103 protein-coding genes, 4 pseudogenes and 1 riboswitch (2 of these 108 only partly in view) are annotated in these 113,722 nt (G+C 71.0%); of the genes and pseudogenes, 44 read left to right on the top strand and 63 right to left on the bottom strand.

Annotated features, from left to right (window positions below; translation table 11 throughout):
• On the bottom strand, nt 1-1,477 hold the 5' portion of the coding sequence (locus tag ACIRRY_RS00770; protein WP_403966147.1) for a hypothetical protein. 203 nt of this gene lie to the left of the window's left edge; only the first 1,477 of its 1,680 coding nucleotides appear in the window; the start codon lies at nt 1,475-1,477; its stop codon lies off the left edge, out of view.
• A gap of 169 nt (nt 1,478-1,646) precedes the next feature.
• Entirely contained in the window at nt 1,647-1,898 is a 252-nt protein-coding gene (locus ACIRRY_RS00765; protein WP_019071243.1) for a helix-turn-helix domain-containing protein, read from the bottom strand.
• Nucleotides 1,899-1,930: 32 nt separating this feature from the next.
• On the opposite strand from ACIRRY_RS00765, the gene map reads away from it, so the two are divergent.
• Both map and ACIRRY_RS00755 read left to right on the top strand, forming a co-directional pair.
• Nucleotides 1,931-2,701, top strand: a complete 771-nt coding sequence (gene map / locus ACIRRY_RS00760) for a type I methionyl aminopeptidase (protein WP_403966144.1) — start codon at nt 1,931-1,933, stop codon at nt 2,699-2,701.
• 126 nt (nt 2,702-2,827) lie between these two features.
• A complete protein-coding gene (locus ACIRRY_RS00755) occupies nt 2,828-5,347 on the top strand; it encodes an ATP-dependent Clp protease ATP-binding subunit (RefSeq protein ID WP_403966141.1) in 2,520 nt (839 codons plus the stop codon).
• 101 nt (nt 5,348-5,448) lie between these two features.
• Here ACIRRY_RS00755 and ggt read toward each other — a convergent pair whose 3' ends face one another.
• The gene (gene ggt, locus ACIRRY_RS00750; protein ID WP_403966138.1) at nt 5,449-7,248 is read right to left on the bottom strand and encodes a gamma-glutamyltransferase; all 1,800 of its coding nucleotides are present in this window, start codon (nt 7,246-7,248) and stop codon (nt 5,449-5,451) included.
• Between the two features lie 143 nt (nt 7,249-7,391).
• Here ggt and ACIRRY_RS00745 point away from each other — a divergent pair, with 143 nt between their 5' ends.
• Together ACIRRY_RS00745 and ACIRRY_RS00740 are read left to right on the top strand one after the other, a co-directional pair.
• Complete coding sequence (locus ACIRRY_RS00745; RefSeq protein ID WP_403966135.1) at nt 7,392-8,147, top strand: hypothetical protein; 756 nt, start codon at nt 7,392-7,394, stop codon at nt 8,145-8,147.
• 116 nt (nt 8,148-8,263) lie between these two features.
• Nucleotides 8,264-9,832 carry a CocE/NonD family hydrolase gene (locus ACIRRY_RS00740; RefSeq protein WP_403966132.1) on the top strand — a complete coding sequence of 523 codons (1,569 nt, stop codon included), beginning with the start codon at nt 8,264-8,266 and terminating at the stop codon, nt 9,830-9,832.
• 38 nt (nt 9,833-9,870) lie between these two features.
• On the opposite strand, the gene ACIRRY_RS00735 is transcribed toward ACIRRY_RS00740, so the two are convergent.
• The 13 genes from ACIRRY_RS00735 to ACIRRY_RS00675 form a co-directional block, all read right to left on the bottom strand.
• A complete protein-coding gene (locus tag ACIRRY_RS00735) occupies nt 9,871-10,728 on the bottom strand; it encodes an amino acid ABC transporter permease (protein ID WP_403966129.1) in 858 nt (285 codons plus the stop codon).
• A complete protein-coding gene (locus ACIRRY_RS00730) occupies nt 10,725-11,369 on the bottom strand; it encodes an amino acid ABC transporter permease (protein ID WP_403966126.1) in 645 nt (214 codons plus the stop codon). The genes ACIRRY_RS00735 and ACIRRY_RS00730 overlap by 4 nt, the downstream gene beginning before the upstream one ends.
• 11 nt (nt 11,370-11,380) lie before the next feature.
• Nucleotides 11,381-12,292 (bottom strand): glutamate ABC transporter substrate-binding protein, encoded by a 912-nt coding sequence (locus tag ACIRRY_RS00725; RefSeq protein ID WP_403966123.1) that lies wholly within the window; start codon nt 12,290-12,292, stop codon nt 11,381-11,383.
• Between the two features lie 17 nt (nt 12,293-12,309).
• On the bottom strand, nt 12,310-13,053 hold the full coding sequence (locus tag ACIRRY_RS00720; protein WP_403966121.1) for an amino acid ABC transporter ATP-binding protein: 744 nt from the start codon (nt 13,051-13,053) through the stop codon (nt 12,310-12,312).
• Between the two features lie 112 nt (nt 13,054-13,165).
• Nucleotides 13,166-13,573 carry a DUF6278 family protein gene (locus ACIRRY_RS00715; protein WP_403966118.1) on the bottom strand — a complete coding sequence of 136 codons (408 nt, stop codon included), beginning with the start codon at nt 13,571-13,573 and terminating at the stop codon, nt 13,166-13,168.
• A 121-nt stretch (nt 13,574-13,694) separates the two neighbouring features.
• Nucleotides 13,695-14,474 (bottom strand): exodeoxyribonuclease III, encoded by a 780-nt coding sequence (locus ACIRRY_RS00710; protein ID WP_403966115.1) that lies wholly within the window; start codon nt 14,472-14,474, stop codon nt 13,695-13,697.
• A 30-nt stretch (nt 14,475-14,504) separates the two neighbouring features.
• Nucleotides 14,505-15,149 carry an MBL fold metallo-hydrolase gene (locus ACIRRY_RS00705; protein ID WP_403966112.1) on the bottom strand — a complete coding sequence of 215 codons (645 nt, stop codon included), beginning with the start codon at nt 15,147-15,149 and terminating at the stop codon, nt 14,505-14,507.
• Between the two features lie 70 nt (nt 15,150-15,219).
• Nucleotides 15,220-16,512, bottom strand: a complete 1,293-nt coding sequence (gene pcaC, locus ACIRRY_RS00700) for a 4-carboxymuconolactone decarboxylase (RefSeq protein ID WP_403968274.1) — start codon at nt 16,510-16,512, stop codon at nt 15,220-15,222.
• A 150-nt stretch (nt 16,513-16,662) separates the two neighbouring features.
• A complete protein-coding gene (locus ACIRRY_RS00695) occupies nt 16,663-18,636 on the bottom strand; it encodes an SWIM zinc finger family protein (protein WP_403966110.1) in 1,974 nt (657 codons plus the stop codon).
• 716 nt (nt 18,637-19,352) lie between these two features.
• The gene (locus tag ACIRRY_RS00690) at nt 19,353-22,190 is read right to left on the bottom strand and encodes a DEAD/DEAH box helicase (RefSeq protein WP_403966107.1); all 2,838 of its coding nucleotides are present in this window, start codon (nt 22,188-22,190) and stop codon (nt 19,353-19,355) included.
• A 98-nt stretch (nt 22,191-22,288) separates the two neighbouring features.
• Complete coding sequence (locus ACIRRY_RS00685; protein ID WP_403966104.1) at nt 22,289-22,870, bottom strand: sugar kinase; 582 nt, start codon at nt 22,868-22,870, stop codon at nt 22,289-22,291.
• Nucleotides 22,867-24,015: an ROK family glucokinase gene (locus ACIRRY_RS00680; protein WP_403968272.1), complete on the bottom strand. Its 1,149-nt coding sequence runs from the start codon at nt 24,013-24,015 to the stop codon at nt 22,867-22,869. The genes ACIRRY_RS00685 and ACIRRY_RS00680 overlap by 4 nt, the downstream gene beginning before the upstream one ends.
• A gap of 218 nt (nt 24,016-24,233) precedes the next feature.
• On the bottom strand, nt 24,234-24,971 hold the full coding sequence (locus ACIRRY_RS00675; RefSeq protein WP_403968270.1) for a GntR family transcriptional regulator: 738 nt from the start codon (nt 24,969-24,971) through the stop codon (nt 24,234-24,236).
• Between the two features lie 129 nt (nt 24,972-25,100).
• Between ACIRRY_RS00675 and ACIRRY_RS00670 the strand changes: the two genes are divergently transcribed.
• Nucleotides 25,101-26,117 (top strand): Gfo/Idh/MocA family oxidoreductase, encoded by a 1,017-nt coding sequence (locus ACIRRY_RS00670; protein ID WP_403966101.1) that lies wholly within the window; start codon nt 25,101-25,103, stop codon nt 26,115-26,117.
• Here the strand turns inward: ACIRRY_RS00670 and ACIRRY_RS00665 are convergent.
• The 10 genes from ACIRRY_RS00665 to allB all read right to left on the bottom strand — a co-directional run bounded on the left by ACIRRY_RS00665 (nt 26,110) and on the right by allB (nt 35,952).
• Nucleotides 26,110-26,532, bottom strand: coding sequence for a PaaI family thioesterase (locus ACIRRY_RS00665; RefSeq protein ID WP_403966098.1), 423 nt, complete (start codon nt 26,530-26,532; stop codon nt 26,110-26,112). The two genes, ACIRRY_RS00670 and ACIRRY_RS00665, sit on opposite strands and share 8 nt — an antisense overlap.
• A gap of 142 nt (nt 26,533-26,674) precedes the next feature.
• On the bottom strand, nt 26,675-27,859 hold the full coding sequence (locus ACIRRY_RS00660) for a cytochrome P450 (protein ID WP_403966095.1): 1,185 nt from the start codon (nt 27,857-27,859) through the stop codon (nt 26,675-26,677).
• Between the two features lie 65 nt (nt 27,860-27,924).
• Nucleotides 27,925-28,605, bottom strand: coding sequence for a response regulator (locus ACIRRY_RS00655; protein ID WP_403966092.1), 681 nt, complete (start codon nt 28,603-28,605; stop codon nt 27,925-27,927).
• Nucleotides 28,606-28,840: 235 nt separating this feature from the next.
• Nucleotides 28,841-30,097 (bottom strand): sensor histidine kinase, encoded by a 1,257-nt coding sequence (locus ACIRRY_RS00650; protein WP_403966089.1) that lies wholly within the window; start codon nt 30,095-30,097, stop codon nt 28,841-28,843.
• A gap of 161 nt (nt 30,098-30,258) precedes the next feature.
• A complete protein-coding gene (locus tag ACIRRY_RS00645; RefSeq protein WP_403966086.1) occupies nt 30,259-30,648 on the bottom strand; it encodes a ribonuclease domain-containing protein in 390 nt (129 codons plus the stop codon).
• An 86-nt stretch (nt 30,649-30,734) separates the two neighbouring features.
• On the bottom strand, nt 30,735-31,640 hold the full coding sequence (locus tag ACIRRY_RS00640; RefSeq protein ID WP_403968268.1) for a DMT family transporter: 906 nt from the start codon (nt 31,638-31,640) through the stop codon (nt 30,735-30,737).
• A gap of 91 nt (nt 31,641-31,731) precedes the next feature.
• Nucleotides 31,732-32,364 carry a dihydrofolate reductase family protein gene (locus ACIRRY_RS00635; RefSeq protein ID WP_403966083.1) on the bottom strand — a complete coding sequence of 211 codons (633 nt, stop codon included), beginning with the start codon at nt 32,362-32,364 and terminating at the stop codon, nt 31,732-31,734.
• A gap of 160 nt (nt 32,365-32,524) precedes the next feature.
• Nucleotides 32,525-33,340: an AIM24 family protein gene (locus ACIRRY_RS00630; protein ID WP_403966081.1), complete on the bottom strand. Its 816-nt coding sequence runs from the start codon at nt 33,338-33,340 to the stop codon at nt 32,525-32,527.
• 111 nt (nt 33,341-33,451) lie between these two features.
• Nucleotides 33,452-34,567, bottom strand: coding sequence for an allantoicase (gene alc / locus ACIRRY_RS00625; protein ID WP_403966078.1), 1,116 nt, complete (start codon nt 34,565-34,567; stop codon nt 33,452-33,454).
• Between the two features lie 47 nt (nt 34,568-34,614).
• Nucleotides 34,615-35,952, bottom strand: a complete 1,338-nt coding sequence (gene allB, locus ACIRRY_RS00620; RefSeq protein WP_403966075.1) for an allantoinase AllB — start codon at nt 35,950-35,952, stop codon at nt 34,615-34,617.
• Nucleotides 35,953-36,227: 275 nt separating this feature from the next.
• Between allB and ACIRRY_RS00615 the strand changes: the two genes are divergently transcribed.
• Nucleotides 36,228-37,022 carry an IclR family transcriptional regulator gene (locus ACIRRY_RS00615; RefSeq protein WP_403966072.1) on the top strand — a complete coding sequence of 265 codons (795 nt, stop codon included), beginning with the start codon at nt 36,228-36,230 and terminating at the stop codon, nt 37,020-37,022.
• Nucleotides 37,019-37,717 carry a DUF6304 family protein gene (locus tag ACIRRY_RS00610; protein WP_403966069.1) on the top strand — a complete coding sequence of 233 codons (699 nt, stop codon included), beginning with the start codon at nt 37,019-37,021 and terminating at the stop codon, nt 37,715-37,717. Before ACIRRY_RS00615 ends, ACIRRY_RS00610 begins: the two co-directional genes overlap by 4 nt.
• A 1-nt stretch (nt 37,718) precedes the next feature.
• On the opposite strand, the gene ACIRRY_RS00605 is transcribed toward ACIRRY_RS00610, so the two are convergent.
• Nucleotides 37,719-38,039 carry a DUF5955 family protein gene (locus ACIRRY_RS00605; protein ID WP_403966066.1) on the bottom strand — a complete coding sequence of 107 codons (321 nt, stop codon included), beginning with the start codon at nt 38,037-38,039 and terminating at the stop codon, nt 37,719-37,721.
• 188 nt (nt 38,040-38,227) lie between these two features.
• Here ACIRRY_RS00605 and ACIRRY_RS00600 point away from each other — a divergent pair, with 188 nt between their 5' ends.
• Both ACIRRY_RS00600 and aceB read left to right on the top strand, forming a co-directional pair.
• Entirely contained in the window at nt 38,228-38,827 is a 600-nt protein-coding gene (locus tag ACIRRY_RS00600; RefSeq protein ID WP_403966063.1) for an NTP transferase domain-containing protein, read from the top strand.
• Nucleotides 38,828-39,040: 213 nt separating this feature from the next.
• A complete protein-coding gene (aceB, locus tag ACIRRY_RS00595; RefSeq protein ID WP_403966060.1) occupies nt 39,041-40,663 on the top strand; it encodes a malate synthase A in 1,623 nt (540 codons plus the stop codon).
• 25 nt (nt 40,664-40,688) lie between these two features.
• Here the strand turns inward: aceB and ACIRRY_RS00590 are convergent, their stop codons facing one another.
• The 4 genes from ACIRRY_RS00590 to ACIRRY_RS00575 form a co-directional block, all read right to left on the bottom strand.
• Entirely contained in the window at nt 40,689-40,958 is a 270-nt protein-coding gene (locus ACIRRY_RS00590) for a SelT/SelW/SelH family protein (RefSeq protein WP_403966057.1), read from the bottom strand.
• An 86-nt stretch (nt 40,959-41,044) separates the two neighbouring features.
• On the bottom strand, nt 41,045-41,959 hold the full coding sequence (locus tag ACIRRY_RS00585; protein ID WP_403966054.1) for a HipA family kinase: 915 nt from the start codon (nt 41,957-41,959) through the stop codon (nt 41,045-41,047).
• A gap of 74 nt (nt 41,960-42,033) precedes the next feature.
• A complete protein-coding gene (locus ACIRRY_RS00580; protein ID WP_403966051.1) occupies nt 42,034-44,415 on the bottom strand; it encodes a protein kinase in 2,382 nt (793 codons plus the stop codon).
• A gap of 192 nt (nt 44,416-44,607) precedes the next feature.
• Entirely contained in the window at nt 44,608-46,134 is a 1,527-nt protein-coding gene (locus tag ACIRRY_RS00575) for an IucA/IucC family protein (protein WP_403966048.1), read from the bottom strand.
• A gap of 154 nt (nt 46,135-46,288) precedes the next feature.
• Between ACIRRY_RS00575 and ACIRRY_RS00570 the strand changes: the two genes are divergently transcribed.
• Genes ACIRRY_RS00570 through ACIRRY_RS00560 form a run of 3 tightly spaced genes read left to right on the top strand, consistent with a single transcriptional unit; the run spans nt 46,289 to nt 49,890 of the window.
• Nucleotides 46,289-47,803 carry an IucA/IucC family protein gene (locus ACIRRY_RS00570; protein WP_403966045.1) on the top strand — a complete coding sequence of 505 codons (1,515 nt, stop codon included), beginning with the start codon at nt 46,289-46,291 and terminating at the stop codon, nt 47,801-47,803.
• Between the two features lie 9 nt (nt 47,804-47,812).
• Complete coding sequence (locus ACIRRY_RS00565) at nt 47,813-49,078, top strand: VWA domain-containing protein (protein WP_403966042.1); 1,266 nt, start codon at nt 47,813-47,815, stop codon at nt 49,076-49,078.
• Nucleotides 49,078-49,890 carry a hypothetical protein gene (locus ACIRRY_RS00560; protein WP_403966039.1) on the top strand — a complete coding sequence of 271 codons (813 nt, stop codon included), beginning with the start codon at nt 49,078-49,080 and terminating at the stop codon, nt 49,888-49,890. Before ACIRRY_RS00565 ends, ACIRRY_RS00560 begins: the two co-directional genes overlap by 1 nt.
• 78 nt (nt 49,891-49,968) lie before the next feature.
• Here the strand turns inward: ACIRRY_RS00560 and ACIRRY_RS00555 are convergent, their stop codons facing one another.
• Nucleotides 49,969-50,607 (bottom strand): winged helix-turn-helix transcriptional regulator, encoded by a 639-nt coding sequence (locus ACIRRY_RS00555; RefSeq protein ID WP_403966036.1) that lies wholly within the window; start codon nt 50,605-50,607, stop codon nt 49,969-49,971.
• 88 nt (nt 50,608-50,695) lie between these two features.
• On the opposite strand from ACIRRY_RS00555, the gene ACIRRY_RS00550 reads away from it, so the two are divergent.
• The 5 genes from ACIRRY_RS00550 (at nt 50,696) to ACIRRY_RS00530 (ending at nt 54,252) form a co-directional block, all read left to right on the top strand.
• Nucleotides 50,696-51,904 (top strand): pyridoxal phosphate-dependent aminotransferase, encoded by a 1,209-nt coding sequence (locus tag ACIRRY_RS00550; RefSeq protein WP_403966033.1) that lies wholly within the window; start codon nt 50,696-50,698, stop codon nt 51,902-51,904.
• Nucleotides 51,905-51,933: 29 nt separating this feature from the next.
• Complete coding sequence (locus ACIRRY_RS00545) at nt 51,934-52,467, top strand: HAD domain-containing protein (protein WP_403966030.1); 534 nt, start codon at nt 51,934-51,936, stop codon at nt 52,465-52,467.
• Nucleotides 52,468-52,470: 3 nt separating this feature from the next.
• Nucleotides 52,471-53,070 carry a histidine phosphatase family protein gene (locus tag ACIRRY_RS00540; RefSeq protein ID WP_403966027.1) on the top strand — a complete coding sequence of 200 codons (600 nt, stop codon included), beginning with the start codon at nt 52,471-52,473 and terminating at the stop codon, nt 53,068-53,070.
• A gap of 51 nt (nt 53,071-53,121) precedes the next feature.
• Nucleotides 53,122-53,751 (top strand): hypothetical protein, encoded by a 630-nt coding sequence (locus ACIRRY_RS00535; protein WP_403966024.1) that lies wholly within the window; start codon nt 53,122-53,124, stop codon nt 53,749-53,751.
• 78 nt (nt 53,752-53,829) lie between these two features.
• Entirely contained in the window at nt 53,830-54,252 is a 423-nt protein-coding gene (locus tag ACIRRY_RS00530) for an acyl-CoA thioesterase (protein ID WP_403966021.1), read from the top strand.
• A gap of 29 nt (nt 54,253-54,281) precedes the next feature.
• On the opposite strand, the gene ACIRRY_RS00525 is transcribed toward ACIRRY_RS00530, so the two are convergent.
• Complete coding sequence (locus tag ACIRRY_RS00525; RefSeq protein WP_403966018.1) at nt 54,282-54,671, bottom strand: winged helix-turn-helix transcriptional regulator; 390 nt, start codon at nt 54,669-54,671, stop codon at nt 54,282-54,284.
• Between the two features lie 101 nt (nt 54,672-54,772).
• On the opposite strand from ACIRRY_RS00525, the gene ACIRRY_RS00520 reads away from it, so the two are divergent.
• Nucleotides 54,773-56,224 carry an MFS transporter gene (locus ACIRRY_RS00520; RefSeq protein ID WP_403966015.1) on the top strand — a complete coding sequence of 484 codons (1,452 nt, stop codon included), beginning with the start codon at nt 54,773-54,775 and terminating at the stop codon, nt 56,222-56,224.
• 27 nt (nt 56,225-56,251) lie between these two features.
• Here the strand turns inward: ACIRRY_RS00520 and ACIRRY_RS00515 are convergent, their stop codons facing one another.
• Nucleotides 56,252-57,106: an NAD(P)H-binding protein gene (locus ACIRRY_RS00515; protein WP_403966012.1), complete on the bottom strand. Its 855-nt coding sequence runs from the start codon at nt 57,104-57,106 to the stop codon at nt 56,252-56,254.
• 102 nt (nt 57,107-57,208) lie between these two features.
• Between ACIRRY_RS00515 and ACIRRY_RS00510 the strand changes: the two genes are divergently transcribed.
• Complete coding sequence (locus tag ACIRRY_RS00510) at nt 57,209-58,000, top strand: helix-turn-helix domain-containing protein (RefSeq protein ID WP_403968266.1); 792 nt, start codon at nt 57,209-57,211, stop codon at nt 57,998-58,000.
• A 259-nt stretch (nt 58,001-58,259) separates the two neighbouring features.
• Nucleotides 58,260-59,078 carry a chitosanase gene (locus ACIRRY_RS00505; protein WP_403966010.1) on the top strand — a complete coding sequence of 273 codons (819 nt, stop codon included), beginning with the start codon at nt 58,260-58,262 and terminating at the stop codon, nt 59,076-59,078.
• Here the strand turns inward: ACIRRY_RS00505 and ACIRRY_RS00500 are convergent.
• From ACIRRY_RS00500 to ACIRRY_RS00470, 7 genes are all read right to left on the bottom strand, one after another.
• Nucleotides 59,063-60,460, bottom strand: coding sequence for a nucleobase:cation symporter-2 family protein (locus tag ACIRRY_RS00500; RefSeq protein WP_403966007.1), 1,398 nt, complete (start codon nt 60,458-60,460; stop codon nt 59,063-59,065). The genes ACIRRY_RS00505 and ACIRRY_RS00500 overlap by 16 nt on opposite strands.
• Before the next feature lie 227 nt (nt 60,461-60,687).
• The gene (locus tag ACIRRY_RS00495) at nt 60,688-62,061 is read right to left on the bottom strand and encodes an 8-oxoguanine deaminase (protein ID WP_403966004.1); all 1,374 of its coding nucleotides are present in this window, start codon (nt 62,059-62,061) and stop codon (nt 60,688-60,690) included.
• A gap of 57 nt (nt 62,062-62,118) precedes the next feature.
• Nucleotides 62,119-63,003, bottom strand: coding sequence for a factor-independent urate hydroxylase (gene pucL / locus ACIRRY_RS00490; protein WP_403966001.1), 885 nt, complete (start codon nt 63,001-63,003; stop codon nt 62,119-62,121).
• Between the two features lie 5 nt (nt 63,004-63,008).
• Nucleotides 63,009-63,416: a hydroxyisourate hydrolase gene (gene uraH / locus ACIRRY_RS00485; RefSeq protein ID WP_403965998.1), complete on the bottom strand. Its 408-nt coding sequence runs from the start codon at nt 63,414-63,416 to the stop codon at nt 63,009-63,011.
• Nucleotides 63,413-63,940 carry a 2-oxo-4-hydroxy-4-carboxy-5-ureidoimidazoline decarboxylase gene (uraD, locus tag ACIRRY_RS00480; RefSeq protein WP_403965995.1) on the bottom strand — a complete coding sequence of 176 codons (528 nt, stop codon included), beginning with the start codon at nt 63,938-63,940 and terminating at the stop codon, nt 63,413-63,415. The genes uraH and uraD overlap by 4 nt, the downstream gene beginning before the upstream one ends.
• A gap of 135 nt (nt 63,941-64,075) precedes the next feature.
• A complete protein-coding gene (locus ACIRRY_RS00475; protein WP_403965992.1) occupies nt 64,076-64,444 on the bottom strand; it encodes a helix-turn-helix domain-containing protein in 369 nt (122 codons plus the stop codon).
• Nucleotides 64,441-64,692, bottom strand: a complete 252-nt coding sequence (locus tag ACIRRY_RS00470) for a thiamine-binding protein (protein WP_200685850.1) — start codon at nt 64,690-64,692, stop codon at nt 64,441-64,443. The genes ACIRRY_RS00475 and ACIRRY_RS00470 overlap by 4 nt, the downstream gene beginning before the upstream one ends.
• 148 nt (nt 64,693-64,840) lie before the next feature.
• Here ACIRRY_RS00470 and ACIRRY_RS00465 point away from each other — a divergent pair, with 148 nt between their 5' ends.
• Nucleotides 64,841-65,662, top strand: a complete 822-nt coding sequence (locus ACIRRY_RS00465; RefSeq protein WP_403965989.1) for a TIM barrel protein — start codon at nt 64,841-64,843, stop codon at nt 65,660-65,662.
• Between the two features lie 22 nt (nt 65,663-65,684).
• Nucleotides 65,685-66,575 (top strand): 2-hydroxy-3-oxopropionate reductase, encoded by an 891-nt coding sequence (locus ACIRRY_RS00460; protein WP_403965986.1) that lies wholly within the window; start codon nt 65,685-65,687, stop codon nt 66,573-66,575.
• A 319-nt stretch (nt 66,576-66,894) separates the two neighbouring features.
• Here the strand turns inward: ACIRRY_RS00460 and ACIRRY_RS00455 are convergent, their stop codons facing one another.
• A complete protein-coding gene (locus ACIRRY_RS00455; protein ID WP_403965983.1) occupies nt 66,895-68,112 on the bottom strand; it encodes a Shedu anti-phage system protein SduA domain-containing protein in 1,218 nt (405 codons plus the stop codon).
• A gap of 84 nt (nt 68,113-68,196) precedes the next feature.
• On the opposite strand from ACIRRY_RS00455, the gene ACIRRY_RS00450 reads away from it, so the two are divergent.
• Nucleotides 68,197-68,436, top strand: coding sequence for a hypothetical protein (locus tag ACIRRY_RS00450; RefSeq protein ID WP_403968264.1), 240 nt, complete (start codon nt 68,197-68,199; stop codon nt 68,434-68,436).
• Between the two features lie 188 nt (nt 68,437-68,624).
• On the opposite strand, the gene gcl is transcribed toward ACIRRY_RS00450, so the two are convergent.
• The gene (gcl, locus tag ACIRRY_RS00445; protein ID WP_403965981.1) at nt 68,625-70,409 is read right to left on the bottom strand and encodes a glyoxylate carboligase; all 1,785 of its coding nucleotides are present in this window, start codon (nt 70,407-70,409) and stop codon (nt 68,625-68,627) included.
• 179 nt (nt 70,410-70,588) lie between these two features.
• On the opposite strand from gcl, the gene ACIRRY_RS00440 reads away from it, so the two are divergent.
• Nucleotides 70,589-71,296 (top strand): hypothetical protein, encoded by a 708-nt coding sequence (locus ACIRRY_RS00440; RefSeq protein WP_403965978.1) that lies wholly within the window; start codon nt 70,589-70,591, stop codon nt 71,294-71,296.
• A gap of 329 nt (nt 71,297-71,625) precedes the next feature.
• Here ACIRRY_RS00440 and ACIRRY_RS00435 read toward each other — a convergent pair whose 3' ends face one another.
• The gene (locus ACIRRY_RS00435; RefSeq protein WP_403968262.1) at nt 71,626-73,221 is read right to left on the bottom strand and encodes an AMP-binding protein; all 1,596 of its coding nucleotides are present in this window, start codon (nt 73,219-73,221) and stop codon (nt 71,626-71,628) included.
• Nucleotides 73,222-73,253: 32 nt separating this feature from the next.
• On the bottom strand, nt 73,254-74,924 hold the full coding sequence (locus ACIRRY_RS00430; RefSeq protein WP_403965975.1) for an AMP-binding protein: 1,671 nt from the start codon (nt 74,922-74,924) through the stop codon (nt 73,254-73,256).
• Nucleotides 74,925-75,048: 124 nt separating this feature from the next.
• On the opposite strand from ACIRRY_RS00430, the gene ACIRRY_RS00425 reads away from it, so the two are divergent.
• The 4 genes from ACIRRY_RS00425 to ACIRRY_RS00410 all read left to right on the top strand — a co-directional run bounded on the left by ACIRRY_RS00425 (nt 75,049) and on the right by ACIRRY_RS00410 (nt 80,793).
• Nucleotides 75,049-75,882 carry a response regulator transcription factor gene (locus ACIRRY_RS00425; RefSeq protein WP_403965972.1) on the top strand — a complete coding sequence of 278 codons (834 nt, stop codon included), beginning with the start codon at nt 75,049-75,051 and terminating at the stop codon, nt 75,880-75,882.
• A gap of 280 nt (nt 75,883-76,162) precedes the next feature.
• The gene (locus tag ACIRRY_RS00420) at nt 76,163-78,979 is read left to right on the top strand and encodes an AAA family ATPase (RefSeq protein ID WP_403965969.1); all 2,817 of its coding nucleotides are present in this window, start codon (nt 76,163-76,165) and stop codon (nt 78,977-78,979) included.
• A 211-nt stretch (nt 78,980-79,190) separates the two neighbouring features.
• Nucleotides 79,191-79,982 (top strand): S1 family peptidase, encoded by a 792-nt coding sequence (locus ACIRRY_RS00415; protein WP_403965967.1) that lies wholly within the window; start codon nt 79,191-79,193, stop codon nt 79,980-79,982.
• Between the two features lie 163 nt (nt 79,983-80,145).
• Nucleotides 80,146-80,793, top strand: coding sequence for a LysE family translocator (locus ACIRRY_RS00410; protein WP_403968260.1), 648 nt, complete (start codon nt 80,146-80,148; stop codon nt 80,791-80,793).
• Between the two features lie 98 nt (nt 80,794-80,891).
• Here ACIRRY_RS00410 and ACIRRY_RS00405 read toward each other — a convergent pair whose 3' ends face one another.
• On the bottom strand, nt 80,892-82,010 hold the full coding sequence (locus tag ACIRRY_RS00405; RefSeq protein WP_403965964.1) for a winged helix DNA-binding domain-containing protein: 1,119 nt from the start codon (nt 82,008-82,010) through the stop codon (nt 80,892-80,894).
• Between the two features lie 150 nt (nt 82,011-82,160).
• Here ACIRRY_RS00405 and ACIRRY_RS00400 point away from each other — a divergent pair, with 150 nt between their 5' ends.
• Nucleotides 82,161-83,348, top strand: coding sequence for a magnesium and cobalt transport protein CorA (locus tag ACIRRY_RS00400; protein ID WP_403965961.1), 1,188 nt, complete (start codon nt 82,161-82,163; stop codon nt 83,346-83,348).
• Between the two features lie 303 nt (nt 83,349-83,651).
• On the opposite strand, the pseudogene ACIRRY_RS00395 reads toward ACIRRY_RS00400, so the two are convergent.
• The 6 genes and pseudogenes from ACIRRY_RS00395 to ACIRRY_RS00370 form a co-directional block, all read right to left on the bottom strand.
• Nucleotides 83,652-83,942, bottom strand: a pseudogene (locus ACIRRY_RS00395) (cyclase family protein); the annotation flags it as partial.
• A gap of 335 nt (nt 83,943-84,277) precedes the next feature.
• Entirely contained in the window at nt 84,278-85,270 is a 993-nt protein-coding gene (locus tag ACIRRY_RS00390) for an alpha/beta hydrolase (RefSeq protein WP_403965959.1), read from the bottom strand.
• Nucleotides 85,152-85,562 (bottom strand): annotated as a pseudogene (locus ACIRRY_RS00385) (Gfo/Idh/MocA family protein); the annotation flags it as partial. The pseudogene ACIRRY_RS00385 and the gene ACIRRY_RS00390, both read right to left, overlap by 119 nt.
• A 15-nt stretch (nt 85,563-85,577) precedes the next feature.
• Nucleotides 85,578-85,706: a hypothetical protein gene (locus tag ACIRRY_RS00380; protein WP_403965957.1), complete on the bottom strand. Its 129-nt coding sequence runs from the start codon at nt 85,704-85,706 to the stop codon at nt 85,578-85,580.
• Nucleotides 85,707-85,952: 246 nt separating this feature from the next.
• Nucleotides 85,953-86,159 carry a hypothetical protein gene (locus ACIRRY_RS00375; RefSeq protein ID WP_403965954.1) on the bottom strand — a complete coding sequence of 69 codons (207 nt, stop codon included), beginning with the start codon at nt 86,157-86,159 and terminating at the stop codon, nt 85,953-85,955.
• Between the two features lie 6 nt (nt 86,160-86,165).
• Nucleotides 86,166-87,977, bottom strand: a complete 1,812-nt coding sequence (locus ACIRRY_RS00370) for a thiamine pyrophosphate-requiring protein (RefSeq protein WP_403965951.1) — start codon at nt 87,975-87,977, stop codon at nt 86,166-86,168.
• Nucleotides 87,978-88,279: 302 nt separating this feature from the next.
• Between ACIRRY_RS00370 and ACIRRY_RS00365 the strand changes: the two genes are divergently transcribed.
• From ACIRRY_RS00365 to ACIRRY_RS00355, 3 genes are all read left to right on the top strand, one after another.
• Nucleotides 88,280-89,074 carry an RNA polymerase sigma factor SigF gene (locus ACIRRY_RS00365; RefSeq protein ID WP_403965947.1) on the top strand — a complete coding sequence of 265 codons (795 nt, stop codon included), beginning with the start codon at nt 88,280-88,282 and terminating at the stop codon, nt 89,072-89,074.
• A gap of 143 nt (nt 89,075-89,217) precedes the next feature.
• A complete protein-coding gene (locus ACIRRY_RS00360) occupies nt 89,218-89,373 on the top strand; it encodes a hypothetical protein (protein WP_403965944.1) in 156 nt (51 codons plus the stop codon).
• A gap of 100 nt (nt 89,374-89,473) precedes the next feature.
• Complete coding sequence (locus ACIRRY_RS00355; RefSeq protein WP_403965941.1) at nt 89,474-90,460, top strand: YihY/virulence factor BrkB family protein; 987 nt, start codon at nt 89,474-89,476, stop codon at nt 90,458-90,460.
• An 84-nt stretch (nt 90,461-90,544) separates the two neighbouring features.
• Here the strand turns inward: ACIRRY_RS00355 and ACIRRY_RS00350 are convergent, their stop codons facing one another.
• A complete protein-coding gene (locus ACIRRY_RS00350; protein WP_403965939.1) occupies nt 90,545-90,889 on the bottom strand; it encodes a DUF6479 family protein in 345 nt (114 codons plus the stop codon).
• 185 nt (nt 90,890-91,074) lie between these two features.
• Here ACIRRY_RS00350 and ACIRRY_RS00345 point away from each other — a divergent pair, with 185 nt between their 5' ends.
• Complete coding sequence (locus ACIRRY_RS00345) at nt 91,075-91,773, top strand: GAF and ANTAR domain-containing protein (protein ID WP_403965936.1); 699 nt, start codon at nt 91,075-91,077, stop codon at nt 91,771-91,773.
• 290 nt (nt 91,774-92,063) lie between these two features.
• On the opposite strand, the gene ACIRRY_RS00340 is transcribed toward ACIRRY_RS00345, so the two are convergent.
• From ACIRRY_RS00340 to ACIRRY_RS00315, 6 genes are all read right to left on the bottom strand, one after another.
• Nucleotides 92,064-92,435: a PRC-barrel domain containing protein gene (locus ACIRRY_RS00340; RefSeq protein ID WP_403965933.1), complete on the bottom strand. Its 372-nt coding sequence runs from the start codon at nt 92,433-92,435 to the stop codon at nt 92,064-92,066.
• 176 nt (nt 92,436-92,611) lie between these two features.
• On the bottom strand, nt 92,612-92,773 hold the full coding sequence (locus ACIRRY_RS00335) for a hydrophobic protein (protein ID WP_403965931.1): 162 nt from the start codon (nt 92,771-92,773) through the stop codon (nt 92,612-92,614).
• An 89-nt stretch (nt 92,774-92,862) separates the two neighbouring features.
• Nucleotides 92,863-94,122, bottom strand: a complete 1,260-nt coding sequence (locus ACIRRY_RS00330; RefSeq protein ID WP_403965928.1) for a hypothetical protein — start codon at nt 94,120-94,122, stop codon at nt 92,863-92,865.
• The gene (locus ACIRRY_RS00325; protein ID WP_403965925.1) at nt 94,119-95,342 is read right to left on the bottom strand and encodes a glycosyltransferase; all 1,224 of its coding nucleotides are present in this window, start codon (nt 95,340-95,342) and stop codon (nt 94,119-94,121) included. Before ACIRRY_RS00325 ends, ACIRRY_RS00330 begins: the two co-directional genes overlap by 4 nt.
• A 111-nt stretch (nt 95,343-95,453) precedes the next feature.
• On the bottom strand, nt 95,454-95,984 hold the full coding sequence (locus ACIRRY_RS00320; protein ID WP_403965923.1) for a hypothetical protein: 531 nt from the start codon (nt 95,982-95,984) through the stop codon (nt 95,454-95,456).
• Nucleotides 95,985-95,993: 9 nt separating this feature from the next.
• Nucleotides 95,994-96,500: a SigE family RNA polymerase sigma factor gene (locus tag ACIRRY_RS00315; protein WP_403965919.1), complete on the bottom strand. Its 507-nt coding sequence runs from the start codon at nt 96,498-96,500 to the stop codon at nt 95,994-95,996.
• Between the two features lie 228 nt (nt 96,501-96,728).
• Between ACIRRY_RS00315 and ACIRRY_RS00310 the strand changes: the two genes are divergently transcribed.
• Nucleotides 96,729-97,259 carry a hypothetical protein gene (locus tag ACIRRY_RS00310; RefSeq protein ID WP_403965916.1) on the top strand — a complete coding sequence of 177 codons (531 nt, stop codon included), beginning with the start codon at nt 96,729-96,731 and terminating at the stop codon, nt 97,257-97,259.
• A gap of 24 nt (nt 97,260-97,283) precedes the next feature.
• Here ACIRRY_RS00310 and ACIRRY_RS00305 read toward each other — a convergent pair.
• A pseudogene (locus ACIRRY_RS00305) lies at nt 97,284-98,039 on the bottom strand (class II aldolase/adducin family protein); the annotation flags it as partial.
• A 55-nt stretch (nt 98,040-98,094) separates the two neighbouring features.
• Nucleotides 98,095-98,777, bottom strand: a pseudogene (locus ACIRRY_RS00300) (sodium:solute symporter); the annotation flags it as partial.
• A gap of 65 nt (nt 98,778-98,842) precedes the next feature.
• Here ACIRRY_RS00300 and ACIRRY_RS00295 point away from each other — a divergent pair.
• Complete coding sequence (locus ACIRRY_RS00295) at nt 98,843-99,799, top strand: helix-turn-helix domain-containing protein (RefSeq protein ID WP_403965913.1); 957 nt, start codon at nt 98,843-98,845, stop codon at nt 99,797-99,799.
• A gap of 3 nt (nt 99,800-99,802) precedes the next feature.
• Here ACIRRY_RS00295 and ACIRRY_RS00290 read toward each other — a convergent pair whose 3' ends face one another.
• Nucleotides 99,803-101,410, bottom strand: coding sequence for a purple acid phosphatase family protein (locus ACIRRY_RS00290; protein ID WP_403965910.1), 1,608 nt, complete (start codon nt 101,408-101,410; stop codon nt 99,803-99,805).
• A gap of 344 nt (nt 101,411-101,754) precedes the next feature.
• Here ACIRRY_RS00290 and ACIRRY_RS00285 point away from each other — a divergent pair, with 344 nt between their 5' ends.
• The 9 genes from ACIRRY_RS00285 (at nt 101,755) to ACIRRY_RS00245 (ending at nt 113,656) form a co-directional block, all read left to right on the top strand.
• A complete protein-coding gene (locus ACIRRY_RS00285) occupies nt 101,755-102,291 on the top strand; it encodes a universal stress protein (protein ID WP_403965907.1) in 537 nt (178 codons plus the stop codon).
• A gap of 164 nt (nt 102,292-102,455) precedes the next feature.
• On the top strand, nt 102,456-102,872 hold the full coding sequence (locus tag ACIRRY_RS00280) for an SAV_915 family protein (RefSeq protein WP_403965904.1): 417 nt from the start codon (nt 102,456-102,458) through the stop codon (nt 102,870-102,872).
• Nucleotides 102,873-102,884: 12 nt separating this feature from the next.
• Nucleotides 102,885-104,222: a diaminopimelate decarboxylase gene (gene lysA / locus ACIRRY_RS00275; RefSeq protein ID WP_403965901.1), complete on the top strand. Its 1,338-nt coding sequence runs from the start codon at nt 102,885-102,887 to the stop codon at nt 104,220-104,222.
• Between the two features lie 117 nt (nt 104,223-104,339).
• Complete coding sequence (locus ACIRRY_RS00270) at nt 104,340-106,145, top strand: methylmalonyl-CoA mutase family protein (protein ID WP_403965898.1); 1,806 nt, start codon at nt 104,340-104,342, stop codon at nt 106,143-106,145.
• Nucleotides 106,145-108,331, top strand: a complete 2,187-nt coding sequence (scpA, locus tag ACIRRY_RS00265; protein WP_403965895.1) for a methylmalonyl-CoA mutase — start codon at nt 106,145-106,147, stop codon at nt 108,329-108,331. The genes ACIRRY_RS00270 and scpA overlap by 1 nt, the downstream gene beginning before the upstream one ends.
• On the top strand, nt 108,328-109,320 hold the full coding sequence (gene meaB, locus ACIRRY_RS00260) for a methylmalonyl Co-A mutase-associated GTPase MeaB (protein WP_403965892.1): 993 nt from the start codon (nt 108,328-108,330) through the stop codon (nt 109,318-109,320). Before scpA ends, meaB begins: the two co-directional genes overlap by 4 nt.
• Before the next feature lie 96 nt (nt 109,321-109,416).
• Nucleotides 109,417-109,643, top strand: a riboswitch (cobalamin riboswitch).
• A gap of 140 nt (nt 109,644-109,783) precedes the next feature.
• Nucleotides 109,784-112,096 carry a 5-methyltetrahydropteroyltriglutamate--homocysteine S-methyltransferase gene (gene metE / locus ACIRRY_RS00255; protein WP_403965889.1) on the top strand — a complete coding sequence of 771 codons (2,313 nt, stop codon included), beginning with the start codon at nt 109,784-109,786 and terminating at the stop codon, nt 112,094-112,096.
• Nucleotides 112,097-112,199: 103 nt separating this feature from the next.
• On the top strand, nt 112,200-112,778 hold the full coding sequence (locus ACIRRY_RS00250) for a histidine phosphatase family protein (protein WP_403965886.1): 579 nt from the start codon (nt 112,200-112,202) through the stop codon (nt 112,776-112,778).
• A 143-nt stretch (nt 112,779-112,921) separates the two neighbouring features.
• Nucleotides 112,922-113,656, top strand: coding sequence for a polysaccharide deacetylase family protein (locus ACIRRY_RS00245; RefSeq protein ID WP_403968258.1), 735 nt, complete (start codon nt 112,922-112,924; stop codon nt 113,654-113,656).
• 22 nt (nt 113,657-113,678) lie between these two features.
• Here ACIRRY_RS00245 and ACIRRY_RS00240 read toward each other — a convergent pair whose 3' ends face one another.
• Nucleotides 113,679-113,722: the 3' end of a DUF2278 family protein gene (locus ACIRRY_RS00240; RefSeq protein WP_403965883.1), read on the bottom strand. Its footprint extends 970 nt past the window's final position; 44 of the gene's 1,014 nt are visible here — the last part of the coding sequence; the start codon falls outside the window, past its right edge; its stop codon occupies nt 113,679-113,681.

Here is a 113,722-nt window from a genome sequence, read left to right as displayed (position 1 = left end):
GCGCGAGCACGGCCTCGCCTATCTCGGTGGCGGGGCGGGCCACGCCCTGCCGCAGGATCTGCTCGCCGTCCGCCGTACGGCCGGCCGCGACCAGCGCGTCCGCCGCGCCGACCAGCCGGTCCGCGGGCAGCGAGGCGGCCTCCCACAGGAGGGTCGCCCAGTCCGCGCCGAGCCCGGCGCGCTGGAGCTCGGCGGCGAGCAGCGGGAAGCGCGCGGCGGGCCAGTACGCGGCCTCGACGAGCAGCGCGTGCGCCTCGCCGCTACGCCCCTCGCGCCGCAGCCCCACCAGCCGCTGGACGGCCTCCACGGTCCCCTGCCGCGCCTCCGCGTCCAACGGCTCCCGCTGCGGCTGCACCCGCTCGGCAGGCCGGGCGGCCCCGGCGAACCGGGCTCCGCGCGGTGTGCGGCGGGTGGTGGGCGCGGGCGCGGGGAGTTCCGGTACGGCGGCTGCGGGGTCCGGGGTCCGGGCGGAGGCGGTGTCGTCCTCGGCGAGGCCGGCGAAGCGGGCGCTGCCCCGGCGGCGCTTGCGCTGCTTGGGGGCGGGGGCTTCGGTCTGGTCGGGGGGTTCGGTGGCGGGGTCGGCGTCGGTGAAGCCGTTCGCCATGGCGTCCGGGGCCTCGAACTCGGGCGCGAGGTCCGGGTTGCCGTAGTCGGGCGCGGGCTCCGGGTCGCCGTAGCCGGGGTTCGCGCGCTCGAACTCCTCGTAACCGCGGCGGGCGTCCGGGACCCGGCCGTCCCGGCGCGTCCCCACGGGCCCGTCGGCGCTGCCGTAGCCGCCCTGCGGTCCGTTGCCGGGTATCTGCTCGGCGTCGCGCTGGCGGGGCAGTCGGTGCGGGGCCGCGTTCCGGTCGTAGGCGGAGTTGCCCTGGTCGTACGCGGAGTCGTTCTGGCCCTGGGGCATGTCGTCGACGCGGAACACGTTGCCGTGCCGGTCGCGGTGGACGACGCCCCGACCGCCCTGGAAGTGGGCGTAGTTGTCCAACTGCTCGATGCGGGCGCGGAGTTCGGTGCAGCGGGCGGTGGCGCGTTCATGGTCGTCGTGGGCCCAGGCGAGGTCGAGGCGGAGGGCGTCGGCCTCTTCCCGGGTCCGGGCGACATTGAGCAACCGGCCCAGTTCCGCCTGCCGTTCGGCCGCGTACTTCTGCTCGCGGAGCATCACGTCGAGCCGGTCGCCGAGGGCGTCGCGACTGCCGGGACGGGCGTCGAACGCGGCGAGCGCCGCCGCGTGCAGGGCGCGGGCCCGCTCCTTCTCCTGGGTAGCGACACCGTGGCCGTACTCCGCCGCGAGGTCCTGGAGGAGCGCCTCGACCACGTCCCAGGGCGGTATCTCACGCCCGCCGAGACAGGCTTGCATGCCATCGGGATCGCGCTGCCAGAACACCCCGCACCAGCCGCCACCCTGGTCGAGGCGCGCCAGGAGTCCGTCGAGGTAGTTCGCGAACTCCCGCACCTGTCCGGGGAGTTGATCCACAGCCATGCTCCAACTCCCGCCAGACCGGAATGCTCCGATCCGTAGAAAACACCATTTGTGTTACGACGCGGCTACGGAAGCTTTTCGAGCCGGGCGCAGAGGTCTGGGAGCCTACGCCTCCCCACTGTGCGCCCGCCGGGGTTCACGCCGTATCCGCCACATCAGGCGTCTCATTTCAGGCCGCCAACGGCGCACACCTGACCACGAGTTGGTCCATGGACAGCCCGAGCGCGTCCGCGAGGGCGGCGACGGTGAAGAAGGCCGGCGTAGGAGCCCGGCCTGTCTCGATCTTCCGGAGGGTCTCGGCCGAGATGCCGGCGTGCGCCGCCACGTCCGTCATGCTGCGGCCACCACGGGCCTCGCGGAGCAGCCGGCCGAGCCGTTCGCCGCGTTCGCGCTCTTCGGGGGTGAGAGGGGTGCGTACCATGCCGTCATTCTAATACCGGTATAGTAATTGGCATGGTGGAACTCAAGACGAACACGTCTATCGATGCGATGTACGAAGCCGGCCAGGTCGTGGCCCGCGCCCTCACAGCCGTGCGGGAGGCCGCCGACGTGGGCGTATCCCTGCTGGAACTGGACGAGTTGGCGCATGACGTGCTGCGCGCGGCGGGCGCGACCTCACCCTTCCTGGGCTACCGCCCCGCCTTCGCGCCCACCCCGTTCCCCGCGGTGATCTGCGCCTCCGTGAACGACGCCGTCGTGCACGGCATCCCGGACGGCTACCGGCTGCGCGACGCCGACCTGGTCTCGATCGACTTCGGCGCCAAGCTGGGCGGCTGGGCAGGCGACTCGGCCATCAGCTTCATCGTCGGCGAGCCGCGCCCCGCAGACGTCCGCCTGATCGACACCGCCGAACGCGCCCTCGCGGCGGGCATCGAGGCGGCCGTCGTCGGCAACCGCATCGGCGACATCGCCCACGCGATCGGCACGATCTGCCGTACGGCGGGCTACGGCATCATGGAGGACTTCGGCGGCCACGGCATCGGCCGCCAGATGCACGAGGACCCCGGCGTCCCGAACGAGGGCCGCCCCGGCCGAGGCCTCCCCCTCCGCCACGGCATGGTCATCGCGATCGAACCGATGCTCCTCGCGGGCGGCCGGGACGACTACCACGCGGCACAGGACGGCTGGACCTTGCGCACCAACGACGGGTCGCGCGCGGCCCACGTGGAACACACGGTGGCGATCACGGATGGAGGACCCCGGGTCCTTACCGAGCGACGGTAACGGAGACGCCCTTAAGGGGCGCGAGGAACTGCGCGACCAGCCACGACGCACCCGCACCCGAAAATCAACCACAATCCCACCAAATCCGCACATGCCACGCGCAGCGACCCGTGCCATGGTGGATTGATGACCAGCGGCTGCACAGACCCCGAAAACGACCCCTTCGGCGAGTTCCTGGCCCGGTTCTTCGGTGGACCTGCCCGCCCGGGTCCACATCAGATAGACATCGGCCGCCTGCTCAGCCAACCGGCCAGAGACCTCGTCCGAGGCGCCGCCCAGTACGCCGCGGAACACGGCAGCCACGACCTCGACACCCAACACCTCCTCCGCGCCGCCCTCACCGCACAACCCACCCGCGACCTCCTCACCCGCGCCGGCGCGGACCCCGACTCCCTCGCCGCACAGATCGACGAGCACTCGGGCCCGGCCCAACCCCTGGAGGGCACGTCCCTCAACCTCACCCCGGCCGTGAAACGCGCCCTCCTGGACGCCCACGACCTGGCCAGGGCGGGCGGCAGCCGCTACATCGGCCCCGAACACGTACTCGGCGCGCTCGCCGCGAACCCGGACTCCGCCGCCGGTCACATCCTGAACGCGGCCCGCTACGCTCCGGCGGGCCCGCCGCCCGAGGCCATGGACGGCACACAGCCCCGCGCCGACCGGCCCCGCCCCACCGGCACCCCCACCCTCGACAAGTACAGCCGCGATCTCACCGACCTGGCCCGGCACGGCCGTATCGACCCGGTGATCGGCCGCGACGAGGAGATCGAGCAGACCATCGAGGTGCTGTCCCGGCGCGGCAAGAACAACCCGGTGCTGATCGGCGACGCGGGAGTGGGCAAGACCGCGATCGTGGAGGGGCTCGCGCAGCGCATCACGGACGGCGACGTACCGGACGTGCTGACCGGGCGGCGGGTGGTCGCCCTGGACCTGACGGGCGTGGTCGCGGGCACCCGTTTCCGGGGCGACTTCGAGGAGCGGCTGACGAACATCGTCGGCGAGATCCGCGCGCACTCGGACGAACTGATCGTGTTCATCGACGAGTTGCACACCGTGGTCGGCGCGGGCGGCGGCGAGAGCGGTTCGATGGACGCCGGCAACATCCTCAAACCGGCCTTGGCCCGCGGTGAGTTGCACATCGTGGGCGCCACGACGCTGGAGGAGTTCCGCCGGATCGAGAAGGACGCGGCGCTGGCCCGCCGCTTCCAGCCGATCCTGGTGCCGGAGCCGACCGTCGCGGACGCGATCGAGATCCTGCGCGGACTGCGCGACCGCTACGAGGCGCACCACCAAGTCCGGTACACCGACGAGGCGTTGGTGGCCGCCGTGGAACTGTCCGACCGCTATCTCACCGACCGCCGCCTGCCCGACAAGGCGATCGACCTGATCGACCAGGCGGGCGCTCGGGTACGGCTGCGGGCGCGCACGAAGGACACGGACGTACGGGCCCTGGAGCGCGAGATGGAGCAGCTCGCCCGGGACAAGGACCAGGCGGCGGCCGACGAGGACTACGAGAAGGCGACCCAACTCCGGGACCGGATCGCCGAGTTGAAGGTACGGCTGACGGAGGCGGGCGGCGAGGACACGGCCGACGAGGGGCAGCACCTGGAGGTCACCGGTGAGGCGATCGCCGAGGTGGTGTCGCGGCAGACCGGTATCCCGGTGAGCAGTCTCACCGCGGAGGAGAAGGACCGGTTGCTCGGTCTGGAGGAGCATCTGCACCGGCGGGTCGTAGGCCAGGACGAGGCCGTGCGGGTCGTGTCGGACGCGGTGCTGCGCTCGCGGGCCGGGCTGGCGAGCCCGGACCGGCCGATCGGCAGTTTCCTGTTCCTGGGCCCGACGGGCGTCGGCAAGACGGAACTTGCCCGGGCGCTCGCCGAGGCACTGTTCGGCAGCGAGGACCGGATGGTCCGCCTCGACATGAGCGAGTACCAGGAACGGCACACGGTGAGCCGTCTCGTCGGCGCCCCGCCCGGCTACGTCGGCCACGAGGAGGCCGGCCAACTGACCGAGGCCGTACGCCGCCACCCGTACTCGCTGCTGCTGCTCGACGAGGTCGAGAAGGCGCACCCGGACGTCTTCAACATCCTGCTCCAGGTGCTGGACGACGGCCGGTTGACCGACTCCCAGGGCCGCACGGTCGACTTCACCAACACGGTGATCGTGATGACCAGCAACCTCGGCTCCGAGGCGATCACCCGACGCGGGGCGGGTATCGGCTTCAGCCCGGGTGGCGCCGACGCGGACGAGGAGGCCCGGCGGGAGCAGATCCTGCGCCCGCTGCGCGAGCACTTCCGCCCCGAGTTCCTCAACCGCATCGACGAGATCGTGGTCTTCCGCCAGCTCACGGCGGACCAACTCCGGCTGGTCACCGAGCTGTTGCTGGAACACACCCGCCGCCTCCTGCACGCGCAGGGCATCACGGTCGAGTTCACGGCCCCGGCCGTCGACTGGCTCGCCCGCCAGGGCTACCAGCCCGAGTACGGCGCCCGCCCGCTGCGCCGCACGATCCAGCGCGAGGTCGACAACCAGCTGTCCCGGCTGCTTCTCGACGGCACGATCGCGGAGGGCGGTCGGGTGACGGTGGATGTGGAGGGCGACCACTTGGCGTTCAACAGCCGGAACCAATCAAGCACCCCTGCCTGAGGCGCCCCTTCCGGGGCGCGGGGCTGTGTCGATTTGCGGCTCCGCCGCGTGGGCGCGACCAGCCCCCACGCACCCGCAGACCGCAGACCGCAGACCGCAGACTACGGAGCCGGATCCACCACCTGCGCGGACCCACCACCCCGCCGCACCGTCTCCGCCGCCGCCAGCCACTTCCCACCCGGCAGCCGTTGCACACCGGTCGCCGCCCCGATCTCCGGATTCACCGTGAAGGAGTGCCCGATCGCCTGGAGCCGCGTCTTCAAGTCGCTGTTGTAGAGCGCCGGTTCGAGCTCCGTGTTCGCCGCGTTGCGCTGGCTGGCACGCGGCGCCGCGATCGCGTCGACCAGCGGGAGCCCCCGGTCGAGGAACTCCGTGAGGGTCTGGAGCACGGTCGTGATGATGGTCGCGCCACCGGGCGAACCGAGCGCCACGACGGGCTTGTTGTTCTTGTCGAGGACGATCGTCGGCGAGATGGAGGAGCGGGGGCGCTTGCCCGGGCCGGGCAGGTTCGGGTCGTGGACGGCCGGGTTGGCCGGGGTGAAGGAGAAGTCGGTCAGCTCGTTGTTGAGCAGGAAACCCCGGCCGGGCACGGTCATCGCGCTGCCGCCGGTCTGCTCGATGGTGAGCGTGTAGGAGACGACGTTGCCCCACTTGTCGGCGACCGTGAGGTGCGTGGTGTTCTCGCCCTCGTACGTCGTCGGGGCGGCCGTCCCGGCGGCGGTGCAGGCCGTCGGGGAGCGCGGGTCGGCGGGCGCCAGCGGGCTGGTGAGCACCGCGTCGTCCTTGATGAGGCAGGCGCGTGAGTCGGCGAACTTCTGCGAGAGGAGTTCCTTCGTCGGTACGTCCTCGAAGGCGGGGTCGCCGACCCAGCGCCCCCGGTCCGCGAACGCGATCCGGCTGGCCTCGATGTAGTGGTGCAGGTACTGGACCTCGCTCGCCTTCGAAAGGTCCGTCTTCTCAAGGATGTTGAGGGCTTCGCCGACGGTCGTGCCGCCGGAGGAGGAGGGTGCGATGGAGTAGACGCCGAGTCCGCGGTACGAGGTCTTCGTGGGCGCCTGGAGCTTGGCGCGGTAGGCCGCGAGGTCCTTGGCGGACAGCTTGCCGGCGCGGGCGTTCCAGCCCGAACCGGCGTCGACCTTCGGGGTGTTCACCGTGGCGAGGATGTCCCTGCCGAGGGCGCCGCGGTAGATGTCACCGATCCCCTTCTTGCCCAGCTCCTTGTAGGTGGCCGCGAGTTCGGGGTTCTTGAAGGTGGATCCGACGACCGGCAGCGCGCCTCCCGGCAGGAACAGCTTCGCCGTGTCGGGGAAGTAGCGGAAGCGGGTCTCGTTGGCCGCCGTCTGGCTGCGGAAGGTGTCGTCGACCGTGAAGCCGTCGCTCGCGATCCGCTCGGCGGGCTTGAGCACCGTACCGAGCTTCCTGCTGCCCCACTGGTCGAGTGCCGTCTGCCAGGTGGCGGGTGTGCCCGGGGTGCCGACGCCAAGGCCGCTGCTGACGGCGTCGGCGAAGGCTAGGGCCTTGCCGTTCTCCACGAAGAGGTTGGAGTCGGCGGTCAGCGGTGCGGTCTCACGGCCGTCGATGGTGTGCACCGTACGGGACTTGGCGTCGTAGTAGACGAAGTAGCCGCCTCCGCCCATGCTGGCGGAGTAGGGCTCGGTGACGCCGAGCGCGGCGGCGGTGGCGACGGCCGCGTCGACCGCGTTGCCGCCCTTCTTCAGGACCTCGATGCCGGCGGCGGTGGCGTCCACGTCGACGCTCGCGACCGCGCCGCCGTAGCCGACGGCCACCGGAACCTTCGTCGGTGTGCTGCTCGTCGCGGCGGGTGGGGCCGCTGCCCCGACCGACACCACGGCGGCCGATACCGCCAGGACCGACAGTTTCCGTGCCACAGGGCGACGCATCCGTACCTCCAGTCCAGAACCGTCCGCGCAGCGTATCCACCTGGCACGGGGCCCGACAGACCGCTTCCGGCCGCCGCCACACGAACGTCACACGTCGAACACCGGTACGTACCAGCCACATCGGACCGCTAACATGCGCGCCCATGAATGACGACCTGCGCAACATCGTTCTGGGCGTGGCCGCCGCCGGCATCAGCGCCGCGCTCGGCTGGCTCGCCCGCACCTATCTGTGGAGGCGCAAACTCCGGCGCAAGCAGGCGTTCTTCGGGCTGCCCGACAACTCCGAGTCGCTGCTCGTGGTCAACCGCGAGGCGGGCGGCCCCGAACTCACGGTGATGCGGCACGACGTGTTCGCGCTCCTCGAACTCGCCGCCCTGATCAAGGACTGCAACGCGCACGCCCAGGTCGTCGCGCACGACGCGACCCAGCAGGGCTTCGGCGAACGCACCGAGTTCTGTGTGGGCGGCCCGGCCTCCAACCGCCGGATGGCCGCGCACCTGGCGTCCCTGCTGCCCGGCATCCGCGTCAACGTCGACCCCGAGCCGGGGCCCGACCGGGGCGCGTTCCAGATAGGCAGCGAGCGCTACCGACTCGATCCCGGCAAGGGCGAGTACGTGCTCCTCGCCCGCCTCACCGCCGGTCAACTGGGCGGCGCCCGGCCGGTGTTCCTCTTCTGCGGCCAGCGCTCGATCACCAACCAGGCGGCGACCCGCTATCTCGCCCGCAACCAGGAGAAGTTGGCCCGCAAACACGGCGCCACCACCTTCGTCCTGCTGCTGAAGGTGGTCAACTCGCAGGCGTACGGCCCCGATGTGGTGGAGCTGGTCGCGGATGTGACACGGGCGGCGGAGACGCCCCTGCCCGCACCGGCTCCGCGGAGTTCGCACCGCGCCTCCTGAGATCGCACACACGTCAACAATCTTTACTGGCACGTAACTTACTGGCGGGTTACCTAAGGTAGGAGGCTGCGGTTACCGTCGGGTCACTTTGCAGTGACACGTGTGAGGAGTGACCCGTGCGAAACCGTCGCCAGGCCCTGCGTACGACCGCCGTGGGCGCCGTCTCCGCGACCCTCGTCGCCGGAGGCGTCCTCGGGCTCGCCCCCGCCGCCCAGGCCGCCACGAACGGCGTCCGCTTCGTCGACATCGCGGGCGACGGCGGTACGCAGCTCGCGGCGAACGTCGTCACGCCCGCGGGCGCCGACGACTCGCACGACTATCCCCTTCTCGTGCTGCCCACGAGCTGGGGATTCCCGCAGGTCCAGTACCTGGCCCAGGCCCAGAAGCTCGCGAACTCCGGCTATGTCGTGGTCAGTTACAACGTCCGCGGCTTCTGGCAGTCCGGCGGCGGGATAGAGGTCGGCGGCCCGGCCGACGTGGCCGACGCGTCCAAGGTGATCGACTGGGCGCTCGCCAACACCCCGTCCGACGCGGGGCACATCGGGATGGCGGGCGTGTCGTACGGCGCCGGTATCAGTCTGCTCGCGGCGGCACACGACAAGCGGATCAAGGCAGTCGCCTCGCTGAGCGGCTGGGCGGACCTGATCGGCTCGATCTACTCGGGCCGTACCGAACACTCCCAGGCGACCGCGCTGTTGGACGGCGTCGGCCTCGTCACCGGCCGGCCGAGCGCGGAGACCAGCCAGGTCTTCAAGGACTTCTTCGCCGCCGACCTGTCCAAGGAACAGGAGCTGATCGCCTGGGGGAAGGAGCGTTCCCCCGCCACCTACCTCGATCAGATCAACAAGAACGGTGCGGCGATCATGCTCGCCAGCGCCTGGGGCGACACGATCTTCCCGCCCAACCAGATCGCCGACTTCTACGGGAAGTTGAGCGGACCCAAGCGGCTCGAACTCCGGCCCGGCGACCATGCCACCGCCGAACTCACCGGACTGTTCGGGGTGCCCAACGACGTGTGGACGGACACCGAGCGCTGGTTCGACCGCTACCTCAAGGGCGCGGACAACGGGATCGACCGCGAGCAGCCGGTCGAGCTCAAGTCCCGTTCCGCGGGCGGCTACGAGGGCTATCCGGACTGGAAGTCGGTCGGCGCGACACGGAAGAAGATCGGCCTCGCGGGCACCACCACCATCCACACCAACGTCGACTCGGGCGCCGACGGCGGGATCGTCTTCCTGTCCAGCATCCTCGACCAGGTCGCGCAGGTGCCGCCGGTCGCGTGGGTACCGCTGCTGCCGCGCCGCTGGGCCGCCGTATGGCAGTCGGGGACGTACCCGAGTGCCCAACAGGTGCGCGGCACCGTCACGTTGCACACCACGGTCACCGACACCAAGGAGAGCGGCACCCTCGTCGCGTACCTCTACGACGTGGGCCCGCTCGGCCTCGGCAAGCTGGTCAGCAACGCGCCGTACACCTGGCACGGGCAGACGCCCGGCCAGCCGTTCGGTGTGGACCTGGAGTTGTTCTCCACGGCCTACGACGTCCCGGCAGGGCATCATCTCGCCCTGGTCGTCGACACGGTCGACCCGCTCTACATCGAGCACAACCCGACCGGCGCGCAGCTGACCTTCTCCTCGCCGGCGAACGACCCGTCATACGTGTCGATCCCGCTGCGCGAGCAGTGATCTCCGGCTGCTGCCGGGCGGGCAAGTGCCCTCTCCAACTACTGCACCCGCGGCAGCAGCGTCCCTGGTTCGGCCGGGGCCATGTCCACGGCCTCGGTCTTGGGACTGCGCTGCTCCCGGCGGGACACCCAACCGGCGAACCAGGAGAGCAGCATGCACATCCCGATGTAGATCGGCGAGATCACCATCACCACCGGGATGAACGGCAAATCGTAGTCGAGGTTCGACGCGATCAGCTTCCCGGCATGGAGAAACTCCTCATAGGTGATCAGATAGCCCAGCGAGGTGTCCTTCAGGGCGACCACCAACTGGCTGATGATGGCGGGCAGCATGGCCCGTACGGCCTGCGGTACGAGGACGTACGACATGACCTGGGTCTTGCGCATGCCGAGCGCGAACGCGGCCTCCCGCTGGCCGCGTTCGACGCTGCCCACGCCGGAGCGGAAGACCTCGGCGAGCACCGAGCCGTTGTAGAGGGCGAGTCCGGCGACCAGTGCGGGCAGCGGCTGCACCTTGAGCGCCACGAAGATGAAGAAGATCATCACCAGGACGGGCATGGCGCGGAAGAACTCCACGACGAGCGTGGACAGCCAGCGCACCGGGCGGTGGTCCGAGAGGCGCCCCACGGCGAGCAGGGTGCCAAGTGCCAGTGACAGTACGGCCGCAAGACCGAAGGCCTTGAGCGTGTTGCCGAGGCCGCGCAGCAGCAGTTCCTGAATTCCCTTGTACTCGAAGGGCATCCACTTCGTGTACGTGAACTGGTCGGTGTCGAACAGGAGATAGAGGATCCAGCCGAGCAGCGCGAGGATGACGACCGTGGACGCGATGCCGTAAAGCCGGTGCCGTTTGCGGGTCTTGGGGCCGGGGACGTCGTAGAGGGCGTTGGCGGTGGTCATCGGGCGACTCCCCACTTCCTCTCCAGCGTGTTGAACAGCGCGCTGATGGCGAGGGTGATGATCAGGTAGCCGAGGGCGATCCAGACGAAGGTCCAGACGATGTTGTAGCCGAGTTCGCTCAACGTCCGGTAGGTGCCGAGGAGTTCGGTGACGCTGAAGGCGCCCGCGATCGCCGAGTTCTTGGCGAGGGCGATGAGGGTGGAGCCGACCGGCGGGATCACCGAGCGGAACGCCTGCGGCAGCACGACCAGGCCGAGGCTCTGCCCGAAGGACATGCCGAGGCTGCGGGCCGCCTCCCCCTGCCCTCGGGGCACGGTGTTGATGCCGGAGCGCAGCGCCTCGCAGATGAACGCCGAGGTGTAGCAGCCGAGCGCGAGGACCGCGAACACCTTGAAGGGCAGCACGAGTCCGAAGCGCGGCAGGCCGAGCAGCACCGCGAAGAACAGCAGGGTGAGCGGGGTGTTGCGCAGGACGGTCACCCACACCGTGCCGAACACGCGCAGCGAACCGACCGGGGCGACCCGGAAGGAGGCCATGAGGAACCCGAGGACGAGCGCCAACACCGAGGCGTAGAGAGTGAGTTCGACGGTGCCGAGGAAGCCGTCGCCGAAGGTGGAGAAGTTGTCTGTCAGTACGTTCACGTCTGCCTCCCTCAGCTCGCCGGGTAGCGGTCGATCGCGGGCGGGGTGGGCGCGGGCACTCCGGACAGGCCGAGCGTCGCCTCGTACGCCTTCTTCCAGTCGCCGTTCTTCTCACGGGCCTCCAACGCGTCGTCGAGGGCGAACCGCAGGGCGTTGTCGCCGTGCGGGACTCCGATGCCGTACGGCTCCTTCGAGAAGGGCTTGCCGACGACCTTGAGCTGATCGGGGACCTTCGCCGCGTAGCCGATGAGGATCGCGTCGTCGGTGGTGACGGCGTCGACCTGGTAGGTGAGCAGGTTGTCGACGCACACCGAGTAGGTGTCGTAGGCGACGAGTTGGGCCTTGGGATAGTCGTCCTTGATGCGCTGGTACGGCGTCGAGCCGGCCGCCGAGCAGACGCGTTTGCCGGCGAGGTCCTGCGGGCCGTTGATGTCGTGCTCGTCGGTGCGCACGAGGAGCGACTGGCCGGCCAGGTAGTAGGGGCCGGCGAAGCCGACGAGTTTCTTGCGCATGTCGTTGATGGTGTAGGTGCCGACGTAGTAGTCGATCTGGCCGTTCTGCAGGGCGGTTTCGCGGTTGGCGGAGGCGATCGTCCTGAAGTGGATCGTCTTGGGGGCGAGGCCGAGGGAGGCCGACATCATCTTGGCGATCTCGATGTCGAAGCCGGAGTAGGTGCCCGTCGCGGGGTCCTTCTCGCCGAGGTAGGGCTGGTCCTCCTTGGCGCCGACGGTGAAGTGGCCGCGCTTCTTCGCCCGCTTCCAGGTCGGCGAGTCGGGGAGCTGAAAGCCTTGCGCGACTTGGTAGTTGGGGAGTTTCTCGGCGGCCGGGCCCTTGACGGGCGGGCTGCCCTCCTTGCCGCAGGCACTCGCGAGCAGCGCGGCGAGCGTGACGACGGCGAACGACGCACGGGTCGTACGGAACATGGATCGCACTCCCCCGCTCAGTGCTTGAGGATCTTGGACAGGAAGTCCTTGGCCCGGTCGGTGCGCGGGTTGGTGAAGAACTCCTCGGGGGTGCGGTCCTCGATGACGCGGCCGTCGGCCATGAACACGACGCGGTTGGCGGCGGAGCGGGCGAAGCCCATCTCGTGGGTGACGACGACCATGGTCATGCCGTCATGGGCCAACTGCCGCATGACCTCGAGGACTTCGTTGATCATCTCCGGGTCGAGGGCCGAGGTCGGCTCGTCGAAGAGAAGTGCCTTGGGTTCCATGGCGAGGGCGCGGGCGATGGCCACGCGCTGCTGCTGGCCGCCGGAGAGCTGCGCGGGGAACTTGGGCGCCTGGGAGGCGAGGCCCACGCGGTCGAGGAGTTCGAGGGAGCGTCTGTCGGCGTCCTCGCGTTTCCGTTTGCGGACTTTGACCTGGGCCAGCGAGACGTTCTGGAGGACCGTCTTGTGGGCGAACAGGTTGAAGGACTGGAAGACCATGCCGACTTCGGCGCGGAGCTGTGCGAGAGCCTTGCCCTCCTCGGGCAGCGGCTTTCCGTCGAGCTCGATCGTCCCGGACTCGATGGTCTCCAGCCGGTTGATCGCTCGGCACAGCGTCGACTTTCCCGACCCCGAAGGGCCGATGACCACGACCACCTCCCCCTTGCCGACGGTGAGGTTGATGTCCTGAAGGACATGCAGCTCCCCGTAGTACTTGTTGACGTCCCGCAGTTCGATCAACGGATCGACGGCCATGCCCAGCCCTACTCAATCTCAGCTGTGTCGTGGTCGCCGCAAACTATCGACACAAGAGTGGAGTTAACGCACGACACGCACTTTTCGGGCATTAGCCGTATTTACGTCGCTCTTACTCTTCGGCGACCTCGGCGTACAGCTGCGAGAGCTCGGGCACACCGCTGGCGGCCCACTCATGTCCGGAGGCCACGACGTCGAACTCGCGCCCGGAGTCGAGGCGTACGACGGGCTGGCCGTTCGACCAGATCGCCCAGGCGGCGCCCGGGACCGTGCGCACGATCACGGTGCCCAGATAGAGACCGGCGTCGTTGCCGAGCCGGGACAGGGTCTCCTCGTCGTCCCGCCAGCGGGGCACCAGTTGGTCGAGCGCCTCCAACGAGCTTGCGGAGTCGTCGAGTTGGATGCCCTCCCGGGCCGCGTGGGAGCGGAGCAGTTCGCACTCGGACAGCGGTTCGGCGATACCTGCGGGGTCGTGCGCGCCGCGCTTCTCGCCCCGGTTGCCCAGGAAAGGGATGTTCATACGCCCAGCGTGTCATTCGTACCGCCGTACGCACCACAGGGCGTCCCGGGTGGCGTGTCAACGGCGGGCCCGGAGTGGCGAAATCCCTTCCCCGGGGCCCCTGTTGACGAACGCGGGCGGGTCAGACGTCCAGGTCGACGACCACCGGCGCGTGGTCCGAGGCGCCCTTGCCCTTGCGCTCCTCGCGGTCCACGTAGGAGTCGGTGACGGCCTTCGCGAACGGTTCGTTGCCGTACACGAGGTCGATGCGCATGCCTCGGTTCTTCGGGAAGGCGAGCTGGCGGTAGTCCCAATACGTGTACGGGTGGTCGTACTTGAGGGGGCGCGGGACCACGTCCGACAGGCCCGCGTCGCGCAGGGCGGTCAGGGCGGCGCGCTCGGCCGGGGTGACGTGGGTGAGGCCCTCGAAGGCGGCCACGTCGAAGACGTCGTCGTCCGTCGGCGCCACGTTGTAGTCACCCAGCACCGCGAACGGGCGGCTGCCCTGCGCGTCGTCGGTGACGGCCGCCCTGAGGGCCTCGAACCACTGGAGCTTGTACGTGTAGTGGGGGTGGTCCACCTCGCGGCCGTTGGGCACATACACCGAACAGACGCGGACCGGGCCGCAGGTCGCCGTGACGGCGCGGGGCTCCTGGACGCCGTCGTAACCGGGGTCCCCGGGGAGGCCCTTGACCACGTCGTCCAGTCCTACGCGGGAGAGCACCGCCACGCCGTTCCACCGGCCGGTCGCGTTGACCGCCGCCTCGTAGCCCGCCTCGCGCAGCTCGTCGAACGGGAACTGCGCCTCGGCCAGCTTGGCCTCCTGGAGGCACAGCACATCGGTGCCGCTGCTCTCCAGCCAGGCCAGGAGCCTCGGCAGACGGGCGGTGATCGAGTTCACGTTCCAGGTCGCGATGCGCATGCCTCACAACCTACCGGGCGGCTCTGACACTCACAGGTCCGCGGCCTCGCCGGGCGCCAGCCGCAGGTGCTCCGCGCCGCCGAGCGCGCCGATCTGGTGGTCGTAGATCGGGCGGGCGAGGTCGGTGAGCAGGGCGTCGTGGATGTCGTAGGCGCGCTGCGGCTTGACCTCGCGGACGTAGTCGATGACCTCGGAGATCTTGCTCCAGGGGGCCATGACCGGGAGCAGCAGGGTCTCCACGGTGTGGTCGGGGACGGTGAGGGCGTCGCCCGGGTGGAAGAAGCGGCCGCCGTCGATCAGGTAGCCGACGTTGGTGATGCGCGGGATGTCGGGGTGGATCACGGCGTGCAGTTCGCCGTGCACCTGGACGTCGAAGCCAGCCGCCGTGAACGTGTCGCCGTGGCCGACCGTGTGCACCCGGCCCGGGAAGGCGGCGGAGAGCTGGTCGGCGACCGACTTCAGGGTCCAGATCTCGGCGGCCGGGTTGGCCTCCAGGCCGGCCCGCAGCCGGTCCTCGCTGAAGTGGTCGACGTGCTCGTGGGTGACCAGGATCGCGTCCGCGCCGGCGGTGGCGTCCTCCTCGGTGAAGAGGCCCGGGTCGATGACGAGCGTCCGGCCGTCCTTCTCCAGACGGATGCAGGCGTGCGACTTCTTGGTGAGCTTGGTGAGCGTCATGGTTCCATCCTGCCGCTGCCCGGCTGCGGACGGGCAGTTGAGACTGGTGCTCTCGGTACCGGCCTGACGATCACTCCGTGGGGGTCGTCTCCTCGCGGATGACCTGCTGGGCCACCTTGAAGGCGCTGTTCGCGGCCGGTACACCGCAGTACACGGCGGCCTGCATCAGCACTTCCTTGATCTCGGTCGGGGTGAGGCCGTTGCGCAGCGCCGCCCGGGTGTGGAAGGCCAGCTCCTCCAGGTGACCGCCCGCGACCAGCGCGGTGAGGGTGACGCAGCTGCGCGAACGCCGGTCGAGGCCCGGGCGGTCCCAGATCTCGCCCCACGCGTAGCGGGTGATGAACTCCTGGAAGTCCCCGGAGAACTCGTCGGCCTGCGCCAGCGCCCGGTCGACATGCGCGTCGCCGAGCACCTCGCGGCGGACCTTGATCCCGGTGTCGTAGGGGTCCGGGCGGCCCATGACCTGCGGCGCCACGACCGGCGGCGGCGCGATCTCGGCGATCGGCGCGAGCTGCTGCGGCGCGGCGAGGACCGGCCTGACCGGGGCCGTCACGACCGGGATCTGTCCGGTGGAGTGGAGGTCGTAGGGCGGCTGCCAGGCCGTGGAGAAGTGCCGGACGAGGAGGTCGGTGACGGCGGTGGGCTGCTCGACCGGGACCAGGTGCGAGGCGGCGGGTACGACCGCGAGGCGGGCGTCCGGGATGCCGGCGACCAGGGTGCGCGCCTCGGCGGGGCCGGTGACCTGGTCGTCGGAGCCGACGAGGACGAGGGTCGGCACGCCGATGCGGGCGAGTTCGGACCGTACGTCGAACGCGGCCAGCGCCTCGCACGCGGCGATGTAGCAGCCGGGGTCGGTGGTGCGCACCATCTGGACGGCCCACTCGGTGATCGCCGGCTGCGAGGCGGCGAACCCGCTGGTGAACCAGCGGTCGGGCGAGGTGCGGGCGATGGGGTCGAGCCCGTTGGTGCGCACGATCACCCCCCGCTGGCGGAACTCGTCCGCCGTGCCGAAGCGGGGCGAGGCGGCGATCAGCGCCAGCGAGGCCACCCGCTCCGGGTGGCGCAGGACCAGTTCGAGACCGACCGCGCCGCCGAGCGCGCAGCCCGCGTAGCCGAAGCGCTGCACGCCGAGGGCGTCGAGCGTGGCCAGCAGCCGGTCGGCCAGGTCGGCGACCGAGCCGGTCGGGTGCGCGGGCGAGCCGCCGTGCCCCGGGAGGTCGTACCGGAAGACCCGCCACTGTTTCACCAGTTCGGGTACCTGGCGATCGAACATGTGCCACGTCGTCCCGAGCGACGGGCCCAGGATGAGAACGGGCGCGTCTTCGGGGCCGTCGAAGCGGTACTGGAGTGCGGGGGTGTTCATGTCGCTCACCGCTCCAACGTAACCGCCGTTTCTTACGGTCCGGCTGTGGGGCCCCCGGTCTCCCCACTCTGCTCCCACACATCGGTGCACATCAGCGGGGAACCCTCACACCGCCTTCACCGGATTCGGGTGGGACTCCAGGGGGGCGGATCAGAGTTCGCCGGGGGCGCCCAGGCCCGTCAGCGCGCCCACCGGGTCCAGGTCGGGGGTGCCTCTGGGCCACCAGTCCTCGTCGCCCGGTTCCGATTCGTAGGCGTACCACAGGCCGTCGCGGCCCAGGCGGAGTTGGACATGGCCACGGGGGTGGGTGAGGTGGTTGTGCCAGGGGCGGAAGGCCGGGAGGTCGGCGGCGAGGAGGAGGGGGCGGGCCCGGTCGAAGCGGCCTGCCGGTGGGTCCCAGGGCTCTTCGAGTACGGCGAGGCCCTCGATGCCGCCCTGCCGCCAGGCGGCGACCGCACGCGCCAGTTCGGCCGTGCTGCGTCCGGTGGCCTTGGCGAGGGAGGCGTAGAGGGAGCGGGTGGCGGCGGTGAGCCCCGAACCGGGGCGGGCCGCGGCGAGCCGCACCGCGTCCTGCCACAGCGTCAGCTCACCCACCGGGTCCCGGCCGGTGCTGAGCAGCGCGTGCGCGCGGGCGGCGGCGTCGGTCGCCAACTGGTCGAGCGCGAAGGGGTCCGGACCGCCCGGAGCGGCTGGGTACACCGGAGGCTGCTCGGGGTGCGGGGGCATGGGCAACGGGGGTGGCAGTGGCGGGAGTCGGCGCCCCGGCTCGACGAGCACGTCGGTGGCTCTTACGCCGGGGAGGGGGGCGGGTTCCTGCTCCTGGGCGGCGCGGGCCGCACGGGTCGCGTTACGGCGGGACAGGACGTCGAGCAGCGGGCGTTCGCCCCGGCCGCGGAGCAGGAGCAGGACGAAGGGGTCGGCGTCCAGGAGGCGGGCGGTCTGGTAGCAGAGGGCGGCGGCGTGCTTGCAGGGGTGACCGTCGTCCGGGCAACTGCACTGGGGGGAAAGGTCGCCGGGGCCCGGCAGCAGCGGAACCCCGCTCTCCGCAAGGGACTTGGGCATCTCCTTGTCGAGCAGCGCGGCGATGTGCCCCGGCCGGTCGGCGGCGGCGTCCAGGAACCGCTCCCAGTCGGCGTCGTCCAGCGTCCGCAGCCGCACCTGTACGCGGTACGGCCGCGCGCGGCTGCCCTGCACATAGCCGAGCACGAGCCCCGGTGTCACGGTGATCGCGTCGACATGCCCCTTCTCCGCGTAACCCCGGCCCCGCGCAAGGCGCTTGGGGTCCAGCGCGCCTTCTTCCAACGCGGTGACCCATGCGTTGCCCCACCAGGTCTCGGCGAAGGTGTTGTCGCCGTGTCCGTCCGAGGGGCGGGGCGCGAAGGCGGGGAAGGTACGGCGGAGGTCGCTGTCCCGGGAGGGGGATGCCATGGAGGTGGGGGTGAGGGGCGCGGGGGTGAGGGGCGCGGCCTCGGGTCGGGGTGCGGTGTGGTCCGGTGTCCGTGCGGTCCGACTCGTCTGGTCTTCAAGGTCGTTGTCGTTGTCGGCGGACAACTCCGTGGTGGGGTCGTCGTCCTGAGGCATCTGGAAGGCGCCGGCGAGCATGTCCCTTACGGCGCGCGCTCGGTGGGCTTCGACACCGCCGGGTGCTTGGGTGGTGCGTGTCCGTGAGGTGCCGATGGTTGTGTCTGTGCCGGTGCTGGAGGGGGTCGAGGTCCGGCGGGGTGGTCGGGGCGCCCGCTCAACTCCCTTGCGCACCGCGTCGGTCCGGGCCTGCTGACTCTCTCGCCGGGCTGCTCGCAGAGCCTCACGTGCGAGGTCGGCGGGCCGGGTGGACGGCTGGTCCGGGGTGCTGTCGACGAGGGCGGGGGCAGAGGGTGCCGGGCGGTCGCCTGGTGCCGCGAGGTCGGGAGCGGGTTCGGTGTGGGTGTCCTCGGAGTCGGCGGCTACGGCTGCTGCTGCCTCCCGTCGAAGCGGTAGCGCGGCGCGCAACGCCGCGCGGGCGGCGTCACCGGGCCGTGGGGCGGGCGCCGGGGGGTCGGTGACCAGGGGTGCGGTGACCGTCGTCGTCTCGGCGCCGGTCGGCCTGGGTCGGCGCGAGGTCGGCTCCTCAGGTCCGGTCGGCACGGACGCGTGGGGCGCCCAGTCCTTACGACTGGTCGGCGTTGAGGCGCGAACCGCCGAGTCCTCAGGGCCAGTTGGCACACGCGTGCGGGACGCCGACTTCTTGGGGCCGGTTGGCATGGACGCGGGGGGCGACAAGTCCTCACCACCGGTCGGCATGGAGGCGCGCGACGTCAACTCCTCAGGACCGGTCAACTCGCTTCCGCGGTATGCCGAATCCGCAGGACCCGTCGGCACAGACGTGCGGGACGCCGAGTCTTCAGGACCGGTCGGCACGGATGTGCGGGACGCCGCCTCCTCACGACCGGTCGGCACACGCGTGCGGGACACCGACTCCTCAGGACCGGTCAACTCGCCCGCGCGGGACACCGAATCCTCACGACCAGTCGGCACAGGTGCGCGCGACACCGACTCCTCAGGGCCAGTCAACTCGCCCGCGCGGGACACCGAATCCTCACGACCGGTCAACTCCCGCGTGCGGACCGTCGAGTCCTGGGCGTCCGCCACATGCCCCGCAGTGCTCTCCCCCGCCCCCTCCCGGCGCTCGCGCGCGGCCCGCAGGGCTTGCCGTGCCAGGTCGGCGGGGCGTGCGGCTGGTTGCTCGGTCTGTTCACTCGCGCTCGGCGCGGACCGCGTCCGGTCCAACTCGCCTTCGTCTAGAGCGAGTTCTCCGGCGTGCTCCGCCTCGCCCTCACTCTGCGCAACCCCCTCCACCCCCGTCACGACTCCCTCCGCAACGAGACCAGGTCCGAGAGGTCCCGGTCCGACAGTTCGGTCAGTGACGACTCCCCGGAGCCGAGGATCGCGTCCGCCAACGCCCGCTTCGCTCCGAGCATGTCGGCGATGCGGTCCTCGACCGTGCCCTCGGTGATGAGGCGGTGGACCTGGACCGGCTGGGTCTGGCCGATGCGGTACGCGCGGTCCGTGGCCTGTTCCTCGACCGCCGGGTTCCACCAGCGGTCGAAGTGGACGACGTGGCCCGCGCGGGTCAGGTTGAGGCCGGTGCCCGCCGCCTTCAGGGAGAGGACCAGGACCGGGGTCGCGCCCTCCTGGAAACGGTCCACCATGCGCTCCCGCTCCGGTACCGGTGTGCCGCCGTGCAGCAGCTCCACCGGGACCGCTCGGGCCGACAGGTGGGACGTGATCAGGCGGGCCATGCCGACGTACTGCGTGAAGACGATCGCGGAGCCGTCCTCGGACAGCAGCGTGTCCAACAGCTCGTCCAGCAGGGCGAGTTTGCCGGAGCGGGCGGCGAGGCGGTCTCCGGTGGCCCGGGCCGCGGTGTGGTCCTCCTTCAGGTACAGCGCGGGGTGGTCGCAGATCTGTTTGAGGGAGGTGAGGAGCTTGAGGACCAGGCCCCGGCGGGCGATGCCCTCCGTCGTCTCGATCACCAGCATCGACTCCCGCACCACCGCCTCGTAGAGCGAGGCCTGTTCCCGGGTGAGCGGGACCGGGTGGTCCGTCTCCGTCTTGGGCGGCAGTTCGGGGACGATACCGGGGTCGGACTTCTTGCGGCGCAGGAGGAACGGGCGGACCAGGCGGGCCAGGCGGGTCACCGCCTCCTCGTCCTCGCCGTTCTCCACCGCGCGCGCGTGCCGGGCGCGGAAGGACTTCAGGGGGCCGAGGAGTCCGGGGGTCGTCCAGTCCAGCAGGGCCCACAGCTCGGAGAGGTTGTTCTCCACCGGTGTGCCGGTGAGGGCCACGCGCGCGGGGGACGGGATCGTGCGCAGTGCCTTCGCCGTCGCCGAGTACGGGTTCTTGACGTGCTGGGCCTCGTCCGCGACGACCATGCCCCACGGTTGCTGGGCGAGCGTCGCCGCCGCCGAGCGCATCGTGCCGTACGTCGTGAGGACGAAGCCGCCGGTCAGGTCCTCCAGGGTGCGGTCCGCGCCGTGGAAGCGGCGGACGGGGACTCCGGGGGCGAAGCGGGTGATCTCCCGCTGCCAGTTGCCCAGGAGGGAGGCCGGGCAGACCACCAGGGTGGGGTCGCGGTGTGACCGCCGCAGGTGGAGGGCGATGAGGGTGATCGTCTTGCCGAGGCCCATGTCGTCGGCGAGGCAGCCGCCCAGGCCGAGGGAGGTCATGAGGTCGAGCCAGGCCAGGCCCCGGAGTTGGTAGTCCCGGAGAGTGGCGTCGAGGCCGGGAGGTGGCTCGGCGGGCTGGATGCCTGCCGTCAAGCGGTCGCGGAGGGTGGCCAGCGCGCCGACCGGGACGGCCTCCACCCGCTCGCCGTCGACCTCCGCGGTGCCGGTGAGGGCGACGGACAGCGCGTCGACCGGGTCGAGCAGGCCCAGTTCTCGTTTGCGGGCCTTGCGGACGAGGGCCGGGTCGACCAGCACCCACTGGTCCCGCAGCCGTACGACCGGGCGGTGGGCCTCGGCCAGGGTGTCCATCTCGGCCTCGGTGAGCGGGTCGCCGCCGAGCGCCAACTGCCAGCGGAACTGGAGCAGTTCCTCGCTCTCGAAGAAGCCCGTGCCGTCGGTCGCGGAACCCGGCGCCGACCGGACCACGGCGGAGACCGTCAGGTCCTGGGCCAGGTCCCGGGGCCAATGAACGGCGACCCCGGCCGCCGCGAGGCGCGTGGCCGCGATGCCGAGCAGGTCCCCCAACTCCTCCTCGGACAGGGCGAGTACGTCGGGCACGTCCTGCTCGGTGAGACGGTCCAGCGGGGGCCACACGCGCGCGGCCCGGCGTACGGCCAGCGCGGCGTCCACCCGCGCGCGGGGGCCGAAGGCGGTGTCCGCCGTGCCCGCCCACAGGGCCGCCGCGTCGACCACGAGGGTGGGGTCGGCGAGGCTGTGCACCTGGACGATCGCCGCGCCGACGCTGCGCACCCGCCCGCCGTCGTCGTCGAACAGGTCGTAGGCCGAGAGGTCGAGGCGGAGCGAGATCCGCACGCCCGCGTCCATGCCGGCGGCGACCTCGGCGGCCCAGTCCTGGGCGTCGCGCAGGCGCTGCGGTTTGCGGGCCGCGAAGGGCAACCCGGCGGTGTACGGCGCGGCCGGAGTGCGGGGCAGGGTGTCCGCGACCGCGTCCAGGAAGGACCGCATCAGCGCTTCCGGCTCGGGCAGCCGGAGCGGGCCGGGGCCGGGCAGCGGGACCGCGTGGCCCTCGTACGGGAGGGCCGCCGCGACCGCGCGGACGTGCGCGATGTCCTCGGGCTCCAGGGGGCCCGCGCGCCAGGCGTCGTGACCCGTCGCGGTGAGGCCGGGGAGCAGTCGGCCACGGGCGGCGAGCCGCAGTGCGTGCAGGGCGGCGGCGCCCCAGCAGGCCGTGGCGGGATGGGCGGCGGGGTCCCGGCGGGCGCGCACGAGCAGGGGCAGGGCCGCTTCGACGGTCAGGGTCAGCGCGGGGGTGGACCTGCGGCGGACGCCGGCGCCGGACCGTCGTACGACCGTCAACTCGGTCTGTTCCACGCCCTCTTCGGTCTCGGGGAGGGCGCGCTCCCCGTCGGGGTCCCAGAAGGCGATGCGGCCCTCGCGCGGGACGACGGGGGACGGCAGGAAGACCGCGGCCAGCCGTACGGAGATCTGCTCCATGAGTGCCGTGTCCGTCATACGTCCTGTCACCTCCCGCCCGTCAGTCGTGTCAGCTGTCTTCGACTCTACGGGCGGGGTCTGACAATCGGCTCCGGCGACCGGCCGGGGCCGCCCTGCTAGGGAACCGTGCGGGAGACGACGTAGACCATGGGGAGCTTCGGGTCCGACAGGTTCACCACGATGTCCTGGGTGGGGGCCGGGTCCTTCTGCTTGTTGACGACGCCCCACCAGGGGCCGGTGCGGGTGAACGTCCAGCCGGTGATCTTCTGGTCGCGGGCGCTGATGGTGATGTCGTTCTTCTTCAGCGTGTGCCGGTCGACGTCTATGCCGGCGAGGAAGGTGTCCAGGCCCGCGTCGGTGGTCTGGAACTGGACGTAGAGGCGGCTGGTCTTCCAGTTGTTGGTCTCGTAGAACGCGACCTCTTCGGCCGGGTGCGGGACCGGTACCTGGTAGAGGCGGCGCTGGACCTTGGAGGGCCAGCCCACGGTGAGGCCGGTCGCCGAGTACTTGTCCTCCTTGTCCTTGCCGCTGTTGCGGCTCTGGTTCGCGGAGATCGCCAGATAGACGGCCGGTACGCCGATGAGCAGCACGATGATGAGCAGGGTGATCGCTCGGCGGCGGGCCTTGTGGCGGGGGTCCTCGGGTGGTCGGGGCGGTTCGTCCCGGGAGGTGGTTTGGCGCGGCAGCGAGGCGATCATGCCGTGTCCTGGGTGTCGCGCCGGGACTCGGCGAACCGCTCGTAGCGCTCGTACCGCTCGACCCGGCGGCGCTTGGCGCGGCGGAAGCGGCGGGCGACCAGGCGGGCGAGGTCGGCGGCGCCGACCATGCCGGCCTCGGGGCCGAGCTGGGCGCGCACTATGCGGGCCTCGGGGCGGTAGCCGCGACCGGTGAGCTGCCGCTTGAACGCGTCCCGCGCGGGGCCGATCAGCAGGTCGTCGGCGGCGGAGACACCGCCGCCGATCACGAAGCAGGACGGGTCGAGGGCGGCGGCGAGGTTGGCGATGCCGACGCCGAGCCACTGGCCGATGTCCTGGAGCAGCTCGATGCACATCGCGTCGCCCTCGCGGGCCAGCTCGGTGATCATCGGCCCGGTGATGTCGCCGATGTTGCCCTTGACGTGCTCGATGATCCCGTACGCCACCGGGGAGTCGGCCGCGGCCAGCTCGCGCGCTTCCCTGACCAGCGCGTTGCCTGAGCTGTACTGCTCCCAGCAGCCGCGGTTGCCGCACGCGCAGCGGTGGCCGCCGGGCACGACCTGCATATGACCGAACTCGCCTGCGACGCCGTACTTGCCGCGCTTGACCTGGCCGTCCTCCAGGATCGCGCCGCCGATGCCGGTGCCGAGCGTGATCATGACCAGGTGGTCCTCGCCACGGCCGGCGCCGAAGCGCCACTCGGCCCAGGCGGCGGAGTTCGCGTCGTTGTCCACCAGGACGGGGACGGCGAGGCGGCTGGAGATGCGGTCGCGGAGCGGCTCGTTGCGCCAGGACAGGTGCGGGGCGAACAGGATGCGGTTGCGTTCCGCGTCGACCCAGCCGGCCGCGCCGATGCCGACCGCGTGCACGTCGTGGCGGTCGGAGAGGTCCAGGACCAGTTCGACGATGGTGTCCTCGACGACCTTGGGGCTCTTGGACTTGTCCGGGGTCTCCGTGCGGAGCTTCTCCAGGATGTTGCCGTCGGCGTCCACGACGCCCGCCATGACCTTGGTGCCGCCGATGTCGATGCCGACGGTGGGCACGCGGGGGGCGGTCAGGTGTGACCTCCGCTCGCGCGTGCCGACGGTGCGGAGCGCCGGCGCGCGGCGGGAGCCTATGGGGGCGCTGAAATTGCCGTAGGTGCTCATCAAGGCCCGATTCTGCCTCACCGTGACACCAGGTGCTGTGCGGGGGCGTACAGGGGGTGCGGATCGTTGTCTTCCGCGGGTACATCGTGGCTGGTCGCGCCCCGCGGCGGAGCCGCAAACAGACACGGTCTCGCGCGCCTGAAAGGGAACCCACGTGAGCGTCAATTGAATCTCATTGTCCGGACATTATGACGAACATCGCGGGTGAATCGGCGCACTCACGGACGTACCAGGAGCTGGAACTCGAACGAATAGCGGGTCGGGCGATAGGTGTGGCTGCCGAATTCGACCGCTCTGCCCGTGTCGTCGAACGTGGTGCGCTGCATGGTGAGGAGCGGGGCGCCTTCGGTCTCGGCCAGGCGCTCGGCCTCCTCGGCCGTCGCGCCGCGGGCGCCGATGGACTGGCGGGCGCTGTGCAGGGTGATGCCGGCGGTGCGCATCATGCGGTAGAGGCCGGTGGCCTCCAGTTGCGCGGTGTTCAGGTCGAGCAGGCCGAGCGGCAGGTGGTTGCTCAGGTACGCCATCGGCTCGCCGTGCGCGAGGCGCAGCCGGTCGATGCGGTGTACGTCGCTGTCCTCGGCCACGCCGAGTGCCGCCGCCACCTCGGCGGACGCCGGGACGACGATGTTGACGAGGACCTTCGTGGCGGGGCGCTGCCCGGCCGCCTCCAGGTCGTCGAAGAGGCTGCTGAGTTCCAGCGGGCGTTTGACCTGGCTGTGCACGACCTGCGTGCCGACGCCCCGGCGGCGCACCAGGAGTCCCTTGTCGACCAGGGACTGGATGGCCTGGCGGACCGTGGGCCGGGACAGGCCGAGCCGGGCGGCCAGCTCGATCTCGTTGCCCAGCAGGCTGCCCGGCGTGAGCGAGCCGTGTTCGATCGCGGCCTCCAGTTGCTGGGACAGCTGGAAGTACAACGGCACCGGGCTGCTCCGGTCCACGCTGAGTTCGAGCGGCACTGTCGGGTCCACATCTGGTTTCGGCACGGGGCGAGCGTAGCTCTGTGAATGGTTGACGGGAAGTGATGTAGTTCGATTGTCCGGACATACGCATTGACAGCGTGCCTGGTCGGCCCTCAGTTTGTTCCCATGCGCATCGGAGTCATCGGTACGGGCCGCATCGGGACCATCCATGCCAGGACGCTCAGCCGTCATCGTGAGGTCGGTTCGCTGATCCTCACCGACGTGGACCCGGCACGGGCCCAGGAGCTGGCGAACCGGCTGGGGGAAACGGCGGCACCGAGCACGGAGGAGATCTTCAAGTGGGGCGTGGACGCCGTGGTGATCACTACGGCGACATCGGCGCACGCCGAATTAATCGGAAGGGCGGCACGTTCCGGGCTTCCGGTGTTCTGCGAGAAGCCCATAGCCCTTGATCTGCCCGGTTCGCTGGCCGCGATCGCCGAGGTCGAGACGGCGGGAACGATCCTTCAGATGGGGTTTCAGCGCCGGTTCGACGCGGGCTACACGGGCGCCCGGGAGGCGGTGCGTTCGGGGCGGCTGGGACGGCTGCACACCGTGCGGGCGATGACCTCCGACCGGACGCCTCCGCCTGCCGAGTATCTACCGATCTCCGGCGGGCTGTACCGGGACACCCTGATCCACGACTTCGACATGCTGCGCTGGGTGACCGGGCACGAGGTCGTCGACGTGTACGCGACCGGTTCGGACGCCGGGCCCGCGATGTTCCGCGCGGCCGGTGACATCGACACGGCAGCGGCGGTCCTCACGCTGGACGACGGCACGCTGGCCACGACGACGGCCGCCCGGCTGAACGGGGCGGGCTACGACGTCCGCATGGAGTTGGCCGGAGAGCTCGACCAGGTCGTGGTCGGCCTGGACGACCGCACCCCGATCGCGTCCACCGAGCCGACCGGGCCGCCGGCCGCGACCAAGCCGTGGACCGGCTTCCTGGAGCGCTTCGGGCCCGCCTACGAGGCCGAGTTGATCGCCTTCGTCGAGGTCGTCGTCGGCCAGCGCACCAACCCGTGCGACGGCCGTGAAGCCTTGCAGGCGCTGCGCATCGCCGAGGCCTGCGAAGTGTCCAGACGCGAACACAGACCGGTCCGTCTGGCGGAGATCGCGGGCGGGATGCCCTTCAGCTGACCGCCAGCACGGTGCCCTGGGCGACCGCGCACAGGGCCTCCGTGCCGTCGTCGGCGACCGTGCGGACGTCGCAGCGGACGACGGCCTGACGGCGGCCGGCCTGCACGACCTCGGCGTGGGCGCGCAGGGTACGGCCGGTGGCAGGGCGGACGTACTGGATGGTGAGGCCGCCGGTGAGGACCGCCGGGCCGAGGAACGTGCCGCCGGCGAAGGTGAGCGCGTTGTCGGCGGCGTAGGCGAGGACCCCGCCGTGCACGAAGCCGTTCTGCTGGTGGAGGTCCTCCCTGATGTCGATCTCCAGCGTGGCGACGCCGTCCCCGAAGGCACTCAGGCGCGCGCCGATCAGCCTGCTGAAGGGCTGGCTCTCCAGCGCCTTCCGGGCCATGGTCAGGTCGAACTCGACGGGTGCGGTCACGGGGACGGGCCTCCTACGGCTTCCACTACGGCTTTCGTCACGGCCTTCACTGCGGCTTTCGTCATGGCTTTCGTCACGGCTTCCACCGTCGCTACGGCCGCCACGGCCGCTGTCGCTGATACGGCCGTCCGGTGCCGCCGTTCTACCAGCGCACCGGCAACGCCCGCATCCCGCGCATCAGCATGCCCGGGAGCCAGTCGCCGGGCGGGCCGTCCAGGGTGAGGGCGGGGGCGCGCTCCAGCAGGGTGCGTATCGCCGTGCGTGCTTCGAGGCGGGCCAAGGGGGCGCCCAGGCAGTAGTGGATGCCGTGGCCGAAGGCGAGGTGACCGCGGGTGTCGCGGCGGATGTCGAAGCGGTCGGGGGCGGGATAGCGGCCCGCGTCGCGGTCGGCGGCGGTCAGGCCGACCATGACCGCGTCGCCCTTCGCGATGGAGGTGCCGGCGATCTCCAGAGGCTCCGCGGCGAAGCGGAACGTGCCGTTCTCCACCGGGCCCTCGTAGCGCAGCATCTCCTCGATCGCGCCGTCGAGGAGGGTCATGTCGGCGCGCAGGGCGGCGAGTTGGTCGGGGTGGCCGAGCAGGGCGTGGACGCCGTTGGTGAGGAGGTTGACGGTGGTCTCGTGGCCGGCGATGAGCAGGATGAAGGCCATGCCCCGCAGTTCCTGCGGGGAGAGCCGGTCGCCGTCCTCGGCGGTGGTGCGGATCAGGTCGCTGAGGAGGTCTCCGCTCGGGCCGGCGCGGCGCTTGTCCTCGATCAGGTCGTCGAGGTACTCGGCGAGCCGCACGAACGCGTCGTACGAGTTGCCCGGATCGCTGGGTGCGACCACCTCGGTGGACAGCTTGCGGAACTCCGCGCGGTCCATGTCGGGCACGCCGAGGAGTTCGCAGATCACGGTGATGGGCAGCGGGTAGGAGAACGCGTCGACCAGGTCGCCGTGGCCGAACGGCAGCATCGCGTCGAGGAGTTCGTCGGTGATCTGCTGGACGCGTGGGCGCAGTTCCTCGACGCGGCGCATGGTGAACGCGCGCGTGATCAGTCCGCGCAGGCGGGTGTGCCGCGGCGGGTCGGCGGCCAGCAGGTACTTGCCGATCAGCTCCTCGTCGAGGAACGTCATCCCGATCTTGGCGCCGTCCTTGGCCAGCCGCGGGTCGGCCAGGGCCGCGCGCGCCTCCTCGTGCCCCACGATCAGCCAGGTCACGTAGGACTGGTCCGCTCTCGGCAGGCGCACGAGCTGCACCGGGCCCCGCTCCCGCAGCATGGCGTACACCGGATGCGGGTCCCGTCGGAACCCCTCGCCGAACTCTCCTAAATCGATTACCTCGGTCATGTGCTGCCCCTCGCGGACGATCCCCCGAGATCTCCCAGTGCAGAGGGAACGCGCGGCGGCGGCGACTAGTGCCCGCTTCCCCCGTCCTCTTCGAGCAGACCCGCGTCGTACGCCAACAGGGCGATCTGCACACGGTTGTTGAGGTCGAGCTTGGCCAGAATGCGGGAGACGTGGGTCTTGACGGTGGCGACGCTCATGAAGAGGCCGGTGGCGATCTCGGCGTTGGCGAGACCCTGGCCGACGGCGACGGCGACCTCGCGTTCGCGGTCCCCCAGGGCGGAGACGCGCTCACGCGCGCGTGCCCGACGGGTGTCCGTGGCGGTGCCCGCCGCGTGTTCCATCAACTGACGGGTGACCGCGGGCGACAGCACGGGATCGCCGGCCGCGACCCGGCGTACGGCGTCGAGGATCTCGGCGGGCGGGGTGTCCTTGAGGACGAATCCGGCGGCGCCCGCGCGCAGGGCCCGTAGCACCTGTTCGTCGGCGTGGAAGGTGGTGAGGACGACGATCTGGGGCGCGTCGCCGCGGGCGCGCAGTCGCTCCGTGGCGGTCAGTCCGTCCACCGAGGGCATGCGGATGTCCATGAGGACGACGTCCGGGTGGACGCGGTCGACGAGTTCCTCGACCTCACTGCCGTCGGCGGCCTCGCCGACGATCTCGATGTCGGCGGCGCCGCCCAACATGAGGGACAGCCCGGCCCGCACCAGCGGGTCGTCGTCGACGAGGAGCAGTCTGATCGCGGTCATGGGGCTACGTAACCACGGTCGGGCGACGGCCGGTGCCAGGAGGGCGGACCGTCGTCACGGCGCGAGCGGTGACCGACGTCAACACGTATGCGCGACCTCGGAGTTCGCCCGAGTGAGGCTGCCGCAGGGCGCGCGTTCCCCGGATCCACGGCGGGAACCGGGCCCGGCGACGTTCCGGGACCAGCCGCCATCACCCCTGCCCGGAAAGGGAGTTACCCGTGGCGCCGGGCGATGCTCACCCCCAGGGCAGCCACGCCCGCACCCGGAATCCGCCGCCCGCCTGCGGGCCGTGCTCCAGTCGTCCGCCGGCGAGCGTGGCCCTCTCGGTGAGGCCGATCAGGCCCTGGCCGGAGCCGGGGACGTGCGGGACCCGGCCCTCGGGGGGCGGATTGTGCACGGCGATCACGAGGCCGTCGCCCGGGCTGCCGGTGACCGTCACCGTGACCTCCGTGCCGGGCGCGTGTTTGCGGGCGTTGGTGAGGGCCTCCTGGGCGATGCGGTAGGCGGTGCGGCCGACCGAGGCGGGGACCGCGGCGGGGTCGGTGACGCGGTTGGCGAGGGTGACCTTCATGCCGGCCTCGCGGGACTCGGTGACCAGCGCGTCCAGGGCGCCGAGCGTGGGCTGGGGGCGGCCCGTGTCGTCGGGCTCGCCCGCGCGCAGGACGCCGATGATCTCCCGCAGGTCCTGCAACGCCTCGTGGGCGCTCTCCCGGATGACGCCGGCCGCCCGCGCGACCTCCTCCTGGGGCGCGTCCGGCCGGAACTCCAGGGCGCCCGCGTGCACGCTCAGCAGGGTCAGCCGGTGGGCGAGCACGTCGTGCATCTCGCGCGCGATGGCCTCGCGGGCGAGCCGCTGGGCCTGCTCGGCCCGCAGTTCCGCCTCCGTCTCGGCGCGCCGGGCACGGTCGCGCAGGCTCAGCATGAGCTGCCGCTTGGAGCGGACGAACATGCCCCAGCCGATGAGGGTGAGCACGAGCAGCTCGGTGAACACGACCGCGCCGGCGTACGGCAGATCGGGGTCAGGACGCAGCCAGTAGAACAGCGGGGCCAGGACGAGCTGGATGCCGCCGATCCAGGCGACGTAGCGGAAGGGGCGGTGCACGGCGAGGGTGAAGACGGCGACCATGGCGGCGCCGCCGGCCGTGTTCGACACGAAGCCGATGGGGACCATCGCGATCGCGAGGCCGACCGGCCAGCGGCGGCGCAGCCACACCGCGCCGCAGGCGAGGACCCCGAAGAGCTGGTCCACGACGGCGAGGGGGTGCGGGGTCGCGGTGTCGTTCTTGAGGGTCTGCGCGGCGGCCAGTCCGATGAGCACGGCCAGCAGGAAGCAGCAGGTGTCGACGACCCAGTCGCGTGCGGTACGGCGGGGCCGTCCGCGCCGTTCGACGTCGGGGTCGAGTTCGTCCGCCACGGCGGACGGCAGCAGCCATCGGCGCCCCGCGAACGCCTGCGGTACCCGCGCTGTCCTGTCATCGGTCACGGTCGACAAATCTACGCAGGGGTCGGGCCCGGTCACCCAACCGTGGCGGTGATCGGAGACCAAAGTCGCGCGGTCGGCGACTTTCGGCGGACATGCCTCACCCCGCGGCCCATGATCGTGGGGGGAGCCGCGGGGCGAGGGGCGAGCAGTGGTGCAGCTGGTCGTCCGGCTCAGCAGCCGAAGTTGATCAGTTTGAACGTGACGTAGTGGTCAGCGGTGTAGTAGTCCTCTTGGGTCTTCTTGCCGGTGATGATGCGGCGCGCTCCGCGCGTGGACGAACCGGGCGTCTTGACCGTGTACTCGTGGTAGTAGCCCGACGTCTGGCTCGGCAGGACGCCTTCCTGGTTGCGGAAGACGGTGCCGTCCTGCGAGTAGGGGAAGGGGCCGTTCGTCGCGATCAGGTCGAGCGTGTCGTACGCCTGGTCGGGCAGGGCGCTGTAGCAGATACTGCCGACCGCGGCGGCCGCCGGGGTCGCGGTGGCGACGGCGCCGCCGACCAGAACGGTGGACAGAACGGCGGCTGCGGCGCCGATGCGGGTGATTCGTGGGGGGAATCTCATGCCCCCCATGATGACGCGCGTAGATAGTGGCATGTCAATGACAAGCCCGCGGAATTTCCCGCCAAGTCCGATGAGTTTTCCGGGAGTTAACGTGCGGCCCCGCGTCCCCACGCGGTCCCCACAAGCACGAGAACGCCGCCTGCCAGGCCGAACGCGCCGAGCCGCTCCCCGCCGAGCGCGATACCGGCCGCGGCGGCCCACAGGGGCTCGGTGCCGAGCAGGAGGCTGACCCGGGAGGGAGAGGTCCGGCGTACGGCCCACATCTGGACGAAGAAGGCGAACAGGGTGCAGAACGCGGACAGGAAGAGCAGCCCGGCCCACTCGCGTGCCCCGAAATCCGCGGCCACCGCCCACGGTGTGGTGTCGGCGCCGGCCGACAGGACCGCGAACACCCCGACGGCGGCGCCGAGTTGGACGGTCGTCAGGGACAGCGCGTCGGCGCCCTCGACGGACTTGACGCGGGACATGGCCAGGACGTGCAGAGTGCGGGCGAGGGCGGCAAGCAGCATGAGGAGGTCACCGAGGGAGGGGCGGCTGAAACCCGCGCCCTGGGTCAGCAGCAGCACGCCGAGCACCGAGAGGGCCGCCGCTCCGAGGAAGGCGCGGGAGGGCCGGGTGCGCGTCACGGCGGCCTCGGCGAGCGGCGTGAAGATCATGGTGAGGCTGATGATGAGGCCCGCGTTGGTCGCCGAGGTGTGGACGACGCCGTAGGTCTCCAGGAGGAAGATCCCGGCGAGGATCAGCCCGAGGAGCCCCGCGCCGCGCCACTGGGCGGCCGTCAGGGCGCGCAGCGAGCGGTGACCGACGGCCGCGAGGGCGGGCAGCACGAGGGCGAAGCGCAGCACCAGGACGGCCAGGACCGTGCGGGCGGTGGTGATGTCCTTGGCGACGAGATAGCTGGCGCCCCAGACGACGGCGACCAGCAGGACGGGCAGGTCGGTGAGCCAGGCGCGGCGGGGCGCGACGGCACACGGTACGGCGATCGTGGACATGGGGGCGGCTCTCCCGGTCTCCGGCGAGGTGGTGGAGACATCGGCGGCTGCCACACGGAACGATCACCGTACCGGCGCGGGCCCGCGCCGACTAGGAGTTTTCGGCGTCGGCGTCCGCGTACGAGCCGTAGGTCGGGCGGCCCGCCAGGTCGTACGTCTGGATGGAGACGCCGGTGCCGGTGATCGTCCCGCCCGTGCGTTTGAAGGCCTTGGGGGCGGTGCCCTCGGGGAACAGCCGCAGGCCGGTGCCGAGCACGACCGGGAAGGTCACCAGGTGGATCGTGTCGAGGAGGCCGAGTTCGAGGAGGGACCGGACGAGGGCGCCGCTGCCGTGCACCTGGAGCTCGCCGTCGGTGCGCTCCTTGAGGTCGGTGACCTCCTTGGCGAGGTCGCCGCCGATGACCGTGGTACCGGCCCAGGAGGGGTCGGTGAGGGTGGCCGAGGCGACGTACTTCGGCAGGTCGTTCAGCTTGGACGCGATCGGGTCGGCGGGATCCGTCTTCAGCGGCCAGTACGAGGCGAAGATGTCGTACGTACGACGGCCGAGCAGGTAGGCGCCGGAGCGGTCGAAGACCTCGACCACGAACCGGCCGAAGTCGTCGTCGCCGTAGACGAAACTCCAGCCGCCGTGCTCGAAGCCGCCGCGGGTGTCCTCTTCGGGGCCGCCGGGGCCCTGGTAGACGCCGTCGAGGGTGACGAAGATGGTGGAGACGAGCTTGCCCATGTCGGATGCCTGCTTCCTGGTGCGGGGCCGATGGTGTCATCAGCTCAGACCCCGTGGGGCCGCGCAACTCATCGGTCCTCGCCACGGCGACTCGTCGGTCTCCGCTGGGGCGACCCGTCCGTCTCGGCTACGGCGGCTCGTCCGTTTCCGCTACGGCGGCTCAGCCGGCGTGGGTCGAGAACATGCCGCCGGTCGGGCCCTGCTTGTCGCCACCCTGGGCCTTCTTCAGGGCGTTGGCGAGGCTCTCGATGGTGAGGGACTGGAGGATGACGCGGCCGTTGCCCTCCAGGGTGGCCAGGGAGAGTCCCTCGCCGCCGAACACGGCGTTCATCAGGCCCTGGCGATTGAGGCCGCCGATGCGCTGAACGCCGTACTGGATGCCCTCCTCGAAGGCGACGAGGCAGCCGGTGTCGACCTCGATGCGGCCGCCGAAGTCGGCCGGGTTCAGGTCGATGAAGTTGCCCGCGCCGGCGATGATCACCGTGCCGTGCCCGGTGAACTTCTCCAGGACGAAGCCCTCGCCGCCGCTCATGCCGGTGCGGCCGCCCTGGAAGGCGATGCCGAACTGGACGCTGGACTCGGCGGCCACGAAGGCGTCCTTCTCCGCGAACCACGCGCGTGTGCCGTCCAGTTCCAGGGCGCGCATCTCGCCGGGGAGTACGCCCGCGAAGCCGACGGTGCCCTCGCCGCCCTGGGAGGTGAAGTACTGGAACGCCAGCGATTCACCGGCGAGGGCGCGCTGGCCTACCTGCATGGCTGTGCCCATGGCCTGGCGGAGCATGCCGCCCATGCCGCCGGAGCCGGCGCCGCCCTGTTGTTGTGCGGCGCCGGGCGGGCCGCTCAGACGGGTCTCCATGGTCACGTTCGTCGTCTTGAAGAGGAACTTTCCGGCTTCGCAGTACACGGTCTGGCCGGGGTTCAGGCTGACGACCGCCATCTGCATGGCGTTGCCGACGATCTCTTGCTGAAGGGTCACGAGAGGAGAACGTAGCGGGTGGTCGTCCCGGTTCCGGGTGCGGGTGGGTTGTGGCTGGTGTCCTGCTGGGGGCTCCGCCCCCGGACCCCCGTTCGGCCCCGAAGATCCGGCTCAGCCGCCCAGCTCCTGATAACGCGCCGCCAGCCCCGTCACACCCTCCTCGGTCAGCGAACCGAACAACCTCAGCCGCGAGATCCCGCCGTCGGGATAGATGTCCACGCGTGCGTGCGTCGCGATCGCCGGGGCGGGGAGCACGAAACGGTGGTTCGTGTCGGGCTGGAGGCGGGTGCGCGGGAGGAGCTCCGTCCATTCACCGTCGTCTCCGTCCCGTACCGACACCGAGGCCCAGCCCGCGCTGTTGCCCTTCAGGTACGCCGTGTCGATCTCCACGGCGCGGATCCGGGACTGGGCGGCCAGGCGGTAGCGGATCCAGTCGTTGCCCTGGTCGCGGCGGCGGCGGGTCTCCCAGCCGTCGTCCATCTTGCGGGAGCGGCCGGGCTGGATGGTGTTGGTGGCCGGTGAGTAGAAGAGGTTGGAGGCGTCCTCGGCGTTGCCGCCGTTCTCCAGGGCGACCACGTCGAACGTGCCCAGCGCGGCCAGCCAGTTCGGGTCGGGTACTACCTCGCCGTGGACCCGCAGGCGCGCGATGCCGCCGTCGGGGTGCTGGTTGACGCGGAGATGGGTGAAGCGCTGTTCGACCGAGACGGGGAAACCGTTCGCCGCGTGGCCGCCGACCGGCGTGCGCGGGACCAGGGGCGTCCACTTCACGTCGTCGGAGAGCAGTTCCTCGGGGGACGGGGAGCCCGGCAGCGATGCGCCCTCGACCGATACCGCCTGCGGGTAGTTGCCACGGAAGTGCGCCGTGTCGACCACGATGCCCCGGATGACGCCAGGGGCGCCGAGCCGCACCAGTGCCCAGTCGTGGTCCTCGGCCGTCGGCCACGGGTGCTCGGCCGAGCTGCCACGGCGGCGGCGCGTCTCCCAGCCGTCCATGATCTTGCCCTTGTGGCCGAAGTGCTCGGGGTCGAACTCGGCGGGCCCGGGCACGAGGAGGTTCTCCCGCTGGGCGAAGAACTCGTCGTTGGCGGCGATGACACCGGCGCCGAGCTGCCGGTCGGCGAGGTTGGCGTAGCGGGTGAAGGGGAAGTCGGCGGTGCGGTGGTCCGCGTACGGGTCACCGCCTCCGTAGGGGTTCGCGTCGCCGGTGAAGTGAGGAATCGCCGTCACTGAGTCTGCCTTTCGGGAGTCGGCCGCTGCGGGTGCGGAGGGGTGGATCAGGGCGTGCGGGTGAGGAGTTGGCCCTTGGGATCGGTGAACTCGCCGTCCAGCACGATGCGTTCGCCGCGCAGCCACGTCGACTTCACGACACCGCTGAGGGTCTTCCCGGCGTACGCCGTGACGCGGTTGCGGTGGTGGAGGGCAGCCGGGTCCACGGTGAACGTCTCGTCGGGCGCGAGGACCGCGAAGTCCGCGTCACGGCCGGCCTCGATGGCGCCCTTCTGCTCAAGTCCCGCCAGATCGGCCGTCCTTGAGGACATCCAGCGGACCACGTCCGCCAGGTCGTGGCCCCGCTTGCGCGCCTCCGTCCACACCGCCGCGAGGCTCAACTGGAGGCCGGAGATGCCGCCCCACGCGGTGGCGAAGTCGGCGGTCTTCAGGTCGGCGGTCGAGGGTGAGTGGTCCGTCACCACGCAGTCGATCGTGCCGTCGGCCAGTGCCTGCCACAGCAGGTCCTGGTTGGCGGACTCGCGGATGGGCGGGCAGCACTTGAACTCGCTTGCGCCGTCCGGGACTTCCTCCGCCGTGAGGGTCAAGTAGTGGGGGCACGTCTCCACCGTGATACGGACGCCCTCGGCCTTGGCGGCGGCGATCAGCGGCAGCGCGTCGGAGGAGGACAGGTGCAGGACGTGCACGCGCGCGTCGAGGCGCTTGGCGGCAGCGATCAGACCGGCGATGGCCGTGTCCTCCGCGTCGCGCGGCCGACTGGCAAGAAAATCGGCGTACTTGGGGCCGCCCCGCTGCGGGGCCGCTTCGAGGTGGTGCGGGTCCTCCGCGTGCACGATGAGCAGGCCGCCAAAACCGGCGATCTCCGCCAAGGAACGGGCCAGTTGGTCCTGGTCGAGATGCGGGAACTCGTCCACACCGGACGGGGACAGGAACGCCTTGAAGCCGAAGACCCCGGCGTCGTGCAGCGGACGCAGGTCCTTGACGTTGTCGGGCAGGGCGCCGCCCCAGAAGCCGACGTCGATGTGGGCCTTCTCCGCGGCGACCCGCTGCTTCGTACGGAGGTTGTCGACCGTCGTCGTCGGCGGGAGGGAGTTGAGCGGCATGTCGATCAGGGTGGTGATGCCGCCGGCCGCCGCCGCGCGCGTGGCGGTCCAGAAGCCTTCCCAGTGGGTGCGGCCGGGGTCGTTCACATGCACATGGGTGTCGACCAGGCCGGGCAGCAGGACGTCGTCGCCGAAGTCCTCGAACCGTGCTCCGGACGGGACTTGGGCGTCGTACGGGAGAACGGCCGTGATCTTCCCGCCGGTTACGGCGACCGCCGCGGCTCGTGTCCCCTCGGGAGTGATGACTCGCGTGGAGCGCACCACCAGTTCAGCGTCGGACACCCGGACCCCTCTCTACTGCCGCCGTTGTTGCTTCCGGGAAACGGGATTTACGTCCACGTAACGGAATTCAACGTTCTGTTGAAGGAGTCTTCACTCCCGCTCCCGTACCGTCAAGGGCACACCTCTTCACGATGCGCCGCACGCTCGCACTCTGGATGTTTCCACAAAGCGGAAGTAGAATTCCGGCAAGCAGAACGTAGCTACGCACCGGCGGGGAGTCAACCGGCCCCCGGGTAGGCTTCAGCCCTTTCCGCCCGTGCCGAAAGGAACGCGCCGTGCCGCCGTCCAGCGTCAGCAGCACCGACTCCACCAAGTCCGCCACGGGTGGGGTCCAGTCCCTCGAGCGCGCCTTCGACCTGCTGGAGCGGATGGCCGACGCGGGCGGCGAGGTCGGCCTGAGCGAGCTCTCCGCGAGCAGCGGCCTTCCGCTGCCCACCATCCACCGGCTGATGCGCACGCTGGTGGTCTGCGGTTACGTCCGCCAGCAGGCCAACCGCCGGTACGCCCTCGGCCCGCGCCTGATCCGGCTCGGCGAGTCCGCGTCCCGGCTGCTCGGCACCTGGGCCCGCCCCTATCTGGCCCGGCTGGTCGAGGAGACCGGTGAGACGGCGAACATGGCGCTGCTCGACGGCGACGAGATCGTGTACGTCGCGCAGGTGCCGTCCAAGCACTCGATGCGCATGTTCACCGAGGTCGGCCGGCGCGTCCTGCCGCACTCCACGGGCGTCGGCAAGGCCCTGCTCGCCAACACCCCGGACAACGAGGTGCGCGCGCTGCTCTCCCGTACCGGCATGCCCGCCGCGACCGAGAAGACGATCACCACGCCCGACGGTTTCCTCACGGCGCTGGCGGACGTGCGCCGCCTCGGCTACGCGATCGACGACAACGAGCAGGAGATCGGCGTCCGCTGTCTCGCCGTCTCCGTGCCCAACTCGCCGACAGCGGCGGCCATTTCGATCTCCGGTCCGGCGGGCCGGGTCACCGAATCGGCGACCGAGAAGATCGTGCCGGTGCTCCAGCAGGTGGCCGTCGAACTGTCGGAGGCACTGGCCAGCCAGAACCCCGCGTGAGCGCCGGGCAGTTCTGGCCGGGCCGGTACACCGACCGGCACGGCGTCGAGGCGGTCGTCTTCGAGTCGGACGGCCGGGAGTCGATCCGTACGACGATCCGGGGTGTCCGCTTCGAGGGCGACAGCATGGACGACCTCGGCGCGCTGGGCGGCGAGCCGCCGGAGGTCCCGTTCACCTTCTTCGACGGGGCGTTGTGCTCCTGCCTGTTGGAGTGGGAGGTGCCGATGTCCGTCGCGGTCGAGGGGCAGGGCGTGCGTACGGCCGTGCTGGACTGCGCGTTGCGGCTCGGGGCGCCTGCCGGGCCGGGCAGGGGGCTGGACGCGGAGACGCTGACCACCACCCTGCGCCTGGACGGGCACGAGTACCGCGGCGCAGAAGGCCATGACGACTTCGAGGACGCGCTGAACGAGGTCCAGCGCCGCCTGCCGCCGGGCTCGCGGCTCAAGGCGTGCGTCTCGTGCGCCTGGTCGGACTACCACCCCGCCGGCCACGGACTGATGGCCGCGCTCGCGTGCTTCCGTGATGCCAAGGACCTCTACCGTCAGGTCGACGGCAAGCACGGCCCACGGGGCATCTTCACCACCTGGCAGCAACACACCGAGTTCGTCCAGGAGACCTGGCGGTGCGAGGAGTTCGAGGACCGGGCCGGGGACTCGGGCTACCGCGGACCGTTCCCGTCCCGCGTGTGGCCGTGAACTAGCCCTGCCCGCGCCGGGGTTGACCGAACAGGTCCACCGCGTTGCGTACGTCCGTCAGGCCCCTCGCGAGCGCGCTCACCGAGCCGATCGCGCCGGCGATCAGGAGCAACGAGCGGCGCAGGCGCGGGATTTCGGGAACTCCGTCGATGGTCATCGCGGCCAGCGCCGCGAGTTCGTCCTCGGCGATGACGCGGTCGGGGAACTCGGCCGGATGCGCGGCCAGTTCGCGGCGCAACCGGGACACCGCGGTCCGCAGTTCCGCCACCCTCGGATCCTCGTCGCTGCCGGTCACTGACCTCTGCCCCAAGCTCCGCAACACAGCTCTCCCCCCTCGCACGTCTCCGTGCGCAAGAACTTTGTGGTCCCGCCGCGCACCCCGCGACACTGGTCGGGTACCGGGGGACGCGGGCCAGTAAACGCCACCCGGTACGGGGTGCGCCACTCCGCGGACCGAAATTAAGTCGGAGGATTCCGTGCGGTCGCCGCCCGGTCAGGTATGCAGGACGTATGACGCGAAACGAAGACCAGGTCGCCGGGCTGCTGCTCGCGGCGGGCGGCGGCCGACGGCTCGGCGGGCGGCCCAAGGCGCTGCTGGAACACCGGGGGCGGCCCCTTGTGGAGCACGCGGTCGGGGTCCTGCGCGCGGCCGGCCTCACCCGCGTCCATGTGGTCCTCGGGGCGCGTGCCGACGCCGTACGGGAGCGGGCCGAGCTGACCGGGTGCGTGGTCGTGGAGAACCCGGAGTGGGAACGGGGGATGGGGTCCTCGCTGCGAGCGGGGCTCGACTCGGTCTCGAGTGCGGGGGCCCGGGCGGCGCTCGTGTCGCTCGTCGATCAGCCCGGGATCGGTGCGGAGGCGGTGGCGCGGGTGCTCGCGGCCTACGCCTCCGAGGAGTCGCTGGTCTCGGCCGCCTATGACGGGGTACGCGGGCATCCGGTGCTGTTCGGGGCCGCGCACTGGGCCGGCATCGCCGAGAGCGCGACCGGGGACCGGGGGGCGCGGGCGTACCTCAAGGCGCACGCGGACGCGGTCGCGCTCGTCGAGTGCGGGGATGCGGCGCAGCCGTACGACATCGACACTGAGGCGGATCTCGTCCACCTTGAATGAGCCCGTCCACTTTGAGTGAGCGGAGTGGCACCGAGCGCCACTTTGGCTCGATCCGGAGAATCTCGACGTCAACAAACCGTGGAACTTCCATTGAACTTCCACAATGAGGAAACTAGTATCCACTGTTCAGAAGCGCCCGACGGCCCCTCGGGTGCTCCCAGTCCCACCCGGGTCACCTGGCACCCGGTGCCACGCTGAAGGAAGTGACAGTTCATGTCCGCACCAGCGCCGTCCTCGCCGGTCATCGTCGACGCCGAACCTCTGCCCCGGCAGGAGGAGGTCCTCACGGCCGAGGCCCTCGCCTTCGTGGCCGAACTGCACCGCCGGTTCACGCCCCGCCGGGCCGGACTCCTCGCCCGCCGGGCCGAGCGCCGCGCGGAGATCGCCCGCACCTCCACCCTCGACTTCCTCCCGGAGACCGCCGCGATCCGCGCGGACGACTCCTGGCGGGTGGCCCCCTCCCCCGCCGCGCTGAACGACCGGCGGGTCGAGATCACCGGCCCCACCGACCGCAAGATGACGATCAACGCCCTCAACTCCGGTGCGAAGATCTGGCTCGCGGACTTCGAGGACGCCTCGGCGCCGACGTGGGAGAACGTCGTCACGGGCCAGCTCAACCTGATCGACGCCTACACCCGCGCGATCGACTTCACGGACCCCAACTCCGGTAAGTCGTACGCCTTGAAGGCCGAGGACGAGCTGGCGACCGTCGTGATGCGGCCGCGCGGCTGGCATCTGAACGAGCGTCACCTCCTGGTCGACGGCGAGCAAGTCCCCGGCGCCTTCGTGGACTTCGGGCTCTACTTCTTCCACAACGCGCGGCGGCTGCTGGACCTGGGCAAGGGCCCGTACTTCTACCTCCCGAAGACCGAGTCGCATCTCGAAGCCCGCCTGTGGAACGACGTGTTCGTCTTCGCGCAGGACTACGTCGGCATCCCGCAGGGCACCGTCCGCGCGACCGTGCTGATCGAGACGATCACGGCGGCGTACGAGATGGAGGAGATCCTCTACGAACTCCGCGACCACGCCTCCGGGTTGAACGCGGGCCGCTGGGACTACCTGTTCTCCATCGTGAAGAACTTCCGTGACGGCGGGCCCAGGTTCGTCCTCCCGGACCGCAACGCGGTGACGATGACGGCCCCGTTCATGCGGGCCTACACCGAACTCCTCGTCCGTACCTGCCACAAGCGCGGGGCGCACGCGATCGGCGGCATGGCGGCGTTCATCCCGTCCCGTCGTGACGAGGCGGTCAACAAGGTGGCCTTCGAGAAGGTCAAGGCGGACAAGGACCGTGAGGCGGGCGACGGTTTCGACGGATCCTGGGTCGCCCACCCGGACCTGGTACCGATCGCCCTGGCCTCCTTCGACGCGGTGCTCGGCGACCGGCCGAACCAGAAGGACCGGCTGCGCGAGGACGTCGACGTCAAGGCGGCCGACCTGATCGCCGTGGACTCGCTGCACGCGAAGCCGACGTATCCGGGACTCGTCAACGCCGTTCAGGTGGGCATCCGTTACATCGAGGCGTGGCTGCGCGGGCTCGGCGCGGTCGCCATCTTCAACCTGATGGAGGACGCGGCCACCGCCGAGATCTCGCGCTCGCAGATCTGGCAGTGGATCAACGCGGACGTCGAGTTCGAGAACGGCGAGCGGGCAACTCCCGAGCTGGCGCGCAAAATCGCCGCCGAGGAGCTGGAGAACATCCGTGCCGAGATCGGCGCGGACGCCTTCGCCGCGGGGCACTGGCAGCAGGCCCACGACCTCCTCCTGGAGGTCGCCCTCGACGCCGACTACGCGGACTTCCTGACGCTGCCCGCGTACGAGCAGCTCAAGGGCTGACCCCTCAACCGCCGCGCGGCGCGGCTCACTTGTCCGAGTGGCCCAGGGACTTTCCCGGGGCCACTCGGTCGCGTACGAGCTTCTTCACGGCCGTGGGTTCCGGGAACCCCTGCTCACGGCGGTCCCACACCACTTCGTCGTTGACGCGGACGACAAAGACACCGCCGGTGCCGGGCTTCAGGGACAGTTCCGTCAACTCGGTCTCGAAGGTGGTCAACAGCTCCTGCGCCAGCCAGGCCGCGCGGGGCAGCCAACGGCACTGGGTGCAGTACTCGATCTCGACTCGCTGGGTCATGCCCGTCGCCTTCCCCGCCGTCCCGGTCGTCCCGGTCGTCCCGGTCGTCCCGGTCGTCCGCCTGTCATCCCGGTCGTCTTCCCCGTTCATCCCAGGTGTACCGACCAATCCTGTTCGGCCGCCGGTTTGCCGTGCAGGTCGGGGACCCGCTTGAGCCAACTCGGGCGGCCCTGCTGTGTCCTGGCCGCGCGGAGGGCCTCCTCGGCGGCGCGTTCCTCCCCGCTGGGGAAGTCGGTGGGGAGCCAGGCCGCGGAGGCCGCCACGCGCGCGTGGAGGTAGGCGACGTACGCCTCCCGTACGGCGTCGGGTGTCGCGAAGCCCGGCTCGCCGGCCAGCCAGGCGTCCGGCACCTCGGCCGCGATGCGGCGCAGCAGTTCCTCGGTCACCTTGGGGGCCAACTCGGCGTCGGCGGCACGGGTGTCGGGGGCGTAGCGGCCCAGCGCGTGATGGCGGAAGTCGTAGGACTTCGTGGGGTCGGCGCCGTCCCAGCGGTGGTGGAAGACAAGGGCGGCGCCGTGGTCGATGAGCCACAGCCGCGGGGGCGCGACGCCGAGCGTGGGCCAGATCATCAGGTTCGAACTGTGCACCGTGCGGTCGACGTTGACGGTCAGCGCGTCCAGCCAGACGATCTTCCCGGCCTCCAGCGGATCGACCGTGCAGCGCGCGGCGATCTCCGGGGTGAAGTCCTGGGCGCCCGGCAGAAAGTCCATACCGAGGTTCAGACCGGCACTCGCGCTGTGCAGGTCCCGCACCTCCTGGTGGGGCTCCCCGTCGGCGATCGCCGGATCGAAGTGGACCAGCACCAGCTCGGGGAAGCGCAGTCCCAGCGCGCGGGACAGCTCCCCGACGACCACTTCGGCGACCAGCGCTTTGCGGCCCTGCGCGGAGCCGGTGAACTTGACGACGTAGGTGCCGAGGTCGTCGGCCTCGACGACGCCGGGGACGGAACCGCCGGAGCGCAGGGGTTCGATGTAGCGGGTTGCCGTGATCTCCCTCAGCATGTCCTCGGGTCACCTCCCTGCTTCGGCCTCAAATGGGCATAGTAACCGAGGGTGATCACCTGCTGGGCGACAGGTCAGCGCCAGGAGGGGTGCCCCTCAGGCGTACTACCGGTGGTGAGCCTGCGTTCGCCCGTACCGTCCGCCCGGACGGCCCAGATCGCCGGCCGGTCGAAGGGACCCCGGACGAACGCGACCCACTTGCCGTCCGGCGACCAGACCGGGTCCATCTCCTGGGCATCGGTCCGCACCAGCACCCGGTCGCCGGTACCGTCCGCCTTGACGATGTGGATGTCTCCCCCCGTCCCCACGTCGGGTGCCCCGGCGGTGTAGGCGAAGTACCGGCTGTCCGGGGACCAGACGGGATCGAGCGCGCGCCGGGACTGGTGGGTGACCTGCCGAGGTGCGGCGCCCGGCTGCGACGGGTCGACGACGTGGATCTGCCAGCCCGACGCCTTCTGCAGGCACACGGCGATGTGCTTGCCGTCGGGGGACCAGGCCGGGTCGTCCACCTTCCCGGTCCCGATGGTCAGTTGGCGCGCGGAGCCGTCCGCGACGGTCACGACGAACAGTTGCTGCACACCGTCCTGTCTGCGCAGAACCGCCAGCCGCTTGCCGTCCGGGGACCAGGACACCCGGCCGCCCGAGATCGCGGCGACCCGCCGGACGTCGCTGCCGTCCGCGTTCGCCGTCCATACGGCGGACTCCTGCCCGGTCTTGCGCGTGAACGCGAACGACTTGCGGTCGGGGGCCCACTGCGGCAGCGCGTCGCACGTCCCGTCGATCAGCTGCTTCGGGTCGTCCTTCGTGGAGTCACGGCGGCCGATCACGCTGTGGCACGTGGCCGATCCGGGGTCCGTGTCCAACCGGACCAGCAGCGGAGCGTTCGGAAACGCGGCGGGCGTCGACCGCGAGGCCGACCGTGAGGCCGACGGCGAGGTCCCCCCGGCACCGCCCTCGTCCTGCCCGGAACCGGACCAGGGATGCCACACGAACAGCCCCGCGGTGACCGCCGCGACCAACAGCACCGCCACCGCGACCGGCCTACGGCGACTCCGCCGCTCCCCGGTACCGCCCACAGGACCGGAACCGCCGGGCGGCGCCACGGGGGCGGGCGCGAAGTCCGGCGCGGGTCCGAACTCGGGTGCGGGCCCGAAACCGGGACCCGGCGACGACCGGACAGTCAGGGGATGGGGGGTGACGGCCCGAGTCCGCCCGTCGGCCGCCTGCGCCCCGGACGCCATAGGCTGCGCCCCGGACGCCATAGATTGCGCCCCGGACGCCATAGATTGCGCCCCGGACGGCATAGGTTGCGTGCCGGACGCCGTGGGCCACGGGTCGGACGCCACGGGTCGCGGGTCGGACGCCGCAACAGGCCGCTCACCGACCACCGGCTCACCGCGCCACGGTTCGGCAGCCACGGCCGACCGCTCCCCGACGACCGGCTCGTCGGACACCATCGGTCCCGGTCCCGGATCCGGATCCGCACCCACGACCGGCCGCCGCTCCCCCGCCCCCGGCGGGCCGGAGAGCGCAGCCCGCGGATCGGCCACCCCGCCCGCCACCGACGGCCGATCCTGCGGCGCGAAAAACGCCCCTGGATCCTGCTCCCGTATCACCGCCGTCGCCTCCGCCGGCAGCCACACGTCCGACGCGTACTGGACCGTGAGTCCGTCGAGGAACTCCATCGGACCGGGCCGGTCCCGCGGATCCTTCGCCAGGCAGGCCGCGACCAGCGAGCGCAACGGCCCGGGAACGTCAGTGAGTTCGGGCTGTTCGTGGACGACGCGGTAGGCCCAGGCGGCAGCCGCCCCGTCGCCGAAGGGAGCGCGGCCCGCCGCCTGCCCGAGCACGACGCCCAGGGCGAACATGTCGACCGCGGGAGTGAGCGTCCCCCCGGTGAGCTGTTCCGGCGCGAGAAACCCGAGGGTGCCGATCTGGAACCCGGTCTGGGTGAGGGCCGTACCGTCGAGGGCCCGTGCGATGCCGAAGTCGATGACCCGGGGGCCGTCCTCCGCGATGATGATGTTGGCGGGCTTCAGGTCGCGGTGGATGACCCCGGCCTGGTGGATCGCGGCCAGCGCCTCGGCGAGGCCGGCGGCCAGCACGGTGAGCGTGTCCGCGGGCAGGGGGCCCACCCGGTCGAGCAGGACCTGCAACGTGGGTCCGGGTACGTACGCCGTCACCAGCCAGGCCGGGTCGCCCTGCGGGTCCGCGTCCACGACCGGCGCGGTGTGGAAGCCACCGACGCGACGGGCCGAGGCCACTTCGTCGGCGAACCTACGCCGGAAGCCTGGTTCCGTGCTCAGTTCGGGCCGTACGACCTTGACGGCCACCGCCCGGCCCGACCGCGACCGGCCGAAGTAGACGACGCCCATCCCGCCCTGGCCGAGCCGTCCGACCAACCGGTACCGGCCGTCCCCGACCGAGGCGGGATCACCCCCTTGGAGCGGTTTCATGACTCCCCCATCCCGCCCCTCGTCTCGCGCCTCCGCAAGGGCTGTTGGAACTCATCGCCCCGACCCCCGTCCCCGTCGAGCGGCTGAAATAAGCCGCGAGGCGCCCCAATCCCGGCCATCAGTGTAGATGTTCCGCTCATGACGCCAGAGGGTTCGGAACGGTTCCCCTACGGCCCCCTCCGCCCCTCCCCTTCACCCCGCCAACGGGTTCGGCAGGGGCAGATAGCGGGCGTCCGCCCCGTCCGCCCCGGTCCAGCGCAGCAGCAGGTTCGTCTTGCCCGGCAGGGTGGGCGAGGAGAGGAGTTCGGCGACCTCGGGAAGGTCGGACCGCCGGGCCAGCTCGGCGCGAACTGCGGGCCAGGGGTCCAGCGAAGGGTGACGCTCGACGAGCACCCCCGCGACCTCGACAAGATGATTGACGACCAGGCAGTACACCAACCGCTCCCACCCGGCGACCCGCTCCACGTCCGTCAGCAGCTTCACGCCCTCCGCGTCCCGGTACAGCGCCTGCGCGGGAGTCCCGTCCGCGTCGATGGCGACCAGCGCGTTCTGCAGATGCGCTTCGAGTACGACGCCGTGGTCCGCGAACGCGGCGAGCGCGGGCGGTACGACCGCGCGCAGATACGCCTCCCACCAGGCCCCCGGATCGGCCGTGGCGGAGAGCGGGTCGCCCTCGAAGCCCTCCACCAGCCCCGCCGCGAGCAGCGGGGTCGTGCCGGGGACGAGGTGGTCGTGCAGGCCGTCGCGGACCATGACGGCGAGTTCCTCGAAGGCGAAGTCCGCGGTGCGGTAGCCACGGTCGCTCAGCCAGGCCGCCGGGCCGCCCATCGCGGCGAAGGCGTCCCGGACGGCCGTGTCGGTGCGCTGGAGTTTCAGGAGGTCGTGGCGCCACAGTCGACGTATGTCGTTGGTGATCCGCACGTCCAGGCTGAACTTGAGGAACAGATCGCCCCCGCGCGCGCCGGACCCGTCGTCCCCGGGGAGGTACACGGTCCGGATAGCGGCCGTCGGCCACACCGGAGACCCGGTCGTACCGAGCCGGATCAGCCGCCCGTCCGCGAAGGCCTCCGCGAGCCCGTTACCGACGAGGTCCAGCTGCCACGGGTGGGCGGGCAGCAACCGGTAACCGGGCGGGGCCTCGCCGAGCGCGTCCAGCGCCGAGACGTCGCCCTCCTCCACGACCGCGTCCTCGCGCAGCCCGAGCAGCACCAGCGGGAAACGGGCGTACGCCTCCGGGGCGTAGGGCAGCCAGCCGGCGACGGGGCCGCCGCCGCGGGCCTTGGGCGCGGGATGGTAGGGATGGCCGGTGATCAAGGACTGTTCGGAGCGGAGATACGGGTCGTCCGGCGCCGTCGCCCGGTCGCGCGCGGTGAGCAGCGCGGCGATCGCGTCGCGGCTGTCGGTCATCTCGGCGGGCAGCTCGTGGTTGGACACCCCGGTGTGCCGGGTCAGTTCCTCGGCGACGAGCTTCACGAGTTCGGCGTGGCCGACGGCCCGCCACTCGCCGTCCGCGCACACCTCGGGTTCGGCGGGCCGCCGCTCACCGCGCACCCGCAGCAGCCGGCCGCTCCCCGGCAGCCGGTACACGTGCCGCTCCCCCGGGTCCGGGAGCGGCCGGGCCACCTCCCGCAGCAGACAGTTGAGCAGCGGCGCGGCCGCGTACGCGTCGGCGCGGTCCGCCACGTCGTCGCCCGGAGGTGTGAAGTCGACGCGATCCATTCGTTCCCTAAGTCCGTGTCCGGCGATCGCGATCAGTATGTCTCTCGGCATGTCTCCCGGCGTCGCCACGCATCGCGCCGTCTCTCATCCGTCTCCATCGCACAGTCCCGTCAGCACCGACCATGACGCCCCGTCCGCACCCGAGGAGTCGACCGTGGACCGTCCCCCGCTTCCCGAGGCCGAGGTAGCCGAGGAACTCGCCGCCGTACGCCCCGACCTCCTGCAACGGTACGCGGGCGAACTGCCCGGCGCCCGTGCGGCGGTGCTCACCCGGCTGTGGCGGGCGCTCGCCCATGAGCCGCTGCCGTGGATCGCCGGCCGGACCCCGGGCCTGTTCCTACGGCTCTCCGACGGCCGGACGCTGCACGGCCCGCCCGCCGATCCGTACGCGACGGACGCCTACGTCACCGTCGTCCACCTCGACGGCCTCGCCCACGACGATCCGGCGCGCCTGATGACCGACCTGGCCGTGCCGCACGGGACCGCCTTCGCGGCCGAACTCGGGCACAGTGTCGCCTCGTTGGCGCTGTCGCGGGCCAACCGGCCCGCCCGCTCGGAGGATCGGCCGGCGCACGACTGGGAGTGGGAGCAGCGGATCGTCGACGGGCATCCCTTCCACCCCAACTGCCGCTCCCGGCCCGGGTTCTCGGTGGCCGAGCAGCTCGCGTACGGGCCCGAGCACCGGCCCGTGGTGGCCCTGGGGTCGGTGCCGGTCGGTGCGGACGAGTGTCTGCTGACCGGTGAGTGGCCGGACGAACTGCGGGACGCGGGGCGGCTGTTGATCCCGGTGCACCCGTGGCAGGCGGCGCATGTGCTGAAGCGGACCGGGGAGAGCCCGGTCGACGCGCATCCGCTGATGTCCCTGCGGACCCTCGCCCTGGCGGACGGACCGCACGTCAAGACGGCTCTGAGCGCCCGGCTGACGTCCTCGGTGCGGGACATCTCGGTCTACTCGATCGGCCTGTCGGCGACGCTGTCGGCGTTCGGGGAGACCCTGGCGGCCCGCTCGGACGGCCTGTTGCACGTCACCCGCACGCTGGGCGCGGCCACGGCCGACTCCCCCGATCTCGCCGCCGTGCTGCGCGAGTCGCCGCAGACGTACGCGGACACGGACGCGGGCGAGCGGGTCCTGCCGGTGGCCGCCCTCGCGGTCACCGGCCTGCCCCGATCGCCGGGCTGGCTGGCCGAGTTCACACGTCTCGCCCTCGTCGTCGGTCTGCGGCTGCTGGAGTCCGGTGTGGCCCTTGAGGCGCACGGTCAGAATCTGCTGGTGGTGCTCGACCGGACGGGTGCCCCGGTACGTCTGGTCTACCGCGATCTCGCCGACATCCGCGTCAGCCCCAAGCGCCTTGCCGAGCAGGGGATTCCGGTACCGGAACTGACCGGACGCATCGTCACCGACGACGAAGTCACCCTGCGCCGCAAGCTGTTCGGGTCGCTCGTCGCTGGAGCGCTCGCGGGTACGGCGGGTTCCGGTACGGCGCTCGGGGCGGCGCTCGCGGCCGTCGTAGCGGATCTGCCGCGGACGCCCGATCTGCGCACGCTGCTCGAACAGCCGTTGCCCACCAAGGCGTTGACGTTGATGCGGCTGTCGCCGGAGCTGCCCGGGGACCAGTGGACCGCGCTGCCGAACCCGCTCGTTTTGGAGCCCGGTCCATCTGATCAATAGGATCCGGCGATGATCACAAGACAACGGCTGGCGGCGGGGATCTGTGCCCTGCTCGCCACCCTCACGGCCGGGGTCGCCTTCCCGGCCGGAGCGGTCGCCGACGAGACGGACTCCGCGGCCTCCCCCAAGGTCGAACTCGTGCTGGACGTCAGCGGTTCCATGAGCGCCAAGGACATGGACGGCGGCTCGCGGATGGCGGCGGCGAAGCAGGCGTTCAACGAGGTGCTCGACGCGACACCCGAGGAAGTGCAGCTCGGCATCCGCACGTTGGGCGCCAACTACCACGGCAACGACCGCAAGACGGGCTGCAAGGACACCGCGCAGCTCTACCCGGTGGGCACCCTGAACCGCACCGAGGCCAAGACCGCGGTGGCGACGCTCCAGCCCACCGGTTGGACGCCGATCGGGCCCGCGCTGCTGAAGGCGGCGGACGACCTGGACGGCGGTGACGGCACCCGCCGTATCGTCCTGATCAGCGACGGCGAGGACACCTGCCAGCCGCTGGACCCGTGCGAGGTGGCCCGCGAGATCGCGGCCAAGGGCATCGGCCTGACCATCGACACGCTGGGTCTGGTGCCGGACGCCAAGACCCGCGACCAGCTCAGCTGCATCGCGGACGCGACCGGCGGCACGTACACCTCCGTGCAGCACAAGGAGGAACTCTCCGACCGCGTGGGCCAGTTGGTGGACCGGGCGGCCGACCCGGTGGTGACCCCGGTCGCCACCGAGGGCGCCACCCGGTGCTCCAGCGCCCCGACCCTCAAGTCCGGTCTCTACACGGACCGCGAGGAGTTCGGCAAGCAGCGCTTCTACCGCGTGGACGTCGACCCCGGCCAGGAGCTGCGCGCTTCGGTGAGCGTCGGCGCCGACCGTGAAGTGAACCCGGACTACGGGGTGTTGCTGCGGGCGGTCACCGTGCACGGCCGCGAGATCGTGCGCGGCGAGGGCACGGGCGACGGCCGTACGGACGTCATCTCCACCGGGCTGCGCTACCCGAAGGCGGAGAGCGACGACGACGACGCCCCGGCGGAGACCGTGTGTCTCCAGGTCACCAACTCCTTCTCGGCGGCCTCCGGGGTGAAGACCACCCCCGGTCTGCCCCTGGAACTGACCGTGGACGTCGTGGACGGACCCAGCAAGGCGAGCGACGTGGCCTCCTTCGGCCTCGGCCGCGGCTGGTGGCTGCTCGGCGCCCTCGTGCTGACCGGCTTCCTCGCGGGTCTGCTCTGGGGCTGGGTCTCACGCTGGCGGCTCGCGGTCTGGAGGACCAACTGATGCGGATCACACATGTGTTGAGCACGGCCCTGCTGCTCGCGGGGCTGGCGGCGACGCCCGCGACGGCGGACTCCTCGCCGTCCGCGAGCGCCTCCGCCTCCGACGACAGCTCGGCGCCGACCCAGGCCGGCACCTCCTTCCGTACGGCCACGGAACTCGACCAGGGGCAGACGGGCACCGCGAGCGGCTCCACGGGTGACTATCTGTACTGGTCGTTCGCCGCGGACGCCGGTCAACGCCCCACCGTCAAGGCGACGGTGAAGCTCCCGGACACGCACGCCGGACAGACCTGGCAGCTCGACGTGTACGACGGGCTGCGGCGCCGTCAGGCCTGCCAGTACGGGGCCGCGACGCGCACCGCCGCGCAGGGGACCGCCTCCGTGGACCTGGCGTGCACGCTGCGTACGGTCCGCGCCTGGTCGGAGCAGTGGGCCAACGACCCGTTGCCCGGCACGTATTACGTCCGGCTGACGGTCGTGGACCTCCGGTCCTCGGACCTGGGCCAGCCGGTGAGCACCGAACTGCGGGTGGACTCCAAGGACATCGGCGGTTCGGCGGCGGTGGACGGCTCGCTGGCGCAGCCGCTGACGCCGGGCATCGCGGCCAAGTCGGCCACGGACGAGGACAGTTCGTCGTCAACCTCGGCCGCGCTGTCCAGCATCGAGCCCGACGGCGGCTGGTCCTCCGGCTGGTGGTCCGACCGCTGGGTGTGGACCGGCGTGGGCGGCGTGCTGGCCGCGCTCGCGGGGATCGGCGGCTACGCGCTGACGCGGGGGTCGGGACGGCCGCGCCGGGTGCCACCGGCAATGTGACGACTCATCAGAAGGCCCGCTCCTGGCGGGCCTTCTGCCATTCCGGACCGATTCCCGGACCTCGTTCCAGGCCTCGTCTCACGCCTCCCGCAGCGCCTTCGCGAGCGTGCCCTCGCCGCTCACCTCGACGCGCCCGGCGCGCACCGCGTCGGGAAGGCTCAACTCCCCCTGTGCGACGGCTGTACACGTCTCGACGCCGAGCACCAGCCGGGCATCGGGCTCGACCGGCGCGGGCCCCTCCCCGTAGACCGCCCCCTCCCCGGCCTCTCCCACGCGCAGGTGGAACTCCCCCTCGTCCAGCCGGACTTCGACGAGTCCCGCGCTTCCCTCCCCCTCCAGCGCCCGCAGCAGCGGCAGCGCGAACCAGTGCGCGCGCACCGCGTCCGTGGGCCGCCGCTCGCCCAGGTCGGGCGCGCCCCAGGCGCCGAGGGCTTGCAGGACGGGCAGCAACTCCCGCCCCCGCCCGGTGAGTTCGTACACGTAGGCGGCACCGGGTGGCGGCAGTCGCCGCCGCGTCGCCAGCCCGTCCCGCTCCATGTCCTTCAGCCGTGAGGCGAGTACGTCCGTGCTGACACCCGGCAGATCGGCGTGCAGGTCCGTGTAGCGGCGCGGGCCGGCGAGGAGTTCGCGGACGATCAGCAGGGTCCAGCGGTCGCCGACGAGGTCGAGCGCCCGGGCCGCGGAACAGTACTGGTCGTAGCTTCGGCGAGGTGACATGCGACGCAGTCTAGACATGTTGTTGGACTTTCCAAGCTCACACTTGGTAAAACCAAGCAACACACGAAGCCGATGGGGCGAGGGCGCAATGGAGTTCCGGCAGTCGAGCAAGCTCAGCGAGGTCTGTTACGAGATCCGCGGTCCGGTGATCGAGCACGCCAACGCACTGGAGGAGGCGGGCCACAGCGTCCTGCGCCTCAACACCGGCAACCCCGCGCTCTTCGGCTTCGAGGCGCCCGAGGAGATCATCCAGGACATGATCCGGATGCTCCCCCAGGCGCACGGCTACACGGACTCGCGCGGCATCCTCTCCGCCCGCCGCGCGGTCGCCCAGCGCTACCAGACCCTGGGTCTCGAAGTCGACGTGGACGACGTGTTCCTGGGCAACGGCGTCTCCGAGCTGGTCTCCATGGCCGTACAGGCGCTGCTGGAGGACGGCGACGAAATCCTCATCCCCGCCCCGGACTTCCCGCTCTGGACGGCGGTGACGACCCTCTCCGGTGGCAAGGCGGTCCACTACCTCTGCGACGAACAGGCCGACTGGTACCCGGACCTGGACGACATGGCGGCGAAGATCACCGACCGCACCAGGGCCGTCGTCATCATCAACCCGAACAACCCCACCGGCGCGGTCTACCCCAAGGAGATCGTCGAGGGCATCCTCGACCTCGCCCGCCGGCACGGCCTGATGGTCTTCGCCGACGAGATCTACGACCAGATCCTCTACGACGACGCCGTGCACCACTCGGCCGCCGCGCTCGCCCCCGACCTGGTCGTCCTCACCTTCTGCGGGCTGTCGAAGACGTACCGGGTGGCCGGCTTCCGCTCGGGCTGGCTGGTGGTCACCGGCCCGAAGCAGCACGCGAAGAACTACCTGGAGGGCCTGACGATGCTGGCCTCCATGCGGCTGTGCCCCAACGCGCCCGCGCAGTACGCCATCCAGGCCGCGCTCGGCGGCCGTCAGTCCATCCGCGACCTGACCGTCCCGGGCGGGCGACTGTACGAACAGCGCAACGTGGTGTGGGAGAAACTGAACGAGATCCCGGGGGTCTCGTGCGTGAAGCCGAAGGGCGCGCTGTACGCGTTCCCGCGCCTCGACCCCAAGGTGCACAAGATCCACGACGACGAGCAGTTCGTCCTCGACCTGCTGCTCCGCGAGAAGATCCAGGTGGTCCAGGGCACCGGCTTCAACTGGCCGACCCCTGACCACTTCCGCATCCTCACGCTGCCGTACGCGGACGACCTGGAGGCGGCGATCGGCCGGATCGGGCGGTTCCTCGGCGGCTATCGCCAGTAACCTCGCCCCGCCCTGGGTAGCTCCTCCGCATGACGGACCGCCCCCTGCTCCTCCTCGACGTCGACGGCCCCCTCAACCCGTACGGCGCCCGGTTCCTGCGCCACCGCGGCTATGTCACCCACCGGCTGTGGCCGGCGAACTGGTCGGCCCGGCAGCGCCCTGGCTCCCGGCGGCTGCGGCGCGGGCTGCGGGTGCGCCTGCACCCCGGGCACGGCGAGCGAATACGGGCGCTGCCGTACGAGCCGGCCTGGGCCACCACCTGGATGCACCAGGCGAACGAGATGATCGGGCCGGTGATCGGGCTCCCCGGCGACCTGCCGGTGATCGAGTTCACCGGCCTGTTCGCGAAGGACCCGGACGGCCTCTACTGGAAGACCCGCCAGATCGTTGCCTGGGCGGCCGGGCGCCCCTTCGTCTGGGTCGACGACCTGGTCACCGACCTGGACGTACGGCATGTCGAGGCACACCATGACGGGCCGGCTCTCCTCCTCAAGGTGGACCCGCGCAGGGGTCTACGGGAGACCGATTTCGCGACGCTGGAGCAGTGGGCCCATAGCCTGTGAGGTATGGGTGATCTTTTCCTCGTACGCCATGGAGAGACCGAATGGTCCCGGTCGGGGCGGCACACCGGCTGGACCGACGTCCCGCTGACCGAGAAGGGGCGGGAAGAGGCGCGCGGACTGGTGCCGCTGATCCGCTCGCACCGGGTCGGCGCCGCCTTCGTCAGCCCCTTGCAGCGGGCCCGGGAGACCGCCGAGCTGATCGGCCTGAGGGACGTACGCGTCGACGTCGATCTGCGGGAGTGGGACTACGGCGGCTACGAGGGCATCACGACCGTCGAGATCCAGCGCACCCGGCCGGACTGGTTCCTGTTCACCGACGGGGTCGCGCCCGGGCCGCCGGACCATCCCGGGGAGAGCCCCGAGCAGGTGGGCGAGCGTGCCGACCGCGTGCTGGCCAAGGTCGACGCGGCCCTCGCGAACACCGAGGGCGTGGTCGTCCTGGTGGCACACGGCCATCTCCTACGGGTCCTCACCGCGCGGCGGCTCGGGCTGCCGCCGTCCGACGGGGCACTGTTCCAGCTCGCGACCGGGACCCTGTGCCGACTGGGCACGGAGCACGGCCGACCGGTGATCGCCGCGTGGAATGTCAGACCTCCGTCGTAGCCTTCGAATGGGCCGCGGACACCCATTTCCGCGAGGGGAAGGGAGCACGCCGTGACACGACCGCCGACCGCCGCGCAACGGCGTGTCATCGACGCCGCCGACCCCGTCACCGGGCGGCTGCGGGGCACGGAGGCGCAGCTCGCCGCGCTCGTGGGGCGAGGGCTCGCGTTCCGGCACCCGCGTCCGCCGCACGACCACTTCCTGACCCCGGCGGGACATCGCCTACGGGAGTCTCCGCCGGACGTTCCCGAGCCCGTCGTGGCAGTCCCCACGACCGCCGGGGTGTTCGCCGCGCGCATCGGCGGCGAGGAGACGGCGGTCACCGCCGGTCCGGCCCGCACCCGTGAAGTGCACAGCGCCTGGCAGGGGTTGCTGGAGCTGCGCCGGATGACGAACCCGGACGGTTCCGTGGAGCGACCCTGCGGCTGGGAGCGCACGCATCTGGTGCGGGCCGCCGCGCTCGCCCTGGAGGCCGCCGGACACCGGCCCGCCGGACCGGACGCCGAAGGCTACCGGGTGCGGACGACCCCGCAGCCTGAGGCGGTCGCCGTGCGCGACCCGGACCCGGCGGCGTTGCGCGCCTGCGCGGGGACGCTGGAGCGGGCGGGCTGGCAGGTGAGCGAGCACAAGGAGCCGCGGACGGGGGCGAGTTACCTGCTGGCCTCACCGCGACGGACCTGAGGGGCATGCCAAGATCGGTGGGGCAGACCGTCCGCCAGTCGTCCATCAGATGTCCAACAGCGCGAGAAGGGAACGCAGTTGAGCGAGCCGTTTTCCGTACCGGTGACCGTCCGCGGATACGAGACCGACAGCCTGGGGCACCTCAATCAGAGCGTCTACCTCCAGTACTCGGAGCATGCCCGCTGGGAGCTGCTCCAGGCGGCGGGATTGGGCCAGCCCGAATTGCTCGCCCAGCGGGTCGGACCGGTCGTCCTGGAGACGACCATCCGCTATCTGCGGGAGCTGCGCGCGGGCGAGGAGGTCGCGGTGAGCTGCGCCTTCGAGTGGGGCGAGGGCAAGACCTTCCGGGTGCTCCAGACGATCACCAAGGCGGACGGCACAGTGTCCGCAGAGGTCGTGTCGGTGGGCGGGCTGCTGGACCTCGAGAAGCGCAGACTCGTCGACCAACCCCGGGAGTTCTTCGAGCAGTTGACGACAAACCGGGACCTGTTCGGGCTCTGAACCGGGGCCGCTACGGCACGTGAGCTGGGCTACTCCGGCCCGCGCTCGGTGTCGTAGGCCGCGCGGGACTCCGCGATGTAGACGCGGTTGCGCTCCGCCCAGTCCGTCAGCCGTAGCAAGGTCTCGTGCAACTCCCGGGCCACCGGAGTGAGTTCGTACTCGACCTTCGGTGGCACCGTGGGGTGCACGGTGCGGGTGACGAGTCCGTCGCGCTCCAGGTTGCGCAGGGTGAGGGTCAGCATGCGGCGGCTGATGCCTTCAATGCTGCGCTCCAACTCGGTGAAGCGGATGGGGCCGTGGGCCGCCGCGACCAGGATCTGCACGCTCCATTTGCCGGAGACCCTGTCAAGAACTTCGCGGACCGGGCAGGCGTGCGCGTTCACGACCTGGGCGGTAACACCGGTGTTCCCTTGGGACATCCAAGTGCCTCCTTACGACGACCTCCATGGTTCCTCACGATGTTCCCCGTTACAAGTCGTGCCCTTATAGGCACTACGGAGAACTATGGAGGCCACGAGCCATGTCGACCCTGTCCGAGTCACCGACCGGTTCAACCCCGCGCGGGCTGGAACGAACGTACTCCCGCTGGGCGTCGCTCGTCGTCCTGTGTGCGGGGACGCTGATGACGATCCTGGACGGCAACATCGTCACGGTCGCCATGCCGGCGATCCAGAGCGATCTCGGTTTCTCGGGTCCGGGGCTGGCCTGGGTCGTCAACGCCTATCTGATCCCGTTCGGCGGACTGCTGCTGCTCGTCGGGCGGTTGGGCGATCTGGTGGGCCGCAAGCGGATGTTCACGGCGGGGCTCGCCGTGTTCACCGCGGCCTCCGTGCTGTGCGGGATCGCCACCAGCCAGGGAATGCTGATCGCGGCCCGGGCGGTGCAGGGCGTCGGCGGGGCGATGGCCTCTGCGGTGGTCCTCGGGATGCTGGTCGCGCTCTTCCCGGAACCGCGTGAACTGGCCCGCGCCATAGCCGTGTTCAGCGCCGTCGGCGCCGGCGGCGGGGCGCTCGGCACGTTCCTCGGCGGTGCGCTGACCCAGGCCCTGAACTGGCACTGGATCTTCCTGATCAACCTGCCGATCGGGATCGTGGCCTGGCTCGCGGCCGTGCGCGTCCTCGCCCCGGAACAGGGCTCCGGGCTCGGCAGCGGCGCCGACTATCCGGGAGCCGCGCTGATCACCGGCGCCCTGATGCTCACGGTGTACGTCATCGTCGGCACCGGCGGTCGCGACCTCGCCGTCACCCTCCTCCTGGCGGCCCTCGCGCCGGCCCTGTTCACGGCGTTCACCGTCCGGCAGGCACGGGCCGCCCGCCCGCTGCTCCGCCTCCGGCTGTTCCGCTCGCGGGTGCTGGCCGGCGCGAACGCCGTGCAGATCCTGATGATCGGCACGATGTTCGGCTTCCAGTTCATCGGCGCGCTGTACGTCCAACGCGTGCTGGGCTTCAGTGAGTTGCTCACCGGAACGGCGTTCCTGCCGGCGCCGGTCGCGATCGGCGTCCTGATGCTGGGCCTGTCGGCGCGGACCATCGGCCGCTTCGGCGCCTACCGGGTGCTGCTGGCCGGACTGGTCCTCATCATCGGCGGAATGGCCCTGCTGGGCCGCGCCCCGGCCGACGGCTCCTACGTCACGGACGTACTCCCGGCGCTGCTCCTGCTGGCCACCGGGTTCGCCGCCGCGATGCCCGCGCTGACCGGGCTCGCCATGTCGGGGGCGCGGGAGGAGGACGCGGGACTGGCCTCCGGGCTCTTCAACACCACGCAGGTGGTGGGTGGTTCGCTGGGGCTCGCGGTGCTGTCGACGCTGGCGGCGGGGCGGACCGACGGACTGCTCACCAGGGGTGCGGAGTTGATCCCGGCGACTGCGGAGGGGTACCAACTGGCCTTCCGGACGGGTGCGTTGATCGCGGTGGCCGCCCTGGTACTGGCGGCGGCGGTGCTGCGGACCGGGCGGGAACAGGGGCGGGACTGACGCCCCCGCCCCTCCTCCGCAACCGGATCACCCCTCCTCGAACGCCCCCCGATGGTCCTGGGCCCACTCCCGGTAACTCCGCGCCGGGCGGCCCAGGACCTCGTGTACGTCCTCGGTGACGACCTCGTTGCCGCCGCCCCGGACGAACGCCAGGCCGGTCACCGCACCGTCCGCCCCGGCCTCGTCCATGCCCCAGGCCGTACGGAGGAAGGCCCGGGTCCCGTCCGGGGACAGGTTCCGGACCGGGACCGGGCGGCCGAGGACCTCCGCGAGCACGGCGGCCTGGCCGGGAACGGTGATCGCCTCGGGACCGGTGAGGGTGTACGTCCGCCCCTCGTGCCCGGCGTCGAGCAGCGCCCGGACCGCCACCGCGGCGATGTCCCGCGGGTCGATCACGCCCGACGCGCCGTCCCCGGTCATGTTGGGCACCGGCTCGCCCGCCCGGAGGGCCGGGAGCCAGGTCAGTGTGTTGGAGGCGAACGACGACGGCCGCAGCACCGTCCAGTCGAGCCCGCTGTCCCGCACGGCCCGCTCGCCCTCCACGTGCCACTGTCCTGAGGGCCCGGACGCGGGATCGCCGGTGGCGATGGCGGAGAGCTTCACCAGCCGGTCCACACCCGCGGCCCGCGCCGCGGCGACCAGCGCCGCGGCCTGTCCCTCGTCCGGGCCGGGCGGACGGAGCAGGAACACGGCCGTCGCACCGGCCGCAGCGGCGTCCAGGGACGCCGGGTCGCCGTAGTCCCCGCGCACCACCTCCACCCCGGCGGGCAGCCGCGCCCTCGCCGGGTCACGGGTCAGCGCGCGCACCTTCGCGCCGTGCTCGGCCAGTTGTCGTACGACGTCACGTCCGATGGTGCCCGTGGCACCCGTCACCAGAATCATGTGGTCCACGGTGGGCCCGCCGGGGTGCCCGGCTCTTGGAAATTCCGGCACGGCCGACCCGCTCGGACGGCGTCCCCGGTCCCTTACGGTGGAAGGGTGCCGATGACCATCGCCGACCCGCTCCCGACCACGCCCGAGGCGCTGCGCCCGTGGATCGCCGAGGTGCGGGCCATGTCCTTCGACGAGCCGCCCGAGGGGACGTTCGTCCAACTGCCGGACGCGGTGGTCAAGGTGGTCCTGCGGGTGACGGGGGACGGTCGGCGTGACGTCCTCGCCGTCGGGCCACGCGTGCGGGCGGCCTACCACGAGGGGAAGGCCCATATCGAGTGCCTGGAGCTGCGCCTCGCACCGGGTACGGCCCGGCCCCTGCTGGGTGTCGCGGCCGCCGGACTGGTCGGCCGGGTGGTGCCGCTGGACGACCTGGCGGGCGGCGCGGCCCGCCGGTTCGCACGTGAGGTGCGGTGGCTTGACCCGCGGGAGGCGCTGCCACGTGTCGCCGAGGTGCTGCCGGGGCTGCTGGCACAGCCGGCGGATCCGGCCCGGACGGCACTGCTGCGGGCGGCCGTAGAGGCGTTGTCCGTGCGGATGGACCGGGCGCCCGCACAGGTACGGGACGTGGCCCGGGAACTGGCCGTCAGTGAACGCCAGTTGCGGAACCTGTTCACCGACGGTGTCGGTGTCTCCCCGAAGCACTACGCCCGTATCGACCGGGTCCGCGCCCTCGCCGCCCGGGCGGGCAGCGCCGGCTGGTCCGAACTGGCCGCCGCTGCGGGCTACTTCGACCAGTCGCACATGACGACCGACTTCCGCACCCTGATGGGTGTCCCGCCCCGCTCGTTCCTGACCGGCCGGCTTCCCGCGGTCAGCCCCTGCCAGGCGGTCCGGGGCGGCTGAATCCGGCCGCACGGCAACGGCCGTGGCTGTCATGCTGCGGGCCCACGGCGACTTCGCGCACCCGGTCGCCGAACCCGCTGGTACCTGATCCGCCCTCCACGACGCGATCGAGCGGGCCGGGCTGTTCGCCAACCTCACGGCGTGGCCCGGGAATTCACAGTGACCTGCTGACAACACCCCACGGATCTCCCAAGTTCACGCGCGAGTCTCAGCTGCCTTTCACCGTTTCCGTGTACCGCGCCCGCCTTGGAGAGACCGCGTGCCGATCTTCCGAAGAAAAGCCACCCGCCGCACCCTGCTCGCAGCCCTCGGTACGGCGGCGATCGCGAGTCAGTGGCCGTCGGCCGACGCCTCGCCGGCGGGTGCGACGGGGCTCGACGCCCCGGCGAAGAAGGATCTCGCGATGCGGCTGGTGTCGAGCGCGGAGAACTCCTCCCTGGACTGGGAGGCGCAGTACAAGTACATCGAGGACATCGGCGACGGCCGTGGCTACACCGGCGGGATCATCGGCTTCTGCTCCGGTACGAGCGACATGCTGGCCCTCGTCGAGCTGTACACGAAGCGGGCCCCGGGCAATGGCCTGGCCGGCTATCTGCCCGCGCTGCGCGCCGTGGACGGCACCGCCTCGCACAAGGGGCTGACCCCGGGCTTCCCCGCGGCATGGCGCAAGGCCGCGCTGACGTCCGCCGCGTTCCGCAAGGCGCAGCGCGACGAACGCGATCGCGGCTATTTCGATCCTGCCGTCGCGCGTGCCAAGAAGGACGGGGTGGGCACGCTCGGGCAGTTCGTCTACTACGACGCGATGGTCATGCACGGCCCGGGCACCGACCCCGTCGCCTTCGGCGGCATCCGCGCCCGGGCCCGCGAGCACGCGGCCACGCCCGCCGACGGCGGCGACGAGACGACGTATCTCGACGCCTTCCTCGACGCCCGTGTCTGGGCGATGAAGCAGGAGGCGGCGCACAGCGACGTGACCCGGGTCGAGACGGCCCAGCGGGTGTTCCTGAAGAAGGGCAACCTCGACCTGGACACACCGCTCAGGTGGAAGGTGTACGGGGACAGTTACGCGATCGGCTGACGGGCGAGGGGTACGGCCTCGGTCGTACCCCTGACCTGTCCGGCCCGTTCGCGGGCCCGGCCGAGGTGGTTGAAGACCAGGTTCAGCGCGACCGCGGCGACGCATCCCGTGGAGATCCCGGAGTCGAGGACGATCTTCGCGGTCTGCGGGAACGCGTGGTAGAAGTCCGGCGCCGCGATCGGGATGATGCCGACTGCCAGGGACACCGCCACGATCATGCTGTTGGTGTCCTTCTCCAGGCCGGCCCTGACGAGGGTCTGGATGCCGCTCGCGGCGACCGAGCCGAACAGGACGACGCCCGCGCCGCCCAGCACCGGGCGCGGTACGACGGCGATGAGCGAGGCGGCCATCGGGCACAGGCCCATCAGGACCAGGAAGCCGCCGCCGGTGGCGACGACGTACCGGCTGCGGATGCGGGTCATGGCGACGAGGCCGATGTTCTGCGCGAAGGCGCTGCACATGAAGCCGTTGAAGAGGGGGCTGAGGGCCGAGCCGAGGGTGTCGGCGCGCAGGCCCGCGGTGATGGTCGCCTCGTCGGCGGGACGTTCGACGATCTCGCCCAACGCCAGCATGTCCGCGGTGGATTCGGTCATCGAGACCACCATCACGACGATCATCGACACGATCGCGGCGAGCTGGAACCGCGGTGCGCCGAAGTGGAACGGGGTCGGGAAGCCGATCACGTCGGCGTTCGCCACCGGGCCGAAGTCCGTTGCCCCGAAGGGGATCGCGAGGACGGTGCCGATCAACAGGCCGAGCAGGACGGCTATTTGCCTGACGAAGCCGTGGGTGAAGCGGCGGACCAGCAGCACGACGACGAGCGTCGCCGCCGCCAGGCCCAGGTTGGTCGTCGAGCCGTAGTCGTGCGCCGCCGGGTCCGGTCCCTGCGCCCAGCCGAAGGCGACGGGCAGCAGGGACAGGCCTATGAGGGTGATCACGGTGCCGGTGACGACCGGCGGGAAGAAGCGGACCGCCCTGCTGAAGAAGGGGGCGGCGAGGAAGCCGAGGAGGCCGGCGACGATCACCGCGCCGAAGATGATCGGCAGCGCGTCCGACTTGTCCTTGGTCGAGGCCACGACCGCCGTCATCGGGGCGACTCCGGCGAAGGTGACGCCGTTGACGAAGGGCAGCCGGGCGCCGATCTTCCAGATCCCGAGGGTCTGGAGGAAGGTGGCGAGGCCCGCGGTGAAGAGGCAGGCGCCGGTGAGGAAGGTCAGTTCGCTGCCGGAGAGGCCGACGGCCGCCCCGACGATGAGCGGCGGGGCGACGACGCCCGCGTACATGGCGGCCACGTGTTGCAGGCCCGTGGTGGCCATCTTGAGTGCGGGAAGTTTCTCGTCGACGGGATGGACGACGGGTCGGGCGTCGGTGTGGGTGGTCACGGCGGCTCCTCCGGGCGGGTGACACGTCGACTCCGACGTGGGTTTCAGGAGGTGGTGCGCGGTCGTGCGGGACCGGGGAACGGAGCCCAACCGGGAGAATGGGCAGGGCCGTTCCGGGGCGCGCACCTGTGTGCACGCCCCGGCCACGGCCACCGGATGAGGGCCGTCCCCCTCAACCGGAGCTCTTCAACTGGTCGCCTCTGTCGGGCGATTGGGGTGGGGCCGGGTCAGCCCTGCGCGGCGATCCGCGCCAGCCGCCGGGCCTCCTCGCGCGTGGAGCGGGCGATCGCGTCCTCGTCGACGTGCAACAGGCGGTTGTTCTCGACGATCTGACGGCCGTTCACGAAGGAGGCGGTGACCGGGGCCGCGGCGCCGAAGACCAGCGCGGTCACCGGGTCGGCGATCGAGGCGTGCGCGAGGGTGTCCAGGTTCCACAGCACCAGGTCGGCCAGCTTGCCCGGCTCCAGGGAGCCGATCTCGCTTGCGCGGCCCAGGACTTGGGCGCCGCCGTAGGTCCCGAGGCGCAGGGCCTGGCGGGCGTTGAGGGCCGCTTCGCGGTGGGCGCCGAGGCGGTTGACGAGGAGGGCGTTGCGCAGTTCGGTGTGGAGTTCGCCGGACTCGTTGGACGCGGTGCCGTCGACGCCGAGGCCGACCGGGACGCCGGCGGCGAGCATGTCGGGGACGCGGGCGATACCGGCCGCGAGCCGCGCGTTGGACGAGGGGCAGTGGGCGACACCGGTCTTCGTGCGGGCGAAGGCGGCGATGTCGGAGTCGTTCATGTGGACGCAGTGCGCCATCCACACGTCCTCACCGAGCCAGCCGGTGGACTCGAAGTAGTCGGTCGGGCCCATGCCGAACAGCTCCTTGCAGAACTGCTCCTCCTCCACCGTCTCCGAGCCGTGCGTGTGCAGCCGTACCCCGAGCCGACGGGCCAACTCGGCTCCCTGGCGCAGGAGTTCGGTCGAGACGGAGAACGGTGAGCAGGGGGCCACGGCCACCTGGGTCATCGCGTCGAAGGAGGCGTCGTGGTGCTCCCGTACCGTCGCCTCGGTCGCGGCGAGGGCACCCTCCAGGGTCTCGACGGCGAAGTCGGGCGGCAGGCCGCCGTCCTTCTCGCTGCGGTCCATGGAGCCGCGGGCCAGGGTGAAGCGGACGCCCATCTCGCGGGCGGCGCCGATGATGGCGCCGGAGAGGTCGCCGGAGCCCTTGGGGAAGACGTAGTGGTGGTCCATCGCGGTGGTCACCCCGCCGCGGGCCATCATCGCGAGGGAGCCCTGCGCGGCGGCGCGGACCATCGGCTCGTCGATGCGCGCCCAGGTCGGGTACAGCGCGACGAGCCAGTCGAAGAGGTTGTGGTCGGTGGCCAGACCCCGGGTGATCCACTGGTAGAAGTGGTGGTGGGTGTTGACCAGACCGGGGGTCACCAGGTGACCGCTCGCGTCGATGCGCCGAACCACGTCGGCGAGCCCCTCGGGTGCCTTGCCCGCGCCGAGCGACTCGATGCGGTTCCCGGCGATGACGACATACCCGGTGGCGTACTCGGTGTCGGCGGCGTCCACCGTCGCGATCGCGCAGTTCTCGATGACGACGCGCTGAATCATCGTTACCATCGTTCGTCCCAACTTCCTTGCTTCTGGGCCAAGTTCGCGTCGTTCGCGTCAGAGGTTGGTGAGGTCCGCCGGGATCCGCGGTTCGCTGCCGTCCCGCAGGACGGTGGCCTCGATCAGGCCGTAGGGCCGGTCGGCGGCGAGGTACACCTCGTTGTCGTTCTTGAGCCCGAACGGCGCCAGGTCCACAAGGAAATGGTGCTTGTTGGGGAGCGAGAAGCGGACCTCGTCTATCTCGTCGCGGTTCTCGATGATCCGCGAACCCATCTGGTACAGGGTCTGCTGGAGCGAGAGGGAGTACGTCTCGGCGAAGGCCCGGAACAGGTGCTGCTTCGTCTGCTCGTAGGACTCCTCCCAGTCCGGCATCTCCTGTGCGTCGTCGGACCAGTTGAAGCGCCAGCGCCCGGACACCTCGGTCGCCAGGATGCGGTCGTACGCCTCGGGCAGCGTCGTGTACTTGTCCTTGACGTAGCCCCAGAACTCGGAGTCCGTCGAGTTCAGGACCGTCAAGTCCTTGAGCCCGGAGACGACTTCCCAGTTCCGGCCGTCGTACGTCACCTGGGTGAGCCGGGTCTCCTGGCCCTTGCGGACGAAGGAGTGGCCCCCGGTCGTCCGCTCCCAGGCGTACTCCTCTATGCGGATCCGCGCGGTCCTGATCGGCTCCTGGCTGGTCACGAAGTGCCGGGCGAGGTGGATGCCGAACTGCTCGGCGGACTCGATGCCGTGCTCCTTGGCGAACGCGTACACCGTGTTCTTGGTGGTGTCGGTCGGCAGCACGTTGGCGTTCGAGCCGGAGTAGTGGACCTCGTCCATGTCGCCGCTCAGCGACACGGACACGTTGAGGTCCTTGATGTGGTGGGTGGCGCCGTCCCGCGTGATCCTGACGACCCGGTTCTCGGCCTTGCCGTACTGGTTCTGTCCAAGAATCGTGCGCATGTCTGCTAGCTCCCTCGGTATACGGAGTAGCCGAACGGGTTGAGCAGCAGCGGTACATGGAAGTGCTCGCCGGGCCGTACGGCGAAGGTGATCGCCACCTCCGGGAAGAACACTCCGGTCGTGCCGCTGTCCCGATTCGCGGGGGCGTCCTGCTGCGTATCGGCTTGCTTGGTGTCCTGTTGCGAGAAGTACGGCTCCACGGCGAAGTCGAGCCGTACGTGGGTGGTCCCCGCCGGCAGCGCCGGGAGGTCCTTGCACCGTCCGTCCGCGTCGGTCGCGGAGCCGCCGAGCGGCTGCCAGTCGGCCAACGGGCCGCCGCGGGCGGCGAGTCGGACGGCGACGCCGACGGCGGGGCGGCCGACGCTGGTGTCCAGGATGTGCGTGGACACCGAGGCGGTGCTGGTGCTGCTCATGCCTCTTCTTCCTCTGCTTCTTCCGCTACGAGCTTGGTCAACCGGATGCGGTTGATCTTGCCCAACTCGGTGCGGGCGATCTCGCGTTCCCGCTCCGGCGCGTTGCCGATCCGCTCCTTGACCGCGTCGCGCATCTGCTCGCCGGTGCGACCGGTGGCGCAGATCAGGAAGACATGGCCGAACCTCTCCTGGTACGCCAGGTTGAGGTCGAGCAGCTCCGCCCTGAGGTCCTCGGAGGCGCCCGCCAAGCCGCGCTGTTCACGGGCGGAGGTGGGGTCGCCGGGCTTGGGGCGACCGATCGGCGGGTGGCCGGCCATCGCCTCGGCCAGGTCGTCGGCGGTCAGCTCCGCCATCGCGGAGTCGCTCGCGGAGTACAGGTCCTCGGAGCCGGCGTACGGACGGGCGGCCAGCAGCCGCCGCGCCCACGCCGTGGAGGCACACACCTCGAGGAGAGCGGCGAACGCCGCGGGCTCCTCCAGGGTGTTGAACCGGGCGAGCCCCGGCGGCGTGGAAGTCGACGTCACGGGAGCCTCCGTGGCCTTGTGCTGAACGGGCTGGCTGTAGCTAACGCGCTCGACAACACCACGTCAACAGTTTGTTGAAAATTCCGGGTAACAAACCCGCCCCGACGCCTCGCCCGCACCACCCGGGGGCCTCACTCAGGCGTCCTTCTCGCGGTTCAGGTAGTTGTACACGGTGAACCGGCTGACCCCGAGGGCGCTCGCCACGGTCTCCACCCCGTGCCGCACGGAGAAGGCGCCGCGCGCCTCCAGCATCCGTACGACCTCCTGCTTGGCCTTGCGGTCCAGGTCCGCGAGGGGCTTGCCCTTCTTGCGCTCCAGGGCGGCCAGGATGTGGTCCAGCGAGTCCGCGAGCTGCGGCAGGCGCACGGCGACCACGTCGGTGCCCTCCCAGGCGAGCACGACATCGTCGGGGCCGGCCTCGTCGGGCGGGAGCATCTCGCCGCCCATGGCGTCGACCAGCGGCTTCACGGCCGTGATGAACGGCTCGTCCCCGATACCGGTCACCGGTCACCCTCGCCGATCACGTTGAGCTGGAGCGAGACCCGGGTGGCGCCGGCCTCCAGGGTCCTGCGCAGCAGCGCGTCAACGGCGGTGAGCACCGCGTCGGCACCCCCCTCGACCGTGTTGCCGAACGGCCCGACGTCCACGGCGTCCAGCTCCGCCACCTCGATGACCTCCCTGGCGACCAGCGCATGCGCGGGGGCCTCGTCGAGATCGAAGGGCTCTGTCGTGAACTCCACTCGCAATCGCACGCGCACAACCTAACGCGCGGTGCCGTTTTCCGCCGAGCCCTCTTGACAAGCCCCGACACACGGCGGCAATCTTCCAATAAGCAGAAACAAACTTCCACCATACGAAATTACGACACCGTCCCTCGACACGGAAGGGAGCGCGGCCCCCATGGGATTCGAAGACCAGCGCTTCAACGTCAACCTGTCGATCCTCTTCACCGAACTCCCGCTCCTGGAGCGCCCCGCGGCCGCGGCCGCCGCGGGCTTCGGCGCGGTCGAGCTGTGGTGGCCCTGGGTCGACTCCCCCACCCCCGCACCGTCCGAACTCGACGCTCTCAAGCGGGCGTTGGAGGACGCGGGCGTCCAGCTCACCGGCCTGAACTTCTACGCCGGACAGCTACCGGGACCGGACCGCGGCGCGCTGTCGCTGCCCGGCGAGGAGTCGGAGAGGTTCCGCGCGAACATCGACGTGGCCGCCGGCTTCGCCCACTCGCTCGGCGCCACCGCGCTCAACGCGCTCTACGGCAACCGCGTGCCCGGCGTCGACCCGGCCGAGCAGGACGCGCTCGCACTGGAGAACCTGGCCCTCGCGGCCCACGCCGCCGACCGGATCGGCGCGGTCCTGCTGATCGAGGCTCTCAACAAGCCCGAGTCGCCGCTGTACCCGCTCGTCAGCGCCCCCGCCGCCGTAGAGGTCGTCGACAAGGTCAACGACGCGACCGGCCTCGGCAACGCGCGCTTCCTCATGGACCTCTACCACCTGTCCATGAACGGCGAGGAACTCCCGTCCGTGATCGAGCGGTTCGCGGCGAAGACCGGCCATGTGCAGATCGCGGACAACCCCGGCCGCGGCGCACCGGGCACGGGATCACTGCCGCTGGAGGACCTCCTCGGCCGACTGCGGAAGGCCGGCTACGACGGCTGGGTGGGCCTGGAGTACAAGCCCGGCGACCGCCCGAGCGCCGAGGCCTTCGACTGGCTGCCCAACTGACTTTCACCGAAAGGCACTTCCGATGAGCAAGCTCCCCAGGATCGCCTGGATAGGCCTCGGCATCATGGGCTCCCCCATGTCCGAGAACCTGATCAAGGCGGGTTACGACGTCACCGGATTCACCCTGGAACAGGACAAGTTGGACCGTCTGACCGCCGCCGGCGGCACCGCGGCCGGTTCCCTCGCGGAGGCCGTGCGGGACGCCGACGTGGTGGTCACGATGGTGCCCGCGTCCCCGCAGGTCGAGGCCATCGCCTACGGCCCGGACGGCATCCTGGAGAACGCGCGGGCCGGTGCCCTGCTGATCGACATGTCGTCGATCACCCCGCAGACCTCGGTCGATCTCGCAAAGGCCGCCGCGGGCAAGGGAATTCGCGTCCTGGACGCGCCCGTCTCCGGCGGTGAGGCCGGCGCGATCGAGGCCGTGCTGTCCATCATGGTCGGCGGCGGACAGTCCGACTTCGAGGAGGCCGAGCCGCTCTTCGACGCGCTCGGCAGGACGATCGTGCTGTGCGGTCCGCACGGTTCGGGCCAGACCGTGAAGGCCGCGAACCAGCTGATCGTGGCCGTGAACATCCAGGCGTGCGCCGAGGCCGTGGTCTTCCTGGAGAAGTCCGGCGTGGACCTGGCGGCGGCGCTCGACGTCCTGAACGGCGGGCTCGCGGGCTCCACGGTGCTGACGCGGAAGAAGGACAACTTCCTCAACCGCGACTTCAAGCCGGGCTTCCGGATCGACCTGCACCACAAGGACATGGGCATCGTCACGGACGCGGCCCGCAATGTCGGCGCGGCCCTGCCGGTCGGCGCGGTGGTGGCCCAACTGGTCGCGAGTCTGCGTGCGCAGGGCGACGGCGGGCTCGACCACTCGGCACTGCTGCGAGCCGTCGAGCGCCTCTCCGGCGCCCGGCTCTGAGACTTCCGGGCGGCGCCGGCGCTGACAACTGTCCTGTCGCGCCCAGGCGTCGGCGCCGCCCGGAATCACCAACGGCCCGTGTGTGCCGGACGACCCGGATGAGGGGTGGTCGTCGGTACCGCGCGGGCGCGGCCAGGACCGCGGCGGTGGGCGAGCCAGTGCGGTGGTGAAGGTTCCGGGGCCTCTTCTCGACCTGAGAGAAGGGGTGTCCTGTTCCGTCGCCTCCGCCGCGGTCCCGGCCGATGACTCCGTCCGGCGGCGCGAATGTCCTGTCGCGCCCAGCCTCGCGCCGTCGGACGGCCAGCCGACCCAACACTCCCTACAGCGGACTCTCCCCGGCGAGGGAGCGTTCGGCGTTGTCCAGGAGTTCCTTGTATGTCAGCACCTCGACCCTGGCGATGTGTGAATTGAACGTCCGCAGCGCCTCGTTGATCTCTTCCTCGGGTACGTCCGGATGCAGCGCGGGGTGGCCGACGAGGACGAGGGCGCTGGCTCGACGGGTCTCGATGCCGAACTCCGCACGGATGTGCTCTCGGTTCTCGTCCAGCCCGGTCAGGTAGTTGATGGCCTGGGCGAAGGCGTCGTTCACAGCTCCGCCTGGCACCCAGGCATGGCGATGCCGCTTGACGAGTGGCGTCCTGAAACTCATGGCGCGCTTGAGTTCGACGATGTGGAGGGCGCCGTCGCCGCGTATCAGCGGGATGTCCACCTCGTCCCCCGGTACGAGCCGCCGCTGTGCCGCCTCGCCCACGAACCGTCCGCCGAAGATCCAGTACTGCCCCTCCAGCGCCCGCTGCAGATCCGCCTCCGCAGCCCGGGGATCCTCGACAACAGTACGCAACTCCTTCAGCCGGGCGGCACGTCGACGCAGTTCCGCGGCCTGGAGCAGGAGCCGCCCCTGGTCGTCGGCGGCCAACAGAGCCAGGGCCTCGGGAGAGGCCGAGATCCGCCGAGCCTCCGCGGCAGGGTCCTCGATGTCTATCCGACCGCTGCGGATGATCCGCTCCAGCCACAGCGTGGTCTCGGCCTGCCCCCGCGGAATCACGTAGCGCCCTGGGCGGTCTTCGGGCACCTGGAGGAACTGCGCGTCCTCGCCCCGCGCCCGAAAATGCTCCAGGAACTCCTCGATCCCGGCCTCGGGACGGTCGGCCAGGAACTCTCGTCCGCTGTCGACCAGCCATTGGTGCATCACCTTCATCGTGCCGCCGATGAAGCCCGCGTGCGATTCCCTCCGCTGTCCGTCGCGGAACAGCCGGTACCGGTCCTCGAAGTCGTATCGCAGGATGCGCCCCTCGGCGTACTCGATCGCGTCCTGCACGAGTCGTACGACCTGCCATTCCGCGACTCCCGCCGCGGCGCCGCGCGCCTCCTCCAGAAGCCGTACCAGCTCTCTGCCGCCTCGTCGCTTGCTGGTCCGCCCCCCGTGCATGTGCTTGAAGACCGCGTCCACAGCGGCCGTCACGGTCTCGTCAACCGCTTCCTTGGCCACCACGTCACGAAGCTGCCATTCAAGCGTCATGTCGCTTCTCACTGTCATACGACACAGTGTGTCCGCCGGGTCCGACAATGCCGCCGACGTGCGCGGCCACCCGTTCCGCAGGAGTCTTGAGGCATGACAGGCATGACACCTTCACCGCCGGAGTTCCCGCACATCGTGGTCCACCCTCCGGCGCTCGACGGCTCACGTCGGGTCACCACCGGCGACCAGACCCTCGGCATCGCGTCCCACCTCGACGACGTCGTCGAGATCCTGCGCCTGGCCGACCTGGACCGGATCGAGGTCGAGGAGAGCGACCTCATCGAGTGGCAGGGCGGTGGGCCCGAGGACTGGCCGGGGCTGTCGGAACACCACGATCAGTGAACCTCAAATAGACCTCTGAACCTTTCCCGCGAGACTTCAACTACCCCTGAGCGCGGGCACATTCGACATACGAGGCCTGCCGGCACGGGGCGGCGGGCTCCGTACGGGGAATCTCGTGCGCACCTGTAAAAGGTAAGGGCGGTCCACCCTCTCCGGATGGACCGCCCCGCTGCCTCTACCCCCGCGCCTCAGACCTTCAACGTCCTGATCGACGTCGGTGCGTGGTCGGGCTCTGTCGCCAGTTCCTCGAACTCCACCACCTCGCTGATGTCGTTCGTCTTGCTCATCGCGATGTTGGTGACGCGTTCGAGGATCGCTTCGACGACGACCGGGACGCGGAACTCCGCGGCGAGTTTCTTGGCCTGCTCGAAGGCGGTGCCGAGTTCGGTGGGGTCGGTGACGCGGATGGCCTTGCAGCCGAGGCCCTCGACGACCTTGATGTGGTCGACGCCGTAGACGCCCAGTTCCGGGGAGTTTATGTTCTCAAATTCCAGGTTGACCTGGAAGTTGATGTCGAGGCCGAGCTGGGCCTGGCGGATGAGGCCCAAGTAGGCGTTGTTCACGAGGACATGGACGTACGGGATCCGGTGCTGTGCCCCGACCGCCAGTTCCTCGATCATGAACTGGAAGTCGTAGTCGCCGGAGAGGGCGACGACCGACGCCTCGGGGTCGGCCTTGGCGACGCCCAGCGCGGCCGGGATGGTCCAGCCGAGGGGGCCCGCCTGGCCGCAGTTGATCCAGTGGCGTGGGCGGTAGACGTGCAGCATCTGGGCGCCGGCGATCTGCGAGAGGCCGATGGTGGAGACGTACCGGGTCTCCGGACCGAAGGCCTTGTTCATCTCCTCGTAGACGCGCTGCGGTTTGATCGGGATGTCGTCGAAGTGCGTACGGCGCTGGAGAGTTGCCTTCTTGTCCTGGGCCGAGGCGGACCAGGCCGAGCGGTCGGGGAGAGCGCCCGCCGCCTTCAACTCCCTTGCCACCTCCACGAAAAGCTCCAGCGCCGCCTTCGCGTCGGAGGCGATGCCGTAGTCGGGGGCGAAGATCCTGCCGATCTGGGTGGGCTCGATGTCGACGTGGACGAAGGTGCGTCCGGCCGTGTAGACGTCGAGTTTGCCGGTGTGGCGGTTGGCCCAGCGGTTGCCGATGCCGAGGACGAAGTCGGACTCCAGGAAGGTCGCGTTGCCGTAGCGGTGCGAGGTCTGGAGGCCGACCATGCCGGCGTTCAGTGCGTGGTCGTCGGGGAGGACGCCCCAGCCCATCAGGGTCGGGACCACCGGGGTTCCCGTCAACTCGGCGAACTCGACGAGGAGTTCGGCGGCGTCGGCGTTGATGACACCGCCGCCCGCGACGATCAGCGGGCGCTCGGAGGCGTTGAGGAGTCCGATCGCCTTCTCGATCTGGGCGCGGGTCGCGGCCGGCTTGTAGACCGACAGCGGCTCGTACGTCTCCGCGTCGAACTCGATCTCGGTGAGCTGCACGTCGATCGGCAGGTCGATGAGGACCGGGCCGGGGCGGCCCGAGCGCATCAGGTGGAAGGCCTGCTGGAAGACGCCGGGGACCTGCGCCGCCTCCAGGACGGTGACCGCCATCTTCGTCACCGGACCCGCGATCGAGGCGATGTCGACGGCCTGGAAGTCCTCTTTGTGGATCACGGCGGTCGGGGCTTGGCCCGTGATGCAGAGGATCGGGATCGAGTCGCCGGTCGCCGAGTACAGCCCGGTGATCATGTCGGTGCCGGCCGGGCCCGAGGTGCCGACGCAGACGCCGATGTTGCCCGGGCGGGTACGGGTGTAGCCCTCGGCCATGTGCGAGGCGCCCTCGACATGGCGCGCGAGGGTGTGTTGGATGCCGCCGGAGGCCTTGAGCGCGGCGTAGAAGGGGTTGATCGCCGCACCCGGGACGCCGAACGCGTCGCTGACGCCCTCGCGCTTGAGGATCTCGACTGCCGCGCGGGCAGCGGTCATACGAGCCATGGAGTACTCCTGCTTCGGCTGTCGGATTCGCGTCACCGTCGCGCCCCGCGGTGAAAAGTCCCCGACGAGTTTCGAGTTCTTCCGTATCGTGGAACTTAACTTCTACTATCTGGAATTCAATGTAAGTGGGGTGACCAAGGCCGTCAAGAGACGGACAAGCAGGGGTTTTCAGGAGGACTATGGGGCTCATGTCCGAGAGCGTGTCGGTGCGCTGTCCGACCTGCCGACGTGAGCACGTCTACGCCGCGCCGTCGTATCCCTGTGTGTGCGGGGCCCCTGTCGCCCCGCCGCTGGACCAGCGCGGCGTGGCGACGGTCGTGACCCACCGGGTGTGGGACGAGGACTGGATCGCCGTGCGCTGCGCGGCCTGCGGCCGGCTGGACGAGTGGCCGTACCCGGAGCTGGGCTGCCCGTGCGGGACGCTGCTGCGGATACCCGTCGCGGGGGAGGAGCCGACGGCGGAACCGGCCGCGCGGACCGCCAAGGTCGGCGCCGAGGTCGAGGGGCGCCCCGCGTTCCAGCCCGTCACGATCCGTACCGCGCGGGACGCGGTCACCGCCGCCGCGCTGTATCTGCGCTGGCTCGGCTACCGGGACATCCGCCGCGCCGACCAGCGGCCACCGTCCGGCATCGGCCTCGCCGCCCGCGGCATCCTGGCGCAGGTGGACCCGACCGTCCGGCCGGCCTCGCTGCGCGACGTCGAGTGCCTGTGGCTGACGGCCATGACGGAGACCGCCGAGTGCGTCTACTTCTCCCTCGCCGGATACGCCGACGACGCCCGCGCCCGCGCGGACGCGCTCGGCGTCCCGCTGTTCGTCCTGGACCTCACGGGCACACCCCAGCCGGTGAACGACCTGGCGGATCAACTCGACGCGGCGGGAAGCTAGTTGGAGGGCGCCGCGATCTCCTGCGGTCCGTGACGGCAGCCAGTGGGTGGCAGACGAACACCGGTCCGCGGGGTGGTGCGGGGTCCGGGCGCGTGTCGGTGGGTTCGGCCTCGCAGCCGCACGTCGGCCGTCAGCAGCGCGGCTGTCACCGAAGGCACAACGCCCCTGGCCGACTCACGCGCCTCCCGCCCTGTTGACGAGGACCAGACGGATCCGAGGATCTCGCAGTCGTCGCCGGTGCCACAGAGTCGAGGCCGCGCCGCAGGAGAGGCGCCACGAGGACGCGCCGCAGGCCGTCCGACTGCCCTTCACCTCACCCCCGCACCCCCTCACCCCTCCCCACCCCGAACCGCCCGCTCCCGCAGCTCGACCTTCCGCACCTTCCCCGACACCGTCATCGGAAAGGCGTCCATGATCCGGAGCAGGCTCGGGATCTTGTAGTGCGCCAACCTGCCCTCGCAGAAGCCGCGCAGCTCGTCCAGCGTCAGCGGGTCCGCCGGGTCGCGCGGGATGACGCAGGCGAGGACCTCCTCGCCGTAGCGCTCGTTCGGGATGCCGACGACCTGGATGTCCGCGATCTTCGGGTGGGTGTAGAGGAACTCCTCGATCTCGCGCGGGTAGATGTTCTCGCCGCCCCGGATGATCATGTCCTTGATGCGGCCGACGATCTCGACGTAGCCGTCCTCGCGCATCATCGCGAGGTCACCCGTGTGCATCCAGCGGCCCGCGTCGATCGCCTCGGCGGTCTTCCCGGGCTCGTTCCAGTAGCCGAGCATCACGCTGTAGCCACGGGTGCACAACTCCCCTGCCGTGCCCCGGGGTTGGGTGACTCCGGTCGCCGGGTCGACGACCTTGACCTCCAGGTGCGGGAGGACGCGGCCGACCGTGCCGGTGCGGTGTTCCAGGTCGTCGTCCCGCCGCGTCTGGAGCGAGACCGGGGACGTCTCCGTCATGCCGTAGCAGATGGAGACCTCCGCCATGTGCATCTCGGCGACCACCTGTTTCATCACCTCGACCGGGCAGGGCGAGCCCGCCATGATGCCGGTGCGGAGCGAGGAGAGGTCGTAGGACGCGAAGTCGGGGAGGTTCAACTCCGCGATGAACATGGTGGGGACGCCGTAGAGGGATGTGCAGCGCTCCTGCTGGACCGCCTTCAGGGTCGCCGCCGGGTCGAAGGACGCGGCCGGGATGACGATGCACGCGCCGTGCGAGGTGGCCGCCAGGTTGCCCATCACCATGCCGAAGCAGTGGTAGAAGGGCACCGGGATGCACACCCGGTCCTGCTCGGAGTAGGCGATCAACTCACCCACGAAGTAACCATTGTTGAGGATGTTGTGGTGGGAGAGCGTGGCGCCCTTGGGGAAGCCCGTCGTGCCCGAGGTGTACTGGATGTTGATGGCGTCGTCGCAGGACAGTTCGGCGTACGGCGCCTCGCCCGTACCGCGGCTCGGCAACGCCTCCCAGCTCGGATCTCCGATGTACACGACCTCGCGCAACTCCGGGCATTTCGGCCGCACTTGGTCGACCATCGCCCGGTAGTCACTGCTCTTGTGGCCGACGGAGGCGAATAGGACCGAGATCCCCGCCTGGTTGAGGACGAACTCCACCTCGTGGGTGCGGTACGCCGGGTTGATGTTCACCATGACCGCGCCGATGCGGGCGGTGGCGTACTGGACGAGCACCCACTCCGGGCAGTTGATCGCCCAGATGCCGACCCGGTCGCCCTTCGCCACCCCGCTCGCGAGCAGCGCCTGCGCCAACTGGTCGATGTCGGCCGCGAATTGGGCGTACGTCCAGCGCCGCCCGGACGGTACGTCGACCAGCGCCTCGCGGTCGGGCCAGGCGGCCACCGCCCGGTCGAGGTTGGCGCCGATGGTGTCGCCGAGGAGTGAAGTCCCGCCGGTCCCATGGCTGTACGAGTCCATCGGCGAGTTTGTCGGCGAGATCGTCGGCGAGTTCATCGGAAGTCCTCCTCGCGGTACTCGGCATCCGACCCCGCGGCCGTCGCCTCCCGCAGTGCGATCCGGCGGATCTTGCCGGAGACGGTCTTGGGCAGGTCCGCGAACTCCAGGCGGCGGACGCGCTTGTAGGGGGCGAGGACGTCGCGCGAGTGCTCGAACAGCACCTTCGCGGTGTCGGGTCCCGGCTCCCAGCCCGCCGCGAGCACGATGTACGCCTTCGGTACGGCGAGCCGCAGTTCGTCCGGCGCGGGCACCACGGCGGCCTCGGCCACCGCCTCGTGCTCCAGCAGGGCGCTCTCCAGCTCGAACGGGGAGATCTTGTAGTCGGAGGCCTTGAAGACGTCGTCGGACCGGCCGACGTAGGTGATGTAGCCGTCCGCGTCCCGGGCGCCGATGTCGCCGGTGCGGTAGTAGCCGCCGGCCATCGCCTCCGCCGTACGGTCCGGGTCTCCGTGGTAGCCGGTCATCAGGCCGACCGGCGGGGCGGACAGGTCGAGCGCGATCTCGCCCTCGTCGACGCCCGGGGCACCCGACACCGGGTCGAGTAGTTCGACGCGGTAGCCGGGGCTCGGCCGGCCCATGGAGCCGGACTTCAGCGGCTGGCCGGGGCTGTTGGAGACCTGGACGGCGGTCTCCGTCTGCCCGAAGCCGTCCCGGACGGTGACGCCCCAGGCCCGCCGGACCTGTTCGATGACCTCGGGGTTCAGGGGCTCCCCCGCGGCCAGGGCCTCGCGGGGCGGGGTGCGGAGCTGGGTCAGGTCGGCCTGGATGAGCATCCGCCACACGGTCGGCGGGGCACAGAACGTGGTGACGCCCGCCCGGTCCATCTCGGCCATCAGCCGGTTCGCGTCGAAGCGGGTGTAGTTGTGGATGAAGACGGTCGCCTCGGCGTTCCAGGGCGCGAAGAGGTTCGACCAGGCGTGCTTGGCCCAGCCGGGCGAGGAGATGTTGAGGTGCACGTCACCGGGCCGCAGGCCGATCCAGTACATGGTGGCCAGATGGCCGATCGGGTACGAGGTGTGGGTGTGCTCGACCAGCTTGGGGTGGGCGGTGGTGCCCGAGGTGAAGTAGAGCATCAACGGGTCGTCGGCCAGGGTCGGTTCGTCCGGCGTGAACCCGCTGGGGGCGTCGTACGCGTCCTCGTACGTCCGCCAGCCCTCGACCGCGCCGCCGACCGTGATCCGCGTGTAGGTCCCGGGCACCTCGTCGAACTTCGCGGCGTCCCCGGAGCGCACGATCACCTGCCGGACCCGGCCGCGTTCGACGCGGTCGCGCAGGTCGGCGGGGCCGAGCAGCGGGGTGGCGGGGATGACGACGGCCCGCAGTTTCATCGCGGCCAGGGCCGTCTCCCACAGCTCGGTCTGGTTGCCGAGCATGACGAGGATCCGGTCCTCGGCGCGGACGCCCTGGGCGCGCAGCCAGTTGGCGACCCGGTCGGAGCGCTCGGACAGCTCGGCGAAGGAGAACGCGGCCTCGGAGCCGTCCTCCTCCACGATGCGCAGGGCCGTGCGGTCGTTGCCTGCCGCGATGACGTCGAACCAGTCGAGCGCCCAGTTGAAGTGCTCGGGCCGGGGCCAGGAGAAACCGTCGTAGGCCGTGTCATAGTCCTCGCGATGCGCCAACAGGAAATCCCGCGCACTGCGGAACGACTCACTCGCCGTCGTCATCTGTCCTCCTAAGTACCGGACCATTCCGGGCGACTCTCTGACATCGTGTAATCCGTGATGTGGGTCTCACTACCCCCGTACGGGGGTGTGTGCAGCACGACGGCCGCAACGAAGGGGCACGAGGGTGGCGACGGACGCGGCGGGGACGGTGGAGATTCAGGCGGCGCTGGTCCGGCTCCGGCGCGGTACGGGGCTGCCCGTCGCCTTCGGCGGCCTGGTCGAGACCGGCCGCCGGCAGATGCGGATCAGTGAGCTCAGCGGTACGGCGACCCCCGCCCTGCGCGCCCTCGCGGTGACCTCGGGCAGCGGCCTCGGCGGCAAGGCGGTCGCCCTCGCCCGCCCGTGCGCCGTAACGGACTACTCCTCGTCCCACCAGATCAGCCACGAGTACGACACCGCGGTCGCCACCGAGGGCCTGCACGCGATACTCGCGGTCCCCGTCGTCGTACGCCGCCGGGTGCGCGGTGTCCTCTACGGCGCGCTGCGCACGGCCCAGCCGTTGGGCGACCGGATGCTGAGCGCGGCGATGGCGGCCGCGCGGGACGTGGAACAGGCGCTGGTGGTCCGGGAGGAGGTACGGGAGCTGCTGAGCGCGGCGCGCCAGGCACCGGCCCCCGACCCGGCGGCGAGCGCGGTGTGGGAGCAGGTGCGGGAGGCGCACGCGGCGCTGCGGGCGCTGGCCCCGCGTATCCCGGACCCGGCGCTGCGGGCCGAACTCCTCGACGCCTGCGGCCTGTTGACCGCCGAGGCGGCCACCGGGGAGGTGGAGCTGGCGCCCCGGGAGCTGGACGTACTGGCGTGTGTGGCGGCGGGGGCGACGAACGCGGTGGCGGCGGAGCGGCTCGGGCTGCGGCCGGAGACGGTCAAGGGGTATCTGCGCTCGGCGATGCGCAGGCTCGGCGCGCACACCCGCGGGGAGGCCGTGGTGGCGGCACGGCGGGCGGGGGTTTTGCCGTGAGGCCCCGCGCCGCCGGAGCGGCCCGGGCACTGCCCACCGGTACCGGACGGACCCCGGCGCCACCCACTCGTATCGGACAGGCGTGGACCCTGCCCTCTGGTACCGGACGGGCCCGGGTGGGATCCTCTGGGACCGGCCTTCGCGACGACCTTCTATTCATTCATCGGAGCTTTGAATTTCCTGATGCCGCCCCGTTGTTATTTCCCTCACGACCCCGTCCATCCGAATTTCAAGGACTGATTGCCTAATATTGGTCCGGACACGACACACGAGGGGAGCGGTGACCGTGCGACGGGACTTCAAGGAGCCTGCCAGATGCCGCCCCGACCTGGTCATCGGCCGGGAGGGGATGTTCTCCGCCGCCCGTGACCAGCTCGCCGAGGGTGGCAGTGTGCTGCTCCACGGCCCCGCCGGAATAGGAAAGTCGACCGTCCTGCAGGCGTTGGCCGCGGAATACGGCGACACGGCGCGGACCGTGTTGCGCTGCTCGGCCACGGAGTCCGAATCCCATCTCCCCTTCCTCGCCCTCGCCGACCTCCTCGGCCTGGTCCTCGACGAGGTGTCCGAGCGCCTGCCCGTCGCCCAGCGCACGGCACTGGAATCAGCCCTCACCGGACGCGGCGAGTCCACCCTCCAGCGCGACGGACTCGCCCTGCGCCTCGCCGTCCTGTCCGCGCTGCGCGCCCTCGCCGCCGACGGCCCCGTCCTCGTCGTGGCGGACGACCTCCAGTGGCTGGACCCGGCCAGCGCGGAACTCCTCGGCTTCGCCGCCCGCCGGCTCGGCGACACCCAGGTGCAGATGGTCTTCGCGGTGCGCACCGAGGGCCAGGAGTACGACCGGTATCTGAGCGCCTCGCCGCCGGACACCCTCGCGTTCCGGCTCAGCCCGCTCTCCCGGGCCCAGGTCTCCGCGCTGCTCGACCACCGCGGCTACACCGGTCTGCCCCGCTCCACGGTCCGCGAGATACACCGCACGAGCGGTGGAAACCCGCTGTTCGCGCTGGAGTTGGGCCGCGCCCTCGCCGAGAACCCGACCCCGCCGAGACCCGGCGAGCCGCTCCCCGTGCCCACGTCACTACGCGCGTTGGTGCTGAGCCGGCTCGACATGCTGCCCGCCGAGGCCCGCCGCACCCTGCTGGTCGCGAGCGCCGGCGCCCGGCCGACCGTGGCCCTGCTCCAGACGGCCGGCCGGGAGAACGCCGAGGCCGAGACCGCCCAGGCGGCCGAACTCGGCCTGCTGGCAACGGAACCCGAGGGTCCCGCCGTACGGTTCGCGCATCCGCTGATCTCCGCCGCGCTGTACGCGGAGGCGCCCGCGCAGGAGCGGCGGGCCGCGCACGCCGCGCTGTCGACGGCCGCCTCCGACCCCATCGAGCGCGCCCGGCACCTGGCCCTCGCGACGACCGGCACCGACCCGGAGGTCGCCGCCCGGCTCGCCGAGGCCGCCACCCTGGCCCGCGACCGGGGGGCGCCCTCGGTCGCCGCCTCGCTCGGACTGCTCGCCGCCCGGCACACCCCCGGCGACAGTGTGCCGGGGCCCGACGAGCGGCGGTTGCAGGCCTCCGAGGACGCGATAACGGCGGGCGAACTCGACCTGGCCCGGGACATCGCGCGCGAGGTGCTGACCCGGACCTCGGTGCCCGCCGAGCGGGTGCGGGCCTGGATCATCGTGATCGACACGGCGGGGCATTCGATGGCGGACGTCGACGCCGTCTTCCCGCAGGCCCTCGCCGACGCGGGCGACGACCCCCGGCTGCTCGCCCTGGTCCGCTACCAACTGGCCTGGCGCGCCCTGCTGGTGGAGGGCGACTTCGCCGAGGCCCGGGCGGAGACCGCGCGTTCGGCCGAGCTGGCGGCGCGCGCCGGTGACCGGCGCACCGAACTCCTCGCGCTCTCCTTCCAGGCGCAGGCCGAGACCCTGATGGGTCATCCGGACGCCCCGCACACCATCAAGCGCGCGCTGAAGGAGCCCCAGGACCCGCGGGTGGCGTGCCATCACAACGGCGCGGGCTCGGCCCGGTTCCGCTGGCTGGTGATGAGCGATCAGCTGCCGGAGGCCCGCGCGACCATCACCGCGCTGCTGCGCGAGGTGCGGCGGCGCGGGTCGGTGGAGAGCGAGGTGCACTTCCTGCGCGGCTTCGCGGAGACCGAACTGCGCTCCGGGCACTGCGGCCGTGCCCTCGACCTGGCTCGCGAGGGCCTGCGGCTGGCCCGCGACTCCGGCATCGGCCAGACCGCGTCCGCGATGCTCACCGCGCTCGCCGAGGCCTCCGGCGGTGACGTCGAGGAGGCCCTCGCGCTGGCCCGGGAGGCGGTCGAGCACGCCGAGGAGGACGGCGACCAGATGTACCTGTCCCGTGCTCTCGGGGCCCTGGGATACGCCCAGTTGGTCGCCGGGGACGCGCACGGAACCGTCCGCTCGCTGCGCCGGGTACGCGAACTGGAGCAGGCCCTCAAGGTGACCGACCCGGCGCGCGGACGCTGGCACGGCGACCTCGCCGAGGCCCTCGTCCGTATCGGCGAGACCGCCGAGGCCCAGGACGTCATCGACGTGACCCGCGAACGCGCGCTGCGCCTCGGGCGCGAGAGCGTCCTCGCCGTACTCGACCGCGCCGAGGCACTCGTACGCGCGGCACGCGGCGAACACGACGCGGCCGTGGCCCAACTGACGTCCGTTCAGGACCGGCTCGCCAAGCTCGGCTACGGCCTGGAGGAGGCGCGCGCCGCGTTCGCGCTGGCGTCGCTGCGCACCGGACAGCCCGGACCGACGTCGTACGACGAGGCGACCCGGCTGTTCCGGCGCTGCCGGGCGCTGCCCTGGCTGCGGCAGGTGGACGAGGCGGCCGTCACCCGGCCGCCGGAGCCGACGCCCCTGCCCACGTCGACGCCCTCGCTGGACGGGCTCGACGGGCTGGCCTCGATGGAGCGTCAGGTCGCCGCGCTCGTCATGGAGGGCGCCACCAACCGGGAGATCGCCGCCCGGCTGTTCATCAGCGTCAAGACGGTCGAGGCGACCCTGACCCGGGTCTACCGCAAGCTGGGGATCCGCTCCCGGGTGGATATCGTCCGACTGGCGGCGGGGCGCCGTCCGAACTGAGGACCCTACGGGTTTACTGTGCGGCGACCGAGGGTTTTCCCTGCCCAACTCCCCTAGGGGGTTCCCTCATTGGGAGCAGGGTGCGCCGGGTTCTAGCTTATGGGTGTGCCGCTCGCCCGGGCATACGGGGGTCGGTCCCGCGACCCCCGTTGCACACCCCCACACCCCCACACCCGCGCGACCCCCCACCGGCAACCCAATGAGGAGACTCATGTTCGGGCTCGACCGCGCCAAGAGAACCACCGCAGTCGTCGTGGCAGCAGCCGCTGCCGCAGCGACCGCACTGCTCAGCGCCCCCACCGCTGTGGCAGCCCCCCAGCCCATCGTCGGCGGTTCCACGACCACGACGACGTCGTACCCGTTCGTCATGCAGATCACGGACGCCTCGCAGAACCAGTTCTGCGGCGGCACGCTCGTCTCCGCGACCAAGGTGGTCACCGCCGCCCACTGTATGGTCGGCGAGACCACCAGCAGCGTCCGCGTGGTCGGCGGCCGCACGTACCTCAACGGTACGAACGGCACCGTCAGCAAGGTCAGCAAGATCTGGATCAACCCCAGCTACACGGACGCCACCAACGGTGACGACGTGGCCGTGCTGACCCTGTCGACGTCGATGCCGTACACCACGGCGTCGTACGTCTCCTCCTCCCAGACCAGCGTGTACGCGGCCGGCACCACCGCCCGCATCCTCGGCTGGGGCACCACCTCGGAGAACGGCAGCTCCTCCAACCAGCTGCGGACCGCGACCGTCCCGATCGTGTCCGACTCCAGCTGCAAGAGCTCCTACGGTTCGGACTTCATCGCGTCCGACATGGTTTGCGCCGGATACACATCCGGCGGCGTAGACACCTGCCAGGGCGACAGCGGCGGTCCCCTGCTCATCGGGGGCGTCCTGGCAGGGATCACTTCTTGGGGCGAGGGCTGTGCCGAGGCGGGTTACCCGGGTGTGTACTCCCGGCTGACCACGTTCTCCAGCCTGGTGACCACACAGGTCAACTCGTAACCCGGAAGAACTCCTGAGCACTCCTCAGGGAAGAACCAGGGTGCGTTGCGGGCTTCCACGAGCAGCCCGCAACGCACCCTATCCATGTGCGTCCGACGGCCCCGGCCCTAGAGGGAACTCCCCGACGCCTGTTTCAATGAGCGCCGGACGGGAGTTGATGACCATGTTGTCCACGGACCGCTTTCTCGCCTTCGCCGCGATGTCGTTGCTGGTGATCGTGATCCCGGGACCCAGCGTCCTGTTCGTCATCGGCCGCGCGCTCGCCCACGGTCGCCGTACGGCGGTGGCGACGGCGCTCGGCAACGTCTTCGGCTCGTACCTCCTCGTGACGGCGGTGGCCTTCGGCATCGGCTCCCTGGTCGAACGGTCGGTCACGATCTACCTGACGGTGAAACTGGCGGGCGCGGCCTATCTGGTCTACCTGGGCGTCCAGGCGTTCCGCCACCGCAAGGACCTGAAGGCCTCGGCGATGACGACGGGCCCCGCGACGGAACCCCAAGGCGACCTCCGCACGGTCCTCGACGGCGCCCTCGTCGGTGTCACCAACCCCAAGGGCGCGGTGTTCTTCGCCGCCGTACTCCCCCAGTTCGTCGACCACTCGGCGGGCCACGTCCCGCTCCAGATGCTCCTGCTCGGCCTGATCCCCATCTCCATCGGCCTGGTCACGGACACCCTGTGGGGCCTGACCGCCTCGGCGGCCCGCACCTGGTTCGCCGGCTCCGACCGCCGCCTGTCCCTGATCGGCGGCGCGGGCGGCTGCACGATGATCGGCCTGGGCGTGACGGTAGCGGTGACGGGCCGGGCGGACTGACGCCTCTACGGTTCTACGGGCCGGCTGCGACCTTCTGCGCCTCTGCAGTTCTGCGCCTCTACGGTTCTGCGCTTCTACAGTTCTGCGGTTGCGCGCTTCTACGGCCGTACGACGGTCCCGAACCGGATGTCGTACGACGTCCCCCTGTGCAGGGTGTCGAGCATCCGCGCGCCCTCGGCGCTCACCTCGTCCCGCTGGGCCTTGGTCAGCCTGCCGAAGGGCTCGATGACGAGGTGGCCCTCGCCGTCGTCGAGCTTCCAGATCCCGGCGAGGAACCCGTCGACGAGGAACGTGCGGTGGGCGACGTTGCCCTGCCAGGCGCGGCCCCAGTACTCGGGCGGTACGACCCGGGTGCGGTCGGCGTGGGAGAGGAGCAGGTTGTCGAACTCGGGCAGGAAGCGCGGCGGGGCCGGGGTGTCTCCGGCGGGGCGGGGCGCGTCCGGGAGGTCGAAGAGCTCGACGCCGTTCGGGTCGGAGAAGGTGACGAGTCGCGGGCGCAGCCGCTCGAAGGCCTCACGCAGCCGGGTCAGGCCCGCCCAGGTCTGCATGTCCTTGACGGAGGCGGGCCCGAAGGCGGCGAGATAGCGCAGGACGGTCGCGTCCGGGGCGGGCGCGGGTTCGGTGGGCCGGCCCAGCCAGTGTTCGGCGGTGGTGAGCGCGACCTGACCGCTGCGCTCCCACAGCCCGCGCGGGGTGACCTGGACGAGCGGGAGCTTGCAGCGGGCGGCTATCGCGAGGGCCTGCGGGTCGGCGTCGGGCCACTCGACGAGCAGGGCCTCGCGCAACTCCTTCATGGTGCGCGGCTCGGCCTCGACGAGTTCACGGGCGACGACGGCGAGCCGGTCCAGGTCCACGCCGACGAGCCCCGTGCGGAAATTGCCGAGTTCACGATCGCGGGCGGCCTGCACCAACGGGCGCAGCGTGAGGCAGTCGGCCGCGGTGTGGGTGTGGATGGTGGACCGCATGGTGACGATCCGGACGACCTCGCGCTCGGCCATCAGCCCGGACAGTTCCCCGGGCGTGAAGCCGTCGAGGCGGGCGGCGAGGGCGTAGTACGGCGGCTTGACGTTCTGGGCCTGGAGGCCGAGGAGATGCTCGACGGCGGCGTGGGCGGAGAGCGGGGAGCGGCGCAGGAGGAGTTGCCGGTCGAGGGTGGCGCGGTTGAGGGCGCGGGTGTCGAGTACCGGAGGGTGAGAGGCAGCCGCCTTGGTCGTCATGCTCCGCAAGCTAGTCGCTGTCGCGGACACCCTCTGTCCGCAACTCTCACCGAATCCGGGACTTGGTTCACACGCCCGGCCTCTTTGCCCCGTATATCCTGCTCATGCCCTGTGATCACGTACCCGTAGGCCCGATCGAGAGGCACCGCGATGCCCCAGCGACGCGCCCGCCCCACCTCGAAGAACGGCGGAACCGGCAGAAGCGCCGGGAACGGCAGGTTGTCCGGCTGGCGCCGCACACCCGCCCCACCCCTCGCACCCGAGCCGACACCCCCGGTGTCCACCGCCGACGCGTCTCCCGCGGAGCCCCCCGACCCGGGCAGTGTCGTCCAGGCCGCCCTGTACCGGGACGGCGTGCGCGTCTCGGCGCCGGACACCCTCGCCGACACCTTCCGCGAACTGCGCGAACAGCCGTCCGGCATGGCCTGGATCGGCCTCGCCCGCCCCACCGAACGTGAACTCCTGTCCCTGGCCGAGGAGTTCGACCTTCACCCACTTGCCGTCGAGGACGCGATGGAGGCCCACCAGCGCCCGAAACTGGAGCGCTACGGCGAGACGCTGTTCGTGGTCCTCAGCGCCGCACGGTACTTGGACACCACGGAGGAGGTCGACTTCGGCGAACTGCATGTCTTCGTCGGCCCGGACTTCGTGATCACGGTCCGGCACGGCGCGGCCCCCGACCTCTCCGCCGTCCGCCAACGCATGGAGGAATCACCGGAGTTGCTGAAGCTCGGCCCCGAGGCGGTGCTGTACGCCATCCTCGACGCGGTCGTCGACGGCTACGCGCCCGTGGTCACCGGCGTCCAGACCGACATCGACGAGATCGAGACGGAGGTCTTCCGGGGCGACCCGGCGGTCTCCCGCCGTATCTACGAACTCTCCCGCGAAATGGTCGAGTTCCAGCGCGCCACCCGCCCCCTGGTCGGCATGCTGCACAGCCTGATGGCGGGCTTCGCGAAGTACGGCACGGACGAGGAACTCCAGCGCTACCTCCGCGACGTCGCCGACCACGTCACCCACACCAGCGAACAGGTCGACGGCTTCCGCCAGGCCCTCACGGACATCCTCACGGTGAACGCGACGCTGGTCACACAGCAACAGAACGCGGAGATGCGGGCGTTGGCGGAGGCGGGGTTCGAGCAGAACGAGGAGATCAAGAAGATCTCGTCGTGGGCCGCGATCCTGTTCGCCCCCACACTCGTCGGCACGATCTACGGCATGAACTTCACGCACATGCCCGAGTTGCGCTGGGGGTTCGGGTATCCGTTCGCGATCGGATTGATGGCGATCGTCTGCGTGAGCCTGTACTTGATCTTCAAGCGGCGGGACTGGCTCTGACCGATCGCCCCGGGAGGCGCTCCCGTGACCGGGCGGGACTGGATGGGCATGGGGCCGGCGGAACCGCTCGGACAAGCCGGTTGCCCGTGGTGGCGGGAGATCGCGGTGCGCGGCGGCGATCTGGCCGACCAGGACGGCGAACGGCATGTCGAGTGCGGCGTAGACCGGGCCCACCTCGGGGAGGGCGTAGTCGGCCAGGGCCTCGACGATGAGGGTGGCGTAGTCGCTGACGACGACGCCCGCCTGTTGCGCCCGCCCGCCCGCGAAGTCGCCCCACCGGCCACGCCGTACGGTCAACTGCCCGGTGCGGACCAGCAGGGCGTCCCCCGGGCGTACGGCGGAACCCTGTGCCGAGAGGGCCTGTTCGAGGTCGTCGACGGCGATCGGGTAACCCGGGTCCAGACTGCCGACGCCGAGGTGGGCGGGCAGGTCCACCAGGACGCCGCGCAGGACCAGACGGTCGCTCCAGTGCTGGATGCCGTTGCGTGCCGCGCCGCGCGAGGTGTGCTCGGCCGTGCTGTAGCCGTTCCACATCCGGCCCTTGTAGAAGATGTGCGAGAGCGCGTCCCACTGTGTGCCGCACTGGGTGCCCATGACGACCAGGTCGTCGGAGAAGCCGAATCCGCCGGCGGGGCCGAGGGCGGACAGCACCTCGTCCTGGGTTCCGGCGAGGTGGTCGGTGCCGGTCGCGGTGGTGATCAGCCGGGGGTTCGATCGCAGTCCGCCGGGCTGCGGCCCGTTCTGGTCGTAGGGCAGCGTCGGCGAGATGACCTTGCCGTCGCGGACCAACTCGGCGGCGGCGCGCACCTGTTCGGCGCCGACGAGGTTCAGCGCGCCCGACTGGTCGTCCTCGCCCCAGCGGCCCCAGCGGCCCCAGCGGCTCAGCCGGGCGATGTGCTCCTCGAGGACGTCCGTCGAGCCCACCGAGCTCACCGGTCCTTCTCCGTGATGGCGGTCAGAGTGGTGTCCAGCCGGCCGATGATCGTCGGGAACACTTCGGGCAGCTTGCTGATCGCGCAGTGCCCGGTGTCGGGGACGAGGTTCACGACGGTGTCGCGGCGGCCCTGGAAGACGAGGGTGTCGTGCTGGGGCACATGGACGTCGTCGGCGCCGTTGACCACCAGCATGGGGCTGTTGCGGTCCTGGTCGAGCAGCGGGCGCAGGGAGAACTCCGCCCTGCCCGCGACCAGTTGCTCGGGAGTGGGCGGCGCGTCGAATCCCATCGCGTTGCCTACGATCCCGTCCATCCCGAAGGCGTCCTTGCGCGCGTCGGTGAACGCCGCCTCCACCGGCCCGCCCAGCACCACCGCCGCGTCGACCTCACCGCCGAGACCCGATCGGGCCGAGAAATACCCGCCCATCGAGATGCCCACGTGCGCCACCACGCCGTTGCCCAGCGACCGGGCGTGTCCGATCAGGCCACTCACCATCTCCGCGCCGCCGGCACCGGTCATCGGCACCGTCGACTCGCCGGTGCCCGCGATGTCGAACACCAGCACCCGGGCCCGCAGATGGGTGGCGAGAAGCACCATCAGCCCGTGCACATCCATCTTCCAGCTGTCCACGCCTCCGCTGGCGAGCACCACCGGCCGGTCGGCGGGAAGGTCGAAGGGCGCGAGCAGATGGACCGGGACGCCGGTCGTGCTTCCTCGGTACGGCAGTTCCAGCACGTCCCGCTCGAACCGCACCCCGAAACCGGGAGCGGCGAGCCGGTACTGCTCAAGCTGCCTGGCGAGCGCGACGCGCCTGCTCTCGTCGGCCAGGGTGGGGAACTTCGCCCATCCGTAGGCCAGCGCCGCCTGCTCATGGGCTCCCGCGTCGGCGTAGGCCGCGGCCAGTTTCGACCATTCGTGGACCCAGCCGCCCGGAGCGTCCGCCCACATCTCGGTGACCGCGGCCCGCACGGTGTCGACGTCGGCCACCGGCAGCCCGGTGTTGGCGCAGCCGACGCTCGCGGATCTCCCGTACTAGCGGGTGGTAGCGGTAGACGAAGGGCACGGCCAGGACGAGACCGGTCTCCTCGGCGAGCGCGCTGAGCCGTTCGGCGTCCGCGACCGACGTGGCCAGCGGTTTCTCGCAGATCACGTGTTTGCCGGCCCGCAACGCGGCCTCCGCCTGCGGGACATGGAGCGCGTTCGGCGTGCACACGTGCACCACCTGAACGCTGTCGTCGGCGAGCATCGCGGCGAAGTCGGGGTACCGGCCGGGCACGCCCCATTCCTCGGCGGCCTACGCGCTGCGATCGGGCGTCGAGGCCAGGACACCGGCCAGTTCACCTCCGGCGGCGCGGATCGCCGTGGCGTGCACGGCCCCGATCATCCCGGTACCGACCACCACCGCGCGTAGCGCGTCCTTCACCGTGCACCTACGCCGTCGCGCCCGTAGCGCGAGCCTGCGCCCGAGGAACGCGCAGGCCAAGCCGGGGGCACCGGACCGCGGAACACCGCCTCGCCCGGCGTATGCGCCGGGCTCATGGGCGCGGCCCTCGGCCGTGGCTGCCGCGGTCGGTGGCCGCCCTGACGTGCTCCTCGCTGCTTCTCCTCGTCATCGGGATCCTCACGTCCACCCCGGCCGTCCTGTGGTGCCTCGTCGCGCTCCGGCCCGTCACCCTCCTGCCGGCGTTCCGGCTCCCGCGCCGGCGCTACGTGTCCTGCGACCGGCGAAGACGCTGGAGTCCAGGTGTCCCAGGGGGTCGGCGGGACCCCGGTACACCGCCTGGGCGCCGGGTTCACCGTCGGCGACGTCGGCCGCCCCGGGCACCCCGAGCACCCCGAGCACCCCGAGCACCCAGGCTCCCCGCACGTACCGCACGCGTGCTCACTCCCCCGGCTTGTCCCGGCGCTGTTTCCCGCCGGGGAGCATGTCCTGGACCTTCGCCTTCAGGCCCTGGCGGATCATGCCGGCCCGGTCGCTGTCGCCCTTGAGGACGGCCGAGGCGGCGGCCTCGATCTGGTCGAGCGTGGCGTGCGGCGGGATCGGCGGTACGGCGGGGTCGGTCCGGAAGTCGATGACGAACGGCCGGTCGGCGGCGAGGGCCCGCCGCCAGGCGTCCTCGACGTCTCCGGGCTTCTCCACCCGCACCCCGTCGAGGCCGATCGAGCGGGCGAAGTCGGCGTACGGCACGTCCGGGAGTGCCTGGGAGGGCAGGAACCGCGGGGCGCCGGACATGGCCCGCATCTCCCATGTCACCTGGTTCAGGTCCTGGTTGTTGAGGACCGCGACGATCAGCCGCGGGTCCTCCCACTCGGGCCAGTACTTGGCCGCGGTGATGAGTTCGGCCATGCCGTTCATCTGCATCGCCCCGTCCCCGACGAGCGCCAGCGCCGGCCGGTCCGGATGGGCGAACTTGGCGCCGATGACGTACGGCACACCGGGCCCCATGGTGGCGAGGGTGCCGGACAGGGAGCCGCGCATGTTCCCGCGCATCCGCAGGTGCCGTGCGTACCAGTTGGCGGCCGAGCCGGAGTCGGCGGCCAGGATGATGTCGTCCGGCAGGAGCGCGTCGAGCGTGTGGACGACGTACTCGGGGTTGATCGGGTCCGCGTCCAAGGCGGCCCGGCGCTGCATGACGTCCCACCAACGGGCCGTCGCCATCTCGGTCTTCTTGCGCCACGAGCCGTGCTTCTTCGGCTTCAACTGCGGCAGCAGCGCGCGGAGCGTCTCCTTCGCGTCCCCGACAAGGTTGACCTCGAAGGGGTAGCGCAGCCCGATCATGAACGGGTCGATGTCGATCTGCACGGCCCGGGTCTGCCCGAACTCCGGCAGGAACTGGGTGTACGGGAAGCTGGAGCCGATCACGAGCAGCGTGTCGCAGTCCCGCATCATCTCGTAGGAGGCGCGGGTGCCGAGCAGGCCGATCGAGCCGGTGACGTACGGGAGATCGTCCGGCAGGGCGTCCTTGCCGAGCAGCGCCTTGGCCACTCCGGCGCTGAGCACCTCGGCGATCTCCTCCACCTCGGCCCGGGCGCCGCGCGCGCCCTGTCCGATCAGGATCGCGACCTTCTCGCCCTCGTCCAACACCTCGACGGCGCGCGCGAGTTCAGCCGTCGGCGGCACCGGCGCGGAGTGCGTCAGACCAAGGCTGGACGGCACCATCTTGAAGGCGTGGGTGGGCTCCGAGTAGGTCAACTCCTGTACGTCCGCGGGGATGATGACCGCGGTCACGGTCCGCTTCGCGTACGCGGTGCGGATGGCCCGGTCGATGACGTTGGGCAGTTGCTCGGGGACGGTCACCATCTCGCAGTACTCGGAGGCGACGTCCTTGTAGAGGCTCAGCAGATCGACCTCCTGCTGGTAACTGCCGCCCATGGCACTGCGGTTGGTCTGTCCGACGATCGCCACGACCGGGACGTGGTCGAGTTTCGCGTCGTAGAGACCGTTGAGGAGATGGATTGCCCCGGGGCCCGAAGTCGCCGCGCAGACACCGACCTTGCCGGAGAACTTGGCGTAGCCGACGGCCTCGAACGCGGACATCTCCTCGTGCCGCGACTGCACGAACTTCGGCTTGTTGCCGGAGCGGCCCCACGCGGCGAGAAGGCCGTTGATGCCGTCGCCCGCGTAGGCGAAGACATGGTCGACGTCCCATTCGCGGAGCCGCTCGAGAACGTAGTCGGACACCTTGACGGACACGGGAGTTCCTCTCATCGCGCTGGCCCCGCCGCGGGGCCGCTCGGATGCCGTGGGTCGGGTGCCCGGCGATCGGGGCGGCTAACGTCCGGTGCGGGTGGTGTGGCCGCCGCGGGCCCGAGGACCGGACGTCGGCAGGGAGGTTTGTCCCGGAACGAAGGGGGTACGGCGCGCAGGTCAGTGCTTCGGACAGGAGGCACGTCCGTGGGAGCGACGAGTCGTCGCACCGGGTGTGCCTGTCCGTACGGCGAGTGCGCTCCCCATGGTGATCGTCCACCCCGGTCCAGGGGAAGCGGTGAGGCACCATGCCAGTCCGAGTGAGTACGAAGCGCCATCCGCACGACGACGCCCCCGACACCGCGGAGTCCTTCCGCCTGCTCGTCCTGCTCGCCCCCGGTCCGCAGCACGACACCGTGCGCGACGAGATCGTGGTGGCGTGGCTGCCCATGGCCGACCGGCTCGCCGGGCGGTTCCGGAACCGGGGCGAGAGCTCCGAGGATCTCCGCCAGGTCGCGGCTCTGGGCCTGGTCAAAGCCGTCGACCGGTACGACCCCGCGCGCGGCAACGCCTTCGAGAGCTATGCCGTGCCGACCATCACCGGCGAGATCAAGCGGCACTTCCGTGACTACATGTGGACCGTGCATGTGCCACGCCGGGTGCAGGAACTGCGCAACCGGGTGCGGTTCGCCCTGCAGGATCTCTCCCAGACCGTCTCGGGCCGCCGGCCGACCACCGCCGAGATAGCCGCCCGGGCCGGCCTCAGCGAGGAGGACGTCCTGGTCGGGCTGGAGGCTCTGGAGAGCTTCGCCGCCCTCTCGCTGGACGCGGAGCTGCTCGGCGGCGAGGACGGCTACTCCCTCAGCGACACCCTCGGGGCGCCCGACCCGGCCCTCGACACCGTCGTCGACCGCGAGGCCGTCAAAGCGGGTATCCACGCGCTTCCGGAGCGCGACCAGGTCATCCTCTATCTGCGCTTCTTCGGCGGCATGACGCAGGCCGCCATCGCCGAGCGGCTCGGCATCTCGCAGATGCACGTCTCCCGCCTGATCAGCCTCTGCTGCGAGCGACTGCGGGACCAGGCGATGCACGACGTGACCTGAGGCCCCACCCCTCGCGACCGGTTTCCTTCCGCCTTCTCAGGGCACTTCGCTTGCCGGGTCGCAACGCGAACAACCAATCGGACAGGGCGAGTTGGTCTCGTCGGCGGAGGTGCCAGGTGAACGGGCGGGCGACACTGCTCGGCATGGGCGAGATCCTGGCCTGGTGGGCCGTGCTCGCACCGCTGTGGCTGGTCCTCATCAGCGCGGTCGGCACACGGGAACTCGTGGTGGGCGGGTCCGCCGCGCTGATCGGCGCGCTCGCCGCGTGGGGTACGCGCCGCGCGGTGAGCGGGTGGTGAACGGCTGGACCGTCGCACGGACTCCGCGCCTCGAACGCCATGGTCCGCTCGGCCGTTGAGGCCGAGGCATGGTCGGGCCGAGCCGGGATACCCCAGTGGTATGCCACGGACACCGGGACCAGCGGAGCAGGTCGAGCGTCGTATGCCGGACAGGCCCGGCAAACTGCCGAAGCGGTCCTGGTGGGCGGTGCTCAGGGGCACGGTCAGGGAGTTCCAGACCGACGAACTCGCCGACCGGGCCGCCGCGTTGACGTACTACGCGGTCCTGTCCCTCTTCCCCGCACTGCTGGTCCTGGTCTCCCTGCTCGGCATCGCCGGCAGGTCCGCGACCCAGCAGGTTCTCGACAACATCGAGAAACTGGCGCCGAGTTCGGCCCGGACCATCATCAGCGACGCCGTACGACAGCTTCAGGCACCCGGCGGCCTCGGCTCGCTCGTGGCCGTAATCGGCATCGTGGTCGCCGTCTGGTCGGCCTCCGGCTACATCGCGGCGTTCATCCGCAGCGCCAACGTCGTCTACGACATGCCCGAAGGACGCCCCGTGTGGAAGGTGCTGCCGATCCGGGTCGGCGTCACGGTGGTGCTGCTCGTCCTGACGGTGCTCAGCGCGCTGATCGTGGTGTTCACCGGCAGCCTCGCCCGCGCGGCCGGCTCGGCGCTGGGCATCGGGGACGCCACCCTGCGGGTGTGGTCGATCGCGAAGTGGCCGGGACTGGTCATCCTGGTCATGGCCATGATCGCGATCCTGTACTGGGCGGCCCCCAACGTGAAGGGCCGCGGCTTCCGCTGGATCACCCCCGGCAGCGTGCTGGCCCTGCTGGTCTGGATGATCGCCTCGGCGGGCTTCGCGTTCTACGTCGCCCACTTCGCGTCCTACAACAAGACGTACGGCACACTCGCCGGCGTGATCGTCTACCTGATCTGGCTGTGGATCAGCAACATCGCGGTCCTGCTCGGCCTGGAATTCGACGCGGAACTGGCCCGCCAGCGTGCCGAGGTCGGCGGACACCCGAAGGGCGCGGAGCCCTACCTCCCGCCCCGTGACACGCGCGCGTGGAGCGAGGAGGACCGCCGCCGCACAGAGTGAGTGCCGCAGGAGGCGCCGGACGGACACACGGTGCCTGCCCCGCACCACGAGACGCCTCCTCCGCACCACGGAGCGACCCCTTGGTCACGCCGAACCCGAGCCCCACCGCCGCCGCTTCTGGTCCTCGCTGCGCCTGCTGCCCGACGTCCCGCCCCCGGACAACTGGTGCGGGGTGAGCCGCTCGCTGTCGTCCTTCGCGCGCGGCACCTCCTCGGGCTCGCGTATCTCCTGAATCTCATGGGTCGGCCCGGACTCCGGCAGCCGGGGCTGCTCCTCGGGGCGCGGCGGCGCCGACTCCCGACGACGGGCCTTCATCCCGAACCGTACGGCCCAGATCAGCCCGACAACGAGGATCAGGCCGGCGACCACCGGAAAGACTCCGAGGGCCGCTCCACTCGACGCGGCTATGTCCATGCTCGATATGTTCATCGCTGCCGGGTACCCCGGGGCGACCGGGACAACCTCGTGCACCTCCGCGGGCCCGGCACCTCCGCGGGCCCGGCACCTCATCGGCGGCACCTCCTGGGCCGGTGTAATTTACGCGGTATGAGGTGACTGCGAGGAAGCGCGCCCCGCCCACCCCGGCGGCGCCCTCGGCTGGAGAGCATGTGGCGATGGACTGGCAGGACTTTGCGCAACGGATGGCGTCGATGGCCGCCGACCTGCTGCGGCAGGAATCCAGCGACGCGATGCTGTACCGGATCGTGTCGTCGGCCGTGGATATCGTCGAGGGCTGCGACTCGGCGGGCATCCTGCTCCGGGACAACGACAGGATCGAGACTCTGGCCTGCACGGACGCGCTCGCGAAGGAGTCCGACCGGCTTCAGGAACGGCTCGGCGAGGGCCCCTGCTTCGACATCGCCGTCGCTCGCGAGAAGGGCGGTGCCCCCGTGTCCCGCACCGAGGACCTCACCGAACTCCGGCAACGGTGGCCGCACTACGCGCCCGCGGCACGGGAACTGGGCATCGGCAGCATGATGACCTTCCTCCTGTTCGCCGACGCCGAGGAGTTCGGCACACTGACCATGTACGCGCACCGGCCGGGAGCCTTCACCGGGGTGAGCGAGACCGCCGGGATACTGCTCGCCTCCCACGCCGCCGTCGCACTCTCCGGCGCACGCACCCACACCCAGTTGCACAGCGCACTCACCACCCGCCACGTCATCGGCGAGGCCATGGGCATCCTCATGGAGCGCTGTCACCTCGACGAGGACGCCGCGTTCGCCCTGCTCCGGGAGCTTTCCCAGCAACGCAATTTGAAGCTCTGGTCGATCGCTCAGCGGGTGTGCGAGAGCGGCGGCATCGAGAACTGACGCCGTGATCGCCGGGGACGGCCCTTCCGGCACACGGTCCGAACCGGAAGAGCCTGACCATCACATTCCCCCGGGGGACACGGCGACGGCTCCTGCCCGAGTGCCCACATCTCCGCCGCCTACCAGTCGCCACGGCCGCCGCACTCGGCCCGGTGCGTCATCGCCCACCTGAACCTGACCGACGGCGGCGCCCTGTTCACGTAGGCGGCCTGTCTCGTTCGCCGGGCACGCGAGAGCCCCGGGACTCCGTGCGGAGTCCCGGGGCCGTGTTGCTCGGAGTGGACCTCGGGTCAGGCGCGCGGGCCGCCGAACGGGGCGCCCCCGCTGCCGTAGTAGGTGCCCAGCTCGTCGTGGTAGCCCTGGTCACCCAGGTGCTTCTCGCGGTCGAACTCCGGGGCGTCCTTGATCTGCTGCTTGGCAAGGCCGATGAAGACCTTCTTCTCGTTCGGGTCGATGCTCACGACCGTACTCGCCGGAAGCATGACCTCCTTGCCGAAGATCCACACACCGGTGTCGACCACCAGGTAGGCGTCACCGACCTCGTCGGAGTGCTTGTCGACCTTGCCGATACCGCCGTCCGTGGCCTCGACCTTGTATCCAGTGAGGTCGGCGTCCGCAAGACGGCCCGCGGTCGACTTGTAACTCCACACATTCTCAGTCACGCGAAAACAACTCCTCCGGTAAACGGGGGACGGCGGAGACTCCCGCCGATCCTCCTTTTTCCGTACGTCGTACTCGGCGGCCTTTGCGGTTTCTTCGACCGCCAGGGTTGCGAGTGCCCGTCATCCAGGAACGCATGCCTCGCGTTCAAGCCAGAATCCGGAATTCCGCCGGTCGACTACCAGCGATACCAGCGGCCACTCCCGCCCTTCGGACGAGCCACGAACCCGACGAGCCACAGGACCAGCACGATGATCGCAACCCACCAGAGAATTTTCAGTGCGAATCCCGCACCGAAAAGAATCAGGGCCAGCAGAAGAACAAGAAGCAGGGGAACCATAATTGTCAACCTCCGAACGGCCGTCTGCCCGCCTGTTCTCCGTTCACGCCTGCGGATTTGATATCCGTCTACGACACCCCCGCCCCGGGTTACGGCACCCCCGCCTCGAACAGCACATACCCGCCGTACGACCCCGACGCGACCGCCGCGATCCCCAGCAGCAGGCACAGCGTGGGCAGGCCGAGGGTGCGGAGTCTGACGGCCAGGGGGATGAAGAGGGGGAAGCACGGAAGCAGATAGCGGGAGACGTTGCCGAAGATCTGCTGACTGCCCAGCACCAGGGCGATGGTGAGCACCGTGTGGACGACCAGCACGACGGGTGGGCGCAACCGGATAAGCAGGGGGATCAGGAGTGCGGCCAGCAGGACGGTGGCCACGGCGATGACGTCTTCCAGGGGGAACGCGAAGAGGTAGTCGAAGCGGCCGACCGCCATGGTGCCGAAGACGTCGACGGTCTGCTTGCCGTAGTCGAAGGTGTGGGCCCAGGCGCCCTTCTGGAGCTTGAAGTAGCCGCCCAGGTCGCCCATTTCATTGCCGACCCAGAGGAGGTAACCGACCAGGCCGAGCGGTGCGATCGCCATCGCGATCCAGGGGCCCGCGAGGTTCTCCCGGCGTCGGTGGAGCGTCTGGAGCGCGGCGACGGTGAGGGCGGCGATGAGTGCCACGGCGGTGGGGCGGCCCAGGCCGGCGGTGAAGGTGAGGACGCCCGCGGTGAGCCAGCGGTCGGTCATCACGGCGTGGCAGGCCCAGACGGCGAGGGCGATGTAGAGGGACTCCGAGTAGGCCGACCACTCCATGCCGGAGCCGGGCCAGACGGCCCACAGCCCGGCCGCCGCGAGTCCGGCGCGCCTGCCCCCGAACCGGGCGGTGACCGCGTGGATGCCGAGCGCGGCGGCGAACGACGCGACGACCGAGACCAGCATCCCGGAGCCGTACAGACCCAGGCCCGTGCCGTCGGAGACGAGCCGCATCGTGGCCGGGTAGAGCGGGAAGAAGGCCGCCGAGTTGCCTTCGACGGTGATCAGGCCGGTCGCGCCCGGGATGTGGACGAGCGCGGGGTGGTAGCCGTGTGCGGCGATCTGCTGGTACCACCAGCCGTCCCAGGTGGCGAGTACGTCCCAGACGTGGGCGCCGCCGCCGAAGCGCGGGTTGCGCGTCCGGAAGCCGCCGTCGGAGTCCAGCAGGTACATGAAGACGGCGAATCCGATGAGCTTCAGCACGCCGTACAGGGCGAGCACGGGGCCGTAGTACCTGGCCGTGCGGCGCAGGTACGCGCCGACATCCCTGCCGACGAAGGGAGTTGGGGTCGTGGAGGAGAGGGGCGGGGTCAGGGTCGTCGTGTCGCTCATGCCGCGGACGCCTCCGTCCCGCGGCGGCGCCCGGTGCGGAACACCCAGGCCCGGAAGAGCAGGAAGCGTACGAGTGTCGCCGCCAGGTTGGCGGCGACCAGGACCCCGACTTCCGTGCCGCGTCCGGGAGTCGAGGTCGCGTGGTGCAGGAGTGCCAGTGAGCCGCTGGTGAGGGCGAGGCCGATCGTGAAGACCAGGAGGCCCTGGGCCTGGTGGCGCAGTGCGCCGGTGCGGCCGCGCAGGCCGAAGGTGAGGCGGCGGTTCGCGGCGGTGTTGGCGAGCGCGCAGACCAGCAGGGCCAGCGCGTTGGCGGCCTGCCCGCCCGTCTCGGGGCGCAACGCGACGTACAGCAGGACGTATCCGACGGAGCTCACGGCGCCCACGGCGGCGAAGCGCAGCAGTTGACCGGCCAGGCCGCCCGAGGGCGAGCGGTCGCCGGCTCGGCGCAGCCCCGCCGTGGGGAGCGTGCCGCGCGCCAACTCCCGTCCTATGCGGGCGATTCCGCGCAGGTCGGCCACCGCCGTGGACACGAGGTCGACCCGGCTGTCGGGGTCGTCCACCCAGTCGACCGGCACTTCGTGGATGCGCAGTCCGGCCCGTTCGGCGATCACCAGGAGTTCGGTGTCGAAGAACCACCCCGAGTCCTTCACCAGGGGCAGCAGCCGCTCGGCGACATCACGCCGTACCGCCTTGAAACCGCACTGCGCGTCGGAGAAGCCGACCGCGAGCGTGGAGCGCAACAGGGCGTTGTAGCAACGGGAGATGGCCTCCCGCTTGGGGCCGCGCACCACCTGGGAGCCGCGGGCCAGACGGGTGCCGATCGCGAGGTCGGAGTGGCCGGAGATCAGCGGGGCGACCAGCGGGAGAAGCGCGGCCAGGTCGGTCGACAGGTCCACGTCGACGTAGGCGAGCACGGGTGCCCGCGACCCGGTCCAGGCCGCGTGCAGCGCCCGGCCCCGCCCCTTCTCCGCGAGCCGCAGCCACTCCAACTCGGGCAGTTCGGCGACCAGTCGCGCCGCGATGCGCGGGGTCGCGTCCGTACTGGCGTTGTCCGCGACGGTGATCCGGAACGGGTACGGGAACGTCTCCGACAGGTGCGCGTGCAGTCGCCGTACGCTCGGTTCGAGGTCCTTCTCCTCGTTGAACACGGGGACGACCACGTCCAGGACGGGCTCGCGGTGGTGCGCCGACACCGGTGCGCGGAACGGCAGTTCACTCATCTGCATTGTCACGTTGGGTCCAGGTCTGTGGTCTGCCGCAGGGCATGCGGGATCGCCTGGGGGCGCGTACCGCGGCCAGGGCTTACGGATGGGGGGTGGTGGCGGGGCGGGCTACCCGGAGCCCGCCGTGCCCACGGTCGCGGACGATTCCGTCGCCGGCGGTGACGTGGTCGGGCTGGTCGAGTTGTGCTGCTCCGTGGACCCGCCGGCCGTCCCCGTGCTGAAGGACGGCGACGGTGTGTCGGTGGCGGTCGTGGGCGGGGCCGAGGACGTGAAGGCCGAACTCCCGCTCGCGGTCGGCGTGTTGGAGTACCCGGTGGTGCCGGTGGGGGTCGGGCTGGTGGTCCCGGTCGGGGGCGCGTCCGGTGTGCGGGTCGGGGCGCCGGTCGGGAGCGTCGGGCTCGTGGCGGGTCGGGGCAGCGGCGCCTGCGGCCTGTTGTCCACCCGGTCGTGCGGCAGCAGGAAGAAGCCGAGGCCGATCCCGGCGACGGCCAGGGCCGAGCCGACCGCCTTCCGCGCCGTACGGACCCGGCGCCCGGCCCGCACCCCGGACCGGAGGCGGGTCCGGTGCCGCGGTTCGAAGGGGGTCGTCTCCTGGGTGTCGCGCATCATCCGCGCGAGCTCCTGCTCGAAGTGGTCCATCAACTCCCCCTATCCGACCGACTCGATGACATCGCCGAGGATCCGGCGCAGCCGCGCCACGCCCCGTGACGCGTGGGACCGGGCGGTGCCGACCGGACACCCCAGCACTTCGGCGACCTGCTTGTCGGGCAGGTCCTGGTAGTAGCGCAGCACCACGGCGGCCCGCTGCGCGGGCGGCAGTTGGGCCAGCGCCGCCTCCAGCCGTGAGCGCTCGGCCACGGCGGCGGACACGTCGTCCACCTGCGCGAGGTCGGGCAACTGCTCGACCGGCCGCTCACCCCACCAGCGCCGCCGCGCCGAACGGCCCGCCGCACGCGCCAGGATCTTGCGCACGTACGGCTCCGGTGCCTCCTCCGCGATCCTCGGCCAGGCGAACCAGAGCTTGACCAAGGCCTCCTGGAGCAGGTCCTCGGCGCGGTGCCGATCGCCTCCCGCGAGCAGACAGGCCAGATGGAACAACGTCGACCAGCGCGCTGCCACGAACCCGTCGAACCCGTCGGCCCGACTCTGTTCCATCCGTACCGTCCACCGTCCCCGTTCGGGCAAGCCCCTTACACAGAGAGAAAGGCCGTGGACCCCACCTCGCGCTGCACTTCGGTGCTGTGATCCGGGTTACACCCCGTTCCGGGGCCTGGGTGGTCAAGAGTGCGTCATGTGCGAGGCCCGGCTGAGAGGGGCGGGGCCGGCAGCCGTATGGGGAGGGCGAACAGGCAGTACGTACGACTTCCGACGAAGGGCATTCCCTTGATCCCGCGACGCATCGTCCTGAGCCTCGTCGCAGGCCTCGCCTCCACGCTGTTGCTGGGGGCGTGCGATTCCTCGGACAGCGCCGGTTCCGGCAGCGCGGGCACGGTGGCCGCGTCGGCTCCCACGAGCCCCGCGCCGGCCGCCTCGACGCCGGGTGCCACGGCCACGGCGTTCACCGTGTCGGCCAAGGCGGTCGAGGGGGTGGGCACCGTGGTCACCGACACCAACGGGATGACCCTCTACCGCTACGACAAGGACGAGTCGAACCCCTCCAAGTGGACGTGCTCCGGTACGTGCGTGAAGACGTGGATACCGGTGATCGTGCCGGAGTCCGTACAGACGGAGGGAGTGGGACGGAGCCTCCTCGGCACGGTCCACCGCGACGGCGAGCCGCAACTGACACTCGCCGGCTGGCCGTTGTACCGGTACGTCGGCGACACGGCCGCCGGCCAGGCGAACGGCCAGGGCAACGACGGCGCCTGGCACGCCGTGACACCGACCGGAGCGAAGGCCGCCGCGACGGGCTGACCCCTGGCTTCCTGAAGTCGCCCCTCAGTCCTTGCAGTCGGGGGCGACCCGCTCCACGAGCCGCAGCGGCGCCGACCACGCCAGGTCGTACGCCCTGTCGTCCTGGAGGTCCGAACTGCCGTCCTCGCCGGCGAGTTGGCGGGCGGACAGTTCGCACCCGTCGGGGGCGGGGACGACGAGCGGGGCGCCCGCCGCGGTGGCCGTGGTCTGGATCTCGCAGGCCTTGTCCAGGTAGTACATGCGCAGAGACGCCTGCGCGGGCGTCTCCCCCACGGTCAACAGGCCGTGGTTGCGCAGGATCATCGCGGGGTGGCCGCGCAAGTCGGCTACCAGGCGCCGCTGTTCGGCGAGGTTGAGGGCGACGCCTTCGTAGTCGTGGTAGCCGAGCCTGCCGTAGAACTCCATGGAGATCTGGTTGAGCGGGAGCAGGCCGTGTTCCTGGGCGGCGACCGCGCAGCCCGCCCTGGTGTGGGTGTGCAGGACGCAGTGGGCGTCGGGGCGGGCGGCGTGGATCGCGCTGTGGATGACGAAGCCGGCCGGGTTGACCGGGTGCGGGGAGTCCTCGACGGCGCGGCCGGACAGGTCGATCCTGACGAGGTTCGACGCGGTGATCTCCTCGAAGAGGAGGCCGTAGGGGTTGATCAGGAAGTGGTGTTCGGGACCCGGGAGGCGGGCCGAGATGTGGGTGAAGATCAGGTCGGTCATCCTGAAGTGCGCCACGAGCCGGTAGACGGCGGCGAGTTCGCGCCGCAGCCGGAGTTCTTCCGGGGACATGGGGGCCTTTCGACGGGATACTGCACGTGCGGGTGCGGGTGGGTGATTCCGGTACGGCGGGTCAGGCCACGCTCGACTCCGAGGCTGCGGTGGCCTGTTCGCCTGCCAGGCGGCTGTGCCAGGCCTGGACCACGGCCTCTTCGGTCGGCTTGGTGAGGAGGCTGACGGCCACGTAGGAGACCAGGCCGGCCAACAGGCCGTAGTAGACGGGCTCGTTGGCGAGGAGGCCGTCGGTCACCATGAGGACGATCACCGTGGTGCCGCCCGCGATCATCGAGGCCATGGCGCCGGGAAGGTTGCCGCGCTTCCAGACGAGGCCGCCGAGGATGGGGACCAACAGGCCGCCGACGAGCAGGTTGTAGGCGACGGTGAGGGCCTCGATGACATCGCCGAGGACACAGCGATACCCATGGCCGCCACTCCGAGGACGACGATGGCGAGCCGGTTGGAGGCGATCTCGTCGCCGTCCTGGACACCGGCGGCGGCCGAACGGCGGCGCAGCCGGGCCCAGATGTCGTTGTTGGCGACGGTCGCCGAGGCGATCAGGGCGCCGCTCGCGGTCGACATCCTCGCGGAGAGCGCGGCGGCCGGCACCAGACCGCGGACGCCGGTGGGCAGGGCGTGCCGGACGATCGTCGCGAACGCGTCGTCGGCGGCGGCGAGGTTCGGGTAGAGGGTCTTGGTGGCCATGCCGATGACGGCGCCGGCCAGGGCGTAGACCAGGCAGTAGACCCCGGCGACCGTACGACGCCCGGGGCAACGAGCTGTTCAGCGCCGGTCCCCGGCCCGCGGCGCCGACCCCGGGGCGGGTGCGTGACCTCGCCGTGCGCACCCTCGGCCGGGTCCGTACCGGTCGGTCCGCACCGGCCGCGGCGGCCGACCACGAGGGCGGCACCCATCTGACCGTGCACACCCTGCCCGGAGCGGACGGCACCGGGACGACGCTCGCCCTCGGCCAGGCCGCCGCCACCGCCCCGACCCTGGTGCACCGCCAGGTCACCGGCACGGCGGCCGTCCTGCTGGCCCTGCTCACCAGCCCCCGGCACGCCCTGGGCACCGACACGCACAGCGCGGGCGCACTGGTACGGCTGATGCTGGGCGCGGCCCCGGCCGAGGTGGCGCCGGCTCTCGCGCCCGCCGGGCACTGGGTGGTGGTCCATGGCCGGTACGGGCCGACACCGCCCCCGGGCGACGATCCGGCCCGACTCGCCACGCTGGGAACGGCGTTGGGCACGTCGTATCTCTACGTCGACGGCTCCGAGCTGAAGGCGCTGGTGCCCGGCACGCCGGACGTGCCACCCGAAGTGCCCGCGCGGGCGGCGGACTTGGGCTGGGCCCTCGGGTTCAGCACCCCCGTGCCGGCTTCCGACCTGGCGCACGCCGACGTCCAGGCCGGGCGGGCCCTGCGACGCGCGCTCGCGGCGCGGGTGCCCGCCGTCGTCCACACCAGGGACCCGCTCACCGTGCACGGGATCGTCCCGTCCGCCGACCCCCGTGACCTGGCCCGCACCCGGTTCGCCCCGATCGACCCGGCCGCTGCCCCGGGCACCCCGGTCCTCATCGGCACGCTGCGCACATGGCTTGCCCTGCACGGCAGTTGGGACCGCACGGCGGGGGCCCCGCACATCCACCGGAACACCGTGCGGCACCGGCCGGCACGGGTCGCCGAACTGCTCGACGTGGACTTGCAGGACCCCGGCGTGCGGATGGAACTCTGGTTCGCCCTGCACTGGTTGCCGGACGAGGACCAGGACAGCTTCGGTTAGTGCTCAGCGTTTGCCGTCGGAGCGCTTGCGGTGGAGCGTGAAGTTCTCGAACACCGACAGGTCGCCGTTCGGCTTGTTCACGTTGTAGTAGGTCACGTGCATACGGGTGATGTCACCGGCGTGCCGACCGGGGTCGACGGTGAACGCGGCGAAGCCGTAGGGGTGGTCGGTGTCCCGGACGCCGACCCAGACCGCCTCCTCCTTGGTGTAGGTGGAGGTGCGCTTGCCGTTGGAGCCGGGGGTCGCCGACACGGACGTGATCACCTTGCCGGTGCCGTCCTTGAAGAAGCTCTGGTTCGTGGTGCCCGAGACTCCGCCGCCGCCGAGAATCATGTGGACGGTGCCGAGGCCGGTGTCGATGTCGTCGGTGGCCGTGGAGACCGGGTTGGGGGTCAGCGTCTCGGTGCCGCTGACGACTCCGCGCACAGCCAGCGAGCGCTCGTAGTTGTGCTCGTGGCCGCAGAGCACCAGGTCGACGCCGTAGCGGTCGAAGAGGGGACCGTACTTCTGGCGCAGGCCCAGGTCGGCGCCGTTCGCGTCGGTGGAGCTGACCATGACCTGGTGCATGGCGACGACGATCCAGTCGGTGTCGCGCGAGGCCCGGGCCGCCTTCAACTCCTTTTCCAGGAAAGCGAGTTGGCGACCACCGGAGTAGCCGCTGATGTAGACGTCGCCGCCGTCCTGGAGACAGTTGTCGTCGTTCTGGAGGACGATCACCCGTACCGAGCCGGCCGTGAACGCGTAGTAGAGGCCCGCGAGTTCGGCGTCGGTCTCGGTGGACGGCAGATCGAAGTAGGTCTGGTAGGCGCCGAGTCCGATCGGACCGTTGGCCTTCTCGATCTCGTGGTTTCCGGCCGCCGGCATCCAGGGGCGGAAGCGGGCCGAACGGGTGTTGTTGGTGAAGAAGTTGTTCCAGGTGCGCACCCGGTCGACGTCCAGGTTGGCGTAGCAGAGGTCGCCGTTGAGGAGGTGGAAGAGCGGGGCGACCTGCTCGATGCCGGTGACGATGTCCTTCGTCGCGGGCGTGGAGTTCGCGTCGAGCCCGACCGTGCCGTTGGCCGCCCAGGTCACCTGCGGGGCGGACTGGTCGCCGAAGCTGGTGAAGGTGAGCGGCTTCCGGCCACGCGGGGCGGTGCGGAAGGTACCGCTGTCGGGCGTCGCGCCCTCGTGGGTGGCGAGGTACAGGTAGTCGGTGTCCGGGGAGAGCTTGTTCAGCGCGGCGTGGTGGACGTAGACGGTGCGGCTGGAGGTGCCGTCGACGTAGGTGACCGTGCGGGCCTTGGCGCTGGAGCCGAAGCCGTGCTCCAGCGTGCCGTAGCGCACGACCGGTTTCGACACCGGTCTGTCGGTGATCCACGAGACCGTCATCTGGGTGCGCGGGTCCGCCCCGAAGGTGAGGTGCAGGCCCTGGACCGGCGAGGCGCCGGAGGAGTCGGCGGTGAGGTGGAATGCCGGGGCGTCCAGCGGGGCGGCCTGTGCCGTGCCTGCTCCCAGCAAGGGGGTGACGGCGGCGCCGGCGCCGGCCGTACCGAGGAGACCCAGCGCGTGACGCCGGCTGACCCCCTTGGACGACTGCGCCGACTCGTCCGGTGTCTCTGTCTGTGCGGTCATGGTGCCCTCCCTGGCGAGCAGTTGAGCTGACAACGTCCGCACCCTGGCGCTTCCCGACGGCTCCTGAGTGAACAGTGCGTTGCCAGACGGTCGTTGCGACCGGCGGGGCGGGCGCCGGGGCCGATTCTTGCCCCGGGCTTTGCCGGGGGCCGCCCCTTCGTTGACACGGGCGGGCCGCCCGGCGGGAGTTGAGGAACCATTTCCGGCCACCGCGGACGCCGCGTCACGGACGCGTCAGGAATCGCCCCTCCGGCGTCAGGCACGCGCCAACACGGCGATACGTCCGCGCTCTCCGGCCTTTCGATGGGAGGCGGAAGTCCGTGTAGGGCGAGGAGTGAGCGGCGATGGACAGTGACGGCGGGCGGGCACGTGCCGTGGTCGGAGTGAGCGGTTCACCGGGCAGCGTGGCGGCGCTGCACCGGGCGGTGCGCGAGGCCCGTCGTACCGGCGCCGAGCTGCTGGCCGTCCTCGCCTGGGAGCCGCCCGGCGGTGAACTCGCCCATGGCCGGGCGTTGTTCACCCCTTCGGGGGCCGACTTCCGCCGCGCCGCCGCCGACCGGCTCCTCGCCGTTCTCGACGCGGCCTTCGGCGACACGGGCCCCGGGATCCCGTTCCAGGGTCTGGTCGTACGGGGTACGGCGGGCCGCGCCCTGGTGGAGACGGCCGATCGCCCGGACGATCTCCTGGTCGTCGGCGCGGGACCGCGCGGACCGCTCCGCGTCCTGTTCCCGTCCGTCACCCGCTACTGCGTCACCCACGCCGCCTGCCCGGTGCTGACGGTGCCGCCGTCGCCCCTGGAGGGTGAGCCGGCCTCCCTGCACCGCCGTATCTCGCTGCGGCCGGCGGTGGACGCGCGCGAGCTGACGGAGGGCGGGGCCTGACCTGCCGGCTCACCCCCGTCAGCAGGGCGTCATGGGTACGGCCCTCCCCGTCAAGCATCCATCAGCGAGCCGTCCGTACCCCCGCCCCGCGGGCATAGCTTCGAGGAAGCGCCAGGTCGGACCGACCGGGCCCCGCACATCGCCCACTACGAAGGAGCCGCACGATGTCTCCAGTCGACCGTCCCGAGGACCCCGAACCCTCCGAACCCGTCCCGGCCGGACTCCTGTACGTCCCCGTCCGGTCGGGACCCACGGGCTGCACGGCCCGCTTCTTCCGCGCCCCCCTCGGCGGCCGTACGGCGGTCGGATTCACCTCGGCGGCGAAGCTCACCGCCACCCTCGGCGCCGAACAGGCGAGCATCAAGCTCTCCGAACCCGCGCTGCGCGCCCTCGCCGCACCCCTCGGCGTCACCGACCTCACCGTCGACCCCTCGCTCTCCGCCCCGGCGGCCGACCGCAGCGCGGCCACCGCCCGCGAGCGCGAGAACTCGTGGCGCCGCCGGCACCCCCAGCACATCGGCGCCCTGCGCGTGACCGGCGCGGCCGCCGCCGTCGCCTGCCTGAACCTGCTGATCGGCTGAGGAGACCCACCCATGTCCATCCTGGACGCCCCCGTTGTCCAGGTCACCGACACCGGCGACCTGTCCGTCTGGCCCCGCTCCACCCGCCCCGCCCCCGCCGGAGACGTCACCGTCGGCGGTGTCTCCCTGACCGAGGCCGCCGACCGCTTCGGCACCCCCGTCTACGTCCTCGACGAGCGGGAGATCCGCGAGCGCTGCCGCTCGTACCGCACGGCGTTCCCGGACGCCGACGTCGTCTACGCGGCCAAGGCGTTCCTCTGCCGGGCGATGGCCCACTGGGTGCGGGAGGAGGGGCTCGGTCTCGACGTCTGCTCGGCCGGTGAACTCGCGCTCGCCCACGCCACCGGCTTCCCGCCGGAGCGGATCGTGCTGCACGGCAACGCCAAGAGCCCCGAGGACCTGAGCACCGCGCTGCGGCTCGGGGTCGGCCGGATCGTCGTGGACAGCACCTCGGAGATCGCCCGGCTGGCCGCGATCACACCCGCCGACAGCCGGCAGAAGGTGATGGTGCGGGTGGTGCCCGGTGTGGCGGCCGGCGCCCACGTCAAGGTGCGCACCGGCACCGACGACCAGAAGTTCGGGCTGTCCATCACCGACGGCTCCGCGCAGCACGCCGTGACCCGCATCCTCGACCAGCCGCACCTCGAACTCGTGGGCCTGCACTGCCACATCGGCTCGCAGATCGCCGGCACGAAGCCGTACGTCGCCGCAGTGCGCCGCATGGTCGGACTGTTGGCCCGCATCCGCGACCAACACGGCGTCACGCTCCCGCAGTTGGACATCGGCGGCGGCCACGCGATCGCCTACCGCCCGGGCGAGGAACACCTCGACGTCTCCGTGCTCGCGGGGCGGGTCCGCGCCGAGCTGGAGGACGGCTGCGCCCGCACCGGGCTGCCCGTGCCCCGGCTCACCCTCGAACCGGGCCGGGCGATCGTCGGTCCCGCCGGGGTCGCCGTCTACCGCGTCCTGGCCGTCAAGCGCACCGGTGACCGCACCTTCGTAGCGGTCGACGGCGGCATGAGCGACAACCCGAGGCCCGCGCTGTACGGCGTGCGCTACGCGCCCCGGCTGATCGGCCGCCCCGCCGGCGCACCGCCCCGCATGGTCACCGTCGTGGGCCGGCACTGCGAGGCGGGCGACGTCCTCGCCGACGAGGTGGCGCTGCCCGGCGACATACGCCCCGGCGACCTCCTCGCGGTACCGGCGGCCGGCGCGTACCACCTGTCCATGGCGTCCGGCTACAACCTCGTCGGCCGGCCGCCGGTCGTCGCGGTGGCCGACGGCATCGCGCGCGTCCTGGTCCGCCGCGAGTCGCTGGACGACATGAGCCGCAGGGACATCGGGCTGTGAACCACGAGCCGGAGGGCTGTAGCACCGGCCCGGAAAGTGGTCTAGACCGCAAAGGGAGGTCAAGGTCACAGCCGCGTCCTCTGCTGCTCACCTGCGCTTTTGCCCTAGCATCCGAGCATGACGGTCCTGCCTGACGACGGGCTCTCGCTGGCCGCCGAGTTCCCTGACGCGACCCATGAGCAGTGGCAACGCCTGGTGGAAGGCGTACTGCGCAAGTCGGGCAAGGAAGTCTCGGGTACGGCAGCGGAAGACGCCCTGTCCACCTCGTTGGAGGACGGGCTTCTCGCCCGTCCCTTGTACACCGCCGACGACTCCGCCCCCGAGCCCGGCCTCCCCGGTTTCGCCCCCTTCGTACGGGGTGGCCGCGCCGAGGGCAACACCCTCGGCGGCTGGGACGTACGCCAGCGGCACACGACGGCCGACAACTCCGCGGTCCTCGGCGACCTGGAGAACGGCGTCACCTCCCTGTGGCTGGCCGTCGGCGAGCGCGGCATCCCCGTCGCGTCGCTCGCCGGCACCCTCGACGGCGTCTTTCTCGACCTGGCGCCCGTCGTCCTCGACGCCGGGCCCGAAGTCGCTTCCGCAGCAACCGAGTTGCTACGGCTGCACGAGGAGCGGGGCATCGCGCCCGAGGCCGCCCGGGGCAACCTGGGCGCCGACCCGCTGGGTTACGCGGCCCGCACCGGGGAGGACGCCTTCGACTTCGCACCCGTCGCCGCACTCGCCCGGCGCTGCGCCGAGGAGTACCCGGGGCTGCGCGCGCTGACCGTGGACGCGCTGCCGTACCACGAGGCCGGCGGTTCGGCGGCGCAGGAACTGGGCGCCTCGCTGGCGACCGGTGTCGCCTATCTCCGCGAGCTGACCGAGGCCGGACTGAGCGTCGAACAGGCCGTCGGGCAACTGGAGTTCAGGTACGCGGCCACCGCCGACCAGTTCCTCACGATCGCCAAGCTGCGCGCGGCACGCAGGCTCTGGGCGCGGGTCGCCGAGGTGTGCGGGGCGCCGGGCGGGCAGGTGCAGCACGTGGTGACCTCGCCGGTGATGATGTCCCGCCGCGACCCGTGGGTGAACATGCTGCGCACGACGGTCGCGACGCTGGCCGCCGGGGTGGGCGGCGCCGAGTCCGTCACCGTGCTGCCCTTCGATCACGCGCTGGGCCTGCCGGACGCGTTCGCGCGCCGGATCGCCCGCAACACCTCGACGATCCTGGTCGAGGAGTCGCATCTGTCCCGGGTGATCGACCCGGCGGGCGGCTCCTGGTACGTGGAGCGCCTCACCGAGGAACTCGCCCACGCGGGGTGGGAGTTCTTCCAGCACATCGAGCAACAGGGCGGCCAGGCGGCCGTGTTGCGTTCCGGCAGCCTCCGCGACGATCTCGCCACCACCTGGGCGGCCCGCAGCGCGAAGCTCGCCAAGCGCCGCGAACCGATCACCGGCGTCAGCGAGTTCCCGAACCTCGCCGAACGCCTCCCGGAGCGCGTGCCCGCCCCCGAGCCCCTCTCCGGCGGACTGCCGCGCGTGCGCCGCGACGAGGCCTACGAGGCACTGCGCGCCCGCTCGGACGCCCACCTCGCGGCGACCGGCTCCCGCCCGCGCATCTTCCTGGCGGCGCTCGGCCCCGCCGCCGCGCACACCGCCCGCCTCACCTTCGCCTCGAACCTCTTCCAGGCGGGCGGCATCGAGCCCGTCACCGTGGGCGCCTTCGCGGACAGCGGGGCCACCGAGGCGTGCCTGTGCTCCAGCGACGCACTGTACGAGGAGCAAGCAGCCGCGATCTCCGGGGAGTTGAGGTCGGCCGGTGCCGGGCACGTGTTCCTCGCGGGCCGTCCCGGGCAGTACTCCGGTGTCGACGCCTATGTCTTCGCGGGCTGCGACGCCGTAGCCGTCCTGTCCGCCACCCTCGACCGCATGGGAGTGTCCTGATGGCAGCGAGCGGGCGCATCCCCGACTTCTCCGGGATCGAACTGGGGACCCCGGCCGCCGAAGCCGGCCCGGACGAGTGGCACGACACCGTCAAGAAGGCGGCGGGCGGCGACGACCTCCTCTGGGAGACCCCGGAGGGCATCGCGGTCAAACCCCTGTACACGGGGCAGGACTTGGAGGGCCTGGACTTCCTGGCCACCTACCCGGGCATCGCGCCGTATCTGCGCGGCCCGTACCCGACGATGTACGTCAACCAGCCCTGGACGATCCGTCAGTACGCGGGCTTCTCCACGGCCGAGGAGTCCAACGCCTTCTACCGGCGCAATCTGGCGGCCGGTCAGAAGGGCCTGTCGGTCGCCTTCGACCTGCCCACGCACCGGGGTTACGACAGCGACCACCCGCGCGTGACCGGTGACGTCGGCATGGCGGGCGTGGCGATCGACTCGATCTACGACATGCGCCAGCTCTTCGACGGCATCCCGCTCGACAAGATGACCGTGTCGATGACGATGAACGGCGCGGTGCTGCCGGTACTGGCGCTCTACATCGTCGCCGCCGAGGAACAGGGCGTACCGCCCGAGAAGTTGGCCGGGACCATCCAGAACGACATCCTCAAGGAGTTCATGGTCCGCAACACCTACATCTATCCGCCGAAGCCGTCGATGCGGATCATCTCCGACATCTTCGCCTTCACCTCGCAGCGGATGCCCCGCTACAACTCGATCTCCATCTCCGGCTACCACATCCAAGAGGCGGGCGCGACGGCCGACCTGGAGCTCGCGTACACCCTCGCGGACGGGGTCGAGTACATCCGGGCGGGCCGCGAGGCGGGGATGGACGTGGACGCGTTCGCGCCCCGGCTGTCCTTCTTCTGGGCGATCGGCATGAACTTCTTCATGGAGATCGCGAAGATGCGGGCGGCGCGCCTGCTGTGGGCGAAGCTGGTGAAACAGTTCGACCCGCAGAACGCCAAGTCCCTCTCCCTGCGCACCCATTCACAGACCTCGGGCTGGTCGCTGACCGCGCAGGACGTGTTCAACAACGTGACGCGTACGGCCGTGGAGGCCATGGCGGCGACGCAGGGCCACACCCAGTCGCTGCACACCAACGCCCTGGACGAGGCCCTCGCGCTGCCCACCGACTTCTCGGCGCGCATCGCCCGCAACACCCAGCTCCTCATCCAGCAGGAGTCCGGCACCACCCGGGTCATCGACCCGTGGGGCGGCAGCGCGTACGTCGAGAAGCTCACCTACGACCTCGCGCGCCGGGCCTGGCAGCACATCGAGGAGGTCGAGGCGGCGGGCGGCATGGCCAAGGCCATCGACGCGGGCATCCCCAAACTGCGCATCGAGGAGGCGGCGGCCCGCACCCAGGCCCGCATCGACTCCGGACGCCAGCCGGTCATCGGCGTCAACAAGTACCGCGTGGAGACCGACGAGCAGATCGACGTCCTCAAGGTCGACAACTCCTCCGTCCGCACCCAACAGATCGAGAAACTACGGCGGTTGCGCGCCGAGCGCGACGAACAGGCCACCCAGGACGCCCTGCACGCCCTGACCCGGGCCGCCGGGAGCACCGGCAACCTCCTGGAGCTGGCGGTCAACGCGGCCCGCGCGAAGGCGACGGTCGGCGAGATCTCCGACGCGCTGGAGAAGGTGTACGGGCGGCACGCGAGCCAGATCCGTACGATCTCCGGTGTGTACCGCACCGAAGCCGGCGAGTCCCCGTCCGTGGAACGCACCCGCACCCTGGTGAGCGCCTTCGAGGAGTCCGAGGGCCGTCGCCCCCGCATCCTGGTCGCCAAGATGGGCCAGGACGGCCACGACCGCGGCCAGAAGGTGATCGCCACCGCCTTCGCCGACCTCGGCTTCGACGTCGACGTCGGCCCCCTCTTCCAGACCCCCGGCGAGGTGGCCCGCCAGGCCGTAGAGGCGGACGTACACATCGTCGGAGTGTCGTCCCTCGCCGCCGGACACCTCACCCTCGTACCGGCGTTGAAGGAGTCCCTCGCCGAGGAGGGCCGCGAGGACATCATGATCGTGGTCGGCGGGGTGATCCCTCCCCAAGATGTCCCCACGCTCCTGGAGATGGGCGCGGCGGCCGTGTTCCCGCCCGGGACGGTGATCCCGGACGCGGCCTACGACCTGGTGCAGCGCCTGGCCGCCGACCTCGGGCACACCCTGTGATCGAGCTCGACACCTATGTGAAGGGCGTGCTCGACGGAAAACGGGCGCTGGTGGCCCGAGCCATCACCCTCGTCGAGTCTACCAAGCCCCAACACCGGGTCATGGCCCAGGAGTTGCTGACCGCACTGCTCCCGCACAGCGGCCGGGCCCGGCGCATCGGCATCAGCGGTGTCCCGGGCGTGGGCAAGTCGACGTTCATCGACGCGTTCGGCACGCTGCTGACCTCGCTCGACTTCCGGGTCGCGGTACTGGCCGTCGACCCGTCCTCGACCCGCACGGGCGGCTCGATCCTCGGCGACAAGACCCGCATGGAACGCCTGGCCGTGGACCCCGCGGCCTTCGTCCGCCCCTCCCCCACCGCCGGCACGCTGGGCGGCGTCGCGAAGGCGACCCGCGAGTCCATCGTGGTGATGGAGGCGGCGGGCTACGACGTCGTCCTCGTCGAGACGGTAGGCGTGGGCCAGTCCGAGACGGCGGTCGCCAACATGGTCGACTCCTTCCTCCTGTTGACTCTGGCCCGCACGGGCGACCAGCTACAGGGCATCAAGAAGGGCGTCCTGGAGTTGGCGGACGTCATCGCCGTCAACAAGGCGGACGGCCCCCACGAGCGCGACGCGAAGAGCGCGGCGCGTGAACTGGCGGGCGCGCTGAGGCTGATGCATCCCGTCGACGCGGCCTGGACGCCGCCGGTGCTGAGTTGCAGCGCACGAGAGGGAACAGGCCTGGACACGATCTGGGAACGCCTGGAACAACACCGGTCCCTGCTGGAGTCCACCGGCCGCCTGGCGGCAAAGCGCAGCGAGCAACAGGTGGACTGGACGTGGACGATGGTCCGCGAGGAGCTGTTGGGCAGGCTGCACTCGGATCCGGCGGTACGCGCGTTGGCTCCGGACCTCGAACGCCAGGTACGCGAGGGCGAGTCGACGGCAACTTTGGCGGCAGAGGAAATCCTGCGAGCCTTCGAATCCCGGGGACCCCAAGCTACCTAGGGGCGCGGGGCCATATCGATATGCGGCTCCGCCGCGGGGCGCGCCCAGCCCCCACCGGGCCGCAGCAAAAGATCGACGCACAAGACCCCCACCCCTTAGGCTGGCCGCGCAGCTGGTTCGCCCCGTCAGCCAGACGGACGCGTCGCAAGAGGGAACCCGGTGAAACTCCGGGACTGCCCCGCAGCGGTAAGCAGGAACGACCGCCGTCATACGCACTGGGCCCACAACAGGACCTGGGAAGCGACGGCCAGTAGGTGTCCTCCGGTGAGAAAAGGAGGACGTGCCCGCAAGTCCGAAGACCTGCCAACTGCCCGCACGCGAAGCATTCACGCGCGGAATCCCGGTGACCTCGTGGGCGGGTCGGCGTACATACCGGCGGGCACAACAACCCCCGGTCTGACGTTCCTTCGCGCCCCCGTCCCGTACCGGGATCTCAGGGAGACATCTCGCGAAGGAGAGTTCCGTGACAGCGACAGCGAAGCCCGCACGGTCCACCGTGTACGGCTACCCCCGCCAGGGCAGGGGCCGTGAACTGAAGAAGGCGATCGAGGGCTACTGGAAGGGCCGCGTCGACGCCGACACCCACCGGGCCACCGCCACCGAACTGCGCCGCGCGAACTGGCGGCACCTGACCGACGCCGGCGTCCACGAGGTACCGACCGGCGACTTCTCGTACTACGACCACGTCCTGGACACCAGCGTCATGGTCGGCGCGATCCCCGCACGCCACCGCGCCGCCGTCGAACTCGACGCGCTGGACGGGTACTTCGCGATGGCGCGCGGCACGCAGGACGTGGCGCCGCTGGAGATGACGAAGTGGTTCGACACGAACTACCACTATCTGGTGCCGGAGTTGGCCCCGGACACCGTCTTCACCACCGACTCCACCAAGCAGGTCGCGGAATTCAGGGAAGCCCTCGCCCTCGGCCTGAACCCACGCCCGGTGCTGGTCGGCCCGGTGACCTACCTCCTGCTCGCCAAGCCCGCCCCGGGCGCCCCCGCGGACTTCGACCCGCTGACCCTGCTGGACCGGCTGCTGCCGGTGTACGCCGAGGTCCTCGCCGATCTGCGGGCGGCGGGCGCGGAGTGGGCGCAGCTCGACGAGCCCGCCCTGGTCCAGGACCGCACCCCGGCCGAACTGAACGCCGCCGCCCGCGCCTACCGCGACCTGGGAGGCGCCACCGATCGCCCGAAGCTCCTGGTCGCCTCCTACTTCGACCAACTCGGCGACGCACTGACGGTGTTGGCGAAGGCCCCGGTGGAGGGGCTCGCGCTCGACTTCACCGAGTCCGCCGCCGCCAACCTGGACGCCCTGGCCGCGGTGGGCGGGCTGCCCGGCAAGCGGCTGGTCGCGGGTGTCGTCAACGGCCGTAACGTCTGGGTCAACGACCTCACCAAGTCCCTGGCCACGCTGGGGACGTTGCTCGGGCTGGCCGACCAGGTCGACGTGGCCGCCTCCTGCTCGCTGCTGCACGTCCCGCTCGACGCCGCCGCCGAGCGGGACATCGAGCCGCAGATCCTGCGCTGGCTGGCGTTCGCGCGGCAGAAGACGGGCGAGATCGTCACGCTCGCCAAGGGGCTGGCCCAGGGCACCGACACGATCGCCGCCGAACTCGCCGCGAACCGCGCCGACTTGGCGTCCCGCGCGGGTTCGTCGCTGACCCGCGACCCCGCCGTACGGGCCCGGGCGGCCGCCGTCACGGACGCCGATGCCCGCCGTGCTCAGCCGTACGCCGAGCGGACCGTGGCGCAGCGCGCGCATCTCGGGCTGCCGTCGCTGCCGACGACGACCATCGGCTCGTTCCCGCAGACCGCCGAACTGCGCACCGCACGGGCCGACTTGAGGGCGCGGCGGATCGACACGGCCGGGTACGAGGAGCGGATCAGGGCCGAGATCCAGGAGGTGATCACGTTCCAGGAGAAGACCGGCCTGGACGTCCTGGTGCACGGTGAGCCCGAACGCAACGACATGGTCCAGTACTTCGCCGAGCAGCTGACGGGCTACCTCGCCACCCAGCACGGCTGGGTCCAGTCGTACGGCACGCGGTACGTCCGGCCGCCGATCCTGGCCGGCGACATCTCGCGGCCGGAACCGATGACGGTGCGCTGGACGACGTACGCCCAGTCGCTCACCTCACGCCCGGTCAAGGGCATGCTGACCGGGCCGGTCACCATGCTCGCCTGGTCCTTCGTCCGGGACGACCAGCCGCTCGGGGACACCGCCCGGCAGGTCGCCCTGGCTCTGCGCGACGAGGTCAACGACCTTGAGGCGGCCGGGACTTCGGTCGTCCAGGTCGACGAGCCCGCGCTGCGGGAGACCCTGCCGCTGCGGGCGGCGGACCGGGCGGCGTATCTCGCCTGGGCGACGGAGTCGTTCCGGCTGACCACCGCCGGGGTACGGCCGGACACGCAGATCCACACGCACATGTGCTACGCCGAGTTCGGTGACATCGTCCAGGCCATCGACGATCTCGACGCGGACGTCATCAGCCTGGAGGCGGCCCGCTCGCACATGCAGGTTGCCCGTGAGCTGGCCGGGCACGGCTATCCGCGTGAGGCGGGACCGGGTGTCTACGACATCCACTCACCGCGTGTGCCGAGCGCGGACGAGGCGGCGGCCTTGCTGCGCAAGGGACTTGAGGCCATTCCGCCGGAGCGGCTGTGGGTCAACCCGGACTGCGGTCTGAAGACCCGCGGCTGGCCCGAGACCCGCGCGTCCCTGGAGAACCTGGTCGCGGCGGCCCGTACGGTCCGTACGGAGCTGGCCGGTTCCTGATCCGAGGGCGGGGGCGGCCGGGGGGACACCCCTCCCGGCCGCCCCCGCCCAAAGGCACGGGCGAGACGATGTTCCGAACAGCCCCGAGAACTGGAGCGACCACGTGACCAGCCGTATCACCTTGATCTCGCCGGCGATGAACCGCTCCCTGCGGGAGACCCGGTTCGACGACGACGGCCCGTTGGACCTGAGCGGAACGGCCCGTGCCGAGTCCGTCGCGGGGTCGCTCCGCTCGGCCGCCCGGGTGCTGGTCTCGCCCAGCACGCGGTGCCGTGAGACGGCGTCGGCGCTGGGCCTGGCGGCCGTAACGGAGCCGGAGTTGGCGGGTCTGGACATGGGGCGCTGGCGGGGGCTGACCCTCGACGAGGTGATGGCACGGGAGCCTGACGCGACGATGTCCTGGCTGACGGACCCGGACGCGACACCCCACGGCGGGGAGTCGGTACGGGTGCTCTGCGAGCGGGCGGGGCGGTGGCTGGAGACGGTGGCGGAGTTCGAGGGCAGGACCCTCGCCGTGGTCGAGCAGGAGATCGTAAGGGCCCTCGCGGTCACGATCCTCGGCGCACCCGGGCCCGCCTTCTGGCGGCTCGACGTACCCCCACTGACCGCGACCGACCTCAGCGGACGGGCCGGGCGATGGAACCTCCGGCTCGGGCGGGAACTGGGGACCGCCGCCCCCTGACGGGGCACAGGCACCGCTCCCCGGGCACCCCCGCCCCGCTATACACGCCGTACATACACGCTGTGTATAGTCCGGACATGCCAACTCTGAGCGCTCTGCAGAAGAAGAGGGAAAGAACCCGGGCCGGGTTGCGTGCCGTCGGCATGTTCGTGGCGGCGGCTTCAGTGGCCCTGTCGTTGGGCGGCTGCACCAAGCTGGACACCACCGCGCCGGCCACCGCCCGCGCCGAGGCCCCGTCGGCCACCGCGCAGGCCCGTTTCGGGACGGTCGACTGCCGTGAGGCGAAGTGCATCGCGCTGACCTTCGACGCCGGGCCGAGCGAGAACTCGGCGCGGCTGCTCGACATCCTGAAGGAGAAGCAGGTCCCGGCGACCTTCTTCCTGCTCGGCAAGCGGCACATCGAGAAGTACCCGGAGCTCGTCGCACGCATGGCCGCCGAGGGGCACGAGGTGGCCAGCCACACCTGGGACCACAAGATCCTGACCCGGATAACCCCGGCGCGGATACGCGACGAACTCCAGCGCACGGACGACGCGATAGCGCGGATCACCGGCAAGCGGCCCACGCTGATGCGCCCGCCGCAGGGCCGCACCGACGACACCGTGCACAAGATCTGCCGGGAGCTGGGCCTCTCGGAGGTGCTGTGGAGCGTGACCGCCAAGGACTACGCGACCACCGACTCCGTCCTCATCACCAAGCGCGTTCTCGCCCAGGCCACCCGGGACGGCATCATCCTGCTGCACGACCTGTACCAGGGCACCGTGCCCGCCGTCCCGGGGATCATCGACGCGCTGAAGGAGCGCGGGTACGTGTTCGTGACCGTGCCGCAGCTCCTCGCACCCGGGAAGGCGGAGCCGGGCAAGGTGTACCGGCCCTGACCACGTGGCGCGCCGGGCGGGGTCAGAACACCACGGTCCAGCCCTCCCGCGCGGCCTGTTCGGTGG

The organism is Streptomyces sp. NPDC101776 (genome assembly GCF_044766845.1).
In the GTDB taxonomy this organism is placed as follows: domain Bacteria; phylum Actinomycetota; class Actinomycetes; order Streptomycetales; family Streptomycetaceae; genus Streptomyces.
The sequence above is the reverse complement of the archived record's forward strand: the minus strand, read 5'-3'. Positions and strand labels throughout refer to the sequence as shown.

Bases quoted from the DNA above. Each gene is read 5' to 3' on its own strand.
- ACIRRY_RS00765 (WP_019071243.1), bottom strand. From the start codon at position 1,898: ATGGTACGCACCCCTCTCACCCCCGAAGAGCGCGAACGCGGCGAACGG.
- map (WP_403966144.1), top strand. From the start codon at position 1,931: ATGGTGGAACTCAAGACGAACACGTCTATCGATGCGATGTACGAAGCC.
- ACIRRY_RS00755 (WP_403966141.1), top strand. From the start codon at position 2,828: ATGACCAGCGGCTGCACAGACCCCGAAAACGACCCCTTCGGCGAGTTC.
- ggt (WP_403966138.1), bottom strand. From the start codon at position 7,248: ATGCGTCGCCCTGTGGCACGGAAACTGTCGGTCCTGGCGGTATCGGCC.
- ACIRRY_RS00745 (WP_403966135.1), top strand. From the start codon at position 7,392: ATGAATGACGACCTGCGCAACATCGTTCTGGGCGTGGCCGCCGCCGGC.
- ACIRRY_RS00735 (WP_403966129.1), bottom strand. From the start codon at position 10,728: ATGACCACCGCCAACGCCCTCTACGACGTCCCCGGCCCCAAGACCCGC.
- ACIRRY_RS00725 (WP_403966123.1), bottom strand. From the start codon at position 12,292: ATGTTCCGTACGACCCGTGCGTCGTTCGCCGTCGTCACGCTCGCCGCG.
- ACIRRY_RS00720 (WP_403966121.1), bottom strand. From the start codon at position 13,053: ATGGCCGTCGATCCGTTGATCGAACTGCGGGACGTCAACAAGTACTAC.
- ACIRRY_RS00715 (WP_403966118.1), bottom strand. From the start codon at position 13,573: ATGAACATCCCTTTCCTGGGCAACCGGGGCGAGAAGCGCGGCGCGCAC.
- ACIRRY_RS00710 (WP_403966115.1), bottom strand. From the start codon at position 14,474: ATGCGCATCGCGACCTGGAACGTGAACTCGATCACCGCCCGTCTGCCG.
- ACIRRY_RS00705 (WP_403966112.1), bottom strand. From the start codon at position 15,149: ATGACGCTCACCAAGCTCACCAAGAAGTCGCACGCCTGCATCCGTCTG.
- pcaC (WP_403968274.1), bottom strand. From the start codon at position 16,512: ATGAACACCCCCGCACTCCAGTACCGCTTCGACGGCCCCGAAGACGCG.
- ACIRRY_RS00690 (WP_403966107.1), bottom strand. From the start codon at position 22,190: ATGACGGACACGGCACTCATGGAGCAGATCTCCGTACGGCTGGCCGCG.
- ACIRRY_RS00685 (WP_403966104.1), bottom strand. From the start codon at position 22,870: ATGATCGCCTCGCTGCCGCGCCAAACCACCTCCCGGGACGAACCGCCC.
- ACIRRY_RS00680 (WP_403968272.1), bottom strand. From the start codon at position 24,015: ATGAGCACCTACGGCAATTTCAGCGCCCCCATAGGCTCCCGCCGCGCG.
- ACIRRY_RS00670 (WP_403966101.1), top strand. From the start codon at position 25,101: ATGCGCATCGGAGTCATCGGTACGGGCCGCATCGGGACCATCCATGCC.
- ACIRRY_RS00660 (WP_403966095.1), bottom strand. From the start codon at position 27,859: ATGACCGAGGTAATCGATTTAGGAGAGTTCGGCGAGGGGTTCCGACGG.
- ACIRRY_RS00655 (WP_403966092.1), bottom strand. From the start codon at position 28,605: ATGACCGCGATCAGACTGCTCCTCGTCGACGACGACCCGCTGGTGCGG.
- ACIRRY_RS00645 (WP_403966086.1), bottom strand. From the start codon at position 30,648: ATGAGATTCCCCCCACGAATCACCCGCATCGGCGCCGCAGCCGCCGTT.
- ACIRRY_RS00640 (WP_403968268.1), bottom strand. From the start codon at position 31,640: ATGTCCACGATCGCCGTACCGTGTGCCGTCGCGCCCCGCCGCGCCTGG.
- ACIRRY_RS00635 (WP_403966083.1), bottom strand. From the start codon at position 32,364: ATGGGCAAGCTCGTCTCCACCATCTTCGTCACCCTCGACGGCGTCTAC.
- ACIRRY_RS00600 (WP_403966063.1), top strand. From the start codon at position 38,228: ATGACGCGAAACGAAGACCAGGTCGCCGGGCTGCTGCTCGCGGCGGGC.
- aceB (WP_403966060.1), top strand. From the start codon at position 39,041: ATGTCCGCACCAGCGCCGTCCTCGCCGGTCATCGTCGACGCCGAACCT.
- ACIRRY_RS00590 (WP_403966057.1), bottom strand. From the start codon at position 40,958: ATGACCCAGCGAGTCGAGATCGAGTACTGCACCCAGTGCCGTTGGCTG.
- ACIRRY_RS00585 (WP_403966054.1), bottom strand. From the start codon at position 41,959: ATGCTGAGGGAGATCACGGCAACCCGCTACATCGAACCCCTGCGCTCC.
- ACIRRY_RS00580 (WP_403966051.1), bottom strand. From the start codon at position 44,415: ATGAAACCGCTCCAAGGGGGTGATCCCGCCTCGGTCGGGGACGGCCGG.
- ACIRRY_RS00575 (WP_403966048.1), bottom strand. From the start codon at position 46,134: ATGGATCGCGTCGACTTCACACCTCCGGGCGACGACGTGGCGGACCGC.
- ACIRRY_RS00565 (WP_403966042.1), top strand. From the start codon at position 47,813: ATGATCACAAGACAACGGCTGGCGGCGGGGATCTGTGCCCTGCTCGCC.
- ACIRRY_RS00560 (WP_403966039.1), top strand. From the start codon at position 49,078: ATGCGGATCACACATGTGTTGAGCACGGCCCTGCTGCTCGCGGGGCTG.
- ACIRRY_RS00555 (WP_403966036.1), bottom strand. From the start codon at position 50,607: ATGTCACCTCGCCGAAGCTACGACCAGTACTGTTCCGCGGCCCGGGCG.
- ACIRRY_RS00550 (WP_403966033.1), top strand. From the start codon at position 50,696: ATGGAGTTCCGGCAGTCGAGCAAGCTCAGCGAGGTCTGTTACGAGATC.
- ACIRRY_RS00545 (WP_403966030.1), top strand. From the start codon at position 51,934: ATGACGGACCGCCCCCTGCTCCTCCTCGACGTCGACGGCCCCCTCAAC.
- ACIRRY_RS00540 (WP_403966027.1), top strand. From the start codon at position 52,471: ATGGGTGATCTTTTCCTCGTACGCCATGGAGAGACCGAATGGTCCCGG.
- ACIRRY_RS00525 (WP_403966018.1), bottom strand. From the start codon at position 54,671: ATGTCCCAAGGGAACACCGGTGTTACCGCCCAGGTCGTGAACGCGCAC.
- ACIRRY_RS00520 (WP_403966015.1), top strand. From the start codon at position 54,773: ATGTCGACCCTGTCCGAGTCACCGACCGGTTCAACCCCGCGCGGGCTG.
- ACIRRY_RS00515 (WP_403966012.1), bottom strand. From the start codon at position 57,106: ATGATTCTGGTGACGGGTGCCACGGGCACCATCGGACGTGACGTCGTA.
- ACIRRY_RS00510 (WP_403968266.1), top strand. From the start codon at position 57,209: ATGACCATCGCCGACCCGCTCCCGACCACGCCCGAGGCGCTGCGCCCG.
- ACIRRY_RS00495 (WP_403966004.1), bottom strand. From the start codon at position 62,061: ATGATTCAGCGCGTCGTCATCGAGAACTGCGCGATCGCGACGGTGGAC.
- pucL (WP_403966001.1), bottom strand. From the start codon at position 63,003: ATGCGCACGATTCTTGGACAGAACCAGTACGGCAAGGCCGAGAACCGG.
- uraH (WP_403965998.1), bottom strand. From the start codon at position 63,416: ATGAGCAGCACCAGCACCGCCTCGGTGTCCACGCACATCCTGGACACC.
- ACIRRY_RS00465 (WP_403965989.1), top strand. From the start codon at position 64,841: ATGGGATTCGAAGACCAGCGCTTCAACGTCAACCTGTCGATCCTCTTC.
- ACIRRY_RS00460 (WP_403965986.1), top strand. From the start codon at position 65,685: ATGAGCAAGCTCCCCAGGATCGCCTGGATAGGCCTCGGCATCATGGGC.
- ACIRRY_RS00455 (WP_403965983.1), bottom strand. From the start codon at position 68,112: ATGACAGTGAGAAGCGACATGACGCTTGAATGGCAGCTTCGTGACGTG.
- ACIRRY_RS00450 (WP_403968264.1), top strand. From the start codon at position 68,197: ATGACACCTTCACCGCCGGAGTTCCCGCACATCGTGGTCCACCCTCCG.
- gcl (WP_403965981.1), bottom strand. From the start codon at position 70,409: ATGGCTCGTATGACCGCTGCCCGCGCGGCAGTCGAGATCCTCAAGCGC.
- ACIRRY_RS00440 (WP_403965978.1), top strand. From the start codon at position 70,589: ATGGGGCTCATGTCCGAGAGCGTGTCGGTGCGCTGTCCGACCTGCCGA.
- ACIRRY_RS00435 (WP_403968262.1), bottom strand. From the start codon at position 73,221: ATGGACTCGTACAGCCATGGGACCGGCGGGACTTCACTCCTCGGCGAC.
- ACIRRY_RS00430 (WP_403965975.1), bottom strand. From the start codon at position 74,924: ATGACGACGGCGAGTGAGTCGTTCCGCAGTGCGCGGGATTTCCTGTTG.
- ACIRRY_RS00415 (WP_403965967.1), top strand. From the start codon at position 79,191: ATGTTCGGGCTCGACCGCGCCAAGAGAACCACCGCAGTCGTCGTGGCA.
- ACIRRY_RS00410 (WP_403968260.1), top strand. From the start codon at position 80,146: ATGTTGTCCACGGACCGCTTTCTCGCCTTCGCCGCGATGTCGTTGCTG.
- ACIRRY_RS00405 (WP_403965964.1), bottom strand. From the start codon at position 82,010: ATGACGACCAAGGCGGCTGCCTCTCACCCTCCGGTACTCGACACCCGC.
- ACIRRY_RS00400 (WP_403965961.1), top strand. From the start codon at position 82,161: ATGCCCCAGCGACGCGCCCGCCCCACCTCGAAGAACGGCGGAACCGGC.
- ACIRRY_RS00365 (WP_403965947.1), top strand. From the start codon at position 88,280: ATGCCAGTCCGAGTGAGTACGAAGCGCCATCCGCACGACGACGCCCCC.
- ACIRRY_RS00360 (WP_403965944.1), top strand. From the start codon at position 89,218: ATGGGCGAGATCCTGGCCTGGTGGGCCGTGCTCGCACCGCTGTGGCTG.
- ACIRRY_RS00355 (WP_403965941.1), top strand. From the start codon at position 89,474: ATGCCACGGACACCGGGACCAGCGGAGCAGGTCGAGCGTCGTATGCCG.
- ACIRRY_RS00350 (WP_403965939.1), bottom strand. From the start codon at position 90,889: ATGAACATATCGAGCATGGACATAGCCGCGTCGAGTGGAGCGGCCCTC.
- ACIRRY_RS00345 (WP_403965936.1), top strand. From the start codon at position 91,075: ATGGACTGGCAGGACTTTGCGCAACGGATGGCGTCGATGGCCGCCGAC.
- ACIRRY_RS00335 (WP_403965931.1), bottom strand. From the start codon at position 92,773: ATGGTTCCCCTGCTTCTTGTTCTTCTGCTGGCCCTGATTCTTTTCGGT.
- ACIRRY_RS00330 (WP_403965928.1), bottom strand. From the start codon at position 94,122: ATGAGCGACACGACGACCCTGACCCCGCCCCTCTCCTCCACGACCCCA.
- ACIRRY_RS00325 (WP_403965925.1), bottom strand. From the start codon at position 95,342: ATGAGTGAACTGCCGTTCCGCGCACCGGTGTCGGCGCACCACCGCGAG.
- ACIRRY_RS00320 (WP_403965923.1), bottom strand. From the start codon at position 95,984: ATGGACCACTTCGAGCAGGAGCTCGCGCGGATGATGCGCGACACCCAG.
- ACIRRY_RS00315 (WP_403965919.1), bottom strand. From the start codon at position 96,500: ATGGAACAGAGTCGGGCCGACGGGTTCGACGGGTTCGTGGCAGCGCGC.
- ACIRRY_RS00290 (WP_403965910.1), bottom strand. From the start codon at position 101,410: ATGACCGCACAGACAGAGACACCGGACGAGTCGGCGCAGTCGTCCAAG.
- ACIRRY_RS00285 (WP_403965907.1), top strand. From the start codon at position 101,755: ATGGACAGTGACGGCGGGCGGGCACGTGCCGTGGTCGGAGTGAGCGGT.
- ACIRRY_RS00280 (WP_403965904.1), top strand. From the start codon at position 102,456: ATGTCTCCAGTCGACCGTCCCGAGGACCCCGAACCCTCCGAACCCGTC.
- lysA (WP_403965901.1), top strand. From the start codon at position 102,885: ATGTCCATCCTGGACGCCCCCGTTGTCCAGGTCACCGACACCGGCGAC.
- ACIRRY_RS00270 (WP_403965898.1), top strand. From the start codon at position 104,340: ATGACGGTCCTGCCTGACGACGGGCTCTCGCTGGCCGCCGAGTTCCCT.
- scpA (WP_403965895.1), top strand. From the start codon at position 106,145: ATGGCAGCGAGCGGGCGCATCCCCGACTTCTCCGGGATCGAACTGGGG.
- ACIRRY_RS00245 (WP_403968258.1), top strand. From the start codon at position 112,922: ATGTTCGTGGCGGCGGCTTCAGTGGCCCTGTCGTTGGGCGGCTGCACC.